At 45.0% G+C, this 115,343-nt stretch carries 91 protein-coding genes, 1 pseudogene, 1 CRISPR repeat array and 1 riboswitch (1 of these 94 only partly in view); of the genes and pseudogenes, 50 read left to right on the forward strand and 42 right to left on the reverse strand.

Features of this window, described 5'->3' with window-relative positions; translation table 11 throughout:
• Both ACM0OZ_RS01700 and ACM0OZ_RS01705 read right to left on the reverse strand, forming a co-directional pair.
• Window positions 1–34: the 5' end (the start) of an ArnT family glycosyltransferase gene (locus ACM0OZ_RS01700; RefSeq protein ID WP_414581106.1), read on the reverse strand. It extends 1,823 nt beyond the left edge of the window; 34 of the gene's 1,857 nt are visible here — the first part of the coding sequence; its start codon is at window positions 32–34; the stop codon falls past the left edge of the window.
• A gap of 172 nt (window positions 35–206) precedes the next feature.
• Entirely contained in the window at window positions 207–815 is a 609-nt protein-coding gene (locus ACM0OZ_RS01705; protein WP_414581107.1) for a hypothetical protein, read from the reverse strand.
• A 387-nt stretch (window positions 816–1,202) separates the two neighbouring features.
• Here ACM0OZ_RS01705 and ACM0OZ_RS01710 point away from each other — a divergent pair, with 387 nt between their 5' ends.
• Window positions 1,203–1,535 (forward strand): DUF565 domain-containing protein, encoded by a 333-nt coding sequence (locus tag ACM0OZ_RS01710; RefSeq protein WP_414581108.1) that lies wholly within the window; start codon window positions 1,203–1,205, stop codon window positions 1,533–1,535.
• A gap of 163 nt (window positions 1,536–1,698) precedes the next feature.
• Window positions 1,699–2,517, forward strand: a complete 819-nt coding sequence (locus ACM0OZ_RS01715) for a glycerate kinase (protein WP_414581109.1) — start codon at window positions 1,699–1,701, stop codon at window positions 2,515–2,517.
• A 453-nt stretch (window positions 2,518–2,970) separates the two neighbouring features.
• Here the strand turns inward: ACM0OZ_RS01715 and ACM0OZ_RS01720 are convergent, their stop codons facing one another.
• The 3 genes from ACM0OZ_RS01720 to ACM0OZ_RS01730 form a co-directional block, all read right to left on the reverse strand.
• The gene (locus ACM0OZ_RS01720) at window positions 2,971–3,615 is read right to left on the reverse strand and encodes a methyltransferase domain-containing protein (RefSeq protein WP_414581110.1); all 645 of its coding nucleotides are present in this window, start codon (window positions 3,613–3,615) and stop codon (window positions 2,971–2,973) included.
• A gap of 571 nt (window positions 3,616–4,186) precedes the next feature.
• Window positions 4,187–5,644, reverse strand: a complete 1,458-nt coding sequence (locus ACM0OZ_RS01725; RefSeq protein WP_414581111.1) for a protein adenylyltransferase SelO — start codon at window positions 5,642–5,644, stop codon at window positions 4,187–4,189.
• Window positions 5,645–5,725: 81 nt separating this feature from the next.
• Entirely contained in the window at window positions 5,726–6,298 is a 573-nt protein-coding gene (locus tag ACM0OZ_RS01730; RefSeq protein ID WP_414581112.1) for a GNAT family N-acetyltransferase, read from the reverse strand.
• A gap of 140 nt (window positions 6,299–6,438) precedes the next feature.
• Between ACM0OZ_RS01730 and bioB the strand changes: the two genes are divergently transcribed.
• Complete coding sequence (gene bioB, locus ACM0OZ_RS01735; RefSeq protein WP_414581113.1) at window positions 6,439–7,449, forward strand: biotin synthase BioB; 1,011 nt, start codon at window positions 6,439–6,441, stop codon at window positions 7,447–7,449.
• 78 nt (window positions 7,450–7,527) lie between these two features.
• Here the strand turns inward: bioB and petL are convergent, their stop codons facing one another.
• Window positions 7,528–7,623, reverse strand: coding sequence for a cytochrome b6-f complex subunit PetL (gene petL, locus ACM0OZ_RS01740; RefSeq protein WP_073634270.1), 96 nt, complete (start codon window positions 7,621–7,623; stop codon window positions 7,528–7,530).
• 170 nt (window positions 7,624–7,793) lie between these two features.
• On the opposite strand from petL, the gene ACM0OZ_RS01745 reads away from it, so the two are divergent.
• From ACM0OZ_RS01745 to ACM0OZ_RS01755, 3 genes are all read left to right on the forward strand, one after another.
• Window positions 7,794–8,174, forward strand: coding sequence for a hypothetical protein (locus ACM0OZ_RS01745; protein ID WP_414581114.1), 381 nt, complete (start codon window positions 7,794–7,796; stop codon window positions 8,172–8,174).
• Window positions 8,175–8,360: 186 nt separating this feature from the next.
• On the forward strand, window positions 8,361–9,482 hold the full coding sequence (aroB, locus tag ACM0OZ_RS01750) for a 3-dehydroquinate synthase (RefSeq protein ID WP_414581115.1): 1,122 nt from the start codon (window positions 8,361–8,363) through the stop codon (window positions 9,480–9,482).
• Between the two features lie 264 nt (window positions 9,483–9,746).
• A complete protein-coding gene (locus ACM0OZ_RS01755; RefSeq protein ID WP_414581116.1) occupies window positions 9,747–10,322 on the forward strand; it encodes a Uma2 family endonuclease in 576 nt (191 codons plus the stop codon).
• 10 nt (window positions 10,323–10,332) lie between these two features.
• Here ACM0OZ_RS01755 and ACM0OZ_RS01760 read toward each other — a convergent pair whose 3' ends face one another.
• Window positions 10,333–12,276 carry a hypothetical protein gene (locus ACM0OZ_RS01760; RefSeq protein ID WP_414581117.1) on the reverse strand — a complete coding sequence of 648 codons (1,944 nt, stop codon included), beginning with the start codon at window positions 12,274–12,276 and terminating at the stop codon, window positions 10,333–10,335.
• Entirely contained in the window at window positions 12,216–13,037 is an 822-nt protein-coding gene (locus ACM0OZ_RS01765; protein WP_414581118.1) for a hypothetical protein, read from the reverse strand. The genes ACM0OZ_RS01760 and ACM0OZ_RS01765 overlap by 61 nt, the downstream gene beginning before the upstream one ends.
• Window positions 13,038–13,193: 156 nt before the next feature.
• Here ACM0OZ_RS01765 and ACM0OZ_RS01770 point away from each other — a divergent pair, with 156 nt between their 5' ends.
• Complete coding sequence (locus ACM0OZ_RS01770) at window positions 13,194–13,409, forward strand: hypothetical protein (protein ID WP_414581119.1); 216 nt, start codon at window positions 13,194–13,196, stop codon at window positions 13,407–13,409.
• Window positions 13,410–13,621: 212 nt separating this feature from the next.
• Here ACM0OZ_RS01770 and ACM0OZ_RS01775 read toward each other — a convergent pair whose 3' ends face one another.
• The 3 genes from ACM0OZ_RS01775 to ACM0OZ_RS01785 form a co-directional block, all read right to left on the reverse strand.
• Complete coding sequence (locus tag ACM0OZ_RS01775; RefSeq protein WP_414581120.1) at window positions 13,622–14,227, reverse strand: exopolysaccharide biosynthesis protein; 606 nt, start codon at window positions 14,225–14,227, stop codon at window positions 13,622–13,624.
• A 58-nt stretch (window positions 14,228–14,285) separates the two neighbouring features.
• Window positions 14,286–15,167: a lipid kinase gene (locus ACM0OZ_RS01780; protein WP_414581121.1), complete on the reverse strand. Its 882-nt coding sequence runs from the start codon at window positions 15,165–15,167 to the stop codon at window positions 14,286–14,288.
• A 262-nt stretch (window positions 15,168–15,429) separates the two neighbouring features.
• On the reverse strand, window positions 15,430–15,609 hold the full coding sequence (locus ACM0OZ_RS01785; RefSeq protein WP_414581265.1) for an amidase family protein: 180 nt from the start codon (window positions 15,607–15,609) through the stop codon (window positions 15,430–15,432).
• A 427-nt stretch (window positions 15,610–16,036) separates the two neighbouring features.
• Here ACM0OZ_RS01785 and ACM0OZ_RS01790 point away from each other — a divergent pair, with 427 nt between their 5' ends.
• Window positions 16,037–20,284: a multicopper oxidase domain-containing protein gene (locus ACM0OZ_RS01790; RefSeq protein WP_414581122.1), complete on the forward strand. Its 4,248-nt coding sequence runs from the start codon at window positions 16,037–16,039 to the stop codon at window positions 20,282–20,284.
• A gap of 210 nt (window positions 20,285–20,494) precedes the next feature.
• On the opposite strand, the gene ACM0OZ_RS01795 is transcribed toward ACM0OZ_RS01790, so the two are convergent.
• Together ACM0OZ_RS01795 and ACM0OZ_RS01800 are read right to left on the reverse strand one after the other, a co-directional pair.
• Window positions 20,495–20,830: a zinc ribbon domain-containing protein gene (locus ACM0OZ_RS01795; RefSeq protein ID WP_414581123.1), complete on the reverse strand. Its 336-nt coding sequence runs from the start codon at window positions 20,828–20,830 to the stop codon at window positions 20,495–20,497.
• Window positions 20,805–22,262, reverse strand: a complete 1,458-nt coding sequence (locus ACM0OZ_RS01800; RefSeq protein WP_414581124.1) for an RNA-guided endonuclease TnpB family protein — start codon at window positions 22,260–22,262, stop codon at window positions 20,805–20,807. Before ACM0OZ_RS01800 ends, ACM0OZ_RS01795 begins: the two co-directional genes overlap by 26 nt.
• 60 nt (window positions 22,263–22,322) lie before the next feature.
• Here ACM0OZ_RS01800 and ACM0OZ_RS01805 point away from each other — a divergent pair, with 60 nt between their 5' ends.
• Complete coding sequence (locus tag ACM0OZ_RS01805; protein WP_414581125.1) at window positions 22,323–22,508, forward strand: hypothetical protein; 186 nt, start codon at window positions 22,323–22,325, stop codon at window positions 22,506–22,508.
• Between the two features lie 56 nt (window positions 22,509–22,564).
• Here ACM0OZ_RS01805 and ACM0OZ_RS01810 read toward each other — a convergent pair whose 3' ends face one another.
• Both ACM0OZ_RS01810 and ACM0OZ_RS01815 read right to left on the reverse strand, forming a co-directional pair.
• Window positions 22,565–22,987: an RNA-guided endonuclease InsQ/TnpB family protein gene (locus ACM0OZ_RS01810; protein WP_414581126.1), complete on the reverse strand. Its 423-nt coding sequence runs from the start codon at window positions 22,985–22,987 to the stop codon at window positions 22,565–22,567.
• Window positions 22,984–23,625 carry a Type 1 glutamine amidotransferase-like domain-containing protein gene (locus ACM0OZ_RS01815; protein ID WP_414581127.1) on the reverse strand — a complete coding sequence of 214 codons (642 nt, stop codon included), beginning with the start codon at window positions 23,623–23,625 and terminating at the stop codon, window positions 22,984–22,986. Before ACM0OZ_RS01815 ends, ACM0OZ_RS01810 begins: the two co-directional genes overlap by 4 nt.
• 374 nt (window positions 23,626–23,999) lie before the next feature.
• Here ACM0OZ_RS01815 and ACM0OZ_RS01820 point away from each other — a divergent pair, with 374 nt between their 5' ends.
• Window positions 24,000–25,550, forward strand: a complete 1,551-nt coding sequence (locus ACM0OZ_RS01820; RefSeq protein WP_414581128.1) for a cyclic peptide export ABC transporter — start codon at window positions 24,000–24,002, stop codon at window positions 25,548–25,550.
• A 21-nt stretch (window positions 25,551–25,571) separates the two neighbouring features.
• On the opposite strand, the gene ACM0OZ_RS01825 is transcribed toward ACM0OZ_RS01820, so the two are convergent.
• The 3 genes from ACM0OZ_RS01825 to ACM0OZ_RS01835 form a co-directional block, all read right to left on the reverse strand.
• Entirely contained in the window at window positions 25,572–25,913 is a 342-nt protein-coding gene (locus ACM0OZ_RS01825; protein ID WP_414581129.1) for a cupin domain-containing protein, read from the reverse strand.
• Window positions 25,910–28,801, reverse strand: a complete 2,892-nt coding sequence (locus ACM0OZ_RS01830) for a glycerol-3-phosphate acyltransferase (protein ID WP_414581130.1) — start codon at window positions 28,799–28,801, stop codon at window positions 25,910–25,912. Before ACM0OZ_RS01830 ends, ACM0OZ_RS01825 begins: the two co-directional genes overlap by 4 nt.
• Before the next feature lie 301 nt (window positions 28,802–29,102).
• A complete protein-coding gene (locus tag ACM0OZ_RS01835; protein WP_336230164.1) occupies window positions 29,103–29,243 on the reverse strand; it encodes a hypothetical protein in 141 nt (46 codons plus the stop codon).
• 256 nt (window positions 29,244–29,499) lie between these two features.
• On the opposite strand from ACM0OZ_RS01835, the gene ACM0OZ_RS01840 reads away from it, so the two are divergent.
• The 4 genes and pseudogenes from ACM0OZ_RS01840 to ACM0OZ_RS01855 all read left to right on the forward strand — a co-directional run bounded on the left by ACM0OZ_RS01840 (window position 29,500) and on the right by ACM0OZ_RS01855 (window position 33,989).
• Entirely contained in the window at window positions 29,500–30,459 is a 960-nt protein-coding gene (locus ACM0OZ_RS01840; RefSeq protein WP_414581131.1) for an SGNH/GDSL hydrolase family protein, read from the forward strand.
• A 226-nt stretch (window positions 30,460–30,685) separates the two neighbouring features.
• Window positions 30,686–31,991: pseudogene (gene iscB, locus ACM0OZ_RS01845) on the forward strand (RNA-guided endonuclease IscB).
• Window positions 31,992–32,161: 170 nt separating this feature from the next.
• Window positions 32,162–32,917, forward strand: coding sequence for a pentapeptide repeat-containing protein (locus ACM0OZ_RS01850; protein WP_414581132.1), 756 nt, complete (start codon window positions 32,162–32,164; stop codon window positions 32,915–32,917).
• 526 nt (window positions 32,918–33,443) lie between these two features.
• Window positions 33,444–33,989, forward strand: coding sequence for a pentapeptide repeat-containing protein (locus ACM0OZ_RS01855; RefSeq protein ID WP_414581133.1), 546 nt, complete (start codon window positions 33,444–33,446; stop codon window positions 33,987–33,989).
• Between the two features lie 128 nt (window positions 33,990–34,117).
• Here ACM0OZ_RS01855 and ACM0OZ_RS01860 read toward each other — a convergent pair whose 3' ends face one another.
• The gene (locus tag ACM0OZ_RS01860) at window positions 34,118–42,574 is read right to left on the reverse strand and encodes an SDR family NAD(P)-dependent oxidoreductase (protein WP_414581134.1); all 8,457 of its coding nucleotides are present in this window, start codon (window positions 42,572–42,574) and stop codon (window positions 34,118–34,120) included.
• A gap of 431 nt (window positions 42,575–43,005) precedes the next feature.
• A complete protein-coding gene (locus ACM0OZ_RS01865) occupies window positions 43,006–43,269 on the reverse strand; it encodes a hypothetical protein (RefSeq protein WP_414581135.1) in 264 nt (87 codons plus the stop codon).
• 572 nt (window positions 43,270–43,841) lie between these two features.
• On the opposite strand from ACM0OZ_RS01865, the gene ACM0OZ_RS01870 reads away from it, so the two are divergent.
• The 5 genes from ACM0OZ_RS01870 (at window position 43,842) to ACM0OZ_RS01890 (ending at window position 47,704) form a co-directional block, all read left to right on the forward strand.
• Entirely contained in the window at window positions 43,842–45,047 is a 1,206-nt protein-coding gene (locus ACM0OZ_RS01870) for an RNA-guided endonuclease InsQ/TnpB family protein (protein WP_414581136.1), read from the forward strand.
• Between the two features lie 72 nt (window positions 45,048–45,119).
• Complete coding sequence (locus tag ACM0OZ_RS01875) at window positions 45,120–46,700, forward strand: FAD-dependent oxidoreductase (RefSeq protein WP_414581137.1); 1,581 nt, start codon at window positions 45,120–45,122, stop codon at window positions 46,698–46,700.
• Window positions 46,701–46,784: 84 nt separating this feature from the next.
• Entirely contained in the window at window positions 46,785–47,012 is a 228-nt protein-coding gene (locus tag ACM0OZ_RS01880) for a DUF433 domain-containing protein (protein WP_052490523.1), read from the forward strand.
• Window positions 46,993–47,178 carry a hypothetical protein gene (locus ACM0OZ_RS01885; protein WP_414581138.1) on the forward strand — a complete coding sequence of 62 codons (186 nt, stop codon included), beginning with the start codon at window positions 46,993–46,995 and terminating at the stop codon, window positions 47,176–47,178. Before ACM0OZ_RS01880 ends, ACM0OZ_RS01885 begins: the two co-directional genes overlap by 20 nt.
• A gap of 376 nt (window positions 47,179–47,554) precedes the next feature.
• Window positions 47,555–47,704: a hypothetical protein gene (locus ACM0OZ_RS01890; RefSeq protein WP_414581139.1), complete on the forward strand. Its 150-nt coding sequence runs from the start codon at window positions 47,555–47,557 to the stop codon at window positions 47,702–47,704.
• 229 nt (window positions 47,705–47,933) lie between these two features.
• Here ACM0OZ_RS01890 and shc read toward each other — a convergent pair whose 3' ends face one another.
• Window positions 47,934–49,853 carry a squalene--hopene cyclase gene (gene shc / locus ACM0OZ_RS01895; RefSeq protein WP_414581140.1) on the reverse strand — a complete coding sequence of 640 codons (1,920 nt, stop codon included), beginning with the start codon at window positions 49,851–49,853 and terminating at the stop codon, window positions 47,934–47,936.
• Window positions 49,854–49,973: 120 nt separating this feature from the next.
• Between shc and ACM0OZ_RS01900 the strand changes: the two genes are divergently transcribed.
• From ACM0OZ_RS01900 to ACM0OZ_RS01915, 4 genes are all read left to right on the forward strand, one after another.
• Window positions 49,974–51,254 carry a glycosyltransferase gene (locus ACM0OZ_RS01900; protein ID WP_414581141.1) on the forward strand — a complete coding sequence of 427 codons (1,281 nt, stop codon included), beginning with the start codon at window positions 49,974–49,976 and terminating at the stop codon, window positions 51,252–51,254.
• 74 nt (window positions 51,255–51,328) lie between these two features.
• Window positions 51,329–52,516 carry an FtsX-like permease family protein gene (locus tag ACM0OZ_RS01905; RefSeq protein WP_414581142.1) on the forward strand — a complete coding sequence of 396 codons (1,188 nt, stop codon included), beginning with the start codon at window positions 51,329–51,331 and terminating at the stop codon, window positions 52,514–52,516.
• Between the two features lie 137 nt (window positions 52,517–52,653).
• Window positions 52,654–53,391: an ABC transporter ATP-binding protein gene (locus ACM0OZ_RS01910; RefSeq protein WP_414581143.1), complete on the forward strand. Its 738-nt coding sequence runs from the start codon at window positions 52,654–52,656 to the stop codon at window positions 53,389–53,391.
• Window positions 53,392–53,592: 201 nt separating this feature from the next.
• A riboswitch (Fluoride riboswitch) is annotated at window positions 53,593–53,668 on the forward strand.
• Window positions 53,669–53,880: 212 nt separating this feature from the next.
• A complete protein-coding gene (locus ACM0OZ_RS01915; protein ID WP_414581144.1) occupies window positions 53,881–54,162 on the forward strand; it encodes a hypothetical protein in 282 nt (93 codons plus the stop codon).
• A 208-nt stretch (window positions 54,163–54,370) separates the two neighbouring features.
• Here ACM0OZ_RS01915 and ACM0OZ_RS01920 read toward each other — a convergent pair whose 3' ends face one another.
• The gene (locus tag ACM0OZ_RS01920) at window positions 54,371–60,259 is read right to left on the reverse strand and encodes a translocation/assembly module TamB domain-containing protein (RefSeq protein ID WP_414581145.1); all 5,889 of its coding nucleotides are present in this window, start codon (window positions 60,257–60,259) and stop codon (window positions 54,371–54,373) included.
• A gap of 770 nt (window positions 60,260–61,029) precedes the next feature.
• On the opposite strand from ACM0OZ_RS01920, the gene ACM0OZ_RS01925 reads away from it, so the two are divergent.
• From ACM0OZ_RS01925 to ACM0OZ_RS01940, 4 genes are all read left to right on the forward strand, one after another.
• Complete coding sequence (locus ACM0OZ_RS01925) at window positions 61,030–62,286, forward strand: RNA-guided endonuclease InsQ/TnpB family protein (protein WP_414581146.1); 1,257 nt, start codon at window positions 61,030–61,032, stop codon at window positions 62,284–62,286.
• A gap of 47 nt (window positions 62,287–62,333) precedes the next feature.
• On the forward strand, window positions 62,334–62,756 hold the full coding sequence (locus ACM0OZ_RS01930; RefSeq protein WP_414581147.1) for a DUF3110 domain-containing protein: 423 nt from the start codon (window positions 62,334–62,336) through the stop codon (window positions 62,754–62,756).
• Between the two features lie 90 nt (window positions 62,757–62,846).
• Window positions 62,847–63,773, forward strand: a complete 927-nt coding sequence (gene murQ / locus ACM0OZ_RS01935) for an N-acetylmuramic acid 6-phosphate etherase (RefSeq protein WP_414581148.1) — start codon at window positions 62,847–62,849, stop codon at window positions 63,771–63,773.
• A 659-nt stretch (window positions 63,774–64,432) separates the two neighbouring features.
• A complete protein-coding gene (locus tag ACM0OZ_RS01940) occupies window positions 64,433–66,091 on the forward strand; it encodes an alpha-amylase family glycosyl hydrolase (protein ID WP_414581149.1) in 1,659 nt (552 codons plus the stop codon).
• 606 nt (window positions 66,092–66,697) lie between these two features.
• Here the strand turns inward: ACM0OZ_RS01940 and ACM0OZ_RS01945 are convergent.
• The 3 genes from ACM0OZ_RS01945 to ACM0OZ_RS01955 all read right to left on the reverse strand — a co-directional run bounded on the left by ACM0OZ_RS01945 (window position 66,698) and on the right by ACM0OZ_RS01955 (window position 72,344).
• Window positions 66,698–68,233, reverse strand: coding sequence for a hypothetical protein (locus ACM0OZ_RS01945; protein ID WP_414581150.1), 1,536 nt, complete (start codon window positions 68,231–68,233; stop codon window positions 66,698–66,700).
• A gap of 238 nt (window positions 68,234–68,471) precedes the next feature.
• Window positions 68,472–69,746 carry an RNA-guided endonuclease IscB gene (iscB, locus tag ACM0OZ_RS01950; RefSeq protein ID WP_414581151.1) on the reverse strand — a complete coding sequence of 425 codons (1,275 nt, stop codon included), beginning with the start codon at window positions 69,744–69,746 and terminating at the stop codon, window positions 68,472–68,474.
• 687 nt (window positions 69,747–70,433) lie between these two features.
• The gene (locus ACM0OZ_RS01955; protein ID WP_414581152.1) at window positions 70,434–72,344 is read right to left on the reverse strand and encodes an acetate--CoA ligase family protein; all 1,911 of its coding nucleotides are present in this window, start codon (window positions 72,342–72,344) and stop codon (window positions 70,434–70,436) included.
• A 460-nt stretch (window positions 72,345–72,804) separates the two neighbouring features.
• Between ACM0OZ_RS01955 and ACM0OZ_RS01960 the strand changes: the two genes are divergently transcribed.
• On the forward strand, window positions 72,805–73,029 hold the full coding sequence (locus tag ACM0OZ_RS01960; RefSeq protein WP_414581153.1) for a hypothetical protein: 225 nt from the start codon (window positions 72,805–72,807) through the stop codon (window positions 73,027–73,029).
• 214 nt (window positions 73,030–73,243) lie between these two features.
• Here the strand turns inward: ACM0OZ_RS01960 and ACM0OZ_RS01965 are convergent, their stop codons facing one another.
• Window positions 73,244–73,636 carry a carboxymuconolactone decarboxylase family protein gene (locus tag ACM0OZ_RS01965; RefSeq protein WP_073630214.1) on the reverse strand — a complete coding sequence of 131 codons (393 nt, stop codon included), beginning with the start codon at window positions 73,634–73,636 and terminating at the stop codon, window positions 73,244–73,246.
• A 109-nt stretch (window positions 73,637–73,745) separates the two neighbouring features.
• On the opposite strand from ACM0OZ_RS01965, the gene ACM0OZ_RS01970 reads away from it, so the two are divergent.
• The gene (locus ACM0OZ_RS01970) at window positions 73,746–74,648 is read left to right on the forward strand and encodes a hypothetical protein (RefSeq protein ID WP_414581154.1); all 903 of its coding nucleotides are present in this window, start codon (window positions 73,746–73,748) and stop codon (window positions 74,646–74,648) included.
• A 162-nt stretch (window positions 74,649–74,810) separates the two neighbouring features.
• Entirely contained in the window at window positions 74,811–75,350 is a 540-nt protein-coding gene (locus ACM0OZ_RS01975; protein ID WP_414581155.1) for a DUF6174 domain-containing protein, read from the forward strand.
• A gap of 94 nt (window positions 75,351–75,444) precedes the next feature.
• Window positions 75,445–76,425: direct repeats of the CRISPR family, unit length 37 nt; unit sequence GTTTCAATCCCTAATAGGGATTCGTGGTAATTGTAAC.
• A 255-nt stretch (window positions 76,426–76,680) separates the two neighbouring features.
• Here the strand turns inward: ACM0OZ_RS01975 and ACM0OZ_RS01980 are convergent.
• Window positions 76,681–78,306, reverse strand: a complete 1,626-nt coding sequence (locus ACM0OZ_RS01980; RefSeq protein ID WP_414581266.1) for a CocE/NonD family hydrolase — start codon at window positions 78,304–78,306, stop codon at window positions 76,681–76,683.
• A gap of 184 nt (window positions 78,307–78,490) precedes the next feature.
• Between ACM0OZ_RS01980 and ACM0OZ_RS01985 the strand changes: the two genes are divergently transcribed.
• Window positions 78,491–78,862: a GxxExxY protein gene (locus ACM0OZ_RS01985; RefSeq protein WP_414581156.1), complete on the forward strand. Its 372-nt coding sequence runs from the start codon at window positions 78,491–78,493 to the stop codon at window positions 78,860–78,862.
• A gap of 496 nt (window positions 78,863–79,358) precedes the next feature.
• Here ACM0OZ_RS01985 and ACM0OZ_RS01990 read toward each other — a convergent pair whose 3' ends face one another.
• Together ACM0OZ_RS01990 and ACM0OZ_RS01995 are read right to left on the reverse strand one after the other, a co-directional pair.
• The gene (locus ACM0OZ_RS01990; RefSeq protein ID WP_414581157.1) at window positions 79,359–79,814 is read right to left on the reverse strand and encodes a cupin domain-containing protein; all 456 of its coding nucleotides are present in this window, start codon (window positions 79,812–79,814) and stop codon (window positions 79,359–79,361) included.
• Window positions 79,815–79,921: 107 nt separating this feature from the next.
• Window positions 79,922–80,701, reverse strand: coding sequence for a cysteine hydrolase family protein (locus ACM0OZ_RS01995; RefSeq protein ID WP_414581158.1), 780 nt, complete (start codon window positions 80,699–80,701; stop codon window positions 79,922–79,924).
• An 83-nt stretch (window positions 80,702–80,784) separates the two neighbouring features.
• Here ACM0OZ_RS01995 and ACM0OZ_RS02000 point away from each other — a divergent pair, with 83 nt between their 5' ends.
• Window positions 80,785–82,182: an amidohydrolase gene (locus tag ACM0OZ_RS02000; RefSeq protein ID WP_414581159.1), complete on the forward strand. Its 1,398-nt coding sequence runs from the start codon at window positions 80,785–80,787 to the stop codon at window positions 82,180–82,182.
• Window positions 82,183–82,198: 16 nt separating this feature from the next.
• Here the strand turns inward: ACM0OZ_RS02000 and ACM0OZ_RS02005 are convergent, their stop codons facing one another.
• Window positions 82,199–82,666 (reverse strand): hypothetical protein, encoded by a 468-nt coding sequence (locus ACM0OZ_RS02005; RefSeq protein WP_414581160.1) that lies wholly within the window; start codon window positions 82,664–82,666, stop codon window positions 82,199–82,201.
• A 463-nt stretch (window positions 82,667–83,129) separates the two neighbouring features.
• Window positions 83,130–83,645, reverse strand: coding sequence for a hypothetical protein (locus ACM0OZ_RS02010; RefSeq protein ID WP_414581161.1), 516 nt, complete (start codon window positions 83,643–83,645; stop codon window positions 83,130–83,132).
• 644 nt (window positions 83,646–84,289) lie between these two features.
• Here ACM0OZ_RS02010 and ACM0OZ_RS02015 point away from each other — a divergent pair.
• Complete coding sequence (locus ACM0OZ_RS02015; RefSeq protein ID WP_414581162.1) at window positions 84,290–85,801, forward strand: glycosyl hydrolase family 57; 1,512 nt, start codon at window positions 84,290–84,292, stop codon at window positions 85,799–85,801.
• Window positions 85,802–85,913: 112 nt separating this feature from the next.
• Here the strand turns inward: ACM0OZ_RS02015 and ACM0OZ_RS02020 are convergent, their stop codons facing one another.
• Both ACM0OZ_RS02020 and ACM0OZ_RS02025 read right to left on the reverse strand, forming a co-directional pair.
• Window positions 85,914–87,443: a SagB/ThcOx family dehydrogenase gene (locus ACM0OZ_RS02020; RefSeq protein WP_414581163.1), complete on the reverse strand. Its 1,530-nt coding sequence runs from the start codon at window positions 87,441–87,443 to the stop codon at window positions 85,914–85,916.
• Between the two features lie 266 nt (window positions 87,444–87,709).
• Window positions 87,710–88,654 carry a DUF4349 domain-containing protein gene (locus tag ACM0OZ_RS02025; RefSeq protein ID WP_414581164.1) on the reverse strand — a complete coding sequence of 315 codons (945 nt, stop codon included), beginning with the start codon at window positions 88,652–88,654 and terminating at the stop codon, window positions 87,710–87,712.
• A gap of 247 nt (window positions 88,655–88,901) precedes the next feature.
• On the opposite strand from ACM0OZ_RS02025, the gene ACM0OZ_RS02030 reads away from it, so the two are divergent.
• From ACM0OZ_RS02030 to ilvC, 3 genes are all read left to right on the forward strand, one after another.
• Window positions 88,902–89,768 (forward strand): aldo/keto reductase, encoded by an 867-nt coding sequence (locus ACM0OZ_RS02030; protein ID WP_414581165.1) that lies wholly within the window; start codon window positions 88,902–88,904, stop codon window positions 89,766–89,768.
• A gap of 574 nt (window positions 89,769–90,342) precedes the next feature.
• Entirely contained in the window at window positions 90,343–90,924 is a 582-nt protein-coding gene (locus ACM0OZ_RS02035) for a hypothetical protein (protein WP_414581166.1), read from the forward strand.
• A 96-nt stretch (window positions 90,925–91,020) separates the two neighbouring features.
• Entirely contained in the window at window positions 91,021–92,016 is a 996-nt protein-coding gene (ilvC, locus tag ACM0OZ_RS02040) for a ketol-acid reductoisomerase (protein ID WP_096564640.1), read from the forward strand.
• Between the two features lie 94 nt (window positions 92,017–92,110).
• On the opposite strand, the gene ACM0OZ_RS02045 is transcribed toward ilvC, so the two are convergent.
• Entirely contained in the window at window positions 92,111–92,242 is a 132-nt protein-coding gene (locus ACM0OZ_RS02045) for a hypothetical protein (protein ID WP_414581167.1), read from the reverse strand.
• 71 nt (window positions 92,243–92,313) lie between these two features.
• Here ACM0OZ_RS02045 and ACM0OZ_RS02050 point away from each other — a divergent pair, with 71 nt between their 5' ends.
• Window positions 92,314–93,162, forward strand: coding sequence for an EndoU domain-containing protein (locus ACM0OZ_RS02050; protein ID WP_414581168.1), 849 nt, complete (start codon window positions 92,314–92,316; stop codon window positions 93,160–93,162).
• A gap of 36 nt (window positions 93,163–93,198) precedes the next feature.
• Here the strand turns inward: ACM0OZ_RS02050 and ACM0OZ_RS02055 are convergent, their stop codons facing one another.
• On the reverse strand, window positions 93,199–93,828 hold the full coding sequence (locus ACM0OZ_RS02055; RefSeq protein ID WP_414581169.1) for a PAP/fibrillin family protein: 630 nt from the start codon (window positions 93,826–93,828) through the stop codon (window positions 93,199–93,201).
• A 165-nt stretch (window positions 93,829–93,993) separates the two neighbouring features.
• Between ACM0OZ_RS02055 and ACM0OZ_RS02060 the strand changes: the two genes are divergently transcribed.
• Complete coding sequence (locus ACM0OZ_RS02060; protein ID WP_414581170.1) at window positions 93,994–94,887, forward strand: phosphodiester glycosidase family protein; 894 nt, start codon at window positions 93,994–93,996, stop codon at window positions 94,885–94,887.
• Here the strand turns inward: ACM0OZ_RS02060 and ACM0OZ_RS02065 are convergent.
• From ACM0OZ_RS02065 to ACM0OZ_RS02075, 3 genes are all read right to left on the reverse strand, one after another.
• Window positions 94,884–95,951, reverse strand: a complete 1,068-nt coding sequence (locus ACM0OZ_RS02065) for a protein kinase domain-containing protein (RefSeq protein ID WP_414581171.1) — start codon at window positions 95,949–95,951, stop codon at window positions 94,884–94,886. The genes ACM0OZ_RS02060 and ACM0OZ_RS02065 overlap by 4 nt on opposite strands.
• Window positions 95,952–97,195: 1,244 nt before the next feature.
• Window positions 97,196–98,392: an alpha/beta hydrolase gene (locus ACM0OZ_RS02070; protein WP_414581172.1), complete on the reverse strand. Its 1,197-nt coding sequence runs from the start codon at window positions 98,390–98,392 to the stop codon at window positions 97,196–97,198.
• Between the two features lie 97 nt (window positions 98,393–98,489).
• Window positions 98,490–99,071 (reverse strand): Crp/Fnr family transcriptional regulator, encoded by a 582-nt coding sequence (locus ACM0OZ_RS02075; protein ID WP_414581173.1) that lies wholly within the window; start codon window positions 99,069–99,071, stop codon window positions 98,490–98,492.
• 208 nt (window positions 99,072–99,279) lie between these two features.
• On the opposite strand from ACM0OZ_RS02075, the gene ACM0OZ_RS02080 reads away from it, so the two are divergent.
• Entirely contained in the window at window positions 99,280–99,534 is a 255-nt protein-coding gene (locus ACM0OZ_RS02080) for a hypothetical protein (protein WP_414581174.1), read from the forward strand.
• Here ACM0OZ_RS02080 and clpB read toward each other — a convergent pair.
• The gene (clpB, locus tag ACM0OZ_RS02085) at window positions 99,524–102,142 is read right to left on the reverse strand and encodes an ATP-dependent chaperone ClpB (RefSeq protein WP_414581175.1); all 2,619 of its coding nucleotides are present in this window, start codon (window positions 102,140–102,142) and stop codon (window positions 99,524–99,526) included. The genes ACM0OZ_RS02080 and clpB overlap by 11 nt on opposite strands.
• Before the next feature lie 523 nt (window positions 102,143–102,665).
• Between clpB and ACM0OZ_RS02090 the strand changes: the two genes are divergently transcribed.
• From ACM0OZ_RS02090 to ACM0OZ_RS02125, 8 genes are all read left to right on the forward strand, one after another.
• Window positions 102,666–104,150: a sensor histidine kinase gene (locus ACM0OZ_RS02090; RefSeq protein WP_414581176.1), complete on the forward strand. Its 1,485-nt coding sequence runs from the start codon at window positions 102,666–102,668 to the stop codon at window positions 104,148–104,150.
• The gene (locus ACM0OZ_RS02095; RefSeq protein ID WP_414581177.1) at window positions 104,147–104,818 is read left to right on the forward strand and encodes a response regulator transcription factor; all 672 of its coding nucleotides are present in this window, start codon (window positions 104,147–104,149) and stop codon (window positions 104,816–104,818) included. The genes ACM0OZ_RS02090 and ACM0OZ_RS02095 overlap by 4 nt, the downstream gene beginning before the upstream one ends.
• Before the next feature lie 386 nt (window positions 104,819–105,204).
• On the forward strand, window positions 105,205–106,773 hold the full coding sequence (locus tag ACM0OZ_RS02100) for a SulP family inorganic anion transporter (RefSeq protein ID WP_414581178.1): 1,569 nt from the start codon (window positions 105,205–105,207) through the stop codon (window positions 106,771–106,773).
• Between the two features lie 40 nt (window positions 106,774–106,813).
• Window positions 106,814–106,972: a hypothetical protein gene (locus ACM0OZ_RS02105; RefSeq protein WP_414581179.1), complete on the forward strand. Its 159-nt coding sequence runs from the start codon at window positions 106,814–106,816 to the stop codon at window positions 106,970–106,972.
• 129 nt (window positions 106,973–107,101) lie between these two features.
• Entirely contained in the window at window positions 107,102–107,347 is a 246-nt protein-coding gene (locus tag ACM0OZ_RS02110) for a DUF433 domain-containing protein (protein WP_414581180.1), read from the forward strand.
• Complete coding sequence (locus ACM0OZ_RS02115; protein ID WP_414581181.1) at window positions 107,347–107,790, forward strand: DUF5615 family PIN-like protein; 444 nt, start codon at window positions 107,347–107,349, stop codon at window positions 107,788–107,790. The genes ACM0OZ_RS02110 and ACM0OZ_RS02115 overlap by 1 nt, the downstream gene beginning before the upstream one ends.
• Window positions 107,791–107,885: 95 nt before the next feature.
• Window positions 107,886–108,050 carry a DUF6888 family protein gene (locus ACM0OZ_RS02120; RefSeq protein WP_414581267.1) on the forward strand — a complete coding sequence of 55 codons (165 nt, stop codon included), beginning with the start codon at window positions 107,886–107,888 and terminating at the stop codon, window positions 108,048–108,050.
• Between the two features lie 10 nt (window positions 108,051–108,060).
• Window positions 108,061–108,261 (forward strand): DUF6887 family protein, encoded by a 201-nt coding sequence (locus ACM0OZ_RS02125; protein WP_414581182.1) that lies wholly within the window; start codon window positions 108,061–108,063, stop codon window positions 108,259–108,261.
• A gap of 140 nt (window positions 108,262–108,401) precedes the next feature.
• On the opposite strand, the gene ACM0OZ_RS02130 is transcribed toward ACM0OZ_RS02125, so the two are convergent.
• The 3 genes from ACM0OZ_RS02130 to ACM0OZ_RS02140 form a co-directional block, all read right to left on the reverse strand.
• Window positions 108,402–108,635: a hypothetical protein gene (locus ACM0OZ_RS02130; protein ID WP_414581183.1), complete on the reverse strand. Its 234-nt coding sequence runs from the start codon at window positions 108,633–108,635 to the stop codon at window positions 108,402–108,404.
• 393 nt (window positions 108,636–109,028) lie between these two features.
• The gene (locus ACM0OZ_RS02135) at window positions 109,029–112,244 is read right to left on the reverse strand and encodes a tetratricopeptide repeat protein (protein ID WP_414581184.1); all 3,216 of its coding nucleotides are present in this window, start codon (window positions 112,242–112,244) and stop codon (window positions 109,029–109,031) included.
• Between the two features lie 6 nt (window positions 112,245–112,250).
• Window positions 112,251–112,574: a hypothetical protein gene (locus ACM0OZ_RS02140; protein ID WP_414581185.1), complete on the reverse strand. Its 324-nt coding sequence runs from the start codon at window positions 112,572–112,574 to the stop codon at window positions 112,251–112,253.
• Window positions 112,575–112,709: 135 nt separating this feature from the next.
• Here ACM0OZ_RS02140 and ACM0OZ_RS02145 point away from each other — a divergent pair, with 135 nt between their 5' ends.
• The 3 genes from ACM0OZ_RS02145 to ACM0OZ_RS02155 all read left to right on the forward strand — a co-directional run bounded on the left by ACM0OZ_RS02145 (window position 112,710) and on the right by ACM0OZ_RS02155 (window position 115,297).
• Window positions 112,710–112,964, forward strand: coding sequence for a TIGR02450 family Trp-rich protein (locus ACM0OZ_RS02145; RefSeq protein WP_073630269.1), 255 nt, complete (start codon window positions 112,710–112,712; stop codon window positions 112,962–112,964).
• A 663-nt stretch (window positions 112,965–113,627) separates the two neighbouring features.
• Window positions 113,628–114,494, forward strand: coding sequence for a ferredoxin:protochlorophyllide reductase (ATP-dependent) iron-sulfur ATP-binding protein (gene bchL / locus ACM0OZ_RS02150; protein ID WP_414581186.1), 867 nt, complete (start codon window positions 113,628–113,630; stop codon window positions 114,492–114,494).
• Window positions 114,495–114,523: 29 nt separating this feature from the next.
• Window positions 114,524–115,297, forward strand: a complete 774-nt coding sequence (locus tag ACM0OZ_RS02155) for a DUF5331 domain-containing protein (protein WP_414581187.1) — start codon at window positions 114,524–114,526, stop codon at window positions 115,295–115,297.
• Window positions 115,298–115,343: the final 46 nt, after the last annotated feature.

Genomic DNA, 115,343 nt, shown 5'->3' on the forward strand with positions numbered 1-115,343 from the left:
TGTTAAACCATCGATCTAAAGCGCGATTAGTCATTAGTGATTAGTCATCAGTCATCAGTCATTCATTATTAGTGACTAGTTATGACTTATGAGTCAATAGTACAAAAGTCAATACTAAATTAATCAAGATGACTTTAGCTCAGCTTCTTAGTTCCTGCTGTTCTAAATCAGGCAAAGACTCTAAACCCATGACTAATGACTAATGACTAATGACTAAGAACGAGTTGCCATTCTTTGTTTTGGGAATTCCAACTAGGAGAGGAAGTTTCCCCAACAACATATGGACCCCAGTAGCGGCGGGAACCATCCTGTGCAAAGGCAACTAAAATATCTCCCTTTTCCAGTTCTAGCTTACCATTAGGCAAAGCTAGAATCAGCCCCTTGTCATGACCTTCTTTAGGAGCAAAATCCCAATGTGCTGGGACGGCATCTTTAGTTTGTCCAGAGGAACCTTTGCTTAAAGAGCGCCGCGCCAGTAAGGCAAGGCGCACGGGTTGATTGGTTTGGTTGCTCATCCGTAAAGTTCCTTGATTCACTGCTTTCCCACCTGAACCCTGACGATATGTGATAACGGTATTGTTGTCCCCACTGCTGCTTTCTACTCGTTGACTTTTTGGTGTGGGCATTGAATTGGAGACAGTGGAGACGGATGACGCCGTGCTCTGTTCTTGGTGTGTCTGAGCAGGCGGTAGAGAAGATGTTTCTAGTTCTGTTGAGTCAAAGGATACACTTGTCTGACGGCATCCCATTGGTAGAAAAAGCAGTCCCAATGAATAAGCTACCAGAACAGTGTACGGGTACACCGACGGCTTCATGGTAATATATATTACAAATAAGGATTTATTGTTTGGGCTAGACCAAGTCGCAGCTTTGTTCTGGTAAGAGCAACAAGAAAGTTGTCCACCAAAGGCTCTTTGGGAGCTAGTGCGTGAAATATATCATGTATAGCTGTTTGAGCAAAACAGCTATGCTGCTGCTCGTAATGAAGAAAAGTATATATTTTATATTGTTGCTGAAAATTCCAAAGATACCCACAATACTATTTAAACAAGCTTACGCTAGACCGATATCCTCTATATAGGGATATTTCATAATTTCTTAACTTTTCCTTCAAATCCGGTAGGGGAGTTCCTCCAAGGTACAAACGCAAAGCGCTGCGCCTCAATTCCCATACACGTTTAATCATTTCGGAAGTCCCATTTATGCAAAACACACGTCTAAACAACCTATTCAACACCATTGCGTTGCGCTTAAGGGTATGGTTTTTCAATCCTTGGCGGCGGTTTTCGCTTCTGATAATCAGTTTTTTGTTCGGTTTTTTTCTCGGAAGCGCAGTTGCTACCACAGCTGGACAAGCTGCTGAATGGGACGTTGTTATGGCTGGGTTTCTCGTGGTGTTGACAGAAGTCAGCAGCAGAATATTTTATGGTCGTAGCATACGAGAGCGACAAGCGCTTTGGGTAGAATGTCTCAATATCCTCAAAATTGGTCTGATTTACAGCTTGTTTTTGGAAGCGTTCAAGCTTGGTTCTTGAACAGAGATGAGGGGGATGAGGGAGATATGAGGGGGATGAGGGGGATGAGGGAGGGAGGGAGGGAGTGAGGGAGTGAGTGAGGGAGAATAATTTGTGACTGTTGGCTAATGACTAATGACTAATGACTATTGACTAATGACTAATGACTAATGACTAATGACTAATGACTAATAATGATTTGTGGCTATCTTTGGCAAGACAACTTGCATCTTATCGCCAACAGCTGGGGCGTCCCTTCATACAAGGTATTTTAGGAGGACAAGGCACCGGCAAAACGACATTGTGCGGCAATCTCTGCTTAATTCTTAAGCAGTTGGGATACCGCACCCTCAGTCTATCTTTGGATGACTTGTATAAAACGTATAATGAGCGCTTGGCATTAAAACAAAAAGACCCGCGCTTCATTTGGCGTGGTCCCCCAGGAACACACGATGTAGAACTGGGTTTAACTGTACTTAACCAAATTCGCGAGTGCAAAAGCCCAGTAGCTGTTCCCCGCTTTGATAAATCTCTTCACGGGGGCGTCGGTGATAGAACGACTCCGGAAATTGTAGAGAATGTGGATATTGTCTTGTTTGAAGGTTGGTTTGTGGGTGTGCGACCAATTGACTCTGCTGCATTTGACAGCCCAGCGCCGCCAATTCTCACAGATGAGGATAAGGCGTTTGCCCGTGAGATGAATAGCAAACTCAGCGACTATCTACCACTGTGGGAGCAGTTGGATAACTTAATTTTGCTGTATCCCAAAGATTACCGCCTTTCCTTAGAATGGCGCAAACAAGCGGAACGCCAAATGATTGCTGCTGGTAAATCAGGAATGAGCGAAAAAGAGGTGGAGGAATTTGTCAATTATTTTTGGCGTTCTCTGCACCCAGAATTGTTTATCAGTCCGTTGGTCAAATTTCCTACGTTTGTTGATTTAGTGATTGAAGTTAATTCTGACCACTCGTTTGGTGCAGTCTATCGACCAAAAGATGTTTAGATTGCATCAACTCCGTTTAATTGACCATAAAAAGGACCCCACCCCCAACCCCTCCCCGCAAGCACCGGAGGGGAGACTTTGACGTAAGTCAAAGGCGGGGTGGGATTCTTGGGGAATTAAGGGTAATTAGCCGAACATGATATTTACTGAGATCTTGCAAGAGTTGCAACAGTGAGTCGTCAGAGGCTCCAAACCCTCGTTACCAGGTTCAACCTGGTAACGAGATATTAGAGCCTCTGGCTCTTGTTGAGAATGGTGAGTCCAGAGAAAGCAGGCGGGTTTCCCGCGCCCAGGGGACTGGCGTTCGCCGTCAGGCGTGCCGAAGGCATACCCGAAGGGTGCAAGATCTGAGCTTACGGACACGCTAGGGGTTGGCGCAGCCTGTCCTCCGGACTTACAAAGCAGGCACTTTCACACAAATGTGCGGAGGATTGCTATAGCAAGTCATTTATTTCAACTTGCCACTGGCTTTTTATAGAAATCAAATGTGTGCTTGTATTCAGTGTTTGGTACTAAATATTCGGAAGTGGGAAAAGGCTCAAAGACATAGGGTTTAAATTTTTTAAAATTTTCACACTCGGTAGTCACAGGAAAAGGTGCATACTGAGGAACATTATTCCAACCAAAGACTAAAACACCTCCTTCACGCAGAGCATTAAAACATTGGTTCAATGCTTCTTCCATATCCTCCTTGACATTAAGTCCATGTCCGAATACCCCGTTGCAAATAATGACATCAAAATAACCACTTTGGATGTGAAGGCTTAAGTTCTGAAGACCATCTACGATATGTCTTTCAGCGCCATACTTTTTTCTCCATTCCTCAATTTCTATTGTCCAGTATTCCTTGTTTCGGAATAATTTTCTGTAGGGTTTGGTGTACCAATCGCACCCAACAAAAAGTATTTTGTGATATTCAGAACGAGAGAGAAAGTAAGGAATAATCACATCTTCCAATACCAGGCGATCAGGAGAATTAAGATACAAATCAAATCCCCGAAACCGACCTACTGAAAGTTGATAGAAAAAATAGTTAATCCTACCAACAAGCTTATGAGCCAACACAGACGGGTTCCAAATCGCCTTTGTTTGTGCCATTATCTTCCAAATTTTCTAGGGTGTTAAGGTAGTGCAGGATAAAATTTATCTCAGAAAATGAGATTGTAAATGAATGATATTTTTTTTTATTTAAGATGAGAATTTAGTTAATTTAAGAATTGTTTAATAGCGATTTAAGAATTGAATATAAATAAAATCTTGAAGAAGAATTTAGTATTCACAAGTGAGTATGAATCAGTGGGGAATTCAGAACCGCCCACCTAGAAGCACCACCAAATCTATGCCTTACAGGCTACGCAGACAAGCTTTGTTTGTGTAGCCACGTTGCTCCCACTCTTACAGAGTGAGGGCATTTTGGTGAAGGTATTGTTAATGTTTTATAGCTGCTTTTATACAGCAATATGGTTCAGATAGGGCTAGATTCCCCCTATGCCGAGGATCGGGGGTGGGGGATGTTTAAGGATTAGATTAGCATGACTAAATGAACCATGTTGTCTTATACAACACTATTGGGCACTGTAATGTCTTAAATAAGTAGGGTGCGTTCCACTACGTTAACGCACCCTACTTATTTGATAAGCACCAATTAATCTGCAAACAGTTCATCTCGCTAACTTCCAGACTGAATGCGCTTAATTAACTCATAAAAAGGCTGCCAATTGTCTTCTTGAGCAATGGGTTCCCAAATTGATTCAATGACTGGTCTGAGTATCACAGTTTTCGGATTGTAACGAGCGAGAGTTTGGGCAATGATGTTTGTTTGCTCAGGGTCAAAATTATTCAAAATCTTATGGTACAGTATACACCAACTATCAAAAATTTCTGATGTCCCTGATGCTGGTACAATATCTGAATCTGCCATAATCAAGCCTGGTTCATCTCGCCATTTCAATGAAAAGGTGCGAGCCATCTCGTAAAAGAATTCGTGATAACCAACTTTGCTATCTTGCAAAAATTGAATCGTTAGGTTTAACAGTTCATCGGCTTCTAGATGTGACAACTGCTCAAAACCCAACTTCTTCAACATCATAGAGCGGTATTCGTTCTGATAATGCTCATCAAATCTCGCTAATCCAGTCTGCATATCAGCTTGCTTAATAACAGCTTTGAGTGCCTCCTGGAGTATTTCTAAGTTCCACTTACAAATACTAGGTTGATGAGTATAACTATAGCGTCCATAATAATCGAAATAGGCAGCGGTAAAGTAGGGGTCGTAACTGGGAATGAACGCATAAGGACCGTAGTCAAAACTCTCCCCTGTAATTGACATATTGTCTGTGTTTAGCACTGCATGACAAAAACCAGCTGCCATCCATTGCGCTACCAGTTCTGCTGTCCGTTTGACTAAATCTGCGTAAAATAGAGCGTACTTATCTTTTTCGCCGATGAGATGTCGATAATACTGCTCAATGACATGGTCTAATAGCTTTTGGGTCAAATCCGGACGTCGTAGATAGTGCAGTCGTTCAAAAGTGCCAAATCGAATGTGCGATCGGTTCATCCTGACAATGACTGAGGAACGGGTAGGAGAAGGTTCATCACCCCGCCAAAGGGATAAGCCTGTTTCAATCATGGTCAAACAGCGTGAAGTACGTACACCCAAGTGGTGTAACATTTCCGCAGCAATAACTTCCCGTACTCCACCTTTAAGTGTCAGCATACCATCGCCACCACGGGAGTAAGGAGTTTTACCGGAACCTTTGGTGCCTAAGTCGTATAGTTCGCCATCAGTACCGCGTACTTGTCCGTAGAGAAAGCCCCTACCATCACCTAAAAAAGGGTTATATTCACCAAATTGATAACCGTGGTAACGCAGCGCCAAAAGCGGTTTTCGTCCCTCAAATTTGCCAAAGGCACAGATAAAGTCTTCGTCTTTTACTAATTGGGGATCGAGTCCTAGCCGGGGCAGGATTGCATCGTTGCGCCAGCGTAGGATGTGTTGAGAAAATTCTGCTGCCCCAACTTCATCATAGTACTCATCGCCTAAAGATTCTAGGGCTCTTTCGTAGTTGAGATTGAGAAAAGGATTGGTAGAATTCGTGTTGTTTACAGTTTCAGCCAAAGTCATTACTTTTATCCGAGTTATCCAAAATTGTTGTAGAGTTTAGTCCTGTTGCGATTTCAATCCTTGAATTGGATGTGTAAAAGCTTACGGGTTTGTCTGCCAGTTAGGATTCGTGATACTTGTAAGGATGTGGTCTTGCCATTTTCCATTGATGAATAGATAGTCCCTGGCATACCCTTCCACGACAAATCCTAACCTTTTCAGTACATTGCCGCTGCGCTGGTTGTGAGGCATATAATTTGCCATGATTCGGTGCATGTTTAATTCTTGAAATACATAGTGAACACCTGCTTGCAGTGCTTCTGTCATATAACCTTTTCCTTGTTCAGCTTCTGCAAGACCGTATCCTACATTACAGTACTGTGCGGCTCTTCTGACAAAATTAGTAAAGTTGATAAGTCCAATAATTATTTCTTGTTTATTTTTAGGAAAAATAAATAATCTTAATGATATATCGTTAATAAATTCTAAATAGTTATTTTCTAACTGATTCTGCCAATACTCTCTAGTGAAAAAATTATCAGACCAAGGAGGAGAGAATGGAGTGAGATATGTTTTGTTTTCCGTATAAAATTTCAGGATTGCCGAGATATCCTCCTGAGTTGCTAGTCTTAATAACAGCCGTTTTGTTGTAATATTGGGCAGTTGCAATTCCATAGACTACTGAATATTTGTTCCAAAAGCTATTAGCCACCCTTCATAATTTAGCAGCAGTCAGGCTTGCTGTATTACCAACATCGGTTAGTTAACACTTCAGGAAGAGCTAAAATTATGCAAAAACCTTACAAAGGATAGAGATGTCAGTAGTAATACGGTACAATTGGCAAGAATCAGAAATACGCGAAATACATGATACACCATTCCTAGACCTTGTTTATCAAGCTGCTAGCGTGCATCGCCAATTCCATGACTCAAGAAAAATACAAGTTTGTAAGCTGATATCTATCAAAACAGGGGGTTGTCCAGAAGATTGTAGCTACTGTGCCCAGTCCTCCCGCTACAAAACAGAGGTGAAGCCACAAGCCCTCCTAGAAAAAGAAACAGTCGTGAGTATTGCCCAACAAGCCAAAGAAAATGGTGTGAGTCGTGTGTGCATGGGCGCTGCTTGGCGAGAGGTACGCGATAACTCCCAATTTGAGCAAGTGTTGGAAATGGTTAAAGAGGTGACAGCATTAGGATTAGAGGTTTGCTGCACCTTGGGTATGCTGACTCAAACACAAGCCCAGCGTTTGGAAGAAGCAGGACTTTACGCCTACAACCATAATTTAGATACCTCCCAGGACTACTACAGCACGATCATTACAACGAGGACTTACAGCGATCGCCTCAACACCATTAACAATGTCCGGCAAACAAATGTGACTGTATGTTCCGGTGGTATACTCGGCTTAGGCGAAACCGTGGATGACCGCGTGTCTATGTTGCACACTCTAGCAACCCTGCATCCACATCCAGAGTCGGTGCCTATCAATATTCTCTCACAAGTTGAGGGTACACCCCTAGAAAATCAGCCCGATGTTCCGATTTGGGATGTGGTGCGAATGATTGCCACAGCGCGTATTTTAATGCCTGCATCTGATGTTCGTCTTAGCGCAGGTAGAGCTAGACTTTCACAGGTAGAACAGACTTTATGCTTCTTGGCGGGAGCCAATTCTATCTTTTCCAGTGACAATGGGCAGATGTTAACCGTTACCACTCCCTGCCCAGGGTACAATGCTGACCAGGAAATGCTGAATTTGCTTGGTCTAGAGGTGCGTTCTCCTTTCGTAAATCAACACAAAGCCTCTAGAGAAACCGTGGTTGGATGATAACTTTGCGCAAAGCCGCCCAGACGCTCAAGAAAACTTTGCGCCTCTGCGCCTTTGCGCGAGACTCCAAAAAATCAGTTAGATGATTTTAGCAGCACGCAAACCGAAAAGCAACCCAACAGCAATACCGAAGAATAGAGCCAAGAAGGCTATGTAAGCTATGACACCAAACATTGAAGTTTCTCCATAATCGTTTATAAATATTATTGAATCATTTACAGAAGATACGCTCAATAAAAATATTTGTTGAAGCTTTTTTTAGTTCATCACTAAGAACGTGAGACTTATAGTTAGAATAATCAATATTTGTTGTGATTATAACAATAAAATAGCTCCTTAAGACTATGAAATACGCTTTTATTGCGAGCGCTTTGGTAGTTATGACTGGGTTAGGGTTTGAAACAGGCATTGTTGCCGCCCAAACAGTCAAGAAACCTGCTAGCATACGCACTGCACCACAAACGACAGTCGCTACCTTCCAAACACCAAACTATAGTGTGAGGGTTTTTCGCCAAGGAACCCAAACACGGATGAATGTCTTTGATAAGACAACAAATAAGCTACAGTTGAACGCTGCTCCTGTTCAAGTTCAAAATTCAGATCAACAGACAAGTTATACCAGTTCTCAGGGTGGACGGCAATTCCGCATCTCTGTTGACCAAGCTGGTAACAGATCCGTTGAGATTAACGGTCCTGGTGAGGTGATTCAGGAGACTACGAATTAATTTGGGTTAGGGTGTAGGGGAATATTAAAGTAAATTTAATCCCTGACACCCTACGGGTGCAAGGTCGCCGCGCCCCTACCCCCTGAACCCAGCTTGGAAAAGTTCAACCAAAAAGCGTCTTGCATACGGGAATAGGCAGTGCTAATGCTGTAGAATACAGCCGTCGGGCGCTTGCAAAGGGATTTGGTGATGGCTTCTATTAACGTAAATTTACCACAACAGTCTTATGAGATTGCGATTGCGCAAAGCGCAGCGCCGGAGGCGATCGCTCCAGGGGGCATAGATCAACTGGGCGAGATGATGAGCAATCTAAAGCTGGGCAAAAAAGTCCTGGTGGTTTCTAACCCGACAATTTTTAAGCATTATGGCGAAAGGGCGATCGCATCTTTGGAAGCGGCTGGCTTTGAAGTTGCAAGTTGCACATTACCACCGGGTGAACGCTACAAAACCCTGAGTTCTGTGCAGAAAATCTACGATACTGCCCTAGAAAACCGTATAGAACGCTCCTCAACTATGGTAGCTTTAGGGGGAGGAGTCATTGGGGATATGACTGGCTTTGCCGCTGCGACTTGGTTGCGAGGCATTAACGTGGTACAAGTGCCAACCTCACTTTTAGCGATGGTGGATTCGGCAATTGGTGGCAAAACTGGCGTCAATCATCCCCAAGGCAAAAACTTGATTGGCGCATTCCATCAGCCGCGCTTGGTTTTAATTGACCCAGAAGTGCTGAAAACTCTACCTATGCGTGAGTTTCGCGCTGGAATGGCAGAAGTGATTAAGTACGGCGTGATTTGGGATGCCGAATTGTTTGCCGAGATGGAAGCGAGCAAACGCCTGGATCAACTCCGTTACGTCAAGCCAGAATTGATAGAAAGCATATTAACGCGTTCTTGTCAAGCGAAAGCCGATGTCGTCGGCAAAGATGAGAAAGAAGCCGGGCTGCGGGCTATTCTCAACTACGGTCATACCATCGGGCATGCAGTGGAAAGCTTGACGGGTTATAAAGTCGTCAATCATGGTGAAGCAGTCGCCATTGGTATGGTAGCAGCAGGACAGATTGCTGTGGAACTGGGAATGTGGCAAAAGGAAGAGACAGAACGTCAAGACGCCCTGATTCAAAAAGCGGGTTTACCGACGAAGTTGCCAGCTGGGGTAGATATTGAAGGAATTATTGAGTCTTTGCAACTTGATAAGAAAGTCAAAGCCGGTAAAGTAAGGTTTATTCTGCCAACGCAAATTGGTGTGGTGACGATTACTGATGAAGTGCCATCGGATACCATTCGACAGGTATTGCAGGGAATGCAATAACCTCACCGGACTGGATGATTCTCAAGCAACCAGCGCAACCCTTACGCCCGCCTGAGATTTCAATCTCAGGCTCATAGCTTAAGTCCACTCAAGTGGAGTGAAATCGATACCCTCAATAGGGTTTAGTCCTCTGTACGCGTAGCGTTCTCGAAGGATCGAGGACTTTCGCTACTTGCTGCGGGATTTATAACCCCTTGCAGTGGTTGGCACCGATGCAAGATACTACCCAATTACAATTAAATTAGCCCCCGGCTAATCTGCGGCATGATACTTCAGGCAAACAATCAACTGACCTTGCAACAGTTCCTGAATCTTCCCCCAGGCGAGGGAGATATCACCTACGAACTGGTTGATGGTCAGGTAATTCCTAAAATGTCACCCAAGTTTTTTCACTCTAAGCTTACCCGCGTACTTCTTTATTTCATTGAGCAATGGTGTGAGGGACGGGGAGAAGTCTACCCAGAGTGGGCAATTACGCTAACTCGTCGGGGGCGAGATTGGGTGCCGACACCCGACCTATTGTACATTTCTTATGAACGTTTACCCGCCAACTGGGATGAAGACGAAGCTTGCCCTGTTCCCCCGGATTTAGTAATTGAGATAATTTCGCCGGGACAAACCTTTGGACAAATGGCTGCTAAAGCAAAAGATTATTTAGACGCTCAGGTGCAACGGGTTTGGGTGGTAGATAGTAAAGCTAGAAGCATTACCGTTTTTTACCCAGATGCAGCACCTCAAACTTATATGGGAGAGGAATTACTCACAGATTCCCTGTTCGAGGGACTGGAATTTAGTGCTGAACAGGTGTTTCAAAAGGCGAAAATACCATTAGATGCTTAGGAATTAAGTATCAAATATCTCGTAGCCACTGTACGAAATCTTGAATTGCTTGGCTGGGCGTGAAGAATTTTACGGGAATGTCGTCTTTGGTTTCGTGGTTGATGACACAAATAGCGCCGTCAAATTTACTGATGTTGTTGAGGAATGCTTGGCTTAATCCTTGGGATGTTGACCCCTTGCTTTCGTAAAATACTAAAACCACCCGCTTGTTGCTTTCTAGCAAGTCCCAATAGGTTTGCAGTTCCGCCATTGTCTTCGGGGTGCCATCTTCGCACTTGGAACAGCCACCTTTGACCATTTCAGTGTAAATTTTAGCGGCGGGGTTATCCGGGTTGATGAATTTGCTGGTGTTGATGCAGATTAGGTGGATGGTTTGGCTGAGTTGGGAGTCGTTGGCGATCGCACTTTGAAGGCTTTGGGGTAAGTCAGCTTGGTTGAGGGTTTGGGTGATGGGAGTATTTGTATTTCCTTCGCCCTCTTGCTGATGCCATGCTTGGTAGAAGGCTGGGTAAGTCATGTTTTCCGCACAGTAGAAAAGTGTCCAATATGACTCCACATACAAAGCACGATTATTCTGAGAAACAGAATTTTGTATGTATCTCTTTAAGTTAGTAACCGCTGACCAAAACATATCACCCCTAAGGATTACCCCTAATCCTCCAAGTGCGTTCGTACGAAGATGCCAGTTCCATTTGTCCTTCTCATTATCATTGTGTATTAACGTTATCAAAAAGTTGAAGACATCCTGGTTGCCAGCACCAATGCTTATCAAAGCACCGATAGCTTTGGGCTTAATAGCATCATTACTATAATCTGAATCCTTACTTACTACTTCAATCAAAACATTAGCAACCTCTGAGGAACCACTACCGATTCGAGAGATGCATTCTATAGCTTTGAATAAGGGATAGTAATCATTTTCTTGAGGAGATCGAAGTGACTGTTTTATAACTTGAATAAGGGGAGGAATTGCCTTTGGATTACCAGTCACTATTTTTTGTAATTTAGACATGGCTTCAGCTTGCAGAGCATTACCATTTTCAGAATTTTTCAGCAAGTAAATCAAGTCAATAATTTCTTCTGGGCTACTAAGAGTACAATTTTCTGGGTCGTAATTTTCAGTTGATTTTTCGTTGTGGTCTGAATCCGATAAAATAAGTTTTTTCAGATAAGTCACTTGATGATTGAATTCAAATTCTTTCAAAAAACCTGGTAATATACCTTCGTTATAACTATCATTGATTAGCTTTTTTACTGCTTTTATGGCTTCCAAATGCTCTGGACATAATTCTAACAAAGACAATGCTATTTCCCCAATAATAGATTGGGCATTTGGCAAACCGTTGTTATCAATAACCTTTCTATGATTTTCTTCATCGTGAAGATTTTGCAATAATTGAGTTAAGGAAACAATTACTTTGTTACGAAGAGTCTTTCTAAGTAATTTCTTAGCTTTCTTGTCCAGAGGATAAAATTGCTGCCATTTCTGTTGTGTGCTATCGAAGTAACCAAAAGCCCACTGGACAATCTGCATCACAATCTCATCAGCACTACAATCTGCAAATTCTGCAACACCCTCTGCTGCTAAGAAGTAAGCTTGCAACCCATAGAGATTGTAGAACCCATCATCGAATTCCACCAACGCCTTGATAAACTCTTCCTTGTGTTTATCTGGCACTTCATCTTTATCACGCCCCAACCAGAGCAAAATCACCTCTTTCCAGTGCGGCTCAAAAATGCGGTAAGTACCTTGCACGGGGTTGTCGGGAATGTGGTTGAGGAAAAAATGCCAATCGGCGATCGCCAGCGCCGCGAAATATTCCTGAAAAGTGGGATGGTAGAAAGCGTAAACTTTCTCTTTAGTTACTGACTCCGCTGCAAGTCCAATTTCATTCAGCCATCCCAACCGTAGCGCCCACCAAAATAAGGAACCTTGCTGTTTTGGATCGCCCATTTCCTCACGTAGGTTTTGCCGACGCCTTTTTCCAGGACTTCCGCCAAAAAATCCTCGTGCTTAAACCGGTGCTTTTCCTCGTACCCACTTGGTTGTAAGAGTTGGGAACCTTGTTCTGGTGAAACATCCCCACTGCGCCTATCGGGTTTGGTACGCTGCATCAGTGCTAGGGGAACATGAATGTCGTCTAGCTCAAACTTCATGTCCTCATTAGCAAATAGCAGCTCATTTGTGGTGAGGCGCTTCTGCTTTTCCAACATGGTGCGGCAGATTTTCGACCAGTCAACGCCCTGAGATTTTGCTGCTGTATGCTTGGGAACTTTACCAGGCTTGGATTTTTGAGCTTGGCGGCGTTTATCCCATTCCCCATCTGATTCAAACAACCAGTTGAGGTTTTCTTCTGTGTCGATACTGGGAAAGCTTAACGCAAAACGCCACACCTTTGAGTTTGTTTTGGTGGTGGCGCTAATTTGTTCGCGTTTGTCATCGATAATTTTCAAGGCTATCAGACAGCGAAGCGCATTCCTAATTTCCTCCGTGTCTAAGCTATCACCATATCTCTTCGTCAGTTCTGCCAGTCCTTCCAAGGTGGAATGCGTCACCCATAACTCAGTACCCGCTTGCCAATCGGCTTTACAGTCCTTTGATTCCCCCAAATCTTCCATAAAGGACAGTAAGGCACTAAGCAATATCTTTGCTTGTTCTCTACCAGCATCGTAGCTAAGATTCCGCCCCATCTGAGTATTGCAATCAAACAGCAAAAATTTTTTCAAAAAAAACGTAGGCTGTCCCAAGCGAGACATCTTTCCCAAGCACCCTATGTAGATTCTAAGAGGCTTTTGAGCTTGCTTGGGAAAATTTACTTGTCAATAGACCCCAACCTTAACCTCGATTTGAAATTGAGGTGAGGTAAACAAATGCACTCTCAGCGCAAGCAACGCCAAAGCACTCGTCAAGTGTTCTATCGCCAAATAATTACTGGGTTGTTCATTATTCAAACAATACTTATTGGCATACAAAGCAAAAACCGCATTCAGCAAGGAGACTCCACAATAGAGGTTCTTATCTGGATGATTAACCAGTATATTCCGGTACTTAAACGAGTGCGCGGTCTGGAGGATAAGCAAAAATAGTCTCCTCCTTTCCCCCTGCTTTTTTGAATTTTTCCGGAATCAGAGATATTCATCGCGGATAAAGAGATGGTAGATGCACCCTAATTGCCGCCCTCAGTCTGTGGCTGAGGGTTTTTCTTATGAATGATGTAGGTAGGCAAAACAATTCAAATGAAAAATTAAAATTTACTTTCACCTTTTCCATATGACAACTTACACCTAATCTCAACAAATTATTGGAAAACTTGTGGCAATAAACTGGGAGCCATCCACAAAGCATAAATGATGAATCCAAATAGGAAACTCGTCAAAACGGTGAAAACGTAGCCAACGCACATCAATAAACCATCAGATTCTATAGTGGCTACTGCCAAGAGTAATATTCCCACTGGAGGGATAGGATTGGTAAGAGGAATTGGTAAAATTAGCAAGATTGCTAACCAAGAAATACAAAGACCGTTTAATCGCCAAGTAAAAGGATTCTCTGCTATTTTTGCCAATCGGGGACGGGTAATTTTTTCTAATATTTTGGTTACTTTTTGTAGATGACTTAAAATTATCTGGGTAAACCCACGGGGAAATTTATATGTAGCAATTTTTTTAGGAAGCCAAGGCGATCGCCTTCCCAAAGCCATCTGTACTGACAATATCAAGCAAGCTCCACCGAATGGTCCAGTTAACCCAGGTGGGACAGGAAACAAAAATGGCAAAACCAATAATACTATTACCAAGCTAAAACCACGTTCTGAGGTTTCTGCTAGAATATCGCCAAGACTTAGTGGCTGTTGACCTAACCTTTGCAGCAGGAACTTAATATCTTGGGAAAATTTTAGATGCATTGTAATTATGAATTATGAATTATGAATTCTCTTCTTTTTTAACGTACTTATTCATCATTCATGATTCATTTGATGGTACTAAAACGCTTAAAGCGTTCGGGATGACGCGGAAGTGAGCAGGAGTGTAGGTTGTAATTTCACCATCTGTATTGATAGGGCGCGGTTTGCGTGTATAAATTTCAATTTCTTGACCACTAAAGGCGCGAACACTCTGCGAATGAATGTGTCGTCCTTGTCGCATGGCAGGTAATAAGGGAATAATTTGCCACCAGCGTTCAATTTCCAAGCTGTACAGATCCAACCTTTGATCATCAATGGTGGCATCAGGAACTACTGCCATTCCACCGCCGTAATATCGACCATTTCCTACGGCAATTTGCACCGTTTTCACTCTTATTGATTGGTCATTCATGCGAATCTCTACGCTAAAAGGTCGAGATTCCCAAATGACTTGCAATGCTGTGATCAGGTAAGCCAATATTCCCCAACGACGCTTGGCTTTTTTAGTCAGTCGCTGCGTAATTTTCACACTCAGCCCACAGCTTGCAACGTTGAAAAAGTGTTTACCATTTACCGATCCCAAATCAATGCGTCGTACTTCACCATTAGCAATAATTTTACAGGCGTCGGGGAGAGAGTTAGGAATTCCCAAAGTCCTAGCTAAGTCGTTGGCGGTTCCCAAAGGTAGAATACCCAGTGTTAACTGCGTTTCTACCAAAGCATCTACCGCAGCATTGAGAGTGCCATCACCACCACCAACGATAACTAAGTCAACTTCGTGCTGATAACGTTTGATGACATCATAAAGGTGTTGTGGTTGTTCAGTAGACTCCTCAATCAAATTCAAGCCCAGTTGCTCAAGAGTGCGTTTCACCTCAGGTAAGCGCTTTTGTGCTTGGCGGGCATGATGATTGACTAACAGCAGTGCGCGGTGTTTCATTGGCTGTATTGTTGGTAGTACATACCTCGAATTATCTACTTCTGGTATACACCCTGCTGGGAATTTCCTCTATAATTATTCTGTTTTTGTAATGTAGAGTATTAATATTAAAATATTTTCACGCTAATTGTGTTGTTACTCTAGATGTGAATTTGCATTAATTTATTAAATTTTTATAGATTTGGAAATAGATTTCTAGCTTTTTGGATATCCTAAAAAGTCTTAAAGTGCAGGATTATTGCTGCTATGGTTAAAATTGCTCTTAATAACCAGGTGGGTGTTGGAAGTCTCTGGTGATTTGAGTAAGTTGTTGGGCAATAGCCAGCAATTCCATCTCTTTCCAGCGCTTGCCGACAATTTGCATCCCGATTGGTAATCCAGTTTGAGTTTGTCCAATAAGAATCACCACAACCGCATGTCCAGTGAGACTAAAAGGTGGGATTTACTTGGCTGTGTTCAATGTCAAAAATGTAACAATACTAACTTTGGCAACTTGGTATAAAGTGCTTACGTCGAACTCAGATACCTTAAAGTGAAAAGCCCGGCTTTGGTAAAACGGGCTAGGTATTTGTTCATTAGGGAATTCACCCAAAAAGCGGGTTGAATTACCCAAAAAGATTTTATTTTCACCGAATCACTGGTCTAGTTTGAGAAAATTAAATCGTATAAGTTTCAATCAACCTGTGGAATTTGGTTGTTTTGATGTTGTAAATATAATACGTAAATCTACTACATATTTTGGGGCACATGAGGAGTGAAGTTGCGGAACCTCCCGCAACCGAACACTCGCTGAAGCAATAATCTGCGAGTGCAAGCCACACAGCCTGTCAAGTAATTCTTCAGCTTAAGAACGTTCTTAGGAGAAACATATGAAGGAAGAAAATCCGACAGCATCAGACAGTTCCATCTCAACGCTCACCTATCACGTCACGGCGCTTCAAATAACAATCTATTTCAATAAAGAAGGGGATCACGACCACAACGGTCTCATCTTCGCCCTTACCGAAAACGTCCCGATTCTGAAATATATCCGGGCACTAGCAAGGGTCGGCTTACCGCAAGGAGCAGGCGACCATGGCGGACACGACGATATGCCGGAAGAATGGTACAAGCAGGCGAAGGAGCGCGCGCAGAAGATCGGCGTTTCTCTGCCATCCAACCCTCAGGAAGCGCGCCAGCCGCATCCCCTTGTGCGTCCACTCGTGCTACGCGCTCGGAAGTGCGATCGCCTTCAGGTGGATCTCCACAACGAGGTAAGTGGGCGGCATGTGGGTCTCCACCTCGTCGGGGACGGATACGACGTGAAGATGGATGATGGCTCCCACGTAGGCGAGAACGATTCCAGCCTTACGCCGCCCGATGGACGACGAATATACACGTGGATTTGCAACCATGAAGGCGTCTTCCCCTTCCACGATGGCGGGAACTATTCCGGCGGGGAGGACGGGACGAACGTCCATGGCCTGTTTGGCGCGCTGGTGGTGGAGCCGACAGGCTCAATTTGGCGCGACCCGGTCACCGGTCGCCGTTCCGAGGACGAGCGGGGCGCGTTCCAAGAGCTGGACGGGCTGTACCTAGACATCCTCCCGCCAGGTCCGGCCCAGACGGAGTCGATCCGCGAGTCGCACACGACCCTCGACAATCACCCCTGGCCCAAGCCATGCCCGTACCCTAACTTCAATAAGGAAGCCCATCGGGAGTTCGTCATCATCTTCCACGACGAACCGGAGTTCCAGCCGCCCCACGGTCTGTTAGAGCGCGACCCTTGTGACCGGGGCAGCAGCGGGGGTCACGGCGGCGGGGGGCATGGTGAGCATGTGGATCAACTGCCGATTATGCCCATTTCGTACCGGGCTGAGCCGATGATCAACCGGGAGCGCACTCTCTGGCGGCTCCTGCGCGAAGGGCATTTCCTAAAGCTGCCTGTCCTTAATGAGGAGCAGCACCACAGTTCCTGGATGTTTGGAGACCCCGTCACCCCCATCCTCAAGGCCTACATCGGCGACCCCGTTCGGATCCGGCTCGTACACGCTGGGGTGAAGGAGACGCACGTCTTCCACCTCCACCTCTACGAATGGCACGCCGTGCCGCAGGACCAGAATTCCCCGCGAATCGACGCCATCTCCTTCAGCCCGCAGACCGGGCACACCATTGAGCCCGTGTGGGGGGCCGGCAACCGCCACCAGGTCGCCGGGGATGTCATCTGGCACTGCCACCTCTACCCCCACTTCCACGAGGGCATGTGGGGCATTTTCCGCACCTTCGAGACTCGGCAAGATGGGAAGGACGGCGACTTCCTCCAGAGTAGCGACCCGATCTACCGTGGTCGCCGCATCGGGCGCTATCCGGACGGCACGCCGATTGAACGCCTGCTACCGCTCCCCGACCGAGACCCGCCTCCCCAACCCACAGCCATACGGCCCGGCTACCCGCTCTACATTCCCGGGGAAATCCGCCAGAAGTCACCCACGCCCCCGTGGCCGCTCCGGAACACAGCCATGCCGACAGACTTCGACTACCGGCTCCTGCCCACCGACCTCGAACGGAACGCTTTTAACGAGCAGCCCGTGCCGGGCGAGATGTTTACGCGCAACCGCGTGGCCAAGCAGCAGGACGAGGAGTGGGCGAAGCTCCCGGAGTTCCAGCAGAACGACGGAAAGGTCATCTCCCATGACGTGGTTGTGACACGCAAGAGGATCGAGTACAACGACCACGGCTGGTTCGATCCAGACGGGCACCTGTACTACCTCGCTGCGGAGGGTGACCCCGACGGCCGCCCCGGTCCGAAGGAGCCGCTCTTTTTCCGGGCCCAACACGGACAGATCCTGAACCTCACGCTGGCTAACCGCCTGCCGCCGAGAATCGAAGGCACCGCCTTCGACCCGCCGTTCCCCCCGTGCCCCGAACGACCGTGGGAGGGCGAGTGTAGCATGCACGTCCACATGGTGAAGTTCGACCCCATTTGCGGCGATGGCGCGAGCGTAGGCTGGAATTATATCAGCGGTCCCCGGCTTGGTAGAAAAATGGTCTACCGCTGGTGGGCGGACCAGGAGTTCGGGACGATCTTCTTCCACGATCACCTCTTCGCCAACTACCGTCAAAAGCACGGCCTGTTCGGGGCGCTAATTGTGGAGCCCATTGGCGCAAAGTTCTATGACAACTTCTCCAACCGCGAGATCGTTAGCGGCCTGCAGGCTAGGCTCAAACTCCGTGAAAGCGTGCAGACCAAGGTCGCACGTGCGGAAGGGCTTCCGGACACGAACTGGGTTCGTGAGTTCTGCATTGCCATCGGGGATTTTATCCCCATGTTCGACCGCACTGGAGAGCCGCTCAACCCGCCGGCACACCCCGGCGGCCACGGGGACCAGGGCGTCATGGCACTGAACTATCGCAACGAGCCCATTCGCGAGCGCGGGGGCGATCCCGCTTTCTGGTTTAGCTCCCGCCACCACCCGGATCCAGCCACTACCCGGTTCGCTGCGTTCGAGAACGACCCGATCTGGTTTCGGCTGGTACAGGGCTCCCACGAGGAGCAGCACAGCTTCCAGATCCACGGCATGCGCTGGCGACGCTTCCGCGTGAATGTGGACTCCCCCGTCCGCAACCAGCAGACGTTTGGCATCGCGGAGGCGTTTACCTTTATCAACCACGAGCAGTTTGGTCCCGGAGACTACCTTTACAAGCTCTCTGGCGCGGACGACCTGTGGCTAGGCTGTTGGGGCCTCATTCGCGCCTTCCAGAAATCCGCACTACCGTCGGAGACCGGAGACCTGCGCCGACTGCAAGATGAAGACACAGCAGCAGAAGGGGAGGAGACAGTTCCCGTAGCCCAGACAGATACCGTGACAACTGGGGGGGAGGCGTCCTTACCGGTGGTCGTCGAGGTCGAAGCGGCTCCAGAAACCAAGGTTCCGTGTGGTGCCAGTGTTCGCTCCTTCCACGTGGTTGCAGAACCCCGACGGCTGGTCTATCGGGAGCCAGATCTGGTAGATCCGTTCGGGCTGGTCTACCGACTGGTCTCGGTGACCTCTCCTGACGGAAGGGAACACCCTGTCCCAACTACGGGCATACTCGAGCCCCTCGTGCTGCGCTGTCGCGAAGGGGAGTGGGTGAAGGTGACGGTGGAAAACCGCCTTCCGGAACACCTGCACCCGGAGCCGTTTGCGCCGAAAGTGCCGGTGGAGGAGCGCGACCCCCGCACGTTCCGTCCGGAACGCCCCGTGTCCAGCCACGTCTCTCTACACGCGGATCTTCTGGAGTATGACATCACGCGGGACGATGGTGCCAATGTAGGACTGAACCCCGAGCAGACGATCCCGCCCGGTGCCAGTCGCACCTACACCTGGTACGCCACCCGGCTTCCCAGAAGATCCAACGCCGATGAGCCAATCGGCCCCGTGTTGCTACAGGACATGGCGGACTTCCGCAACCACCGCCACCATGGCTTAATTGGTGCGCTCATCGTCGAGGCCGAGGACGCCACACCGTTAGCAGTGGGCGAGAACGAGGCGACAGCCAGCGAAAATGCACCGGAAGCATGGTACGGCACGCGGGCAACAATCCTTCGCGGTGAGGAGCAAAGCGAAGAGATCGTCCTTCTGCTCCAGGATGGGCTGCGTCTCTATCTGAACGGTAACGTCAACTTCCCGATTCCTGATATTCCGGCAGATCCCGGCGAAGACGAACCCGACCCCGAAGACCAGGGGCAGAAGGGGTTTAACTATCGCACTGAGCCTGTGGGACCGAACGATGAACCGCGCTGTGATTGCGCAAACTCTAGGGATTGGTTAGCGAACCCGAACCCCGCTACGCCAGTGTGGTGCGTGCCTGTGGGAAAGACAGTGCGCTTCCATCTGGTGGGCGCGTGCGACAAGCCGCGCAACCACAGCTTCACCATTCATGGAGTTACCTGGCCAGAATGGCGGTTTCTCTCTCGCGAGAAGCAGCCGAAGGTGGCCTCCGAGTCGGCCATCAGCTGCGCCACGATCCGCACCTTTGAGTTCATCCCCGAGCATACGGGCGACCACGCCTACCGCAGCGGCGTGCTAAAGTGGGCTGTCTCGCAGGGACTTTGGGGAATCTTGCGAGTCGTAGGGGATACTGATATATCTGGTTGACGTACTCCCCGGCATAAATGCGCGGGGATTCTCAGGCATATGTTAGGAGGCACTCTTAAGAGATGCCTCTCCACCCAACTTCGCTGCTTTTTCGACTCTTAACTAGACTGTTGCCAGTCCCCGTCAGACCGTTTCCACAGGCATTTTCTTCCAGGCTGCGACAAGAGCCCAGAGATCCCCTTCGGGTATGTCTTCGACACGCCTTCGGCGTTAGCGTAGCTCCTCTGTAAGAGGCACGCAGTCGCCTGGCTGTCGGGAAACCCTCCTGCATAGCGCTGTCTCACCACGATTGCGGATCACTTGTGCGGCTGCTACGTCTCGATGAGTGATGTAGCCGCATTCAGGACAAGAATAAACTCTGTCCTTTAATTCCTTTTTCCCGGTGTAGGTATTACATTGTAGGCATACTTTTGAGCCACACCGCGCTTTATAAAAGCGCGGATTCTGGCTGAAAGTTGGCGTTGACTTGTTGCCCGAACTCCTGCGCGAGTTGGCTATCTGGTCAACGTTTTTCAGCTTGTCAGAGAACCGCTCTAGGGCAATCAACCCAAAGAAAGGACGAGCCTACTCGTTCGCGGTTTAAAGACTCCTGCCATGCCTCTGTTAGGAGCGGCTCCGCCCCACGATACCCGTTACGGGCATCTTGCACTGACAGTCTATCGTCTTGATTAACGAATCTACTCAAGTACGCACTAAACAAATCGCGATGCATTTTAATACCTGTTGCATCATGATGAACTCGTTGAGACAGAGATTTCTTGGTACGACTACCGTCTAAATGAGTTTGAGAGAGTGCCGTCGATGAAGTAGAAAAAGTGATGAATTGACCGCCAGTTTTTTCAACTTTGCGTTGCAATTCCGATTGAACGAAACTGGGAGACTTGGCAGATATGGCTTTACCATAACGCTTCTGCCAACCTTTTACACTGACTTTTTCAGTCTTAATTACGTTGCCATGCCGCAAAATTTCGTTAACTGTTTTGCGGTTTTGGCTTTTAGCATATGCTGCTTTTTTACGTTGCAATTCTCGTTTCTTTTGGGCAGCTTTTTTATAATTTCTGGAGCGCTTCCATCCCCACTTGCCTTTTTTTACCTTACCTTTTTTCTTGACAGTGCGATGACCTTTCTTAATTTCAAAATCTGGCTCGTAATTGTCTGGATTATTGACCCGTTGGGAACGCTGCATCTTTCTTTGCAGTACAGTAATCTCATGCTCATAGGTGGGAACTTTTTCTGCAAAAGGTAATAATCCCGCCTTATTATCTCCAACAAAGGCAATATTGGATATATTTAAATCCAAACCAATTAAACCGTGAAGAATGTAGTTTTTTTCTTTTTGGTAAGGCAATCCTTCATTAATTAACTGAGCGTACCAACGACGTTTACCATTCAAAATGCGCCACAACAACCGAACATACTTAACAGGAGACTCAAGTCCATGCCGAATGACTTGGTTTGTTGGGTCAACAATTGGTTTTAGTATGAGCTTGCCCCATACCAAACAATCGTCTTTCCATCTAATACCAGTTTTGTTGGACTTGCCTTCCATTGAGCGGAAACGGCTTGGTACTTTGTACCGCACATCTAGAGCGACACCCAGCATAACTCTCTCACTTGCTTTGAATGCCCGTGTAGCTAGTTTCTGTTGAGTGTTAGAATCTATTTTTTCGGCTATCCACTTAGAATTCTTACTTGTTATTGTGGCGAAAGCGTGCAAGTCATATTCCGAATATCTGTACCGTTCTCTTGCTTTCTTGAAAGCGTCACCGCGTTCTTTCTTCTTAGTCCTAGAAATCTTCCTAGCAGCCTTGTATAGCTCGGAATTGCGCACTAGTTCTAGCCGCTTCATCGCTTCGTTTAAACAAGCATTATATAGCTGTCTTCCTGCTTGAAAACGAGAGAGTAACTCTGCTTCCTGCTTGCTGTCTACAATTAACGGCACTTCTGTTATGAAGGATGGAGTCGTACTCCGAGCCACTTGACATCACCCCCTATCTATTTGTTAACCTTACTTTAGTATATAGACGTTGTTCTAAAAATGTCAACAGGCAAAGGTAAAAAAAGGCTTAGGAATATTCCTGCTTTATATGATGAGATGAAAAGCGTTCATAGATTAATGCTTACTCCGACGGCATGGAAGAAATTACAAGAAATAGCTATACAACAAAACACTAGTATCAGTGAATTAATTGAAGTTTGGGCGAGGAATTATGACGGCAGATAAATCTGCCGAGATCTCCTTCCTGCCCCGATATAAATAACGTGTGTCTGTCAATTCATTTAATTTCTTGACAGACACACTTCGGGGCTTCCATACGAACGCGTTATTTTAGGTGAAGTGTAGTCTTTGTTTACTTTGTCAAAGTACACACCACGTTTCCAACATACCCATTTTAGAATTTCGATAAATTGCCCAAATCCTGCATCTAAAGTATGCTTACCCAGCATCCCTTTAGCCCACGTTCGGAAATCAATATCTTCAACAAACATCATTCCGGCATCATCGCAAAGCTTATGAGCTAATTTAAATTGCCAGTCTTTACGAGTATCGGCAATGCGTTGATGAAGTCGTGCAATCTTCCAATTTAGTCTATGGCGATTATTCGACCCTTTTTTCTTATGCAACAAGGCGCGTTGTAGCAATTTCAGCTTACATTGCAGTACTTGAAGAAATCGAGGGTACAGCCTATAACCATAACTCATGCGTTTGTCGGTGTCATGGTTACAACATTGCCAACTAACGTAACCGTTTCACCAACGACTACAATCCCATCCCCATCATGACAGCCGTATAGCACTCGTTGCTGGTGGTTGGCATATGCCTGCATACGGGTATACTCGTCTGGTGTATCCTGCACATGCGGCACAAACGCAAACTCTACTAAACCTAATCCCTGGTAGGTGGTAAGGGGTGGATACGGCGCATCACCACACAGCCGCGCCGAGCCTATCTCCGCTGTCATTATAATTGCGCCAGCCGAAATGCCAATTAACACGCCTTGATGGAGAGCATAGTGCTGCAGCCGCTCCATCAAACCGCGTTGCTGGAGCCAGTACAAGAAGTAATACGTATTACCGCCAGATAAATGAATCGCATCACAGGCAAACAACGGATCCAGAAGGTCTGTTTTGTATTCCACATCGAGTTCAACGTAGAGCGATTCGAGACCATACTGCTGATAGTACTGTTGTTTTACTGTAAAATACTGACGTTTTGGATCGCTTGACGAGGAAATATAGCCAATGCGTGCGGCGTGAGTGCCTAATAGTTGAAGCAGGTACGAATCCACCTGCTGATTTGCTGCGATAACTTGATCGCTATACAGCATCAATCGTCGCATAAGATATGTTCTTCCCTCCACTCCAGACGCCCTTTGCGGATAAAAGTTAGTTGCTGCATTTTTCTGACTTTCCTAAAAGTCTTGGTCTGCTGATTTAAGCTTGCTCAGAATTACGCTATTAATTGGTTGTGATTATATGTTGACATAGCTATCAACACTCTCAATACACAAGAATTTTGATATTACTATGTATTCAAGGACTGATGGCTATTTTCATCGCATCAATACCCCTGTTGAAAGTGCCTGTTTCTAGTTCTACTAAGCACTTCTCTCACTTTAATGATATATTTATTAACCGACTTTAAATCGTGTATTCTATTCGCGAACACTAGAATTTTTGCCGTGTGTAAAAACAAATTACCCCTGACCACTGCATGAATCTCATCTGGTTTCTCCTGCGTACTTCTTTTGTTGCTGTTGTAAGTGCTGCCCTTACAGGCGCTGTTAGTGGAATATGTAGCGCCTTTTTGATTGCAACGATCAACAACACAGTTAACAGCACTCCCTCATATACCAGTCAGAGTTTCTGGAGTTTTATTTGGCTAACATTTGTTACCTTTTTAGCTAGCCTGTTCTCTCAATTTCTACTCGTCGGTCTGTCTCAAGAAGCTATCTATAAGCTACGGTTGCGCTTGAGCGGTTGGATTTTGGCTTGCCCCCTGCGTCAGTTGGAAGAATTGGGGGCGAACCGCCTTCTAGCAACACTGACGGACGATATCCAATCAATCTCTAATGCAGTATTCGACATTCCCTTTCTTTGTATTAATATTGCACTGTTTGCAGGTTGTTTAGCTTATCTATTGCGGCTTTCATGGGGTGTGTTCCTAATTACACTCATGTTTGTGGCAGTGGTGATTGCTTCTGTTCAATTACTTATATCAAAAGCTCAAGGTGTGTGGAAACTTGCCCGAGAGGAACAGGACCAGCTATTTAAGCACTTTCATGCAATTACAGACGGAATTAAAGAACTTAAACTGCACCGCGCTCGCCAAGAAGCATTTCTAACTGAAGATCTTCAGGCTACGGCTGCATCATCGCGGGATTATAAAATTACCAGCTTGAGGATTTTGGCGATCGCTAATAGTTTGGGAGAACTTCTTTTTTTCACTACCCTTGGGTTGTTAGTTTTTGCCCTTCCCAAACTGACACCAACAAATTCTTCAGTTCTGTCCGGATATATCCTGACTATCACCTATCTTATACGACCACTACAGAGCATCTTGCAAATCTTACCAGCCCTAAGTCAAGCTAGTGTTGCTTTACAAAAAATTGATACATTGGGTCTATCTTTAGCTAGTCGTTCCGAGACTATACCAATTGAACAACCTCAACGGCAATATTTTTTCAATAGCATAGAACTCATTAAAATTACTCATATTTATTGTCGGGAAGCCGAAGACAGCCATTTTACCCTTGGTCCAATTGATGTAACATTCCAACCTGGCGAACTGGTGTTTATTGTAGGAGGAAATGGTAGTGGCAAGTCCACACTGGCAAAACTGATTGCGGGGTTATACATTCCTGAGACGGGTGAGATTCGTTGGGATGGGAAACCGATTACTAGTCAGAATCGAGAGATGTATCGTCAACTTTTTTCTGCGGTCTTTTCAGATTTCTATCTATTTGAGCGGATTTTGGGGATTAACTTGACTGACTTGGATGCAAAAGCACAGGAGTATCTCAGCCAACTTCAGTTAAGCCATAAAGTGGTAGTTAACAAGGGGGTGCTGTCAACTACCGACCTGTCGCAAGGACAGCGTAAACGCCTTGCTCTCCTGACAGCTTATCTGGAAGACCGCCCGATTTACTTATTTGATGAGTGGGCGTCTGAACAAGACCCATTCTTTCGGGAGGTTTTCTACAAGCAACTTCTGCAAGAATTGAAGAACAGAGTTCGTGTGTGTTTCGATTTTATCTACCGCTGATAAGCTGTGCGATAACTATGCTTATTTTTCAACTCGTAATCCAAAATAAGTGAGAACCAACTCAGTTGAACCATTATTCACAACTTCATGAACTTCTCCTGGTTCAACCGCTACACAACTTCCTGGTATCAAGGGATACTCTTTACCATCAATGTGAATCACACCAGAACCAGACTCAACAAAGAAAACCTCGCACATATCCTGATGGGCGTGGGCTGGTGCTGTGTGCCCAGGGGCAAAACGTGACTGAGAAAAGTTAGTCAGGTGAGGCAAATCGCCGAAACGCAGCATCACCTTTTTCTTAATTTCAGCGTTGTGAGAAACTGGCTCTTCAGGCAAGTCATTTAGGCAAGTGAGTTTCATTCTGGTCGTAAATCAGGTCTTAAGTCGTTAGATATTTCCACAGTACCCCTATACCCATCAATTCGCACCCTCTGACCATCCTGCAATATCCATGTCGCACTTTTAACATCCATAATAGCGGGAATTCCATACTCGCGAGCTATGATTGCTCCGTGAGAAAGTCGTCCACCCGCCTCAGCAATCAGTCCTCCAGCCCTAACGAGTACAGGTGCCCAACCAGAATCTGTGTAAGGTACGACCAGAATCGTGTCTCGGTCAATATCCGGTACTGCCTGTAAATTTCGCAACACCTTTACCCGTCCTTCCGCTTGTCCAGGACTGGCGGGAATGCCTTGTAATACCTGATCAGGCGAGGGGATTTCAGTTCGGAAAGGGAATGCGGGAGGATTGTTGCCGTAGACTAAAAGGGGTACAGGGTTAAGCTGACTATCTTGTGCAAGTTGTGTGCGTCTCAGTTGCACTAAGTCCTGCAACTGTTCGACAAAATCTGGCTCAAAACTTTCAACAAGACGCCGCACTTCCTCAAGCTCTAAGAAAAATATATCTCCTGGCTGCTCAAGTAAGCCCGACTTTAACCAAATCCCCTCCAACGCCACAAAACACCAGCGCAACTCAGCTAAGAGTCGAGAATAAACTTCAGTCACTTGTCCCTTGAGATTCACACGCCTTTGGACAAACCCTCTCTTCCTCTTACCTTGGCGTTCTTGGCGCTTTGGCGGTTCGTTTGTCTGCATAAACTGCACAAACAACTGCTTAACCGCCTGTGGTTCTTCTTTCCAAGTGGAAACAGCAATATCAGTTCCTACTTCACTCAAATAACCGTAACGCTGAAGTAACTTGTCAAACTTTTCTACAATCTCTTGTCCTTCGGGAGTTTGCGCCAACTGCTCAAATACCTTGTCTGGATCAAAGTCAGGTAAAACCTGTCTCGCATTTACAGCTAAATCTTGAATCTCTCGCAACGCCGCTACCTCTGGCGTCCGACTGTTATCAATCTCCCCATCCTTTACCCGAAAAATTGCTTGCCGCAAAGCTGCACTTAACGGAGCTAATATACTGTAGTACGTTGCACGGCGAAGTAACTCCAGAATGTTATCAACTCTTGTCAACAGCCTTGCTGGGTCAAGGTCTTCTACCAATTCCTGACTCAAGTGAGACAAAGCTGGAACAAACCGTCTACGATTATCCCAGTGAAAATCCATTGTTAAACAAAACTCACGCACAAGCAAACGCAGCAGTCCAGGGAAATTCCGCAACGTAGTATCCAAGGGAGGCTTACTCATTTTTGCTCCCCTAGTTAAAAACTCCAAACTTTCAGGTGGCAAACCCATGCGGCGGAAAATCTCTCCTAAGAGGGATGCATTAAAGTAGGCTCTGGAATAATGCAATGTCGCCGTTTGATTAAAGTCCAAACCAACGGCGCGTTCACCCAGCACCAAAGCAAAAATTCCTCCCCAGACGCCACAAGTTAAGGGACGATTAATCGACCAAGTTAAGGGGCGAATGAATCCGGGGATTACTTCGGCGGCAATTTTACGCGTCCAAATGGGTAGTAGGGTGGTTACGGGTCGAGTTTGCAATACCCAAAGCGTTTGACCGTCGTATGTCCACTCGATGTCTTGAGGAATGCCGTGGTAACGTTCTTCCAAATGGCGAGATAGGTAAGCGACTTGCTTGATTAATGCTGGTGGTATGTTCCCTTGTCCCTCTAATTGTATGGAAGTAAAATTATCTGTCTCGACGACATAAGCGCGATATTGTTCGGGCGTGATTCGTCCGGAAACAACACCAGTCGCGTTTCCTGGCAAAGCTTCTATGACGACAGCATCGCCTTGCTTAGTAATGGGATCGCGAGTAAAAGCAACGCCAGAATAGACTCCTTGGACTTGTTGTTGAATCAGTACCGCCATTGCTGCATCGAATAATCCGCGATCGCTTCGGTACTGTACTGCTCTTTGACTATTGTAGGAAGCTCGACAGCGGGCGATCGCTTCTCGCAACTGCTGTTTGCTGGTCACATTTAAAACCGTTTCATACTGCCCAGCTGCGGAAGCAAGTTCCGTATCTTCTCCGATTGCCGAGGAACGCACCACAAGCGGCAGTAACTCTGAAGGCTGAAGTATCTCTATCAATGGTTCGGGATCGTCGTACAAACCAATAATCCACCCCTTTGGCACTGGATAACCCCATCGCTTAATTTCGGCTAATCTCGCTGCCTTTTGTCCGACAAAAGCTGCATCCAACTCGTCATCTAAAGTCAGAATATCTTGAGCGCCACGAAAAAATTTCAACGCTGTTTGTGACTCTGGTTTTGCTTGTCCAACAGAAAGATTCAAATCATCAGGAATGTGTTTGTAAATCCAACCAAGTAACGCCGCAAGCGCAACAGCTGCGATGATTCTTGCTGGCTGTTCATAATGCAGGAGCGCTACTATCAAAGGGAATAAAATTAAAATTCCAAATTTTGCGAGTTGCCTAGAGCGCAGAATCGTAAAACTAGCACTTGCCATCAAGAATACAAACACTGCCGCCAGTGGATCGTGTACGGTAAATCCCCAGGCAACATTAGTCGTACCCGCTCCTCGACCTGCTGAGTATCGACCTACGACTAAGGCAATCAGAGCAACCAGTTCCCAAGCGGATTCGTGTCCAAAAAAAGCACGCGTAAGCAAGACTGCGGCAATGCCTTTAATCGCTTCAGAACAAACTGCCAGAATTCCAACTACCGTCCCGCCGTGGTAAAAAGCAGATGAAACACTGATGTTGCCTGTACCAATTTGTGCTAGCTGCCGCCCTGTCATGGCTTGGGTGATCCAAGCAATCACTGGTATAGCACCCAAGAGAGGGCAGACAATGAAAACAATGACAATACCCCAGAGTTCAAGCATTTTTGCTTTTCGATTTGAGATTTATTTTCAATCTAAAATCTCAAATCTTAAAATATAAAAATTCTTCTTAATTGTAATTACATTATCATCAAAGACACTTGGCTGTGACGGAAATCGTCCTAGCCAGTGTCCTACCCGAGTCGAGCAAGTATGCTTTGTTACCTTTTCGGTACTAAAGAAAACTTATGGTTTGTGTCATATCCAAGCGGAAAACTCGCGCTCATAAATAAGCTTAAGGTTTTACTCAGAATGACATTTTCGATACATTTAATTCCCGGAATTTAAGACGTCCATAATCCAATTACTGAACTGCGTAGGCTGCTTGTAGCGCCCAAATGATCAGCACCAGAATTGACCCTAAAAGCACCACAGAGGAGATGGTGACTACTTTGGGGGAATCTGCGCCTTCAAATTTCATGATCCCACGGTTTAAGTCGGACATAGCTTTGTCATCCTCCTTTGTTAGAGTACCAGTCTGTCCGTCTTGATTTTAGTCTTTTCGTTCGCATTTAACACGAAGTCATTAATAACATTTTGTTTAAGCTTTGCAACATTTGCATCAATCTAAGTACTTCTACTAAGAGATACATTGGCTTTGATACAATTTTATAACCGAGATTTCCTATACAAAAGGGTATAAGTTAAAAAGATAAAATCGTAATATTTATTTACATAATTTTACAAAAGGATTTTTGACGGTGAAAGTGGTACTGCTGATCAGTTTGGTGCTTGTTATCGGATTGTTTGTGGTGATAGAGGTGGGATTGCGATCGCTCTTCGGGTTTGGCAATCCCTTAATATACATTCCGGATGAGCAGATTGGTTATTTGTTAGCCCCTAACCAACGTACCCGTCGCTTTGGTCATCGCATTGAGATTAATGAATATTCGATGCGAAGTGAGCCGATACAAAAGACACCTTCGCCTTCTACCTTACGAGTACTACTTTTGGGAGATTCTATTGTTAATGGTGGCTGGTGGACAGACCAGGATAATACGATTTCTAGCTTGCTGCTGCGCTCCTTAAGCGACTCTGTTACTAGTAATTTCCAACAAGTAGAAGTTCTGAATGCTTCAGCCAACTCTTGGGGACCAAGAAATGAATTAGCCTACTTACAAAAATTTGGTAATTTCAACGCTCAAGCAGTCGTCCTAGTAATTAATACCGATGATTTGTTTGCGACATCTCCCACCGCTTTACCCGTAGGACGCGATCGCAATTATCCAGACAAAAAACCGCCTTTAGCATTGGTGGAAGTTCTCCAACGTTATATGTTAAGGCAAACGCCGATACCAGAACTAGAAGCAGTACAAAATGAAGGCGGCGATAGAGTTGGTTTGAATTTAGAAGCAATTGGCAAAATCCAAGCGCTGACACATCAAGCCAACAGCCAATTCCTTCTGGTCATGACTCCCTTACTACGAGAAATTGGTCAACCTGGACCCCGCGATTACGAAATCAAAGCACGTCAGCGCCTTTTGGAATTTTGTCAAGCGCAGCAAATAACTTATGTAGATTTTTTGCCAATATTTAACTCAAACCAAAACCCGAAAGCCTTGTATCATGACCACATCCACCTTAACTTGCAGGGGAATCAGTTGGTGAGTCAGGTGATCGAGCTATCCGCGCTTACATTGACAAAGCTGGACAACAGTTGATGTCAGTGGACAAGGGATAGCCAGTTCCTAAGTCTTAGATGACTACGTTATTTCGGTCAGGACACCCGTGAGTGCTTTCCAGCTTACGGCTCTGTCGCCAGCTATTAAACATCTGTTGTATTTAGCGCACACAAGTGTAGTTGGCGCAAAAAGCCTTCATAACATTGGCGTTCGCGAAGCGGAACCTCTTAGGTTCGGAAAACATAACCCCAGTTGGGAGGACAAAATGTCTAATTTCGTATTTGTGTTAGATACAAACAAACAGCCTCTTGACCCAGTGCCACCGGGACAAGCAAGACGGTTACTCAAACAAGGACGCGCAGCAGTGTTTCGGCGCTATCCCTTTACGATTATTCTGAAATATGCTGTTATCAACCCAAAGACACAACCCCACCAACTCAAAATAGACCCAGGATCTAAAACAACTGGTCTAGCAATAGTTCAGCAAGACAAAGTTGTGTGGGGTGCAGAATTACAACATCGGGGACAGCAAATAAAGAATGATTTGGAATCTCGTCGTGCAATTCGTCGTCATCGTCGAAATCGTAAAACTCGGTATCGCAAGCCGAGGTTTCTTAATCGTGTTCGACCAAAAGGATGGCTCCCACCAAGCTTGCAATCCAGGGTAGAAAACATCATGACTATTGTCAATCGCTTGCGTCGTTTTGTACCAATAACTGGGATATCTCAAGAATTGGTCAAGTTTGACACCCAAGCAATGCAAAACCCAGAAATATCTGGAACAGAATATCAGCAAGGTACGTTGTGGGGGTACGAAGTACGGGAGTACTTGTTAGAAAAATGGGGAAGAAAGTGCGCTTATTGCGGTGCGACTGATACTCGACTAGAAATCGAACACATCGAGCCTCGATCACTTGGCGGTAGCAATCGGGTCTCAAACCTAACCCTAGCCTGCCACGATTGCAATCAAGCGAAAGGCAATCAAGATATTCGTAGCTTCTTGACGAAAAAGCCAGACCTAGTGAAGCGAATTTTGGCACAAGCCAAGCAACCTCTTAAGGATGCTGCTTCTGTCAATAGTACTCGATGGGCGTTGTTTGGCAGATTGAAAAACACAGGTCTTGAAATTGAGGTGGGGACAGGAGGTAGAACCAAATATAATCGCACTCGGCTGTCATTACCCAAAACACATTGGCGCTTACGCTGCTTGTGTTGGCGTAGTAGAGAATTTGCAGATCTCAGCAACTCAGCCCCTGCTAATTACAGCAAAAGGCTGGGGGAGTCGCCAGATGTGTGTGACCAACAAATACGGCTTCCCTATAAAGCATAAAACCCGTTGCAAAACCTTTTTTGGTTTTCAAACGGGAGATATGGTTCGAGCAACTCTCCCTACCGGGAAGTTTACTGGAACTCATGTTGGTCGATTAACTGTACGTGAAAGTGGTGTCTTTGAAATGAAAACACCACTCGGTAAGGTTAGCCCAGTAAGGCACAAGTACTGTACATCAATTCATCGTAATGATGGATATATGTATGCCTTTTCCACAAATGTCCAGCAAATCGGTAATTAGAGGCGTACTGTTCGCTCCTTGTACTAGGGCAAAAATAACCAATTGGGGGGTTCATCCTCTATTAGTAATTTTTTTCTAAAAAATAATAATAACGAATGATAGATATGGCGCAAGCTAAATATCTCGTAAAGTCATAGAGGAATATATCTTAAGTTGGTCAAAGTTGCGCTATGGCTAAAGAATCTTTCCCAGAACTTCAAAACTTGAAGGTGCGCATTGACAAAGCAAAAACTGAGAACTTGCCTGCTGAAGACTTTGCAGGAGCAGATTTGGGCGGGGCAAACCTCAGCGGTATTAACCTATTCAATGCCAACTTTAGTGGTGCAAATCTCAACGATGCCAACCTTGACGGAACCAATCTCAGCAATGCCAAGCTTGGTGGTGCAGATTTGGGCGGCGCAAACCTCAGTGGTACCAATTTCGGCGGCGCAAATCTGAGTGGTGCTAACCTGAGTGGGGCTAACCTGAATGGGGCTAACCTCAGCCTTACTAACCTGAGTGGGGCTAACCTCAGCCTTACTAACCTGAGTGGGGCTAATCTCAGCGGCGCTAACCTCAGCCTTGTCAACCTCAGCAAAGCCGACCTTAATGGTGCTGATCTCAGTGGGGCAAACCTTGCTAAAACTGACCTTAAAGGTGCTGACCTCAGAAGTGCTAACCTCAGCCTTGCCAATCTTGACAGTGCCAACCTCACCGGAGCTAATCTCAATGGTGCAAATCTTGGCGGTATTAAGCTCACTGGGGCTAACCTCAGCGGTGCTAACCTCAGCGATGCCAACCTCAAACTTTCTAACCTTAACGGTGCTAACCTCAGTAATACTGACCTCCGCAGCGCCAACCTCAGCGATGCTTATCTAAATCTTGCTAACCTTTACGGTGCCAAAATTAACGATTCAACAAAACTTGATCACAAGAATCTAGGTTAAAACTTCTTGAGGTCTATTTACGAATAAGTAGGTAGGCACAATTAAATTTAAAATCTCGCTTCCATTCCTCTACAGCAGCGAGAGGAGAGGCTGTAACTCCCCCAACGCTTACAAGGGTTGGGGGCTGGGGGCTTAGGTTTATCTTATATTTTTTCATGCCCACCTACTTAGTCGCCGAGTTTCCAATCACTGCAAACCCAGTAAAACTTCAGGAATTCTTTCTCCCGCATGAACTGGGATCATCAACTCCTGACCATCTAATGGTTGTTTATATTTCTCAGTTCATTATGTATGGCGCTAGTGGTAAGCTAAGCGTAAATAATCATTTCTTCATTAATTAATATATATATTTCCATTAAGGAAATGCTCAAAAAAATAGAAGCTCTTGCAAAATGAAAATAATATTCCAAGCAATAGTTAAAAATCTAGTTGGTGACAACTAAAAGAGAGTCTTCGGTGTGGTTTGGGTAGAACACAACTTATAAATAGACTTTTTGACCTGTCAACACATTGCGAGGCGGATAATATGGACATTAATCACCTCCTGAGTCGATATGCAGCAGGAGAACGGGATTTTAATGGAGCAAATTTGCATCAAGCTAACCTTAGTGATACTGACTTAAGTGGCGCAAATTTTGGTGGAGCAGATTTAAGTGGAGCCAACCTTTGTCAAGCAAATTTGAGTGGATGTGATTTAAGTCGCGCCAACCTTACAGATGCAGATTTAAGTGGTGCAAACCTCAGAGATGCTAACTTGAGTGAGATCAACTTGATTGGCGCAGACCTGATGAATGTCAACCTAGAGAGAACTAATCTCAGTCGCGCAGATTTGCGGACTGCAAATTTAGTTCAGGCAAATCTAGTTGGGGCAAATCTCAGTGAAGCAGAACTCAGTGGTACTGATTTAAGTGGAGCAAAACTTCGTCAGGCAAATTTGATTGGTAGCAACTTGAATGAAGCAGAACTCAACGGCGCTGATTTCACAGGAGCAACCATAACCGAATACGAAGTAAGTGAAGCGATACATACAACCATATCCCACAGATGGGTAACTTGGGCTGGTGGTTGCTAAAGAGCGTGGCATTAAGAATGCAGAGACATCATTTCTCTGGCGTTGCTCTCTATAATTGAAAAGATAGAGTAGAGACGGTACTGTACTGTCTCTACTCGTGATATTACTGCCTTAGAGTTTTTGGCAAACTACTTGACAAGCGAACTCAAAACTAACCTCAGATCCTGCGATATCGCTTGCAAAAGCAGCTCTTGGTCGCTGTGCAGGAATAGGTGGTTGCCGCTTAACATTTGCAGCTTAAATGCGCTGCTAGTCTGTTCGCGCCAAGCCGAGAGATGCTCTTGGGTGATCACCTTGTCCTGCATACCTCCGAACGCAGTAATCGGACAATCCAATGGCTCTGACTCGGAGTAGGTATAATTCTCAACCATCAAAACCCCTACCTTTAAAACCGGTAGCAACAACCGCATCAGCTCGGTATTTTGCTGAATTGATTCTGGTAAATCAATAAGAGATGCTTTTTTGAGCGCCTCCTCCTCAGAGATTTGAGCGATAGAAGAAGATGGATGGGGTAGTTGGGGAGCGTGCAAAGCGCCAATGAATAAGTGAGTGGGAATTTTACCATTTTCGCGGCGCAGGTAACGGGCAAGTTCAAAGCACAGCAATGCCCCTAGACTGTGACCGTAGAAAGCGAATGGCTTGTCCAAATAAGGAAGCAGAACTCGTGCCAGGGTTTCCACAAGAGGAGTTAGCTCGTCGAATGGCTGTTCGCCCAAACGGTCTGTTCCTCCTGGAAGCTGAAGTGCACAGACTTCTATATCTGGTGGCAAGTCATCTGACCAGGAAAGGAATGCGGAGCTACTTCCTCCAAGGTACGGGAAACCGAACAGACGCAGGCGGGCATCCGGATTCGGCTTGAGGAAGACGAGCCAATCGGTTGCTGCTACCGTAACCTTGGAGTGGGATTGTGTCTGGGAAGTTGCTGTGGTAATAGAGTTGGCTGGCGCTAGTTGCTCAACTAACTCTTTTGCCAGTTGGGAAATACTTGGACCCCCCATGAGTTTCATTGTGGGCACGCTCACACCCAGATCTTTGTCGATCCGGTTACTTAGCTCCACTGCCATTAACGAGTCAAGTCCCAAATTGGTCAGCGGTTTTGAGCTGTCTAGCTTGGCAGGAGAAGTTCCCAATACCCGTGCAACTTGTTCAAGCAGGCGAGATTCTACCAACTGCTGGCGCTCTGCCGGTCCTGCAACCATAAGGGCATTGGGGAATGAACCTCCTTCTGGAGCGTCGCCTGCTTCTTTTGATACTACTTCTTCCCCTGCTAGATGAGAGAATCGCCCAGATGCGCCAGCTGCGTGAACCTGGCACCACCGCTGCCAGTTCATCGGTGCCACGGTTGTCTGGACTGCTTCAACTTGGAGCAATTCTCCCAGCACTCTTAGCGCTTGCTGCGATGGCAGCGATTTAGTTCCAATCCGCTGTAAATGTTCCCCTACTTCACCAGAGCGAGCAACGAAACCAACATCGGCAATGACTCCCCAGTTGACACTCAGAGCCGGAAGTCCGCATTGGCGGCGGTGGTGAGCCAGCGCATCAAGAAAAGCATTGGCAGCTGCATAATTCCCCTGTCCTGGATTTCCCACAATTGAAGTAAAAGAGGAGAAATTCACGAAGAAATCCAACGGTGTATTTAATGTCTGAGTGTGTAAGTTCCAGGCACCGATGACCTTAGGAGCCATCACTTTCACGAAGCTTTCCCCAGAAAATTGCAGCACCAGAGCATCGTCGAGAACCATTGCAGCGTGAATAATCCCTCGCAACGGCGGCATAGACTGCTCAATGTCAGTCAGAACATTAGCCACTTGAGTTGCTTTGCTCACGTCTGCTTTGGCAACTACCACGCTCGCCCCTGCTGACTCCAGAGTTTTTACAGCTTCAGATGCGGTTGGTGAAGCAGCACCGCTGCGTCCCATCAATACTAAATGTTTAGCACCGTTTTTGACCAACCACTTCGCCACGGCTAAACTAAACCCACCTAGTCCGCCAGTAATTAGGTAAGTTCCATCACTGCGAAATGTCACTTTCTCCTCGTCTGCGGGAGCTAGGACCACATCTGGGTCTTGCAAAGATACCACAATTTTGCCAATGTGCAATGCTTTGGCCATGTAGCGGAAAGCGTCTGGTGCCTTGCTTATGGGGAAGACGCGGTGGGGCAGTGGGTGAAGGGTTTGCTCCTCAAACTGTTTCATTACTTCCCCGAAGAAAGACCGGACAAAATCAGGGCGTTCATGCCACAGTTGGTCTAAGTCTACAGCGAAAAACGACAGGTTATTCCCAAAAGGTCGCAGACCTAATTTACTGTTCTGGTCGATATCCCGCTTGCCGATTTCGATAAAACGTCCGAATCTTGCCAGCACAGAGAGGCTCTTGGGAATCGCTTCTCCCGCCAAAGAGTTGAGGACGATATCGACTCCTTTGCCGTTGGTGAGTTCCATCACTTCCTCTGCAAACGCGGTGGAGCGAGAATCCATGACATGATGAACGCCCAGCGCTTTGAGAAATTCCCGTTTTTCTGGACTGCCCGCAGTGGCAAAAATCTCTGCGCCAGCTTTTTGAGCCAGTTGGATGGCGGCAAGACCCACACCTCCTGCGGCAGCGTGAATGAGAATGCGATCGCCCTTACTGATTCGCGCCAGGTAGTGCAGGGCGTAGTAAGCTGTGAGGAAAACCGCAGGAATCGTAGCAGCTTCTTCAAAACTGATATGTGCGGGTTTTTTTACCACCAAGCGGGCATCTGTGATCGTATGACTGCTAAAACTATGAGGGGCACTGGCAATGACTTGGTCGCCTATCTCAAACCCTTCAACGCCAGAGCCAATTGCAGTAATAATGCCAGCACACTCTAAGCCGAGCGATCGCCCGGAAAAATTGCCCTCTAAGTTAACATCAGCCAGCAAGTTCATTGCCTTGGCGACATCCTTGAAGTTGAGACCCGCCGCACAAACTTGGATCTCAACTTCTCCCAGCCCAGGTAATGGGCGGGAGATCGCCCGCAGCGTTAAATTGTCTAAAATTCCTGGTTTGGAAATTTCCAAACGGAACGGTTGAGAAGATACCTGCTTTTTCTCAACTGTTGCAATATCTTTTAGCGACACCGGCATTAACCGATGAACGTAGCGTGCTGCACCCCGCAAGGCGATTTCATCTTCTCCGTGATCTAACCATAACTCTGCTTCCAAAGACTCAATTTCTTCAGGGGTTTTGCCACAGCCTAGATCCACCCGAGTACACTGAAACTTAGGAAATTCATTGTTGATCACCCGACCAAGACCCCACAAGGGAGACTGAGCCACCTCAACTGACTTGACCGATTCTCCGACTGCATGCACTCCCTGAGTTACCAGTACAAGACGAGGAGAATTCCCAACTCGCTCCAACGCCTGAACCAAGTGCAAAACGCTCAGACAACTCAGTGGGAGCGACTCTTCCAAAGAAGCAACTGTGGTTTCTTGGGTTGGGGTGATGTCTAAACTCCAGAGGTGAACGACACCACGACAAGCTGGCAGACTGGTACTCACAACTTCCAGGAGTTTTTGCATATCTTCTGGATGTTCCGGGCGGATTTGGAACCGATGGGGATCGAGGCATTTAAATGCATCTCCAGGCGAGATGAGAATGGGAATTTCTGAGCGTTTTTGAAGTCGTTGTGCTAATTGCTGTCCAACCCCAGATCTGTCGGTAAAAATCAGCCAACTTCCCTGCTGTTCGGGTTTGTTTGTAAGGATTGACTCTGTTTGAGTTTCAAGCTGAACTTGAGGACCAGTAGCCAAAATCACGGTTTGCACAGACTCAGAAGCGCTATCTGTATCTGAAATGCCAGTAACTTCAACAAACCCGACATCAGCCAGCAAATCTCGCCATTTTTGTGAACAAAGGAGCGGGTGTGCTGGTCGTAAGTCGAGATCGGAAAACAGCCACCAGCCCTTGAGCATTCCGAAGACTAGATCCATAAAGCGGGAGGGTTTTGTCAACTCTAGTAGAATTAACAACCCCTGCGATGTTAGAAGCTGTTTGACATTCTCCAAGGTGGAGCGCAGATCGCGGGTGGCGTGCAGTACATCGGCTGCCAGAATCAAATCGAATGAATGAGCGTCAAATCCTTGGGAAACAGGGTCGGTTTCAATATCCAAAACCCGGTACTCAATGAAAGGATAATCGCTGAATTTCTGTTGGGCAGAGGTGGTAAACTGTTGAGTTACGTCCGTAAAGACATATTCCGTCTGCTTTACTGGGAGTTTTGGCAGCACGTAAGATGCCATCGAACCTGTCCCCGCACCAATTTCCAATATCCGCACTTTTCGTCCTGATGGTAAGCGCTCCAATGCCGCCCCTATCGCCTTCTGAACAAGCAGGTTATAGATGCGAGAATTCGGCGCGTCTTGGTACAGATGCTCCGATATTGTCATCGAACCTTCCGGGAAAATCAGTTGCAGCGGATCGACTTCACCGCGCAACACTTGAGCTAATTTCTCACCGCACCGTTCTAGCAGCATCAGCTCTGCTTGATAGGCTGGAGATCTCGCCAAAAGTTCTTTCCAAATTTCCTGCGGTTCTTTGAATTCTGGAAGCAAACAGACCTCCCACTCGTCCTCTACCCGACGCAGCACGCCATCTTCGTGCATGATTTCCAGCATTCGCCCCAAGAGACGGTGGTGTTGGGATACTACGCCCAGTTGCTTTGCAAGAGTTTCTGCGCTTATGCGAGTAAGCAATTGTGGCTTAAAACCGAGCTGCTGCAGGGCTTTAAAGACGTAAGCAGCAGACAAAACCTCCATCTGTGGGTTCACCGTCGAGTAGTAATGCGGACGTCCTAATTGCTCGCTCAAGTGAGCCGCAACCCTAGACAAGCTGTCGGCAATTTGTTGAGACGAGGGTAGATAATCAGCGGGCTGGTAAACTAAGGCTTGACCGGGGCGTGCTTTCAACTCCCATTGGTATTCGTAAAGATAGTCCTCTTTTTCTGCAGTAGCTTCCTGCGCTTTTCCTAAGGACTTGCAGCAGAACCCTTGAATTTCAACCAGCACGTTGCCTGCTTCATCTAGCAGTCGGATATCCCCTTTAATCTGTTTCGCGTTTTGCTCTACCAGTCGGGCGTGGCTCCACACTTGAAGTCCGGGACGCCCCCAAACTCGAAGTCGTTTTATCTCAACCGGCAGGTAAGTTTGCTTTTCTGATACAGTACCAATAATAACCTGAAAGCAAGCATCCAAGAGAGCCGGATGCAATTGGTAGTCTTTGATTTGTTTCTCTAAAGCTTCAGGAACTTTGAGTCGTGCGTAAGCTTCTGAGCCAGCATACCAGAGTTGTTGGATCCCTTGGAAATTCGGACCATATTCCAATCCCATTTCTTGGAACTGCTCATAGAGAGCGCTCTTGGAAATTTCCCTAGTACAGCGATCGCGAATCTCATCCAATACAACTGGCTTGGGGGCATTGTTATTCTTATTCCCCAACAAGTTGCCCGAGGCGTGTCGCACCCACGACGCTTTCTCACCTTTAGCTTGACTGTGGATGTCGAAAGAGGTTTGACCGGAGCGATCAACATTTAGCTGAACTGTTACTGGTTCATCAGCCAAAAATAGCGCTTTGTGAAACTCAATTTCTTCCAAAACATAATGCGCCGAGCCGAAAATTTCCTTTGCAGCAGCCAGAGCCATTTCCACATAAGCAGCTGCCGGATACACCACAGTTCCCTGGATGCGATGATCTTGGAGATAACAGAGGCGGTCCTTGTCAATCGCCCCATTCCACACCGGCTGGGCTAATTCCAGACGGCTTCCCAGCAAGGGATGAACTGGCAGTCCCAGCACGGACATCTGGTACGTTTGTCCCAACCGAGCTTGCTGCGATTCAGGAGACTCGTTCCAATAACGCTCTCGCTGCCAGGGATAGGGCGGCAGGCCAACGAACTGACCTTGCTGATAAAGTCGATGCCAATCAACCGGGTAACCCTGGGTGTATAGCTTGCCAAAAGACCCCAACATGATAACCCGTTCGGGTTCAGAACGGCGCAGGGAAGGCAATACGGTCGTTGTTTGATTGACTTTAGCGGAACATTCACAAATGTAACTGGCTAGAACTGGATGAGCGCCAATTTCTAGGAATAGGTTATACCCTGCCTGCAAGAGTCCGTCCACAGCTAGTGCAAACAGCACTGGATTCCTCATGTTTTGCGCCCAGTAGGCACCATCCACTTCGGAACCAGAAACCTGCTGGCCCGTGACGGTGGAGAATAGAGGAATGACGGCTTTTTGGGGATTAATGAGTTCCAAAGACTCTGCTAATTCTGCTTTTAGAGGCTCCATCAAGGGACTGTGATAAGGCACCTCCACCCGTAGGAACCGGCAGAAAATTTGTTTTTGCTCTAAAGATTGGGCAATTTCTTCTAAAGCTTTGCCATCTCCGGATAGGGTTACGGAGCTGAGGCTGTTAACAGCTCCTACAGAAACACGCTCTTCGTATCCGACTAGAAACCGTTCTGCTTCCTGTGACGACAGCCCGACAGCTAACATTTTCCCAAGTCCTGCAGCTTTTGCTTGTAAGCGGCTGCGATGGAAAATCACCCGGACGGCATCTGACAAACTCAGAACGCCAGCAACATGGGCGGCTGCCACTTCGCCGACACTGTGACCGACAATCGCTTCAGGGATGATTCCCCAACTACGCCATAAAGCAGCGAGAGCGACTTGCACTGAAAAGATGGCACACTGAGCGATTTCGGTAGAGTTGATGCGAGAATTTTCCTCCGATGCACTCAATTCTTCGAGCAGCGACCAATCAGTATATTGCCGCAGCAATTCGTCACACTGTTGAATGGCTTCTCGAAATACAGATTCTTCTGACAACAGAGTCCGCCCCATCGCCCACCATTGCTGTCCCATGCCGGAGAACACGAAAGCGAGTTTGGGTGAGGAGTCTTCCGGTAGGCGATCGCAAGACATCCCAGGGCGAGTTTCTCCTGCTAAAAACGCTTCCAGGTGTTCTGCTAGTTCTTGTTTGGAATCAGCCACCACTGCCAACCGATGGTTATGATGGCTTCGGCGCAGGCTTGCGGTATAGCAGATGTCGGATCCGGAGGAATCATCTTCCTCTGTTAAAAAATCTTTGTAAGCCACTGCAAACGCCTTGAGCGCTTCCTCACTCCTAGCCGACAGCGGCAATACTAGCGATTGCTGGCTTGAAATTCGGGATTGGCGAACAGGTGGTGGCGGCGCTTCTGCAAGAACTACATGAGCGTTTGTACCGCCAAATCCGAAAGAATTCACACCAGCGATTCGCGATCCTTTTCCATTGGACCACGGTTCTAGGGTAGTAGGCACGCGCAACCGCAATTCCTCAAATGGAATTTTGGGATTTGGCGTCTGAAAATGCAGAGAAGGTGGAATCTGGCGGTGCTTGAGAGCTAGCGCTACTTTGATGAGTCCTGCAACACCCGACGCTGATTCCAAATGTCCGATGTTTGTCTTCACCGAACCGATAACGCAGTACTCTCCTACAGGCCGATTTTTGCCCAGTACGTTTCCCAGAGCGTTTGCTTCTATCGGGTCGCCTACGGGTGTGCCGGTGCCGTGAGCCTCGATATACTGTACCTGCTCTGGAGATATGCCAGCCTTCTGGCAGGCATCGCGCAGCGCTGCTTCTTGAGACTCTCCGTTGGGAACTGTGATGCCATTGGTTTGACCGTCCTGGTTGACTGCGCTGCCTCGGATGACGGCATAAATCGGATCTCTGTCGGCTTGCGCTTGGGATAAAGGCTTCAAGACAACGATACCAGCTCCCTCAGCGCGGACATAACCGTTGGCTCGCTCATCAAACGTTTTGCAACTCCCATCGGGAGAGAGCATAGATGCCTTAGAAAATCCTATGGTTCCTTCTGGTTTGAGTATCGCATTTACCCCTCCTGCTATTGCCAGCGCGGACTCTCCATTCCAGATACTTTGACAAGCAAGATGGACAGCAACCAGCGCACTGGAGCAGGCGGTGTCAACAGCCATACTTGGTCCTTTGAGGTCGAGTATGTAGGAAATGCGGTTAGCTGTGATACAATTAACGCCGCCCAAATTTGTGTAAGCGTTAATGGAGTCGCGATTGCTTACACCTAGCTGAATGTCGTGGTAATCGCTGCCCGATATGCCAATAAACACCCCTGTCTTCGAGCCAGCAAGATTTTCCGGCACTTGCCCCCCATCTTCCAGCGCCTCCCAAGCTACCTCCAGCAGCTGCCGTTGCTGCGGGTCCATGCTTGATGCCTCTCGCGGAGAAATCCCGAAAAATTCGGCATCAAAAGAGTCTATTTTATCTACAAAGCCGCCCCAGCGAGTTCGTATTTTGCCCGGTTTTGCTATATCCGGGTCATACAAAGTGTCTACATTCCAACGGTCTGCTGGCACCTCTGTAATGGCATCTACACCCTCTTGCAGCAGTTTCCAAAAGGCTTCGGGACTGTTGGCACCGCCCGGAAAGCGGCAGCCGATGCCGATGATGGCAATGGGTTCTGTTTCAGTTTCCGCTTTTAAACCAACCTGGGAAGTTTGCTTTTTGAAGGTTTTCAAACTAGGGTATTCGGAATTTTGAGTCATGATACAGTCTGTTGATCGTGTAAAAACTGACTTATACTAAGTTGCATTCAAAAACCTCACCCCACCCTGCGGCCACCCCTCTCCGAGCTCAGGGAGAGGGGCGGGGGGTAGTTGCAGCTATGAACGCAATTCGGTATTAAAAGCAGTGCTAGAGCCCTTGACCGAAGCCCGCAACACACACTAAAACGTACTCTGAGTTATTCACGATCTAATGTTTTCACTTTCTTAATGGAAATGCAAGGACACTTAAGACAGTTAAGATGAAAATGCAAGGACAGTTAAGACAGTTAAGACAGTTAAGACAGTTAAGCATAAATTTAATAAAATTTTAAGGATTCAGGTACCTGAATCCTTAAAATTCATTATTAGGAGGATATACAGGCGCAGTCATGCCTCACGCCTTATACCTGTAGGAAAAACCCACAAATAGATTAATGAGTTTCTTTAATGAGTTCAGCAATATCTGTATACTCTATTTCAGCTATTGGTTTATGAATTTTGTACTGTTCAACTGGGTTTTTCATCACGGCGATGACTGTTTCCAGAGGTGGACAATCTGGCTCATGACACTGTAATTGGCTTAGAGAAATAGGAATTTCTTCATCAATTTTTAAAGCTTGGTAAATCCACTTTTTGACTTGTCTAGTTTGTTCTGTATTTGCCTTTTGTGTTTGTCTGCTAAATGAAAAATTCATATTTTTAGTTTTTAGAGTTGCTCTTTCAAGTTACATCTGGTAAATGCTTTTTGTCTGGTATAGCCAAACAGGATTTTGCTATGTCACAGTTGTGGCGTTACTATTTGAGTCCTTATCGCTTCTGAATCAAGTCCAAGCTGTTCCTTGTTTGACAAGCTGCGACTGGAGCCCTGAGGACAAGCTGCAAAATATGTGTTACAGCGGTTTTCTGTAAGGTGGGCATTGCTCACCCGGAGGGTGAGCAGTTCCTACCCTGCACCGAAGGCGTTCCGCCTACAACGGGGGGAACCCCCCTTCGGGTTCACCCTTCGGGTATCTTCTATGCCTTCGGCACGCAAGAGCGGCGTTAGCGCAAGCTCCTCCGGAGGAGGCACGGAGACGCTGCGCACATGAAGGAGCCTGCGCTTTGCGCTTACGCCAGTTCCCGCTTGTTGGGAGACCCGCCTATGTCCTGAGCCCCACCCTCTACGCAGTAGGGTGGGGAGGAAAGCGGGTAATTTACGGGACTCGATGTCCCGTAAATTACCTATATTTGTGCTATTCTAAAGTGGATGAAGTTTAACACCTCTCAAATGCAAACGATATCTGTAAAATGCAAGCTTCAAGTTCCTATAGAGTTGCGTTCTGAAATAGATCGCACTTTGCAGGGGTTTGCTGATGCTTGCAATCAGATATACGAGGTTGCAAAACGAGAGAAATGCTGGAACACGACGAAGTTGCACCACTTGGTTTACAAACCAATTAGGGAGACAACAAAGCTTAAGGCGAACCATGTTTGCCAAGCGATTCGTCGTGTGATTGGTAACGCCAAAGCGTGTAGGCAGCCCCACAAGTTTAGACCGACATCCATCAATTTGGATGCTCGGACTTTTGAGTACTTTGAAGAATTGCAATCGGTTGGTGTTACGTTGATGTGCGGTCGCAAGCAGTTTAAGTTGAGTATTGGTAATTACCAGTTGGCACTGCTTAAGGGACAAACTCCAACTGCGGCAACGCTCAACAAAACCAAACGTGGCGACTACTACATCAACATCTGTGTTGACCTCCCTACCGACCCAACAGGGAAGACACCCAAGGTGATTGGGGTCGATTTGGGCAGGCGGGATATCGCAACCACTTCCAACGGTAAATCGTGGAGTGGCGAAAAGATTCAAGCTACTCGTGACCGATACAGCAAGGTCAGGGCGAACGTTCAAAGTAAACGCACGCGCAGTTCTAGACGACTGTTGCGAAGGCTCTCTGGCAGAGAACAACGCTTTCAAAAGTGGCTGAATCACAACATATCGAAACAGCTTGTTCAAGAAGCCAAACAGACTAATTCTGGACTCGCTTTTGAGGACTTGACAAACATTAGAGAATCGCTCAACCAAAAACCACGCAGCAAAACGGAACGACGCAGAACAAACAACTGGGCTTTTTACCAGTTGCGAGTCTTTGTACAGTACAAAGCGAATATTTCTGGTATACCCGTTGTTTTTGCTCCACCCGCCTATACTAGCCAAACTTGTTCGCGGTGCCACCATATTCACCCCGAAAAAGACAAGGGCAAATCTTATCGTTATGGCAAGTTGTTTAAGTGTGGGCATTGTGGTTTTGAGTGTGACGCTGATGTAAATGCTGCGTTAAATATTGCAGCTTTGGGGATTTCCGTAAACAATCCCGAAGTTCCGGGGATTACCTGTCTGTTGGAAGGACAACGAGAGCTTTTTCCGACTGGCAGTGAGAACTGGGACAAAGCCCCAACTTCAACGAAGCGTAAGCGGAGTAAGTTGGGGTAGTTTACTTCTGGAATAACAAACACTGAGATTGTTGATTTGATTAAGAACATTAAGAGCCAAGCAGAAAACACTATGCCTCCAGTCAGGGTTGATTCGACAGTTCGTACGTACGACATTATTTGCTTCGGGGACGAAGTTCCTGGTGTTCTCGCCCTAGTTTGTGGAGCAAGGGAATACTACCGCCAGACGAAGCAGTACCCACGGACTTTGCTACTGTTTAAAGGAAATCCTAAATTAGGCATCGGCGGTCATTTGGTGCGCGGTGGGTTGTCTTATCTTGACCGTTCTGCGGTTCCCTCTGCCATTCGCCAATCTTGTCGTTTGGACACTTTTGGAGATCCACCCGCCATCTACAAGGAATTTTTGCAAAAAGCTGGAGTAGCGCTGATTGCTCTCGATCCAGTTAAGGCTGATACCGCTTTGCGACAGATGTTGAGTGAGGTGGGTGCAGATATTATTGGTGATATTGAAATTAAGTCCGTTATCAAAGAAGGGCAGAAAATTGCTGGTATTAAACTGACTAACGATGAAACTTATTTAGGCAAACAGTTTATTGACTCCACTGTAAACGCTGAATTGGCGCAAGCGGCTGGAGTGAAAAAACTTAAGGGGTTTGAAACTTTTGGCTTACCTAACTCGGAACTGGCAGTGACCCTAGTATTTCAAACTCAAGGGCTAAGTATTGATAAACTCAAAAATGTGGAGTATCAATATCTTAAACGTTTCACCAAAGTAGCAGATACTGAAGCTCAGAAATGGTTAAATACTGCTGCAGGCGGAGATCGAGCAAGAGCAGATGAACTCAGAAAAAACCTCGTTGATTCTCAAGGTAATCTGAAAACGATGTTCGTAGGGCAAGACTACATCGACGTTCGCTGCAAAGCCCTTTCTATCGCTTACCACGCTTTTCGGGGTACTCCTCTGTCGTTTGAGTCTAGTAGTGCCATTCTTGACAACGGTAACGTAGCAATTTTGTCTGGGGGGCGGTTGTCTTGGAATGCATTGTTGTTTGGAGTCAATGCTGATCAAGCGGAAGCGTTAGCACGCGCGAAAGCCAAGCCGACAGCAGAAATGCTCAAAGAGATGCTGTTTGTGAGAAAGTGGTTTGAAAGCATTGGCGCTAGTCAGGTGAAGCCCGCAGAAGAACTGTATATTCGGCATGCAGGCAATATTGTAGGAGCTGTTGACCCCCTTAGTGGCTCTGAAATGCTATCGGGAGGCGTACCAGACACTCAAGCTTTGGGAACTTTTGGTTACCATTTTGATATCCGTGGGGGAATCAAAGGTTTAGATACAAGAGCTGCTACGAAAGGTTTTAACAATCTGGCATTTAACCCGCCCCTGTTCAACATCGGCTTTCAGCACGCCCTCGTCAAAAATGTACCCAACTTGGCGGTTATCAGTCCAGCTTCTGGATTTGTTGGCTATGCTTCCTCTGCTGGGAGAATTGTGGAATTCAATTGTGGAGTTGGACAGGGAGTAGGAATTGCAGCGGGAATGGCGATCGCTCAAGGGCGTAACCTAGCCGATACTTCCAATACCCAAGTGCGAACCATCTTGGCACAAACAGGACGACTACCTCAAATCTATGGTACGAGCAATGTATTACTAGCAAGTCAGCTAGGGGATTTTGAGAATCAGATGATTGCTTAATCTTCTTGAGGTAGCACCCCATGACTACTTCTGCAACGGTTTACAGGAAATATACTGCATGAAAAAATAGCAAAAACGAAAATTATGATTACCTTAGTCCAAAGTCCAGTAAGTTCCGATCCAGAAGTCATGGGTGGCACGTTGGTATTCCGAAATACGAGAGTCCCAGTCCAATCGCTTTTCGATTACTTAGACGATGGATTTTCTCTAGAGGAGTTTTTGGACAACTTCCCATCTGTCACTCGTGCAGATGCGGTCAATTTTCTGAAACTTGCTCGTGAACACGTTCAACATGAAAATCATTCTGGATGAGAATTTACCAAGAGGTTTGAAGCGTTATTTGTGTGCTTATGAAGTGACTACGGTTCAAGAGCAGGGATGGGCTGGGTTTAAGAATGGCGAACTGATGACGAGCATTGATGGTGTGTACGATGTTTTTCTCACCGAAAATCAAAGGGCGGAAGCCCCTGTTTTCTAAACATGGGGAGGAAGCTCGAAGGCAATTTTAATTGCCGTTCAATATCCACCGAACACAATACGAAAAATCTGCGACAATAAGTGTATGCCGAAATAGGAAACGCACTGTTGACCCGACAGGAACGGCTCGACCGTAGGCAAGAGACGGCGAGTTGTCTCGGCTAGGGGTAGTGAACACATTGCTTGCGCTCTTTAAAGGCAAACCAATGTTTTTTCCGGGGTGTGGGGATGAGTACATCCTCTATTAACCGTAACCACGCCTGGAGGCTCGGCATTTGTGTTTCGGAACCTGAACAGGAACCAAACCGCTACCGTACAGGGCACTCGAATTGCCCCCGCGTTCTACGCGTGGGGAATGCGTTACATCAGACAAGAATTTGAAATACCAGCAAAACTTAACTGGAATCAGGATAGCGATTATTGAGCTTCCCACAAATCGATTAAAGCTATTAGAAACTATCACCGATAAAATTTTGGCAGAAGTTGAGAGCGTTTCGCTAGGAATGTACGTGCAAGTCTCTCTTTAGTCACCATTAGTAATTTTTATTACATAAAAGCTAATAAAAAACCCAGATTCTTCATGAAACTGGGTTTTTATTGTGTTAACTTATACTTACAGCGCTTTCCTGTAAGGTGGGCATTGCTCACCAATATCTCAAATGTTCATTACGTAAGCTTTTAGGGGCAATGCCCACCCTACGATTTATGGTCTAATCATAAGAATAAGCGCTCTAATGAGAAGTTTCGTAACTGAGGTTATCGCCCAAACTCTGATATCGCTTGATACCTACCCAAAGCTAATAGGGGAAAATACTGTTGATAAAGGTGATATTTCAGATAAAAATGACTAGGAAAGCCAGTCCCTGTAAATTCTGACTCGTCCCAAGTGCCATCTGAACGCTGAGTTTCCAAAAGATAGCCAATTCCCTGCTCAAGGGCAACTTTCGCAAAGTTGCCAGTTGCTTGACCTGCTGCTATTAAACCTAGTATTGCCCAGGCAGTTTGAGATGCAGTACTGACTCCTTGTCCTTTGAGACTTGGGTCATCGTAGCTGCGGCAAGTTTCGCCCCATCCACCATCTGGGTTTTGACATCCGACTAACCAAGCAGCACCTTGTTCTATACTCAGTCGTGTCTTTTCTGGAGCAATGAGGGACAGAGCGCAAAGAACTTCACTTGTGCCATAAATGTAATTCACTCCCCAACGACCAAACCAGCAACCCTCAATTTCTTGCTCGGCTTTGAGATAGCTAATTGCCCGCTCTAGGTTGCGTGTATCAATGAACAGATTGCACTCACCTAGCATTTCTAACACCCGAGCGGTGACATCAGCTGTGTTTGGATCAATCATGGCTTTAAGGTCACCATAAGGTATTTGGTTGATCCAATCCTGATCATTGTCCATATCAAATGCCGCCCAACCACCAGGCTGACACTGCATGGAAGCAATCCAGTTCACAGCACGAGCGATCGCCGCTTGCTTCAATTTTTCGTTGGGTAGTTTCACTTGATTAAGAGCCATGACAACGACCGCAGTATCGTCTACATCTGGATAAAAGCGGTTGTCAAACTCAAACGCCCAAGCTCCTGGTTTTCCTGTTCGATTTTTAACAGCCCAATCACCGTAATCCAGAATCTGCTTACTCAACAACCATTCTCCAGCTTTAACCACAGCAGGATGATCAGGAGCCAAGCCAGAATCTACTAAAGCTCGCATTGCCCAAGCAGTATCCCATACAGGGGAAATACAAGGCTGTATTCTGTAGGTATCCGCAGTTTCAATGGCAAAATTGTCAACTGCCCGCAGCCCTCGCTCTACAATAGGGTCAGCCGCGTCATAATCCAGAGCGCGCAAAGCGAGTAGTGAATTTAGCATGGCGGGAATAATTCCGCCCCAATCTCCTGTTGCTTCTTGCCGCTCTAACACCCAGCGTTCTGCAGCTTGAATACCTTCTTGACGAAACGGAACTAAATTGAGGGTTTCTGCTAATTTAAAGGTTTCGTCTAGAGTAATAAATAAATCTGTCCAATCACCCTTACGAGGCAACTCATAGCGAGCTTGCTCAACACCTTCAGCATACAGTTCGTCCAAGTTGATGGCTGGATCAGTCAGAAAAACAGGTTTGCGGTCAATGACAATCAGCAGCGGAACAGTGCTTGACCTTGCCCAGCTAGACATTTCATAGATGTTAAACAAAAAATTCGAGGGCAACAACATCACCCAAGGTGGTAGAGAAGGAATGCCGCGCCAGTTGTAACATCCTATAAGTGCTAGGTGTAACTTGGTAAAAATGCGAGTCTTACTGATCCCACCGCGTTCCAGGATGAACTTCCGCGCCTTAACCATTGCGGGGTCTGTTTGTGGGACACCAAGCAGCTTCAGCGCCATGTATGCTTCAACCGAGGTACTCAGTTCTCCGCCATCCCCGTAGAAAAGTTCCCAACCTCCGTGATCCCGTTGTTGAGAACGCAGATATGCTTCAACTTTATGCAACGGTCTTTCTCGGTCTGTGCCCCAAATCTTATGGAGGAGGACAACCTCCGCAGTGATGGTGACATTGGATTCTAACTCCGCCCACCAGTATCCATCAGGATATTGAATAGAAAGAAGATAGTTTTGACTGGCGGCGATCGCGTCTTTTACACGGGAAACTGCCACTTTGTCTTGAATTTGCATAGTTTTCCGTTGCTCCTCAACCACATATGTCTGCTTCTTTTTGGTTATGTACAGGAAAGTTCTTTCCCTGTCATAAGGTGACATTGTAATGTGTTTTCTAAGTGGAAAAAAGAAAACACGATGATCGGTGAAATTGGACTATGGCTTTCTGTTCTATCCTTGACAATTTGGGTGATATTACTAGGGTTTTGGGGTCAGTTTTGGCGCTCAGACCAACGATTAACAAGACAGGAAACAGATTTACCAATGTTCCCTAACATTTGTGCTGTCATCCCCGCAAGAAATGAAGCCGATTTGCTTCCTGTCACTTTGCGATCGCTTCTCAACCAAGACTATCCTGGTCATCTCAGTATCGTCTTGGTAGACGATAGCAGTACGGATGGAACAGCAAATGTTGCCCGTGATGTTGCCCAGGAATTAGACAAAACTCAGCAATTACACGTCCTTTCTGGACAACCTTTGGCTCCTGGTTGGACGGGTAAGTTATGGGCGCTACACCAAGGTATTCAATATGCACAAACCCTGACACCGACACCAGACTATTTTCTGCTGACGGATGCTGATATTGAACACGATGCTTTGAATCTCCGCTCTTTGGTAGCAAAAGCGCAACAAGAAGATTTGGATCTCGTTTCTTTAATGGTGCGGCTTAGGTGCGAGAGTTTTTGGGAAAAATTGCTCATTCCAGCATTTGTATTTTTCTTTCAAAAACTCAACCCCTTTCCTTGGGTGAACGATCCCACCAAACCAACAGCCGCCGCTGCTGGTGGGTGTATTTTAATCACCCGTGAAGCTTTAACCCGCATTGGTGGTATTGAGGTCGTCCGCAATGCGTTAATTGATGATTGCGCCCTAGCGCAAGCCGTAAAATCTAGGCGTTTTACCCAATTTCCCTATAGGGAAGACAAGGGAGACAGGGAAGACAAGGGAGAAAATACCTCCTCATCCCCCTCATCCCCCTCATCCCCCTCATTTCACAAAATTTGGCTAGGACTAACCGACTCAACCCACAGCTTGCGACCTTATCCATCCCTGTCAACCATTTGGGACATGATAGCCCGCACTGCGTTCACACAGTTAAATTATTCCTTGGGGTTGTTAATCCTAACAGTCATCGGGATGATACTTATTTACATTGTTCCACCTGTGTGTGCAATATTCGGTTTGCTCACTGGAAATTCCCTTGTGGCGATCGCCGGCTTATCTACCTGGCTAGTTATGGCTTATGCCTACTTACCCACGATCCGATTTTATCGATGTTCTCCCGCTTTGGCGTTGTGTCTTCCTGGAATTGCTCTCCTTTATACGCTCATGACTGTAGACTCGGCTGTGCGTCACTGGCAAAAGCGAGGAGGAACTTGGAAAGGAAGAGTCTATTCTAAAACGATAAAGGCTGGTTAATCGCTCATTGTTAGTAGTTAGTACAACAAAACAACCAACAATTCATCACAATTTCTTATTCCCTATTACATTTTATGGCTTCAATTGCTCGTAAAAATTTACTAGAAGACATTCCTCGCTTTTTAGTGGCGCAAGCAGGAATTTTATTTGCCGTTAGCTTAGTCACCATTCAAACAGGTCTTCAATATGGGTTTGCTCGTTCCTCTTCCCAGTTAATTGATCAATCGCGTGCTGACATTTGGGTGTCTTCAAAAAATATGCAGCATTTGGGGCTAACTATACCAATTCCCTACGAACAGGTTACCAAGGCGCGCAAAGTCAAAGGTGTAGACAAAGCTGAAGGTGTCATTATTGATGGTGCGTTGTGGCATGAACTACAAACAGACGAAATTACCTCGGTTACGCTGGTTGGCGCAGATCCACAAGGAATGTTATTTGACCGATCAACCATTGTCGCAGGCAGTTTTAATGACTTGAAGCAACCCTTTAGGTTCATTATTGACAAAACTGGCTTGGATGGTATTCATCTCAAAACGTTGGGTGAGGTAGGAGAAATTAACAATATTGGTGCGAAGTTGGTAGGTTTTACTCAAGGAACTCAATCAATTATCTTCGGTACCTTGATGTTCACTTCTTTAGAAACTGCCAACACTTATAGAAATTACGGTAGTCAAACAACCGCTTCTCCAACTAACGTAGGTACCTCTGCTAAAAAGCCAACATCAACCGACCAGATTAGCTTCGTTTTGATTCGGGCAAAACCCGGCCAAAACATAGCCAAATTAAAGCGAGATTTAGAACAAGCTTTACCAGACACCCGCACTTACACTCGGCAAGAAATGTCTAAAATAACACAAGTCTACTGGCAGGAACGCTCTGGAATTGGATTTATTCTCGGTCTTGGTGCGGTAGTTGGCGTCGTTGTTGGGGCAGTGGTCGTTAGTCAAATTCTTTATGCTTCTGTCACAGATCATATCAAAGAGTTTGGCACCCTCAAAGCAATGGGGGCATCTGATTGGTTTATTTACAATGTAATTATTGAGCAAGCAATCTGGATGGCAATTTTAGGGTATCTACCAGGGATCGCTCTTTGTCTAGGAGTGGCAGCTTGGACATCAACAGCACAGGGTATTGTCATTTTAATTACACCTATCTCGGCAGCTACTGTTTTTGGAATTACGGTGTTGATGTGCGTCAGTTCTGCTGTTTTTGCGATTCAAAAAGTCACTCGCGTTGATCCAGCGATTGTCTTTAAAGGATAGTTATCTTATCAGTAATTTTACTTTTTATATAGTGCTAATCACTACATAATTAAGTTTGTGGTTCTTCAGCAGTCGAAAGCACACAACAAATCTCAACTGACAATTAAAAATTGTATATGCCCAAAGAATTTGAGCAAATGACTGATTCTAAAATTCAATCTCATAAATTTGCCCAGAGCAAATATCAAATGAATTCCACTGCAACAGGCGCAATTGTTGCCGAAGCGGTGGAAATGGTCATTAATTCTAAGCAGCAGCGCCTTCAAATCCTCAAACAAGTTTACTGGGATATCCAAAAGGGTGATATAGAAATTTTAATGGGACCTTCTGGCTCGGGGAAAACGACTTTGCTGTCAATTTTAGCGGGACTATTGACTCCGACGGCTGGCAGCGTATATTTGCTTGGGCAAGATATTACCAGAATGTCTCGAACTGAATTGGCTCGCTTCCGAAGGCACAACATTGGCTTTATTTTTCAGGATTTTAACTTGTTCCCAGCACTAACGGCAATTGAGAATGTAGAAGCAGCCTTAAATGTCAAAGGCATTCGCGGAAAGCCAGCACGCAAAGAAGCACAAGCTTTGTTGGAACAAGTTGGACTGGGGGATAAGATAAAGCAACTTCCCCGTGATTTGTCGGGGGGACAAAAACAAAGAGTGGCGATCGCCCGTGCTTTAACTGGTCATCCACAGGTGATTATGGCAGATGAGCCAACGGCTGCTTTAGACTCTCACAGCGGACATTTGGTTATGGAGTTACTGCGCCAATTGGCAAAAGAACAAGGTTGTACAGTGTTGATTGTCACCCATGATCCCCGGATTTTAGATTTGGCTGACCGAGTTGTTTATATGGAAGATGGCGTACTTAAGCAGTGAACAAAAAATTTTTGTTAAGTTATGTCATGTTTGTAGGGTAAAAATGTATTTCAATTATCTTTCTTACAAGAAAGATAATTGAAAAAAAGCAAAAACATCAGAGATTGTTAAGATCTGTATATTCCCTCTCCAGGATTAGCAAGTGTTTATCAAAAATCTTCCAATGGGTTGGTTAGGGTCTACAAGCCTTTTTGGTAAATATAAATAGTAGGTGATGGGACTCACCTTCTGGAAACTCCAGAGAACCGCGCTCGTGGCTGATAGTCTCTACCTCAATCTGCCGATTAGCCTCATGAAATAATCGGCTTTCAACGATAGGAGGTGAGATATGGATTGACCATGCCCAAGAAGGTTACACAAGCAGCTTTTTGACAACTGAAAATCCTAATTTTTCTGTTTCTAAACCTTGGAAGAAGCAAACTCTTAATTCAGGGCTGTTTACCCTCCTGAAAGAAAACTTTGTCAACCAATCATTTAGGAAAGTAGAACATGAATATAAGAGCGATCGCCCAAAGGGCAGTAGCAACGCCAATCGCATTACCTATCCTACTGGGTTTAAGCGCAATGTTGGGTGCTTGCCAAGAGCCTGTAAGAGATGCAAGCAGAAATGATCCGAATTTTGCCCAGTCGGTAGACAATACCAGGAATTACCAGGAGTATTCAGCACGCACAGATGACCGAGATGATAGAGATGACCGAGATGATAGAGATGACCGAGATGATAGAGATGACCGAGATGATAGAGATGACCGAAATGATAGAGATGACTAAGTAATTCTGTTACTGCACCTTAGAGAAGGGGAGAACAAGGAAGAAGGAATTCCTTCAAACTTCTTCATGTAGGGGTTAAAACCCGCACCCACTAAGGTGCGATGTTTTGAGTTCGGTGCTGCGCCTATCTCAAAACCCCTCGCTAACCCTCCCCTTGGTAACTCTACCTTCTGCCTTGCCTCAACGATAAATATTCACGCCGACCTACTTAAAACCTCTTTTGATACTCAATAACTGCGCGATTGTCATCATTTAAATTAGTGGTTGCACGCAGACGAATGTTATTGTTGAGTCGGTAGTTAATACCCCATTGGAAGGGGTCGCTATTTGTCAAAATCTTCAGGGTGGAGACAGAAAACCTGCGAGTGATATCCACTCCGGCTTCCGCTGCCAATTCCAAAGTTGAACTACTCCTACCTGCTGTCAGAGTGTCGGAGAGGATGGTTGGGAAGAGACGCAGTTCGCTTAAACCCAATGCAGTTGCAATCTGATTAAGAGGTTCCTGAAGATTGTTTAGTACAGCGGAACCTGCTATATTAATCAGTCCTAAGGTAGTGTCGTTAGTGCGTCCTTCGGTCTCTACAATTCCACCCCCAAGCAGGGCAACAATTTCTGTTTCGCTGCGTACGGGGCTCGAAGTCAGTTCGAGACTTTCATCCAGTTTACTTGCCAGACCTTGCACCCTGGCATCAACACGAACAGTTTCTAAAGCCGCCAACCCTGTGATATTTGGTTTATTGAGGTCAGTATTTTGAATAACGTCAAGTACTTTAGCAAATAGCTGCATGTCTAACTCGGGATCGCGGGGTTGATTTGCTCTAAAAATAGCTTTATGTTTATAGCCACGCGCAAGGTTAAATCGAGTCGTAAATAAATTTACGCTTCCTTCCTTCAAGCGGATCGTTCCTTCTGGTATTGGTTCGCTAAACGAACCGTTGACGTTAAGGGTTCCAGTAGCCCGGAAACTGATAATGAGTGGACGGGTAATTTGTACGTTTTTGCCGAGCTGTAACTGTAGGTCTTTGAACCGAGTCGCTGTATAGTCAGCTTTCGGGGCCTCTTGCTTGACCTGTTTCACACCTGAAACATCTATTTTGCTATTTCCATTGGTCGTTTTTGTAGATTCTGCTAGTAAAACTTGACCCTCAGCTAACTGCAATTTACCACCAATCATTGGTTTCAGGGCGGAACCAGTCACCAGCAAGTTACCGCTGACGCCTCCTTGGTAAAGTTCCTTAAGATTCAAAGCCAATTGGTCAAGGGTAACGGTGAGGGGATGATCTATTTTTGTTTCTTGACTCGAGACAGGAATCTCACCTTGTGCCTCGACTTTACCCTTGTTATTATACTTACCTTGAAGATTTTGCACGGCAATCCGGTCTAAACCAAACTGCACTGTTCCTGTAATACCTGTCAGCTTTCCTGGTAAAGCTTGAGATGAAAAGGTGGCATCCTTAACAGTGGCAATTCCATCTAGTATCGGCTGTTGTGTTGTCCCCCGCACCATCAAGTCTATTTGTCCCTCACCTTTTTCAAAGGCGACTTGGTTAGTTAACAGGTTTAAGACTGCCAGCCCTTCATTTTGAACTTTCACATCCAGATTAATTTGATCGTTATCTGGCTTTACAGAAGCAAAAGGCAACTGATAAGGTATACTACCAGCAATTTTAACTGGCTCTGAACCAGAAACCGTAACGTGGCTGCCAAAGTTCAAGCGACCATTGGTATAGTTGAAACTCGCAGTCGCTGACTCTACGCCCTTCTGATTGAGAGTCCCTTCAGTGATTTGCAATTCTCCCTTTGCCTGTGGATTGCCAATACTCCCTGCTAAAGCTGCTGTGCCGTTGAGATTACCTGTAAAACCAACGGGCAGTTTGACAAAATTATTTAGCACTTGCACGGGGAAATTGACAACCTGCAACTGACCAGATTGTTCATTACCGCCAATATTACCTGTCAAAGCGATCAAGTTGTTCTGAGACTCCAGTCGCAAAGGTAGCAATCTGAGAACACCGTTTTCAAATCTACCTTGAGCAATCACTTGGTCTGCTTTATATAAACGATCCGGTTCATCTGCCCTACCCCAAACAAAGTTTTGACCGTTTAAATTAAAGCTTACATCCAGCCCGTTCGCTGTTGCAGTATCTATAGAAATTTCACCGTTGAAAGTTCCCTTTAAATCTGCCAATTCCGGTATGGGAGAAACATTGCGACGCTGTTGTTTTTGTTGTGCTAGCCGATTTTCAAATTCGCCAAAGCGTTGAAGTTGGGCAGACAAAGGCTGATCTGAAAATCCTACTGATTCGGTGGCATTCAAATCTGCTGCTGTACCGTAGTTTGGCTGTGCCAAACCGCGTTGAACATCTTGTAATTCATATAACTGTAGTGCAGTGAGGACATCTTGAACTTGACCTTGGGTAACGTTCAGTTTACCTTTGATTTGCGGACCTTTGGGAGTTTGGCTCAAAGTTCCGGCAAGGGCGTAGCGACTCACACCTTTGACAAATTCGCTGTTTGTAATTGTTGCTTGACCATCACCGTAATGGAATTGTGCCATCAGGCGATCGCCTTTAATGCGTCCTAATTGCGGCTTGGCAATTGCAATATCCCCTTGTGTGGCAAATGTCTTTTGATTAACCTGAAAATCCCCAGTTAAAAATCCAGCAATGACACCCGTACCAAGATGAGTATTCGCAGGCGGGGTGAGATTCAATATCGCCAAGGGGAAGTTTTCCACTTTCATTGCCAAATTGTCCCCTTGAGATTGACCGCTTGCCAATGCATTTTCCCACCTCACTAAGAAAGAGTTGGGACGATTTTTTGCGTCTGCGTTGAGAGTAATGCGATCGCGTGTGCCTGCAACATCTAAATTTAAACCCTGTCCCTGCGCCAATTGGATGTTTCCAGTTAACACCGACTCAAAAGCCAGTCGATTCACCACCAAGTCTCGTAACCTAACTTGCCCTTGTATATTTGGTACAGGTAGCGTACCGCTGATTCTTCCCCCAAAATCGGCTTTCCCTGCTAAAGCCACAGCGCTGGGAAGCTGCATTGGCAACTTTTGCAGATTATAATTCTGTGCTTGAACGTTGAGATTTAATTCAGTAATTTCCGGTATGCCTGTCCCACCAGATTTGGCTAAAATATAACCATTAGCACTTAAACCTGGAGAAGTGGCTCGCTCGACGAGCAGCTTTTGTCCATCCCAGCCAACAACTGCTGTCAGCGGTTGCTCAATACCAGCAATGCCTTGAGAAAGCTGCACCTGACCAGAGGCACGTACATTGGATATGTTGAAAGTTCCCACAGTACCCGCCAGTTGCAGTTTACCGCCAAATTGACCCCGCAACTGCTGCGACAACCGTTTTAATTCCACACCAGAAGCATCAACCACAGCCTGATAACGACCATCAGCAAGTTGGATCTTAGAAGCGGTGACTGTGCCACCTGCAACATTTACTCGTGCCTGACCAGTGGCTTGAATAGCTTGTGGTTTGAACGAATCAGCTAAACCAGCAACGTTAAACTGACCTGTCAAAGTCCCGTTAAATTGCGGTGGCACTTGTGATAATTTTTGCAATGGCACACGACTGGCTTGGAGTTGCGCTTGATAGCGACCGGCTTCCAATTGGATATTAGAAGCAGTCACACTACCACTACCAAAATTGACGCGTGCTTGTCCTGTGGCTACAACACCCTGCAGTTGAAAGGATTCAACTGAACCAGCAACGTTGAATTGACCGCTTAACCTTCCTTGAGATTGTTTAGGTAATTGTGCTAATTGTTGCACGTCTACGTTATTTGCTTGTAGTTGTGCTTTATACAAACCTTCAGCAACTTGGATATGAGAAGCTGTAATTGCGCCACCACCAACTAATAAGCGTCCTTCACCAGTAGCACGTAAGGTTTTGAGGTTAAAAGCGTCTGTATTTCCTGAAACTTGGAACTTACCCGCTAATGGTCCATTTAAAGTTTGGGGCGCTTGTTTTAGCAAACGCCCCAACCGCACACCGTCAGCAACCAATTCGGCAGAAAAGCTTTGTTCGCCAAATTGAAGATTAGAAATAGCAACTGTGCCACCCGCAACTTGAACTTTTGCATTATCTGGACGAATTGTGGCAATTTTAAATGGGGCTGAGGTTCCTGAGACGACGAGACGACCGTTGAAGCGTGCGTCATCGAGAGAGACGTTTTGCAGTTGACTGGAGTTGACAAAACGTTGCACTTGTACTTTGGAAGCATCGGCGATCGCTTGCCAACGCTGATTCGCCCAACTCCCAGCAATTTGTACTGTACCACCAGCAACACTCAGAGCAACATTACGGAAAGAGACAGTTTTGTCTGGGGCGACAATTGCTTCTCCGCTTCCGGGGTAAGTTGCTTGCGGCGCTTGCCATTGTACCGTTGTCTGAACATTTTCACCACTGCCAGTCAGTTGTGCTGTACCTAAGACAGTACCAATTTGGAATGCAGGTTTTATATCGTAAGCAGAGGCAATGGCATCCCCTGGAACGTTCTTTGCCGTGACATGAAAATTCAGCTTGGGAATTTTGTTAACAAATTGAATCGTCCCAGCGCCTGTAACTTCACCGCCTACAGTCGCTTTGCCTTGAATATTTTTAAAAGTAATAATGGATGCGACAGGAGAAAACTCAAACTGTGTGCTGACACTCTTAAAATCGACTTTGTCAATTTTTGCAGGTTTTATAGTGGCAACTGTGCCAAACAGAATTGGGTTAGTGATTGGTCCAACAACCTGTAAGTCTGCCTTACCTTCCCCAATTGTCGGTACGGGTAATTTGACGTTGAGAGTTTCCCGTGCATTTGCCACATTTACCGAATTTACACGCGCTGCTAACTTGTAGCCGGCTTTGGAGTCAATGGTGCCGTTTGCTATTAAAGGGATTTTGCCATAACCAGTGGCGACATTTTCCAGTTCAAGCTGAGTTCCTTGAAAGCGCACCTTTCCTTGAGATTTGATAAATGGTAGTGGCATTCGCGGAACTTGAAGTTGAACCCCTTGCCCAGTAGCATTACCAAAAACGAGTAGGTTTTGCTGTTTTTGTTTCAGTTGAATGTTTTGAATTTTCAACTCACCCTCAACTCGACCTGCTTGTAATTCCACGGGTAACTTAACGATGCGAGAAACATCAGCAGCAAGGAAGTTCCGCACCCGCAACAACTCTAAGTTAACTTCTTGTGTCTTTGGACGAAAATCTCCTTGTATCGAAAGGTTGCCACCGTTATCTGGTTGTCCATCCAAATTAAATTTAATAAGTTTGTAGTTTTCTAATAGTTGGGCAGTTCCGTTGATTTGTGAAAATGCTACGGGCGATGAGGAAGATGAGGGAGATGAGGGAGATGAGGGGGATGAGGAAGATGAGGGGGATGAGGGGGATGAGGGAGATGAGGGGGATGAGGGAGATGAGGGGGATGAGGGGGATGAGGGAGTGAGGGAGTGAGGGAGTGAGGGAGAAACTCCTAATTTTGAATTTTGAATTTTGTAGACGCCCGCAGGGCGGCTTCCCGCAGGGTATTTTGAATTGATTTCTTCGCCTACCTGATTTGGCTGGGGAACGAGCACCAAGTTGGCATTGCGAAACCGCAGTTTGTCCAAATCAGTTTTAATTGGTCCTTTTCGACCTGACGGCGTTATTTTTGTGGTGATCCAGCGTCTTTGTTCATCCTGTTGAAGGTAAACATCCGGGTTCACTAAGGTGACGTCTAACTTGAGTTTGTGGTTCAACAGCAACTGTAATGGATCAAAACCTACCTCTACAACCTCGACTGTCACCTTATCCGGATCTGTAGGTGTTGCTGGAATGGCTGAAGCCCCAAACGTCACTCCCGTAAGCGAAAGTTGTTTCACTTTTCCCAGTTGAACTGGACGGTTGAGTGTAGTAGTAAGATTGGTTTGGGCTAGTGGCACTAAGTCTTTATGAATAAAATTCCATACTCGCCAAGCACCGCCCATAATTCCTATGAGCAGAATTCCGCTCAAAGCAATGCCACCACGGCTTAAAATCAATAACCATTGATGCGTACTATAAATACGGGGGGATTGGGAGTGATGGTCTGAATTACAAGCTTTGGTCATTTCGTCTCACTACTGACTCACCGAAACAGTCCTAAGTGCCTAGTGCTGAGGAACCTCCGCACGCCGTTGTCCTCTTCAAGTCGAGGAACCGTCTTAGGCGAAAAGCTCCCGAATTTATCCGTGGAGCAATCATAGCGTTTTTTCTTTGTTTGATCCCCTAAATTTATTTGAGGGGAATTCCTCCTCACACCCTGCTTTTGATCTACAGGGCTTAGCACTCATCATCAGCACTCATAAACAAATGTAGCTGTCACAGTTGTACAACCACCTGGCACACTACTGGCTACGCCTACTCCAGGATAACCGACGATACTAAAGACGGCAGGAGAAATCATGCTTAAAGCTAGATGTGAAATGTGACGCTTATACTTTTGGTAATATTAACTCTATTAGAAAAAAATTAAAAATATCTAAGAAAGTGAGGATTCTTGCCTGGGCTTTTCCTTGGACGCAATCAAGAAGTTTAATTAACTTGTGTGGGGTCTGGGGAGCAGTAAGTCCCGCGCCCTTCGGGTTCGCCAGTTCCCTAGGTCGGGAAACCCTCCTATGTCCTTCGGACACGCTGCGCGAACAGGACTGGACTCACCATAATCTTTGATTTGGCGTCGGGATACACGGACTCCCCAGGGAAAAAGACAGTAACGGCAGACGCTTCAAGTCGGGGAACCCGCAAGGGCGCGCTGCCTCCTCGATGTGCTGTCTTTTTCCTATCTCTCTTGAAGTTCTAACAGATAACTAAAGTCTGTTAGAATATCTCAGGAGGTGATTAGATGCTCTCGTTGACTTACAGTTACCGAATTTATCCAGACGCTGCTCAAGAAGCAAGAATGCTTGCTTGGATGGAATCGTGTCGCAAAATGTACAACGACGCACTGCGGGAACGCAAAGACTGGATTGCTTCGCGTAAATGTGCTGTCAACGCCTGCTCTATTCACTCTGAATACATCATCCCGGTTGACACCCCATACCCTGACTACTACAAACAGCAAAACGGACTGACACCAATCAAAAAGGACAATCCTGAACTGAAAGATGTTCAATCTCAAGTACTGCAAGACGCATTGAAACGACTTGATAAAGCGTTCAAGTTTATGATGGAACGCGGTTTTGGGTTTCCCCGATTCAAGAAGGTTGGTCAATACAGATCGTTTGTGTTTCCACAGTTCAAATCCAATCCGTTGACGGGTTTTCAAATTAAACTGCCCAAAATTGGAGCAATGCCTATCAATCTGCATCGCCCAGTTCCAGATGGGTTTGTAGTCAAGCAGGTTAGAGTTGTCAGCAAAGCGTCGGGATGGTACGCTCAGTTGATTTTGCAATGTGATGTTTCCGTGCCCGATATCATCCCTGATGGCAATTCCATCGGTATTGATGTCGGATTGTCCAAGTTTTTGGCTGTGTCCAACGGACAATTGGTAGAAAGACCCAAGTTTTTCAATTCAATGCATAGCAAGCTTAGATGGCTGCAACGCAAGTTGAAAAACAAGACCAAAGGCTCTAGCAACTACCGGAAAGCACAGCATAAGATACGTAGATTGCATGAACGCATTTATGACACACGCAAACAGTTTCATATCAATACAGCACACGCTTTGTGTGATGGCGTGGGAATGGTTTTTGCTGAGGACTTGAATCTCAAGATGACAAGTCGCGGGATGTTGGCAAAGCATTGCTTGGACGCAGCTTGGGGTAGTTTTCTTGAGATTCTTTCGAGTGTGTGTTGGAAACGTGGGGTGTACTTTGCTAAGGTGAATCCCAATGGGACTAGTCAAACGTGTCCTCAGTGCGGAACTCATACCGGGAAAAAGAAGCTGTCTGAACGTGTTCATGTTTGCCATGAGTGTGGATATACAACAGACCGTGATGTTGCTGCCGCTATGGTGGTAGAACAGAGGGGTCTTGCAGCTGCGGGACTCGCAGTCAAGCTGCCTGTGGAGGTAACGTCCGCCGGGGACGCAAGTCTAGGCGCGACCAATGAAGCAGGAAAGCCCAACCGTAAGATTGGGAAGCCCGCGCTGTACTCGTAGAGTCAGCGCCGGGAGATGTCACGAATAGATCCAAGATGGAAGATTAGATGATTACACCCATGCGTGTTTTTGTATTACTGTTTAACGCCCGCACAGAAAATGAGGGAATTCACACAATTCAAGTGGGCGATCGCAATAAAGTTCTGATGTTCGAGTCAGAAGACGACGCTGCACGCTATGCTCTCATGCTTGAAGCTCAAGATTTCCCCACACCCACCGTAGAAGCGTTTGATTCTGAGGAAATCAAGGAATTTTGTCAAAGTGCGGACTATGACTGGGAAATTGTCCCAACTGACAGTGGTTTGGCAATTCCCCCGGAAATCAACCTTGAAGAAACCGATTGGAAACCAGAATCCGAAGAGGACGTTGCGGAGGAAACCTTCCCTCGTAACCAGAACTCGCCGGAAAAACCAGAATTATCTGACTCAGAACTAGACAGCATTCGGCGCAAACTAGAAGGGTTATTGTAGAGAGTCGTTAGTCATGAGTCATGAGTCATGAGTCATTACTAAGGACAGAGGACAAAGGACAAATGACCACGGACAGAGGACAAAGGACAAATGATGAACTTGCAGGGGCGCGGGTATCTTTTAACAGAGCAGGTCAATCCTGATAGTCTAAACCTAGACCAAATCAGTTGTGTTGAATTGGTGGAACTGTTTAATCAGGAAGACGCAAAGGCAGTGGCTGCGGTAGCTGCTGCTAAAGTTCAGTTAGCTGAAGCGATTGAACGCATTGCAGAACAATTGCAACACGGAGGACGCCTGTTTTATATTGGAGCAGGGACAAGTGGTAGGTTAGCAGTGTTAGACGCTGCAGAGTGTCCACCTACTTTTTGTACACCCCCAGAGATGGTACAAGGAATTATTGCTGGGGGTGCAGGCGCACTAGTACGCAGTTCCGAAGATTTGGAAGACAACGCCGAAGATGGTGAAGCGGCGATCGCTCAACGACAAGTCACGCAACTTGATGTCGTCGTTGGGATTACAGCAGGGGGGACAACGCCTTTTGTCCACGGCGCAATGAGTGCTGCTCGTAGCCGGGGTGCGACTACTATATTTATAGCCTGTGTCCCTGCTGAACAAGTCACCTGTGATGCTGATATTGATATTCGCCTGTTGACTGGACCAGAAATACTTGCTGGTTCAACTCGCCTAAAAGCTGGTACGGCGACGAAACTCGCCTTAAATATCCTTTCTACGGGTGTAATGGTGCAGTTGGGTAAAGTTTATGGCAATCGTATGGTGGATGTGGCGGTAACAAATCAAAAGTTACGCGATCGCGCTTTGCGTATTTTACAAGACCTCACAGGTTTAAGTCGAGAAGCCGCTGGTTTCTTATTAGAACGTAGTGGCAAATGGGTAAAGTTAGCACTGTTGATGCATTGGACTGGGTTGGAAAAAGAAGAGGGCTTACAACTCCTATCAAAATACCAAGGTCATCTTAGGGCAGCTGTTGCTAGTTACAAAAACAACAGCCAATCCTGAGAATTCCAGTTTCAGTTATCAATGAAAAGTCACGAGTGAGGAGTTATTAACTTCTCACTAACAATTTTTCTATAGCTTTATGAACAAGCTTTTAAGAGTATGGAACATATATGTTATGTCAAATTTTTCATCTTACTAAAAATAAACTAAACATGAAATTGTAGGGTGCGTTAAAGCCGAAAGTACGGCACCACTGTTATAGCAATCCTCCGCACATTTGTGTGAAAGTGCCTGCGCGAGGGCATAAATCGCGCATGCTGAGATTCCCGACTTCTTTAAGAAGTCGGGAATCTTGTTGTTCACGTAGCCTTAAGCTCAACTTCATAGAGATTTGCTATTAATATTTGCTGCGTACATTTACGGTTCATTATTCATTATATAGAGACTTTAAAAGTTATAGTTCATTAAGCAATAAAATTAGAATACAGCTTTTATAAAAATTCAACCTTAAGATAGAGGTATACAATACTTTATTATTTCTATAGGGTGATTGGCTAATTTATTTAGTCATTGGAAAATGTTGATATCTGGCATAAATAATTTAAGAATTGCTAATTTCTAAATGATTAATAGCTAAAAGCAATTAATCATTTCACCGTTAGCAATCTTTTTATGCTTTTTTGCTAGCACATCACCGTCTTGTATCTCGATAGACTTCTATGGCAAAGCCAATTGAATTTAATTTATTTGCGCCCTACAACGAAGCCGCTGCATTAATTGCTTCTTTTTCCAATTGGGAAGAAATCCCCATGGAAAAAGGTGACGATGGTTATTTTCGCACAACTGTTGAATTAGAGGATGGTGTTTATCAATATAAATTCCGCGTTCAATCAAAATCGTGGTTTTTTGAACCAAATCAATGGGTTGATGTGACAGATCCCTACGCCACTGATATTGATGAATCAAGTGGACATGATAACGGTATCGTACGGATAAAAGACGGGGAAAGAATTGTTGATACCTATGTTTGGCAACATGACGATAAACCCCTACCCGCAGACCACGAATTAGTCATTTATGAACTACACGTTGCTGACTTTTCTGGTGGTGAAGATGACCCTTACACGCGAGGAAAGTATAAGCACGTTGTTGAAAAGTTAGATTACCTTACTGAACTGGGAATTAACGCTATTGAGTTGATGCCACTCAAAGAATACCCAGGCGATTATAGTTGGGGTTATAACCCGCGTCACTTCTTTGCCACAGAATCAAGTTATGGTTCTACAGAAGAGTTGAAAAACTTAATTGATGAGTGCCATGCCAGAGGAATTCGCGTTATCATCGACGGTATTTATAACCATTCAGAATCATCAAGTCCATTAACACAAATTGACCACGATTATTGGTATCATCACTCTCCCCGTGACCCTGATAATAGCTGGGGACCTGAATTTAATTATGAATTCTACGATGAAAAATTAGAGACCTATCCTGCGCGTAGATTTATTGGTGATACGGTACGTTTTTGGATTCAAGAATATCACGTTGACGGCATTCGCTACGATGCAGCGCGGCAAATTGCTAACTACGACTTCATGCACTGGATTGTGCAAGAAGCTAAAAAAACTGCTAGCATGAAGCCTTTTTACAATATTGCTGAACACATTCCTGAAACTTCCAGTATCACCAATGCAGATGGACCGATGGATGGATGCTGGCACGACAGTTTTCTGCATACAATTGTGCCACACCTATGCGGTGACACCTTTGATTTAGAGCAACTTAAAGATGTCATCGACGCTAAGCGCCAAGGCTTCATGGGTGCTACGAATGTTATAAATTACTTAACAAACCACGACCACGATCGCCTAATGGTGGAACTGGGGAACCGCGAGATTTTTGACGAAGAAGCTTTTAGGCGCATTCGGTTGGGAGTTGCTATTCTGATGACAACCGTTGGTGTGCCTTTGATTTGGATGGGACAAGAGTTTGGCGAGTACAAGCCAAAAACACAAGAGTCATCAAAAATTGAATGGGGATTGCTAGGCAATGACCTAAATCGCGGCTTATTTGAATACTACAAAGGCTTAATTAGCCTGCGTAAACAAAATCATGCCCTTTACACAGAAAATATTGACTTCATCCACGAAAATCCAGAGGCAAAAGTGTTTGCTTACAGCCGATGGAATGATGAAGGTTCTCGTGTTGTGGTTGTGGCGAATTTCTCAGAAAATTTCCTTGCTGGCTATCACGTTCCGAACTTCCCTAGTGGTGGTACATGGCACGAGTGGACAGCTAATTATGATGTGGAAGCTGGCGACGATGGCATTATAACTGACATAGGACCATACGAAGCCAAAGTGTTTGTTTGGCAATAACTTTTGGGATGGCTTCCTTCGTTCCTCGCAATGACAAATTCAACGTAGGGTTAGCTGCTGCTCAATAATCTAGGTGCAAATCTAAGCAGATATCTGGATTATTGCCTAGATTCTTGCGGAAAAAGCGCATTTCTCATTGTATAATAAACTAACGCCTGATTAGTGCGGGATGCAAAAGCTTACTTGGTGTGAAAACCATGAAACACTTGGCACAAACTAATTATTAAAAAATCAATATGTTAAGTCCTCCGTCATTTTTGATGGTCTCTAACTGGGAGTATCAGGTCAAACTGAGCAATCGGTAAGTCTCTTGACGCTTGATATAGGCAGAACATAAACCGCCAAGTTCCATCTGTACAGATTTGCCGACTTGTAGGTAGATATGCATAGATTTTTAGAAGCGGTGACTCAGATCTTGCACCCAACAAGAGCCTCTGGCTCTAATATCTCGTTACCAGGTTCAACCTGGTAACGAGGGTTTGGAGCCTCTGGCGACTCACTGTTGCAACTCTTGCAAGATTTCAGGTGAGGAATGATAACATTGCCTACCCTACAAATCGAAGTTTGTTTCTACACCAACAACATCCTAGAAGGAGCTGGTGTGGCTCATGACATCGACTTAGTGAATCCAATATTGTCATCAATAACTGCTGTTGGTCCTATGGGAAGCTTTTGCGGGTCTTGTAGGTCGAGTTTCTCGAACTCGATTTTGGAGTTCCACACCTTTGTTAAGAAATCTTTCAACACCTCAATTGTGAACAACTCGCCAGGGCAACGACGGTATCCAAAACCGAAAGGCGCGTAGCCAGCATAGTCACATACAGGATATGCTTTGTCATCGACAATGCCGTAAACGGTGCCAAATGCACTATTGGTTAGTTCGGCATTTCTACCGTCCTTCACCTTGAATGTCTCTTTGTGGAAGGGACATCGGGCAAATCCGATTTCTTTAGATTTGGCTGAGTCAATTTGGTCGCTGGTGGGTGCATCTTTGTAGCGATCGGGATTGAATTCCGTTGGGTTCTCCCAGTGTCGTGGGTCTTCACTGGTCGCTTTATGAGGGCTTATAACGTAGCCGTATCTATCGTATAGTGGTTCTCTGACTTCTTGAACAGCAGAGACGCTGCCACCGTTTGGCGAAATCGTGCGAAATAACTCCATCATAAATCGGTCGAGGGGAGTAAAAGGGGAACCGTTCGCCTGGTCATAATCACTTTCCATCGTCTTTTTAAACCATGCGCGGATGTTGGAGTCTCCTGTGTTCTTGCTGAGTTTAGAGATGATGTTGTAGATAGTATTGCCCCACTGACTCAAGGCAACAAAATTATGGAAGCACTCGAAAACAACATCTTTGCGCCTGAAATCCTCTCCCTCTTCACCATTCTTGATCCAGTAGTACACGAACGTCTTCTGGGGATCTGCTACATTTCTCCTGATCACGTCTTCGACTCTTTGATCAATCCACTCTTTCAAGAAGTTGCGCAGATCACGCACCTTCATATAATTTTTGTAGACAATTTCCATGGTTGGGTCCCGATAGGCTAAGACAGTGTTGAAACTTTCCCCTATCTCCCGAACCTCTGGCGGAATCGCATCGCCCTTGACACCAAGGTGTAGATCCCAGTACAGGTCGAAATAGTTATCTAGGTACTGACGCATCAAGGGTTTACCAGCGTTCTTTTCGTCAAAGAGCTGATCAAAAAATTTAACTACCTTGTCCCCATACATGGGGCGATATAAATCTGGGGTAAGAGCTGAATAGTAAATCCTTTTTCTACGATTATCGTCGCCACGGTTTTCATAACCTTGGATAAATACCGACAGCCCATCCTCTTCCTTATTCGGTTCCCAGTTGTCATATAATAGTCCCCAAAAGTAATAGGGTAGGGCGTTCTCCTTGTTGAATCTTTCCTCATCAAGCATCGGAAGAGATAGCCGTTCTCCTTGATAAACACTTGTAACCAAAGAAGGCACGATCGCATGCTTAATGTAAGAAAGGTCAAAAATGCTAGGGAGTAACTCGCGAAGACGATTGAGGGCTGAGGTCTTTCTTTCAGGAAGGTTTGAATTTAAATCTTCCTTAAGCTCTTGATTAATGGTAGAGAAAAATTCAGAAATATCAGCAATCGGAAAAAAAGACATGATTTGGACTCCTTGTAATGTTTAGCTGTAGGAATTTGCTGCTTATTTTAGTTCACATTTTGCACCTGTTGCGGAATGGTTTGCTGGACATTGTCAACAAGGTTAGATAGGATTTTGAGCGATCGCTTACCAATACCCACAAGACAAAAATCACCGAACCTCCTCGTGGCGGAAGCCCCTGTTTTCTAAACATGGCTGCCAGGAGCAAACAGGCGAATTTATTCGCCGTCCAGATATCTTAAAAACCATAAGAGTAACCATCTTTTTGTTGAATTGGTGTGCAAAATCTGTAACTAATACCCGCAATACGACCTGCTTTAGTGACAATATCAAAACTGCCAGTTTTGCGGCATAATACCCGACCAACGTATTCCCCAACTTTCTTCCCGGAAAGTACAACAGCTTTAATAATGTCGCCAGTTTTGAAACCAAAATGAACTTGTTTGCGTTCACGATGACGAGTTGGGAAACCGTAACGGTCAGTACCACACATTTGACGGGTTCCCCAACCAGTACACTTAATGCGTAATGGTTGTTGGGTTAGTAACTTAATTGTTTCGATATTCCCAACACAAGCCGCATCAATCCAGTGTTGCTTTTCCAAGCATGAGCGAGTGCGGTTAAACTTTGTTTGTCCGCCCGTTCCAGTAGTTGTAGGCAAAATATTCTTCAATGTGCGAAACAATTCCCAACGAGTTGCATTGACCGCCGCAGCATCTTTTAGTGGTTGCTTGGCTTCCCGCTTAATTCTTTCTAGCCGAACAGGATCTTTTTTAAGGAATTCATCAACAAGTTTGACTCCTTTCTTCGCGTTGCACCGCTCACAACTAAGAGTTAAGTTGCTGACGCGATTGCTACCGCCTTTTGACCTTGGGTGAATATGTTCAACCTGGAGTGGTGCATTTTCTTTATCGCAGTACGCACATTTACGCCCCCACTTCTGTAGAAGATATTCCCGCACCTCATACCCAGCGAGTTCGCCCTGCTGATATTCAACACCATCAACCTCTGGGTTTTGCATTTTGTGAGTGTCAAACTTGACTAATTCCATCGCTATTTGAATAATGGGAGAGTACAAACAAAGCCGCTTTACCCAAGTCTCAACCGTAAGAACACGATGCATTAAAGATGGAGGTAACCACCCTTGTGGACGTTTACGGTTATCAAAACGCGGTTGACGATAGCGAGTTTTGCGATTCCTGCGACTGCGACGCAATGAACGTCTTGATTCCAAAAAATCCTTAATTTGCCACCCTCTATGTTCTAACTCAGCCGCCCAAATAACCTTATCCTGATCAAGAACCGCAATACCCGTGAATCGACTACCGGGGTCAAGCTTGATCACTAGTGGTCTTGGTGCTAGGTTGTCAACTACGTGTTTGAGTATCAGAGTAAACGGATACATTCTGAACACTGCGGCTTTTTGTTTTGTTAACAGTTCTCTAGCTCGTGCTGGAGGAATCGGGTTAAGAGGTTGCTTGTTTTGGTCAATAACAAAAACATAATTTTGCATTGCTGCATCCTTTTTACAGGTAATGTTTGCTTCTCCCAAGGGGAGACGCTGCGCGAACGACATTGTTTAAGGTCGGTACTTTCCGAACGACACTGGTTTATTCTCCGTAAGCCTGTTTAATCGTTCGGTTCCAGGGTTCAGAACTAGCAAGCATTCTGAAGTGGGTCTTAAACTCTTGCCTTAAACGAGCAGTCTGGTCAGGTGAGTCAATCAGCAAGCCCCTGCCTTTTAGGCATGGGGTTGCCGCTCAACGAGAGAACCCTGACTTGTAGAGGACAGGACTTACGCAAATCATTTTCATCGAACAAGATTAAATAAATGCCAGCATTTTGAACTGATGCACGAGTCATGCACCAATCATAAGTAATGGGGATTGGATTTTGCTATGTCAGAAAAATGGTTCCAACATGAGCAAATGTGCTCCCATCAAAACTTTGTATAGCAACGCTAAATCATTTATAAGAAATTTGAAAATAATTGGGCGATTATAAATCGCTACTACACAAATAAAGTCCACGTAGGTGGACTTTTCTGCTGGCTTGGTTTTTTGGGTTGACAGTGGGTTTTGGTCACATGGCTGGTATGAACAGCCGCGCTATCTACTGTCACAATAACGGTGAAAGATGAAGTTCAAACTAACTGCACTGCATGGCACCGTTAGTTTGAACTCCATTGGAATGATTGACCTTACAAAATGGTGCCGATTTCTTTCAAATAAACCCGTGTAAATGGTTCATCTGCTCCAAGAGTATACTGCTCAATCAAACCTTGGCGTCTAATGGAAATATTGTCTCCATTTCTAATAACAACAGTTGAGTCATCAAAAACGTCCCGCCCCAAGATCATCTCAGTTTCAGAAGGATTGTCTAAAACGACCATGTTACTTCCAAAGTAAAACATTCCCTCTTTTTCCAAGACGTCTTCGTCGTATTCAGCAATCAGCAAATCAAGTTTGGGATTACGCAGTAGAGTTTGGAGGTTACTGTTGTAATCTTTACTCAAGATTTTTTCGGAGCGATTAATGAAAATAGCGTCACGACAGACAGCGCCTATTGTCCAGTCAGGATGTTGCAAAAGAATGTGGTCAATTGTTTCTTGGAGGTCGTGAACTGAGACGTGGTTGAAGGTGAGGATTGGTATTCTGGCATCTGTACCCGACTTAAAGAAAGTTTCCAGGATATGCGAAGGCACATCAACGCTTTCACCAATAGCAGGGTTAAGATGCATTAAAATACCAGGTGCGGCGTTGATTTCCAAAATGGAAAAGTCGCCTGACTTCCAAGATTCGCTCAGATTTCGGGCAATGACATCAATACCGAGGCAAACAAGGCGGAAGTGCTGAGCAATGTCTTGCGCCAAGATAATATTGTCGGGGTGAACGGTGCGGGTAGCATCAATGCTCACACCTCCAGCCGAAAGGTTGGCGACTTTGCGAAGATAAACCTTTTGCTCTTGCTCAAGTACGCTGTCCAATGACAAGCGCTGTTGTTCAAGGTATTGTTCCATCGCCTCGTCGCACTGAATTTTGCTCATTGCTGAGGTAGGCGTATCCCATCGTCCGGGTTTTCGGTTTTCCTTTCGGATTAACTCGTCAATAGTTGAGTACCCGTCACCTACAACCCATGCAGGACGCCGTTCAGTGGCGGCGACAAATTTGCCGTTGACACACAACAAGCGAAAATCTGCCCCAGCAATGCTTTTCTCAACGATGACGCGTGTTGACTCGTTTTCTGGAATTGCTTTAACCGCCCGATCAAAAGCAGATTCGACTTCCTCGTCATCTCGCACTTCAGCCGTCACTCCAATTCCTTTATGACCGACTACAGGCTTGACTGCGACTGGGTAACCAATTTCTCTTGCAACTGCAACGGCTTCTCTTTCCGTGAGGACAATATCACCTTTTGGCACTGGGAAGCCCAAAGTTCTTAAAAATGCCTTGCAGTCATCCTTGCGGGTGGTTAATTCGGAATCTAGATGACTATCAGAGTCAAATGTCGTCGCGACACCGCGCACTTGTTTTTTTCCGTAGCCGTATTGCGTCAGTCCTTCTTCCCACAGATAGAAGGTGGGAATACCTTTTTTGTGAGATGTTCGCAATAAGGCGTAAACTGTGGGACCACCGTAGACAGATTGCCGGAATTTACTTTGAAGCGTCGAAACTTGCTCCTCAAAGCTAATGTCTTCATCTTGGGTTATGGCTTCAAACCAATCCCAGACGAAGTAAAGTACACCTCGAGTCGTACGTTCGTGAAGCGATTGTACAGCACAGGTTGCATAATTTTCATATGGTTTGATACTCCAACGGTCGAGGTGCAAACCCATATCCAGCTTACCTACTTCTGACAGAGTGCGGGTAAACAAATGAGCATAGGAATCGTATGTTTCGTCGCGCAGCTGTGGGTAGCGATCGCCAATTATTTCGACGTAATCCTCAATCGGCAGAGGTCTGCCATTTCCAGTCACAGCAAAATCAAATACTAGCGCCCCTATATCCAAATAGGGATTTGGTCCGATGTAATGCTTAAATTTGAAAACATCGAATGCATCAGTTTTTCTTGCGTTAATGCGAACCGCATCGGTGATTCTATCTTGAACCATTGATTCTAGACCTTCGGCTAAACACCCTGGAATCTTGAGGTAGTGCACCCTTTCGGGTTTTTCCGTTGTAGACGCCCAAAGGGCGACTTCTTGTAGGGTAGCAACTACCGTGACGTGTACTTGTGTTTCCCCAGACGTATTTACTGTCTATTTAGTTAAGTATCGTTTGGCAAGCGATCGCTCAACCCTAAGCTACACCTATGTTTTGCGGTTTACTTAAGCATCAATTGCAACGCTTACGCCTGCTAATTTTACCCATATTGCCAAATATTTTCAGCTATCTAAAGGTATAGTCACGTCTCTATACTAAGTGCTGTGTGTCAATAATTTAAATTGCAGGTGAATTCACGAATTAAATAGAACTGCTATAGCTAAAATATATAACCTTTGAAAGGTGCAATTAGACACTAGTAAATTTTATAAATAGTAAACGTCAGAAAGAATTAAGGAGACGGCAAGTATGAGTAGCGTAAAAGCTGATCTCAAAAAAGAAGTTGAACATCTTGCTGAGGAAGCTTTTCACCGCAAGCTTATTTCTGGATATGGCGATGGTCCAGACAGCAATGAGTACCAAATTGTATTTCAGGGTAAGCCCAGGCATCTTCCTTTAGAATACGCACGTTCTTTTTTAAGTGACTTACTCTTCAACAGCCAAGTTAGTAAATATTCAGAATTTAGTGTTTAACATCAGACAGAAAACACCACATTTATAAAACACCACATTTCCAATCGTGGCCAGAACTCACTCACTTAGCCCTCCCGATATCCTACTAAAATCGGGAGTTTTTTTCTTTATTAATATAGATATTATTGATGAAATTTACTTTTCTTCAAAATCCTTTTTGATTATACAACAACAAGATTCCCGACTTCTTAAAAGAAGTCGGGAATCTAAGCTCCTAGCTCTTGAATTGCTCGTCTACTGGAATTTGATAGCCGTTAGCGAGGCGATTGGTTGTATTTGCCGTAGCAATAATTCCCATCAGTTCGCCGAACATAGCATCGCTCATACCTTTGGCATAAGCCCCTGCTGTATGCGAGGCGATGCAGTATTCGCAGCCATTCGTTACACTTACAGCAATGTAAATCAGCTCGCGCATCAGCGGATCGAGTTCGCCAGGGCTAGTCATCACTTGTTTCACCGTCTCCCATGTTCGCTGTAGGGTAGGAGGATGATTGGCTATGGCTTTCCAGAAATTGTTGATATAGTCAGTCTTACGAGTGGCGCGGATGTCATCGTATACCACACGTACTTCGTCACTGGCTTGTTCGTATTCAATGAGTTTGGTCATTTAAAGGATAAAGTCTAAAGGAGCAAAATAAGGTAAAATCCCTGAAGCAACGCAACTTTTTTACACCTGTAAGGCTTTGCGCTTCTCGGATCATAGTAGTATTTATACAATGAAATTTTTCACAATATTTCTGCTGACCATTCTCATTTTAGGGTTTAGATTACCCAGTTTTGGGCAATCTGGAGTCGTGCAGGGACAAGTTGTCATCTCTTCATCGGATGAGAGTTCATTTGTACCAAATCCTGCCACCAATTCCTCTGTGATGATTCACTACTTAGAGGGAGATCCAGGTGGAGCCACAAGCATTCGTTTGGAAAAGAATAAAATAATTGAGGATAACAAGTATCCTGCCAACAGCAGAACCGTTTTTGGAAACCGAACCGTTTACGGTGAAACTTATCAGCAACGCGATCGCGATCTCGGGCAAACTTTCCTCACTGATGACAAAGGTTTTACAGTCGATGCTGTTTACCTGCGCGTGGGACCAAATGAAGTTGAGCGAAATACTCCCGGTGCTAGGGTAGGTATTGAGTTTTTCAAAGTCACGGGTGAACCGCATTTGAACAACCACGGGACTCCTGGTTTCGTCGGTAAATTTGACCGACAGACGTCTCCAGAACTCGACGATTACCTCGAAGGTGAATCGTATCAATCTATGTATTATGCAACAGGTCAACTACCAAACGACCTTAAAAAAGACCAATACATGAAATGGCAGCTTAAAGGTGAGCGATTAAGATTAGAACCGGATACACATTATGCCTTCATGATTATGTTCCTTGACCGGGAGGAAGAACGCTCACTCTCGCTGTATAATAGTTATTATGGTAAATACTATCCTGACTCAAAAAACCTATATGTTGGTCATGGTATTCGCCGCGAAGGTAAATCTGATTTTCCTGACCAATGGCAAGACAGGCTTAGTATGCAGCCTGGTACCCTAGGTTTTCCCGATGTATGCACTTTTCGGGATTTGTTTTTTGTGATTACAAAGTACGTACAATCTACGTAGTTAGAATTTCTGATAGTAATTTGTGTAAATTTGAACCTTTGGCAGTACAAAAAGCGCGTATAGAGTTGCAAAGCTAACTTGACAAACAAATTATTAAACCCTAATTTTGTAAGTGTCTCATAAAGCACAAAGCGAGGGCGAGAACCCCGAGGAGTTTGCCAAATGCTCAAAACCTTGAAAATTCAATGGATAAAGTTGCGCTTGCCTATTGTTATTGGTGCGGGTTTAGTAATGTCTCTAGGTTTGAACACACCAATAATGTCGAAATCTCCCATACAGGTAGCACAATCATCACAGAGTGCTGACTCAAATTTAGGACAATTAAAGATTAATCAACAGTTGTGGAATCAGCAAAATATCTCGAACTACCGCTATACACTAACTAGGAGTTGCTTCTGTACAACCGAAGCTAGAGGACCAGTCATCATTAAAGTGCGTAACGGCAGAACGGCTTCTGTCACTTCTGTTGCCACTGGTCAACCAGTTAACCCAGAACTCTTCCAAAAATATGATACAATACCCAGGCTTTTTGATGTGATTAACGATGCGATCGCCAACAAAGCATCCAGCCTGACTGTGCAGTACAATTCTACACTCGGCTACCCAACCCAAATTAACATCGATTACGACAGTCAAATGGCCGATGAAGAACTATATCTCACAATTGAAAATCTGCAAGTTAAAAATAGCACTAGCAACTAGCGATACTCCGAGCTGATGAAGAACTATATCTCACAATTGAGAATCTGCAAGTAACCAAATCCGCTAAAGGCACAGGCAAAACACAATTTTTGGCGTTTCAATCCCTAATAGGGATTCGGAGAAATTGTAACTCAGGAATACGCGTACAAAACAACATTCTTGCAATGTTTCAATCCCTAATAGGGATTCGGAGAAATTGTAACTGCGATCGCTCCACCGCCAAGTTCCTGCTTCATCTGAAGCGTTTCAATCCCTAATAGCGATTCGGAGAAATTGTAACTACGGGATGCATCTATCATTACTATCATTAAAAGGAGTTTCAATCCCTAATAGGGATTCGTGGAAATTGTAACCCCAGCAAATTGAAGATATTCTACTAGGATCGTCGTTTCAATCCCTAATAGGGATTCGTGGAACTTGTAACACCCGCACCCACTACCCCTACACAAATCCCCAACGTTTCAATCCCTAATAGGGATTCGTGGTAATTGTAACGTGAGAAAGTTGCCCGACCCGTTGCCCAAAGTAAAGTTTCAATCCCTAATAGGGATTCGTGGTAATTGTAACTGGGTTTATCCAATTCACGAGGTGCGATCGCAACTGTTTCAATCCCTAATAGGGATTCGTGGTAATTGTAACGTGAGAGATATTTCTGCTCGTCATCGTCAACTAAGTTTCAATCCCTAATAGGGATTCGTGGTAATTGTAACCTACGGGATTAGCGACCATCGACACAGAATTTCTGGTTTCAATCCCTAATAGGGATTCGTAGTAATTGTAACTTTTGAACTTCTGTCGGTACGATCGCTTGCATCATGTTTCAATCCCTAATAGGGATTCGTGGTAATTGTAACATTGTGGCGGTTGCTGGGTTGATAGTGATGTCATTTACGCGTTTCAATCCCTAATAGGGATTCGTGGTAATTGTAACTTAACCGGGAGTTTTTTGAGAACTTAGAAGCAGGAGTTTCAATCCCTAATAGGGATTCGTGGTAATTGTAACAAAGCGTTGTGTTGCACTAACTACAAGCGGAAGGTGTTTCAATCCCTAATAGGGATTCGTGGTAATTGTAACTGCAGGCACCAGAAATGCTTACTATATTTACTTTTCTAGGTTCAGTTGCGCGGATGGGTAAAAAAATACCGTTTTCAGGCACAAGTCTCAAAATTTCTTCTACATCATACAAGCAAAAACCTTGAATTGGCAAGCTTTTGAGAGATTGCGCGGATGATAAATTGGTTAAGAACTGCCCAAAGTCTTGTGTCATGAGATGTTCAGCAATTTTTTAACTTCAGTCCAAAAAAACACCCACCCTTCCGCGCAGATGAATCAAGATGATGGTACGACAGGTAATAAAATTTGCGATGAACTCTCACCGCCGCAACTCACCATCAATGTGATTATTTCAGCATCTATACCGAACGCTGAATTATTTCCAGGATTCATGGCATAAGCGGGGAAACACGCTGCACTCAAACTCAAACGGAAGGCATGACCTATAGGAATTTTCACACAAGTTGGCTGCAATTGAATTGTTCTTTTGATGCGATGAGTTCCGTCTGAGCAACGAAGATAACCTTGGGTTAAATTGTAGGCTCGTCCATCAGGGTAAACCTCTGACAGCACTGCACATAAATCATAACTGGGTTTGTCGGACATACAATAGACTTCAACTACAACATCACCCGCCAAAGACAGATCTGTTTCTAAGGGTTCAGTCGTATAAGTTAAAACATCTGAACGGCAATCGATATGCGTTCTGTCAAAACAACCGGCAGGAATTCCAGCATGACCACCTAATGATGGAACGGGTCGCCAAGGGTCATGAACTAATACGTCATCGGTGGAAGTTTCCGGACAAGTTGTGGTGAGAATGCCTTCGCCTTCGCTGATACTAGCAAGTCCAGTGGTTGACAAAAAATACGATAGCGAAGCGCTGCTGCTTTCAGCAGATCGCCCGTTTAATTTAAATAAAGTGGGAAAACGTTGCCATAAATTACTTCCCATCTCGAATAGCGAGATAGGCAACTCATTCAGTAATCCTGTATCCACACCTTTAAGGAACTGGTCAAACCAGCATAATTGCATCCTATCTACAGGACTCCCCGCGTTGACACCAAAGTCAACCGCACCCACTTTGCGATTCCAAGGCAAATGTGCCCAAGGTCCGACTAAAAGTTGTTGTCGGTATGCGCTTCTTGCCGCCATATCCTTATATAAATTTAGAGTGCCGCGCAGGTACGTATCAAACCATCCCCCAATGTGGAACATGGGCAAATCAACATTTTTGAGGTGTCTTTTGGGGGAAAGTTTTTCCCAATATTTATCGGGTTGAGAATGTGCCAACCATTCGTGATAAAACGAGTCTGGGGCAAAATTCTTCAAGATTTCTGGATCAGTGGGAATTGGATCATGCAAAGGCAGATTGTGAGAAGCAGCAAACAACGCTTGATAAGCCTTTTCATCTTTTCTTATGCGGGCTGTTTCTGTAGCTAATTGAATTGCCCAAGCGAGATTACTTTGTAAGCAGAAAGCGCCTCCTTCATAAGCCCAATCTGTATACAAATCATAGCCAATCATAGCGGGGCAAATTGTTTTTAGGGCGCTTGGTTTGGCAGCAGCAGCATATAGTTGAGTCATTCCTTGATAGGAAAAGCCATACATCCCCACATTGCCATTACTTCCTGGTAGATTTGCTGCCCACTTTACTGTATATTCTCCATCTTCAATTTCGTGGGCAAAGAGTTTGAATTCTCCTTGTGATGTACCGCGTCCCCGGACATCTTGAATAACTACGATGTAGCCGTGAGCAGCATACCAACTAGGATGGGCGTAAACAACAGTAGATGCGATCGCCCTACCATAGGGTTGTCGCATTAATAACACGGGAAATTTGCCTTCAGCATCGGGGCGGTAGATGTCTGCATCCAATCGTACACCATCACGTGTCAGCATGGATGCCGTTTGTTTGGGATGAACTTTGAGCATGGTTATGATCGAGGAATTAATTAAACCACAGATGGACACAGATGGACACAGATGATATTGATAGATTTACGCAGAAAATTCTTGGATCTGCGTATATGGATTTTTAGCATGGTTATGATCCAGGAATTAATTAAACCACAGATGGACACAGATGGACACAGATGATTTTGATAAACTTACGCAGAAAATTCTTGGATGTGCGTATAAAGTGAGTAATGTTTTGGGTGCTGGATTTTTGGAAAAGGTGTATGAAAATGCATTTGCTCATGAGTTGCGAAAAGCTGGTTTGCGGGTAAAACAACAGTACAGGATAGAAGTACTATATGATGGCATTATAGTTGGAGAATATTTTGCTGATTTGCTAGTAGAGGATTGTGTACTGGTAGAACTTAAAGCAGTCAAGACTTTAGAGTCAATCCACTTTGCCCAGTGTCTTAGCTACTTAAAAGCTGCTCGACTCAAACTTTGTTTACTTATGAACTTTGGTAATCCTAAAGTTGAAGTTAAGCGGATTATACAATAAATAAAAACACAGATAAACCCAGATACAGACAGATAAGAAAAACATCTGTGTCCATCTGTGGTTTTTTAATCTTTTCAATACGGCATTAACCGATCCACTCTCCGCAACGCCAACCTATCTTCCTGCTCCAACTCCACTGATACAAAAAATAAAAACACAGATAGATAAGAAAAACATCTGTGTCCATCTGTGTCCATCTGTGGTTTTTTAATCTTTTCAATACGGCATTAACCGATCCACTCTCCGCAACGCCAACCTATCTTCCTGCTCCAACTCCACTGATACAAAAAATAAAAACACAGATAGATAAGAAAAACATCTGTGTCCATCTGTGTCCATCTGTGGTTTTTTAATCTTTTCAATACGGCATTAACCGATCCACTCTCCGCAACGCCATCATATCTTCCTGAACCAACTCCACTCATACAAAAAATAAAAACACAGATAAGAAAAACATCTGTGTCCATCTGTGTCCATCTGTGGTTTTTTAATCTTCTCAATACGGCATTAACCGATCCACTCTCCCCAACACCGCCATATCTTCCTCATCCAACTCCACTGGTATACCACTACGAATTAATTCCGAAAAATCTTCATTAGGAACCATAAAAGTCAGCGTATATAACCGACTAGAACCAGTATTTTTAACCATATGAGTGCCAGTAGGAGGGACTAACAAACTATCTCCGGCTTTAATTGGCACACTTTTGCCGTCACAAATTGCGGTTCCTTCTCCTTTAAGGACAAAAAACATTTCTACCGCCCATTGATGACGGTTTGGCGGTGTTTTGCCATCAACATCAAAAATTTCTACGCAACAAGTCAAAGAAGTATTTGCACTTGCAGTATCGAAGATAATTGCCAAGCGATTTGTGTCATCGGGACTGATACGATATGCTTGGTAATCTTTAGGAGACTTGACAACGGGAATTACACAACTAGTGGTACGCATTATTTATCTCCTTATATGTCTTATTTATAAAAGTTCTAAGTTGCGAGTCCTGAGTTTTGAGGTGTCAATTGTTTGTTGCATGATTAAATAGTAACTAACAAACAGGACTACTCAGCACTTTGTTGAAGTGCTACTGAAATCGCTTGGGAGTCGGTGACAAAGCCAAAGCACTGCTTGACGTTGTAGAGTGTCGCCAGCCAACAATAATCAGGAGAAGTTGTGGCGGTACAATCTTTGACTAACAAGCAGTCATATCCCAAGAAGTTAGCATCTTGCAACGAAGCCATCACACATTGGTCAGCATTGACACCTGTAAAAAATAGTGTCGTCCTTCCCAGGTTCCGCAGGATACTATCTAGGGGCGTATCCCAGAAACCACTCATGCGGTACTTATCCACACGAATATCTTGGGGTAATTGTTCGAGTTCATCTACCACCGCCGCAGCCCAACTACCCGCCATAAGTACTCTAGCACCGTTACTGGGCAGTGGATCACCCAAGCCGACGCCTTCACCTGTGGGGTTGTAGACGTGAAGCACACTAGCACTAATATTGAGTAAGTCGGGACGGTTTCCCCAATTAATCCAGATTACGGGGACACCCTTCTCGCGAAGTAGAGGTAATAAGTTTTGTAAAGGTTCAATGGGTTTTCGCGCTGGGGTGACATCCACGCCGATATGCGCCAACCAGCCATCGGGATGGCAGAAGTCGTTTTGCATATCAATAACGAGGATGGCAGCTTTTGCCAAGTCAAGGCGCAGAGTTTTGGTTTCTGTTGATAAGATAACGGGTTGTGGGGTCTGGGGAGGACGAGTGATATCTGCAAACGTATGGTTGACTGCCCATGCGTTTGGTGCAATTCCTAAATTCCGAAGAGGTAGATTCATAAGATTCCAATACCCAACACCATTCTTTATTTTGTAGCTTGAAAATCTCCTGAACGTTTCATTACTTAATCAAGGTTAAAATCGTGAACTTTACTATCCAAAATGTTTTGATTGCGACTGTTGATGATTATGCAACCGTGGATGTGCAGGTTGTAGACGGGGCGATCGCCGCTATTGCACCCAGCTTGGAGGTTGTCGGTACAGCAATTAACGGTGAAAATAAACTCCTCCTACCAGGATTTTTCAACGCCCACACCCACTCCTCGGAAATGTGGCAACGAGGAGCGATCCCACCTTTTCCATTAGAATTATGGCTAGCTGAACTTTACGACTTTGTCCCCCTCGATACAGAAAAAGTTTACCTAAGTGCTTTGGGAACGGCAGTAGAAACCCTACTGACTGGTGGTACAAGTGTCGTAGATCATCTCGTCCTTATTCCAGGCAAAGAATTAGAAACAATTGCTACCGCCGTTCGCGCTTATAAAGAAGTTGGCATTCGCGCCTTTGTCTCCCCCCTGATTCAAGATGAATCCCTCACCGCTGGGATACCATCTGGAGAAACCGAGCAAAATCACGAGCCTTATTTTCGCTCAACACAGGCTACACTGGATTTGATAGAAGAAGCAGTCAGACAGTTTCATCGCCCGGATGAGGGTATAAGTATTTTAGTTGCGCCTACGGGAATACAATTGTGTTCTGATGCCTTGTTTGAGGGGTGTAGTGAGTTAAGCAATAAGTATAATCTTTGCCGTCACTCTCACCTACTTGAAACCAAAGCGCAAGAAAAATTAGCGCAAGAAAAATACGGGTGTAGTGCGGTTGAACATTTGAAGCGTATTGGTTATTTGAGCGATCGCACGTCCCTTGCTCATTGCGTCCACTTGAGTGACACCGATATTGCCATCCTAGCCGAAACCAAATCGACAGTTGTCCACAACCCCTTAAGTAACTTGCGTTTGGGTAGTGGCATTGCTCCTATTTTGAAATATTCTCAAGCTGGAGTCAACGTGACTTTTGGTTGTGATGGCGCATCGAGCAATGACTCGCAAGACTTACTAGAAGCCATCAAAATCGGTTCACTGCTGCACAACGTCACTGATTTAGATTATCAGCATTGGATTACACCTCGTCAAGCGGTGGAGATGGCATCTTTGGGTGGTGCAAAGGGATTAAACATGGCAGATAAACTCGGTTCTCTCACCGTTGGTAAAAAAGCCGATTTGGTGATGTATGACCTCACCAGCTTATCACTGTTACCGCGTACAGACCCCATCGGTTTATTAATTCTCGGTCGTCCCAGCAATGTTGTACACAGTGCGTGGGTGAATGGCAAGCAGGTAGTCGCTGATGGTAAAGTGACTACTATTAATGTGGATGAGTTGCGGCAACAACTATTCAATCACAGTCAATGGCATACAAAGCGCAAGTCTGGGACTGTTGCTGAAATTGAAGCTCATTATCGTGCAGTCATGGGTTTGTGAAACGCGGGAAAGTGGGTTAATTGGTACGAGATTTTTCTTCTAGCTTTCCATAACCCAGTCTCCAGTTAGCTGGCTGCTTTAACTCATCTCCCTTTCCTTGAGCAATGAGCCAAACAGCAGCCCGACTAAGGAATAATGCTTTCATCAGGTAATGTCCTGGTTTGGCAGTAACGCCATAGGCAACGGTAGTGCCACCAAAATCAAGTTCTCCGCAGAAACTGCCAACGCCTTTTATTGTGACTGTAAATAACTTATCATTGAGATACCCACCAGGAATCATGAAAATCGCATAAACGTGATGTTCACCCCGCCAAGGCTCAATCACAATTTTCTCGGGATGTATATAGTGTCTTTCACCTGTTGCTCGAATAACATTTGATTGCTGGCAAGTCAATCTGTTTGGTAGCTTTGCGATCGTTGTCCAGCTAAGGATAATGAGTAAGGTCAGTGTAAAGAAAACGTAGGTAATTTTACTTTTATACACTTGTGATTTGCAGCACTACATATCCTAGGGTAACGCATTTTGGATTGTGAGGCGCGATGCTCCAGAAGAGCTGCCTGAGGCGATCGCACGGAGTGCCCGCTTCGCGAACGCGCTAAGAGCTCTTGCGCGAATCAAATCATAGCGGTTCTCAATTCAATACATTGTAGTTCTAATTTTCTTGTGGGACAGGTGTCCTCACCTGTCATCTAGATTAGGGCGGGCAAGATGCCCACCCCACAACAGCTATATTTCATACAACACCAAAACCGCTATATACTTAGTCCTATTCATGCAAGAAGTCTAATGAACGAGTCCTGTATTGCCAGGATTTCGTGCTGTAGTTAAGCAATTTTTCGCTCTTTGAGGTGTGAGTTACATGACTCAAACCACATATAAGTTGTCATCGTCACACTAGAAGAAAATTAAGTGTAGATTTCCCTGGCTTAACGAAATCAAGTTCACATTAACCTTTACTTTCTTCCTCTACACTCTTACGAAGTTCGATAAATTGCTTACCAGAATCTGTTACTTTCAAATATTCTGAAAGATTATTACCTTCATACGGAATGTCACGAATTCTACCTACCTCTATATACCCTATATCCTTAAGGTGATAAAGTTCTCTTTCTAGAACATCACTTCTTTGATAAGGACTAAAGCTTCCTGCTGCAAGTTTCTTGAGAGTATCATACATCGATTTTGACATAGATAATAAAACTAGCTTGTCAGTTCTTGCCTTAGTTGTAGAGACTTTCTTCCCGATGGAATTTATCTTACTTTCTAGCTTTCCTCTATCAAAAGTCAATGCAATAACCTCATCAAGCTGAGGAATGAGAAACAACAGAAATGCGATCGCAATGATTGCTACAAATAGTAGTGGAGTCGATTGTCTAGAAATTAACAGACTGAGCAATACTGCTTCGATAAAAGCAATACATATAAATACTGCCCACCATTTTGCTGAGTGTTCTTGAGTCACAATTCTTTTCCTGACAACTCTAAAAGTTAATGATTTTGCTGGAATGAAATTAATTATAATTGCTCTTTCAGAAAGGTTCTACAATCATCAGATAAAACCCTAATTTTAAAATAGGTTAGAGGCTATTTATAAACAAAATATTAAGTAGGGTGTGTTACGGCACAAGGTGACTAAAGATAGCGAAAATAAATATTTTTGCCGTAACGCACCGTTGATTTCGGTGCGTTGCGCTGCGCTTTAACGCACCCTACAAAGTTAAGAATTACTTTATAAATGGTCTCTTAGGTAAATATGTACAAAAAATGTACTGACTTACTCAAATTATTTTTCTTGTCATAAATTAAAAAGCTATTGATTAAACCTTACACTAGGTATACTATTAACCTGATGAGCCAAATAAAAGTTTGAGTTGCTAAACATCGTGTTAGCTTTCTGATCTAAGTCAAACTGTAACTGAGTAAAAATACTAAAAATTTTAGTGAGTTGTTTGTAATATTTCTTATCCAAGAGAGTGTAAAATGCGCGATCCACAAATTAAGATTGATCCGGGAACTCTCGTCTTGATTGCGTCTGTCCTTCTGCTGTTACCGCTTCTGCTTGCTGGTTTCTTCTTTCAATAAAATCTAAAAATTGAGATAATTATTATGACTGCAACAACACCATTTGCGAAGTTACCTGTTTTGGAAGAATTCCGGACAGGATTGCCAAATATTTGTGGCTGGGAAGCAGAAATTCGTTCGGTGGTTCAACAGGATAATCCTGTGTTTTTAAATAACACAAATCAATCCTTACAAAATATCACAGCTGGGTTTGCTTGCGCCCTACATATGCATCAACCAACAATTCCTGCTGGTGCGAATGGAGAACTCATCAGTAATCTCCAGTATATGTTTGAACATCCCAACCAAGGAGATAACCACAACGCAGAACCATTTGCCTGGTGCTACAGCCGCATGGGAGATTTTATTCCCCAACTCGTGAGTGAAGGTTGCAATCCTCGAATTATGCTCGATTATTCGGGTAATTTGTTGTGGGGATTACGACAAATGGGACGAGAGGATATCCTCAACAACCTCAAACGCATTACCTGTGATCCCCAGTACCAACCTTATGTTGAATGGTTAGGAACCATGTGGAGTCATGCGGTTATTCCTTCCACACCAATTCCTGACATTAAACTACATATTCAAGCGTGGCAACATTATTTTGCAGCAATTTTTGGCTATGATGCCCTAAAGCGAGTGAAAGGCTTTTCTCCTCCAGAAATGCACTTGCCCAATCACCCAGATACACTGTTTGAATATATCAAAGCTTTGAAAGAATGCGGATATCGTTGGCTGATGGTGCAAGAACATTCGGTAGAACGTCTGGATGGTTCTGGGCTACACCATGACGATAAATATATTCCCAATCGGTTGGTTGCTCGGAATTCCAAGGGTGAAACTATCAGCATCACAGCATTAATTAAAACCCAAGGTTCCGATACAAAATTAGTGGCTCAAATGCAGCCTTATTTTGAGGCAAAAGGAAGAGGGAAACAGCAAATTGGAAATGTGAGTATTCCTTCTTTAGTTACGCAAATAGCCGATGGGGAAAATGGCGGCGTCATGATGAATGAATATCCCCGCGATTTGATTAGGGTGTATCATGAAATTCGCGATTCAGGAGGTAATCATTCGGGAGTGGTTGCACTCAATGGTACTGAATATTTGGAATTAATTGAGGCTGCTGGTGCTAATCCTGAGGATTATCCGACTTGTCAAGCTGTACAGCAACACAAAATTTGGCAGCGAGTAGACACAGAAAAGGCAACACCAGAAGCTGTGGAAAAGGCAATAGCAGAATTAAAAGAAACAGACCATCAATTCCACATGGATGGTGCTTCTTGGACAAATTCTTTAAGTTGGGTTCAAGGCTACGAAAATGTTTTAGATCCGATGAAGAAACTGAGCGCTTTGTTTCATGAAAAATACGACACACTCGTGCAGCAAGACGCTTCAGTGACACAGAGTTCTGATTATCAGGAAGCATTGCTGTACAACTTATTATTGCAAACCAGTTGTTTTCGATATTGGGGACAGGGAATGTGGACTGATTTTGCTCGTGAGCTTTATCGCCGAGGTGAAGCGCTGCTGGGAGTACATCAGTTAAGCTAGCGGTTCATGTCATTAATTATAGTAGTAAGCGCTTTAGCGCTAAAGCGCTTGCTACAAACTATTTAAACCCCTCATAATTAATGCGATGAACCACTAGTTTGAGTGGTTCATTTTACCTCGGTCTTCCCAAGGTAGTAATATACAACACAGCCTCGTCCCTAGGAATACCCAAGACTTCATTCACTTGGTCATCAAAAAATCCACCGATACCACTGACGCCTAAACCAAGGCGAATCGCGGCTAAATTGAGCCTTTGTCCCAAATGACCGGCATCCATATGCAGATAACGATAAACGCGATCGCCGTACTGACCCACAGATGATTTTAAATCGGCTGTATGAAAAACGACTGCTGCTGCATCCCTTCCTAACTCTTGCCCCAAACAGAGGAAGTGTAACTCTTTTCTGAAGTTTTTAAAACGAATTTGTCGCAATTCTTGCGCTTTAGGTGCGTAATAGTAACAGCCAGCCTCAAGACCTTCTACCCCAGACACAGCAATAAATGTTTCTATTAAATTCAGGTCAAAGTAATCAGTGACATTATCAAAACCTTGGTCAATGTAATTTTGAGGTTGATAAGTAAAATCGAGTAAAGCTTTTAGTTCCTCGAAGGTTAAATCCTCACCACTGTAGGCGCGAGTAGAACGCCGCTTGAGAATCGTAACTTCTAGTCCTTCCAGTTTTTTTCCCCAATCAATCGGCTTGCTGGCGGTAGGAATTTTTTCACAGAAAGGAAAGTTATATTTATCTTCCAAAGATTTTTCTTTCACTACGGGCAAATTTAACTTACCTGTTGTCCCTGGTTGAATCTGTGTACGGTAATGAAAATACGTCAGCAGTTCACCATCGGGAATGTGAGGATAGTTAGTTTCAGTGGCGGAAGGTAAGGCGGTTCGTCCTGTGGGTAAGTTTTGTTTGATATCCAGCAAGTCTGCTAGGGGAACAACTGCGATCGCTCCTTCGTGTTGGGGATCGATGTATAGGAGTTCGTTCACCGTCTCATCCACAAAGCCACCTATAAGATGAGGGCGATAGTTAGTCACAGCGCCAGCTAACTCGATATTACCCAACAAGTGTCCCGTATCCAAAAAAATGCGTCGGTATGCTCTATCTTCATATCGCCACGCTGAACGATAGAAAACCGAAGTAATAATAATTGCCAACTGGCTACTTTCCAAAGTAGGATGCCAAAAACAAGCTTCTTGCAGTTTCTGCCAAACATCACTTTCCCAGTAGTGCATGAGCGAGTGAGTTCGACACTGGTAGTTATACAGTCCTGGTGGCAATAACTCTGTGCCACGGGAAACAACATACATTTCTGCAGGGTACAAACCACCCGCACTAGGTGCAGATCTTAAATATACCGCACTTCCCATTGAAGGCATTTTTGCCGTTAGTCCATAGCTACAAAACAGCAGCCGTGACAACCTCTGCCACCACTGAGCATCTGCGTTACCAACAAATGCTTCGGGTTTTTCTTGGATATAAGGTTTGAGGTCATAAGCAGAGCCTATTTTGTACTCTTTGAACGGCACCGGCTGCTTAGACCAGTCTAACCCCTTATTCTTAGAGGCGATGGTCTGTGGGTCGTACTTAGTGCGTTCGTGGTAGTGCTGAGCGATCGAGTGGCGTAATTCTGGCATAAGAGTTTAAATATGCTTCTGCTACATATCTTGGCATTTTAGAGGCTCATCATTTAGTCTTAATTAGTACAAATGATGAGCCTCTAGAAGAGATAACAAGCGAATAAAGCGATAAGGGGACAAACAGCAGAGGCTGTTTAATTTTTCATTAAAAATGGAAGATTCAAAATATTCAATTTTCATTTTTTAATTTTTATTTACTAATCTCCTGAATCACACTGGAGTCTAGAACAATTTAAAATTCAAATCTCCTACACGCTAACCCCCTAATCCAATCTATCAGAGTTACCCGATTCTGGTGTTGATGCGATAGGTTGTGCATTCCGCCGCCAGCGAGTCAAACCATAGATGGCAGCAGCCAAAATCAACAAATAGGGGCTATACACAATTAACCAAATACTCAATTTCATCAAACCAACAGAGAATTCTGCCAAAGAGTGAGTGGAATTATTCCAGGCTTCTTGCATTTGTGAACCGAAAGCACGCTGCGGGGCGCTACCAGACACTGCTGCTTCTATGTTCAATGTGATCGTAGAGTACGTAACTTGATTTTGTAAGTTTTTCAACTGGGCATCAATTTGCTCTATTGACTGTCGCACGTTGCTCAGTTCTTTAGAAACACTCAGCACATCCCTAACTGAACCCGCCCGATCCAGAATCTTCTGTAAATTGCTTTCTGTTCTTTGCAAATTGCTTAATCTAGCTTGAATATCTACAATTTGGTCAGCTACATCAACAGCCGTGATATTGCGACTTTGCACAGTTCCCAGTTTAGCCAGTTTTTCTAGGGTAGGTTCTAGCAGATTTTCTGGAACCCGCAACTGTATCATTGCTGTATGACGGGCAGATTCATTTTTGGGCTGTTGTTCATCAAGGCTCATTAAGTTCCCTTGCTGTTGACTGATAATTTGAGAGACAGCATCGATGCTCTTATCCACAGAATCAACAATCAGAGTCATAGCTGCCTTTTTAATAAGTTGCGGACGGGAACGCGTGACTTGTGCAGCTTGAGCCGTTGCAGATGTACTTTCACTCGCGTCAGCTGGTGCTGCTGGTGCTGTATCAGCCACTTGATTGTTGAGTTGAGCTTTAGGTAACGCTTGTTGATTTGTAGACTCAGAACTAGGAACAGAAGCACAGCTGGTAAAAATGACCCCTCCCGCCAGCAGACTCAGAACAAGAGTTGATTTACGTATTACTTGACTATACATAACCTACCCATAGATAGATGAACGTATTGCAAGTATGGCTGAATCAAAAACCTGTTTCTGGCATTGTTGCAGTTTGTGTAACAGTCATTTTCTTTTACCTCTTAGGTCAGACGTAAAAAAGCAAAGTTTTTCTTAGCGTCTTTGCAACGGGCAGTCGCCTGCTGTCGGGAAACCCTCCCGCAGCACTGCCCTCGACTTTGCGCGAAGTTATCATCCAAGTAATGACGCTGAAACTTGAGTTAAAAACATGGAAACAAAACAGCTAGGGAAAACAGGTGTCTCCGTAAGTGCGATTGGTTTAGGGGCTATGCCGATGTCCATAAGCACTCGCCCCCCAGAGTCGCAGTCAATTGATGTCATCCATCGTGCCTTGGATTTAGGTATCACATTCATTGACACCGCCGACTCCTACTGCAAGGACGAATCAGACAAGCACCACAACGAGCGACTGATTCACAAAGCATTGCACTCTTACAATGGCGATGTGAGTCATGTTGTTGTCGCGACGAAAGGCGGCTTGATGCGTCCTAATGGGAACTGGACGCGCAATGGTAATCCAGAACATTTACGCGAAACCATCCGCATCAGCTTTGAGGCTTTAGGCGGCAATAAACCTATCGATGTTTGGCAATACCATGCCCCCGATACAGATTACACCATAGAGGAATCCCTGGCACCAGCTAAAGAAGCAGTGGATGCGGGTTTGATTCGGTTTGTGGGAGTTTCCAATTTTTCTGTAGAACAAATCAAACGGGCGCGGGATGTGGTTGATATTGTCTCTGTGCAAAATCAGTACAATCCTTGGTATCGTGAGCCAGAGTCTGATGGCGTGCTGGAGTATTGTGAAAAAGAAAGTTTGACGTTTCTACCTTGGAGTCCCTTTGGAGGAAGTCGTCGCCATCAAGGCTTGGAAGATATTGAGGCGATCGCCAAACTCGCAAAGGAAAAAGGCGTATCGGTGTACGGTATTGTCCTAGCGTGGTTGCGTTCCAAGTCGCCCTCTATATTGCCTATTCCTGGTGCAAGCAAAATTTCCAGCATTGAAGACACACTGCGTGCTGTCAATGTGAAATTATCTGATGACGAAGTGCAAACAATAGATCGCCAAACCTAAAAACATTACCTTGCCTTTCGCAGTCAGCGTACGTTGGGTTGAACTATAAAGTAATTTGATTTAATTTGTGAAATTTTCGTTAATCCGCCTTGGAATATGGACAATAGCCGACAAAACGTCTATCTTCACGAATTCTATCAGTCATGCTATAGTGACTACCCAACAAAAAATGTTTAAATGCTTGGGTTTCGGTGTTCTTTACTCAACTTATTAAAGGCAGAATGGGATAATAACAAAAATATAAAAATCACTGATGAAATCTGTTTGAAATAACAGATTTTTTTTATGGTTTTTTTTTTATAAAATCTAATATAATCTGCTTGACAAGGTTTGACTGCATAAATAATAAACAAAAAGACTATAGTATTCCTGAATAATTTGTAAAGTTTTGTGTTACTCTTTACTCTGTGTTCTCTGTGTCCTCTGTGGTTCCTGAAAAATGCCTACTTCACAAATTAAATAGGATGACTATATGTACTTAATTTATCAATGTTTATGAAGAAATTGCTGATAATCAATTTGACTCCAATCAAGAAAAACAGCTATTTTCCCTTTTAAATCGGCGAGAGAAAACATGAAATCTAGTGAAAACTCTCAAAAAAAATTACTGAATAAGATATTAAAAGATTGGGGTTGGTTAATTGCTTTTTTAAGCATAAATATATTTAACGGCTGGTTAATCAAAGTATCTTCTGCGTCTGTACCTATAGTCATTTATTTTGCTGTTTTTCCCTTAGCTTCTATTATTTATAGTCGTCTTTCCAAAAAGACTTGGCTCTTGGTACTTATTTTAGTTCTTTCACGTTCTATTTTAGCTTTTAGTTTATGTATTTTACCTTTGCCAGATGTTTCACAAATTACGATAATTCTGTATGGTATAAATATTTTATTTTTCGCTTTTTTATTGATTGATGTAGCAAGCACGCGTGGAATTGTAGTTGCAGCTTTAACAGGTATTTTGATAATCTTGCTGTGGATGATAATCGGTTGGCAAGCGATTATCCGTTTAGTTTTGTATTGCAATTTAATAGTGACTTTCAACAAAACCGGGCGAAGGTTAAAGAAATATTTCAGTAGTTTCAATGCAGCTATGCTAGTTATGACTGGAACCGCAGCGTTTGGATTGGCAGTGGGATGGATGCTGGGTAGCTTATAGCAATAGAGTTTTAACAATTGGAAGCTGAGGTCAAGTTTTGCGGTAAGATTATAAACTTGCAATAAATCAGGACGCTTGCTGACTGGAGAAGTTATTATGGCCCGGATGTACTACGACGAAGATGCTAATTTAGACCTTTTGGCACAGAAAACCATCGCTATCATCGGCTATGGTTCCCAAGGTCACGCCCACGCCCTCAATCTCAAAGATAGTGGTCTGAATGTGATTGTCGGGCTATATCCGGGTAGTAAGTCAGCAGCGAAGGCTGAAGCTTCTGGACTGACTGTGAAAAATGTCGCAGATGCTGCTAAGGCTGCTGACTTTATTATGATTTTGTTGCCAGATGAAGTGCAAAAAACAGTTTACAAAAACGAGATTGAACCGAATCTGGAAGAAGGAAATGTTTTAGCATTTGCTCACGGCTTCAATATTCACTTTGGTCAAGTCGTCCCACCTGCTAACGTGGATGTGGTGATGGTTGCACCCAAAGGACCAGGACATTTGGTACGCCGGACTTATGAACAAGGACAAGGTGTACCGGCTCTGTTTGCAGTGTACCAGGATGCCAGTGGTCAGGCACGCGATCGCGCGATGGCATACGCTAGAGGTATTGGTGGAACCCGCGCCGGTATTCTCGAAACGACTTTCCGCGAAGAAACCGAAACCGATTTGTTTGGTGAACAAGCAGTATTGTGCGGTGGTTTGAGTGCTTTAATCAAAGCCGGTTTTGAAACTTTGGTGGAAGCAGGTTATCAGCCAGAGTTAGCTTATTTTGAATGTCTTCATGAAGTCAAATTGATTGTTGACTTGGTTGTGGAAGGAGGCTTAGCCAAAATGCGCGACAGCATTTCCAACACCGCTGAATATGGCGATTATACCCGTGGACCTCGGATTGTTAATGACCAAACCAAAGCAGAAATGCGTAAAATTCTGCAAGAAATTCAAGCTGGTCAATTTGCACGGGAATTTGTTTTAGAAAACCAAGCTGGTAAACCTGGATTTACCGCCATGCGTCGTCAAGAAGCTGAACACCCCATTGAGGAAGTGGGCAAAGATTTACGCGCTATGTTCAGCTGGTTGAAGAAGGATTAATTCGATTTGGGATTTACCAGTAGGTAGGGCATATACCCACCTACACTCGTTCCCAGGTAGAACCTGGGAATGCCGTTAAAACAGTTATCAGTTATCAGTTATCAGTTATCAGTCCTGACGGCGTATGGTGGGGGATGCGCGACCCGCCACCAACGCCTTCCACGCTCTTGGTGGGGGAGGCGCGACCACTCGTATTTAACTCGACACTGCGGCTGGTACTGTTCACTGTTAAAGTGGCTCTGCCAGTTGATATAGTAAAAGCGGAGCTTCCAAAAGTATCAATTTATGTAATCAAATATGGTGACACATATAGTCAAGTGGGTAAAAGCTGGATTTGCTCTCCTTCTATTTGCCTCCCCAGTTTGGTTGCACAATCCAGTTTACGCTCAACAGCAAGATACCAAACTTATACCATTTTTTGATAATGAAGATAACCCAGTTCCTGTTGGTTTCCCACCAGGCGAAAAGCTAGACATTTCACCGCCAGCACCTACACTCAACCCTTTTGATAAAGCTGTACTAAATACCTGTGGTTCTATAGGTACCAGAGTCAGTTCCAATAAATTTAAACAGCTTTTATCCTATTATCCAGATGTGTTGCAGAAACTTCAGAAAGTGACTAACGGTGAACTGCGTCCCGGTCGTCAGACAAAAGCAGAGTTTTTGGAAGATTTAACTGATATTTGGTTTAACAATCGGGGATTTGAACATATTTTTTGTGGAGAAATATATAACGCCAATGATATCGGCGGGTTGCATTTTTATGGCAGATATTTAGAATTACAAAATAAAGGAATTGGAGGACGACTTCCAAATAATTCCCAACGAGAAGAAGTTGTTCCAGGTCTCATTTATACGATGGGCGTTGTCATTAAACAGAGCGATGGGCAAAGCCCCGCCTTCGGCGATCGCACTGTTAGGGATGTTATCAAAGGCTATGGCTACCAAAGCACAGCCCAAGAAATGCTTTTAGACGCAACTAAAATCTTTAAACTTCAAGGGGATAGGGACGGAGCGTGTATTTTTAATGTACAAGACCAAGAAACAGGCAAAACTTTCCCCGCAGTTTTTGTGAGGAAAGAAAAAGCGATAATTACCTTTTACCCAGATGCCACTCCTAAGGGTGAGAAATGTAAAGGTTCTTAAATGAAAAAACGCAAAGGCGTGTGGCAAGTGGGCTGACTATTTTGTTAGCCGAAAGTCGGCTCGTACCAGCACATACAAATTCTGCTGATTGCCACGCATAAGGCGCAAATTTTCATCCAAAAAGGTAATATCCGACCAGCCATTTCCAGAAAGTGTTGATTCGAGAGCCGAGTTTTGCTCTACTCCTAAAGCTTCTCGAAAAGCGGAGTCGCTCAAATCCTCGGTGGCTCTGATAACGGAAGTTTCCAAGAAATCAATGACCAGACGCCTGGAGTCCGCTACTGTGTAGCACCCTGTAACTACAGTAATACCTTTGACACCAGAGGAAACCGTAAATTCAATAAGGTTTTTGTACTGCTGACCAGCAGTATAAATCTCTTGGAGGATACCAGTAACGCTAACCGCCACATTCGGCAGCTTTCCAAAAGAAAGACTAGAAAGATTTGTTTCCCGTTCTAGTCCAAACGTGCTGTACAGAAGCCGCCAGCGCCCTTGCACCAACTCCATATGGCTTGTAGGTTCACTGTTTTGATTAAGAGCTTCAATGTTTTGCGCTAATGTCTCGATTTCCTGTTTAATCGTTGGGGTGCAGTTAAAGCCAATATCGGTAGCCGCTGAAATAGAAATCAACTCTTGTTTGAGGTTTCCTAGTGTGCTATGTTTCATAAATTCTCTGCCCATAATCTTCTTGTATCTTTAGAATGTTTACAACTTAAGGAGGATAAGGGCAAGAGCGATTGCAAGGGAGCACAGCGCCCCTCGGGGCGATCGCCTATGGGCTGCTAAAACTAGAGACACTATATCTTCACAGGATTGTTCAGCGGTTGAACGATGAGAAAAATCTGGCTGCTTTTTGGAGCGCTCATGAGTTTGGGGATGCTGATGCTATTTATCTGGCGTTCCCCACAACATTCTGTACTAGGAAGTGCGGTTGTACCAAAAGAAACATCATTATCAGAAAAAACTATCCGTTATGAACAGCAAACTTTAGCACAAAGCAAAGTCCACGTTCTGTTGATTCCATCTCAGAGTCGGTTTTTGGTCACACCTGCATTGTCGCCACACCTAAACACTGTAGAAGAGTTTGCTCAGAAACATCGGGCAGTTGCCATCATAAACGGTGGCTTTTTTGACCCAAATAACCAAAAAACTACGTCAGTTGTTGTCCTCCAAGGAAAGCTTGTAGCTGATCCCAGGCAAAACGAGCGACTAGTAAACAATCCCAACCTAAAACCTTATCTTGCTAAAATACTCAATCGTAGCGAATTCCGACGGTACTTGTGCGGGCAAACTGTCCGCTATGACATTGTTTTGCGTAATGCGCCACCACCAACAGGTTGCCAGTTAATCGATGCATTGGGTGGTGGTCCCCAGCTACTGCCAGAATTAACCTTAGAGCAAGAAGGCTTTGTAGATTCCGCTCATTCCCGAGACGCCTTAGGTAGCACCCAACTCAACGCCCGGACTGCCGTAGGTATTACCCGTGATGGCAGCATAGTTTTAGTGATGGTTGCTCAAAAACCAAAGACTCCTACTAATTCTGGGATGTCATTGTCAGCACTTGCAGATTTTCTGAAAAGTTTGGGTGTCCAAAAAGCGATGAATCTTGATGGTGGAAGTTCTTCTTCCCTCTATTACAACGGCAAGAGCTTTTACGGAAAGGTTGATTTGGATGGAAATTTCATCAAGCGACCCGTGAAGTCAGTTTTAATCGTTCAGCTCTAGTTTCTCAAAAGTGAAGTCAAGCGCTTGTATTGTATTGACCACTCTTTGCAAACTTCTGTAACAAGTTGTATCTCTTCATTGGTCAAAAGCTCATCTGGTTTTCCAGATGCTAAAATTCTAGCGGCTTCTGCCGCTTTTTGGTATTTCACACCATGCTTGACCAGTTGTGTGTGGAATAATTCCTGTTTCTGCTCGAACGACGTGAAAAGCTGTAGCTGCTGGAGGACGTCTAGAGCAACTGTAGCGTCTTTATAACGTTGACGATAGTCATAGCGCACCATCGTGTCTAAAATTTCTAGTAAACGTGGGTTGACATCAGCACACTCACTAAATAAAGCACAACACAACTCGCCAGTCTGGGAGTCTCGTGGTAGCTTTCGAGGATCTAACCCAGTCAAGGCTTGAATACCTATGATCCCAACTGCATACACATCACTGCTGAAGTACGGATGAAAAACTTGTTGTTCACTGGGCATGTAGCCAGGAGTGCCGATCGCCACTGTTTGTGTCGTTTGCCCTTGGGTATTAACTTTTAAAGCACTGATTTCCTTTACTGCCCCAAAGTCAATCAGCACAATTTTCCCATCTTTTCGTCGCCGCCTTAAATTCTGTGGTTTGATATCTCGGTGGATGACGTTGTGTTGATGAACAAATGCCAGAACTTCCAGAATGTCCTGCAAAAGTTTAAAGACTACGTTCTCACTCAAAGGCAAGCCTTGTATAATTTCTTGTGTCAAGTCATGCCCGTCAATAAATTCCTGAACTAAATAGAATTCCCCATTTTCCTCGAAGTAGGCAAAAAGTTTAGGAATTTGGTTGTTTTCGCTACTTAGCCGAGCCAAAATTTTTGCTTCTCTCTGGAATAGCCTTTTGGCAATTGCCATAATAGCTTGATTCGGGTCTTTTGGTTTAAGATGTTTGACAACACACACGGGTTGTCCTGTTAAATTCAAATCGACAGCCAGGTAGGTATTGCCAAATCCGCCGCTTCCCAATAATTTAAAAATTTTGTAACGATTTTTGAGCGTTTCTCCAATCAGAGGGTGCTCGCTCTTGTGGTGCATCCTAACTACCATTTAACCTTCACAATTCAGAACAAAGTACGGCTCGTTAAGATGAACTTGTAAGGGTTGAGATGAAGTCAGCTTAAAGTAGTGATATTGAATCATAGAAATGAGTTCTATTATTTCGTTATCGCTCAGAAAAATACCAAGCATAAGAAAACCAGAAGTGCTAAAACCTCCGGTTTACTAGATACCTTAATGAGTTTAGAAACTGCTATAGAATAGTAGGTACGCCCCTTAATCAAAGGACGGATTATATCAGTAAATACACTAAGGTAATAGTGCAATTATCATAACATAATTAGCTCCAGGTGTAAAATCCCTTCTACTCTGTCTGAAGTACAGTAGTGAAGTACCCATGCTTAGCTATGCCTGACGGCACGCTACGCGTTTACGAAGTGTGCGCTTTGCGCTTACGCTTGAAGCATGGGCTAAGCGAAGACGGCGCACGCTCCTTTGAACGCATCTCATTCGCCCTTCGGGTATGCCTATGTCCTGAGCCCTGAGTCCTTACGGACACGCTGCGCGTATGCCTGCGTCCCGTTGAGGGATACACGAAGTGTGCGCTTTGCGCTTACGGGCACGGCTTGAGGCCTGTACCGTGCAACCTCTGAAAGAGGCACGGACACGCTCCTTTGAACGCATCTCATTCGCCCTTCGGGTTTAGCAGTCGCCTGCACTGGCTTCTCCGTCGGAGAGCGCTGCTTCACCGTTGCTATGTTGGGTACATTTATTGCTGAATGTTCGTCACTCAAGAGCTCCCTTGTCTTACACAGCGTCTGGAGGTATTGCTACCTTTATCCTCTCAAAGGAGGAACCCGCGCAGCCATCCCACTTCCTGGGACAGTTATTGATTTGTGTCCCTTGAATTTACACGTCGTGCTGCATACGCGCAAAGACTCGACAAATCCTTTTCCCCAGTTCTCTCGCTAGTTACCGTGATAATTCAGCCATTAGGAATTGCAAGTAGCTCATTTGACATCCTCCCGACGCCTTTTAGGCGGGGGATTCCAAGATTCACATCTTGGGCTTTCTGTTTCTACGAGTTGACTTGCTTGAAGGAGTTTCCTCTCCTAAGTATTGGTCAGTCTCATCCACAGACGTTGACGTTCCCGTGTGCCCCACGGTACGGAGTCCAATCTCTACGTATGTTTTACAACTTCATCGCTGTACTCCCAAAGCCATCCTCTCTACATAAGCGTTTCCGGAATTCGCCAACAGTGTCTTCTCTCCTGTTCTTGCTACTAAGGAAGTAAACTTTGTTCCTGAATCATTCGCTCAAGCCAATTGGCAATAAAGCGAAGAGATAAGCCTAAATTGCCAACATGAACATGGTTTTGTGCCTGTTCAGCACGGGTGAAAACTCTTGTAGTGAGCCGCACATTCGTTAAGGCTTCTGCTTGTCGATACAACTGATGGAGTGGGACATAATGATCCTCACTGCCTGCTAGCAATAACACATCTGCTCTAATGCGATTCGATATCTCAATTGTGTTGTAGGCTTGGATAGCTTGAAGAAACTCGTAGGGAGTCGTTGTACCCATTATGTGCATTCCCTGTCGGATTCCCCAATCGAGAATGGGACTTTGAGGCATGAGTTTGTTCAACAACGTATTAAGCGGATCGGCAGCCTGCTCAGTTAAATACTGTTCAACTTGCGCTTTTAATGTTGCAGAAAGCGATCTTAAAAGGACTTCAAAGGAATCACAAAAAATGTCATCTGCAATGACATAGCGGACTCTTGGCTCAAAAGCAGCGGCTCGAATCACCAGTCCACCACCAAGGGAAATACCCATGAGAATAACGTCGTTGAGTCCAAAATAATCCAACACTATTTTGACTGGCTCTTCCCAGTTTGGAACCATTGCAAGACCTGCATCTTCTAAAGCACCCCCTTGCCCTGGACCTTCAAAGATGACAACCTCGTATCCGGCTTCAACAAAGAAAAAAGCGATTGGAAAAAACTCTTCAATGTAGCTGTCATACCCTCCAAAGAGAACAAGGGTGGCTTTGGATTGTTGCACAGTGAAGCGATAAGCTGGGAGAAAGCCTGTTTGGTAAGGAATTTGGTACTGCTCATTCCCAGTGATGCCATAGCACTGCCGCATCATTTGAATAAAGCGATGGCGCATGGGACGCTTCTGGGGATCATCTGCCCAAACAAAGAATTCCGCCGTGCGTAGGTAGTAGGCAGCCGGTAACGGGCGATCCTGGTCAAGGGCTTGCTCACTGAGAGCCAAAAATTCACGTCGCAAGTCTGCATAGGTTTTGATCTTGGGTGCAACAGTTTGCATATCTTCTAAAACAGATGCTTCTCCAAGCCATTGAACCCAACGATTAAATTGAAAGTTGAGGCTGATATCGGGATGCAGATCGTAGTAGCCAACATGGGCGATCGCCTTTTGAACTAGTTGTTGACGTGATAGAGGTTGAGTTGTCATATTGACCTTCGCATGCAGGTTTGAAGAGTATGCTTCAACCTTATAGAACGGCACAATAGCTTGTCATTGACGTGAGTTAAGATGCACTGGGTTTGTTTTACGATCGCGACAAGATACGCCGCTTCAAACGACTGAGAGACTCTGGCTCAAGTCTCAGGTAGGAAGCCAGATAGTATTGTGGAATTCGCCGCAATAACTCTGGCTTAGTCTGAACCAATTTAAGGTACCGTTCCTCCGGTTTGTCCATGTAAAGGGACAGCAATGAATCACGGAATCTGAAAAAGAGTATTTCTACCACCAACCTTTGAAGTCGTTGCCCGTTTTGCGATTCCTCAAACAGCAGATTGAGGCAAGTGTCATTCAGAATCAGGAGCTTTGAGGTTTCAACCGCTTGAAAATAAAATTGTGTCGGCTGTTTGCGGAAGTAACTTTCGTAGTCGCAGATCGGCTGACCCTCTACAAAAAAGTCAAAGGTGATTTCCTTGTCATCCTTAAGAATAAAGATGCGGAAGCAGCCCTTGATGATGAAACCAATGAATTGGCAAATCTCTCCTTCAGCAAATAAATAATCTCCTTTGTTGATCTCCCGTGTCTTGAGATAGCGATCGACCTTAGCAAGTTCAATCTCGTGCTCGGGCAGAAGCTTAGAAATAAAGTCATAAAATTGTTGTTGCATCATCCGCTTCTTAGTAATATTTTGAATCCCAAAGTTTAGCCCAGAAGGAACTACCCTTGGGTTTTTCTTTTATCTTCTCATGAGCGCTCATATCAAGTCCGGCAAATTACGCATAATAAAACTTATATGTAGTAAGGAATGCGCGTCCTTGTTTTCATGGAAGAGGACGCGCATTCCTTACTACAAACTTAATAAGCTTATTTAATCGGACATGATATCAGTTAAAAACGTCTGGCTGCTTCTTAATAATATGAGGCGATCGCGTAGCGCGCCCTACTGCCCAACCGCACTCCGTGCGGTTGCCCCTATTTTAGGAGCAGGGGAGGCGTTTCTGGAAGAAACGCCTCGGCAGTATGCGGGCGATCGCCACCTTTGCAACGACTTCCATACAAAAAAACGCAAAGGTGCAATTATTCAACTTTGCACCTTTGCGTGTTTGTTATTTATTCACCTAATTAAGCTGTGAACACTTCCGCAGGTAAGCGCTTAAAGGAAAGGCGCTCATTCTCGATATCCACAAAGATGGTATCACCATCGTTGAATTCGCCACGCAAGATAGCTTTGGCAATTTGAGTTTCTAACTCGCGTTGAATTGCTCTCTTTAATGGACGCGCCCCGAATACAGGGTCATACCCTACTTCTGCCAAAAAGTCAAGAGCAGCATCGGAGAGCTTGAGAGACATCTTGCGATCGCTCAATCTTTGCCGTAGTCTATTTACTTGCAACTGCACAATCTGCCGCAATTCCTGTTTGTGCAATGCATGGAAGATAATCGTTTCGTCGATGCGGTTGAGGAACTCTGGACGGAAGCTATTTCGCATCGCCTCCATCACCCGATGGCGCATTTCGTCATAGCGTGAGTCATCACCCGCCACATCTAAGATGTACTGCGAACCGATGTTGCTGGTCATGATGATGACGGTGTTCTTAAAGTCTACCGTATGACCTTGGGCATCAGTAACTCGACCATCATCAAGAATTTGCAGGAAGATGTTAAAGACATCTGGATGTGCTTTTTCGATTTCGTCGAACAGAAGCACCGCGTAAGGACGACGACGAATCGATTCCGTAAGTTGTCCGCCTTCATCGTAACCCACGTATCCGGGAGGCGCACCGATGAGGCGAGAAACGGCGTGTTTCTCCATGTACTCGGACATATCAATCCGCACCAATGCTTCTTCGGTGTCGAACATGTACGCCGCCAAAGCTTTTGCCAATTCGGTTTTACCTACACCGGTAGGACCGAGGAAAATAAAGCTAGCTATAGGACGATTCGGATCGGCGAGTCCAGCACGAGAACGCTGAATGGCATCTGCTACAGCTGTCACCGCTTCATGTTGTCCAATGACACGACGGTGTAGTTCATCTTCTAAGTGCAGCAGTTTTTCTTTCTCAGATTCTACCAACTTGCTGATGGGAATCCCCGTCCACTTAGAAATCACTTCCGCAATGTCAGCTTCAGTCACTTCTTCACGCAATAGAGATTTTCCACTGCGTTGTGCTTGAGCAAGTTCAGTTTCGACTGCTTCCAAATCCCGATGCAAACTGGTTAACTTGCCGTATTTTAACTCAGCAGCGCGGTTGAGGTCGTAGTCGCGTTCTGCTTGTTGAATTTCCAGGTTCACACGGTCAATTTCTTCTTTGACAGACTGAATTTTGGTGATAATGTCTTTTTCAGACTGCCATTGACTATTGAGTGTTCTTTGTTCTTCTTTAAGATCCGCAAGTTCTTTTTCTAGTCTTTCTAGGCGTTCTCTAGAAGCTGCATTGCTTTCTTTTTGCAGCGACAGCCTCTCCATTTCTAATTGCAGAATCTTGCGGTCGATTTCGTCGAGTTCTTCTGGTTTGGAGGTTATCTCCATTTTCAAGCGTGCTGCGGCTTCGTCTACCAAGTCAATTGCTTTGTCTGGTAAGAAGCGATCGCTTATATAACGACTTGACAATGTGGCTGCTGCTACTAAAGAACTATCGGAAATTTTCACCCCGTGATGAACTTCATACCGTTCTTTCAAGCCGCGCAAAATGGAAATGGTATCTTCCACGCTGGGTTGATCCACATAAACCTGCTGGAAGCGTCTTTCCAAAGCAGCGTCTTTTTCAATATATTTACGATATTCGTCTAAAGTTGTCGCCCCAATACAGCGCAGTTCGCCCCGCGCCAACATCGGTTTTAACAAGTTACCAGCGTCCATTGCGCCTTGAGTTGCACCAGCGCCGACAACGGTATGAATTTCATCAATAAATAAAACTATATTCCCGCCAGACTCGGTAACTTCTTTTAAGACTGCTTTTAGGCGTTCTTCAAATTCACCCCGGAATTTTGCCCCTGCAATCAAAGCACCCATATCTAAAGCTATGAGTTTGCGGTCTTTCAGGGACTGGGGTACGTCACCAGCTACGATCCGCTGTGCGAGTCCTTCGGCGATCGCTGTTTTCCCAACGCCCGGTTCACCAATCAGTACAGGGTTATTCTTGGTACGGCGTGAGAGAATTTGGATAGTCCGCCGAATTTCATCATCACGTCCAATCACTGGGTCAAGTTTACCTTGACGAGCAGCTTCGGTGAGGTCACGCCCATATTTCTCCAGTGCTTCGTATTTGCCTTCTGGATTTTGGTCGGTCACTTTCTGATTTCCTCGAACTTGTTTAATGATATTCTTTAGCTTGCCTTCGTCTAACCCAAATTCTTGGTATAACCGTTTGCCGAAACGGTCATCTTTGGCATAACCCAGTAATAAGTGTTCAATTGAGATATACTCGTCTTGAAACTCCTTACGATACGCGTCAGCGCGGTCAAGTAGAGTATCCAAGCTGCGTCCCAAGTATACAGAACTGCTGCTACCAGAGACTTTGGGCTGACTTTGAATAAATTGTTCGGTGCGTTCGCGCAGTTTTTGCAGATTCACACCTGCTTTGGTAAAAATACCGCTGGTAAGACCTTCTTGATCCAACAGCGCTTTCATCAGGTGTTCGCTTTCAATCTGCTGTTGTTGATATTGTTTTGCAATATCTGGCGTGTGCGCGATCGCTTCCCAGGCTTTTTCTGTAAATTGGTTTGGATTAGTTGGTTGCATAGGCTTTTTTAGGAAATAACTACTCCAAGCGCACAAAAAGCGCAGATAGAACAAGTGTATGCTTTGTTCTTATATGGTCATTGTAAAGAGAGGGGGGCAACTCACTGGATCGGTGTTCACGTCTTTCTCCAGGAGTATTACCGTCCAATGAGTCCTGATTGACTTCAAGCGCCTAGTGAGTGCAAACAGAACAAGAATAAGTTTTGTTTTTATACCGTGATTGTACAAAGAGGGGCGCAAATAACTGGATCGGTGTTCACGTTCTTGTAGAGGAGTATTACCGCCCATTTTTTACTACCCATTTTTTACTAATTGATGGGGCTCGGGGGGGCGCGTCATCTTATAAAAAGCTTATCATACAAGAGTTTAAGTCGAATAACGCTTATGTTGCAAAAAGTAATGTTAATTTAGTTAAAGTATCATCTGTGTCAACTGCCTATAGCCATCACCCATAACAAAATCCCACCTCCCAGGAGCTGGTCTCCTCTAAAAATTTTTGCAATACAACCGTCTTAATCGGCTCATGGCTCCAAAAATCTTCTTTACAAGAAGCAATCAAAATGCTCAAGTGACAAAGAAAAACCGATTTCCTGGATGGCGCAGAATCTTCTTTGGCGTTCGCACACGCATCTTGATCTCGTACATCGTGCTGATGATCTTCTCCACATTGGTATCTGTCCTGGCAATCTATGAGGTTCTCCTTGTCCGACTAGAAGAGCAGGTTGAAAAGTCTCTCATTAAGGAGGTAAAGGAGTTTAGACGATTGACTGCGGGGAGGAACCCCACCACGGCTCAACCTTTCGGGGATGATGTCGCTGCCATGTTTGATGTATTTTTGTCGCGCAACATTCCCCATGACAACACGTTTTTGATTACACTCTTGAATGGGGAATTCTACAAATCCAATCCGCAAGTTCTGCCGGTTAATTTACAGCCGAATTCAGCGCTTGTCAAACAGTGGCAGAAACTCAAACAGCCCAAGGAAGGTAAGAAATTAACCTCAACTGATACTATCTACTATCTGGCTGAGCCAGTGCTGAAAGGGAAAACTCAGGGTGTCTTTGTAGTCGTTTACTCCGATACTCTAGCTCATCAGCAAGTGAACCAGGCAATTGTCGTCATTATCCAGGTAACAATAGCTGTTCTAGCCATAGCATCGATGCTGGCTTGGCTAGTGGCTGGACGGTTATTGGCTCCCTTACGCTTACTCATCGAAACAGCCCGCTCGATTACCGAGTCTGACTTATCTCAACGCATCCCTGTGGAGGGGGTAGACCAAATTGCCGAACTCAGCATCACGTTCAACGAGATGTTAGACCGTCTCCAAACTGCTTTCGCCAGTCAACGAAACTTCATCAACGACGCAAGTCATGAACTCCGGACACCAATCACAATTATCCGAGGTCATTTAGAACTGCTGGGTGATGATCCCCAAGAGCGACGTGAAACAGTGGAATTAGTGACTGACGAGTTGGATCGGATGAGTCGCTTTGTCGATGATCTACTATTACTAGCCAAGGCAGAGCAACCGAATTTTTTAAACCTACAGACAGTAGATATTAGCTCACTGACCGAGGAACTGTATACCAAAGCCACAGCCTTAGGTGAGCGAGACTGGCGTTTGGAGAACAAGGGGATGGGGCGGATTGTAGCTGACCGTCAACGGCTAACTCAGGCAATGATGAATTTGGCTGAGAATGCGACTCAGCACACGACTGATGGGGATGTCATTGCCCTTGGTTCAGAAGTTTTGAACGGTCATGCTTATTTCTGGGTGCGTGACACAGGCGTTGGCATTGACCTTGCCGACCAAGAACGCATTTTCGAGCGCTTTGCCCGTGGCTCCCATAGTTATCGTCGTTCTGAGGGAGCTGGTTTGGGATTGTCTATCGTGAGTGCGATCGCAACGGCGCACGGTGGTCGGGTAGAACTCAAAAGCAAACCCGGTAAAGGTTCTACATTCACTATTGTGATTCCACTAGATCCACCCTTTGGAGGTTCTGTTTGACTGATCAGATTCTGATTGCCGAAGACGAGCCGCGCATAGCCGCTTTCTTGGAAAAAGGGCTACGGGCGTCGGGGTTCACTACCGCAGTTGCCAAAGACGGTCATGAAGCGTTGAGCATGGCTCAAAGCGGAGAGTTTGACCTCCTGATCCTTGACATCGGTCTCCCTGGCAAAGATGGTTGGATGGTGTTGGAAGAATTACGCGGTCAGGGCGAACAGCTACCTATCATTATCCTCTCCGCTCGTGATGAGCTCAGTGATAAAGTCGCCGGACTAGAAGGTGGGGCTGACGACTACGTCACAAAGCCCTTTCGGTTTGAAGAACTGCTGGCGCGGGTACGGGTGCGGTTGCGCGACAATCGCTTACCCAAACGACAGGAAGAAATGGTTATCAAAGCAGGGAACATTGTCGTTGATTTGCTCAAACGTCAGATTTGGGTCGGCGATCGCCCAGTCAAGTTATCAGCACGAGAATTTACCCTAGCTGAAACCTTTGTGCGTCATCCAGGGCAAGTCATGAGTCGAGAGCAACTGCTGAGTCAGGTTTGGGGCTATGACTACGATCCCGGCTCCAATGTCGTTGATGTCTGCGTGGGTTATCTGCGCAAAAAGCTAGGTCACGACTATATCGAAACAGTCAGAGGTATGGGCTATCGGCTGCGAACGTGAAAATTTTCTCATCATTTTTTAATACACAATTAATAAGTTTTTATAAATATAAAAAAGTACTGTAACAATCAGGTTCTGTTGATTGTCGCCTATTGTCATTTTTTCAGCTTCATACCAAGTTGTGTGCAAATGTGTAACTTAGTGTCAAGAAAGCAGGGTCAGTACTATTTTTGACTACAACTTAGTATCAGTTGTGAGCAATGAAATGCCATCTTGAACGTCAGGAGAGTAGCTACAACTGGCTTGTATATATAGTAGGCACAAAAATATACCTCCTGTTTGTTGAGTTCGTGGCTGGTTGAACGATATTTTTGGAAAAATTTATTGTGATTAGTTTAACGTTTACACCAGTAGTAATACTAATAAAAAAATACGGGAAAAGGAAGATGACAATCAGAGATTTCAAACCAAAACGCTCCATTGTCAACGACTTAGTGGCGTCCGTAGTTGTGTTTCTCGTCGCTCTGCCACTGTGCATGGGAATTGCGATCGCTTCTGGGGTTCCTCCAGAGCTGGGAATAGTCACAGGAATCGTTGGCGGAATTGTTGTTGGCACTGTTGCTGGTTCACCCTTGCAGGTCAGTGGACCAGCAGCTGGGCTTGCTGTTATAGTCTGGGAACTGGTTCAACAGTATGGCATTGAAATGCTAGGACCGATTCTAATGCTCGCGGGTTTGTTCCAGTTACTAGCGGGCGTCTTCAAGCTGGGACAGGTTTTCCGAGCAATATCTCCCGCAGTCATCTACGGGATGCTAGCAGGAATTGGCGTGCTTATCTTTGCTTCTCAATTCCATGTGATGTTTGATAGCAAGCCAAGCGCACACGGAATCGATAACTTAATTTCTATTCCCAGCGAGATATATAAAACTATCTTTCCCGCCCAAAGCAACAACCATCTCATTGCTGGGATTATAGCTGTAATTACTATTGTTACCCTCATCCTCTGGGAAAAGTTTAAGCCAAAAAGATTAAAATTGCTGCCCGGTTCCTTGATTGCTGTCGTGATTGCAACTGCTCTAGCCACTGTAATGAAGTTGCCTATTCAGTACGTCAATGTACCCGATAATCTTATCGCCACGATTCACATTCCAAAGCTAGAGAACTTCATTGGTCTTTTGAAGCCATCTGTGCTGTTGGAAGCGATGGCGATCGCCTTTATCGCCAGTGCCGAAAGCCTGCTCTCAGCAGCGGCGGTAGATCGACTTCACTTTGGACCAAAAACTAATTTTGACCGCGAACTCGCAGCGCAAGGCTTTGGCAACATGGTTTGCGGCGCACTGGGGGCGCTACCAATGACGGGTGTGATTGTCCGCAGCTCTGTAAACGTGGAAGCAGGAGGCAAAACCAGACTATCTGCGATTTTTCACGGAGTCTGGTTGTTAGCTCTTGTTGTTGTTGCGCCTTCTGTACTGAATCTGATTCCCACCTCCAGCCTCGCAGCAATTTTAGTGGTCACAGGCTATAAGCTGGTGAAAGTTGAGAATATCCGCAAGCTGAAACAATACGGGCGCATCCCTGTATTCATTTACTTTGCCACCTTGGGCGGAATTATCACTGCTGACCTACTTTTTGGCGTGCTACTCGGTCTTGTCTTGTCAGCAATCAAGCTAATCTACAAAGTTTCCCAGCTCGATATCCATGTCCTTGCGGATGAAAACAACCAGCGCGTTGATGTGTCTTTGGAAGGGATGGCTACATTTATTCGGCTACCGCAACTTGCTAAAGCCCTTGAGCAGATTCCTCCTAGAAAGGAAATTCATATTCACCTACAGATGCTCAGCTACATTGACCACTCCTGTCTCGACTTCTTGTCAATGTGGGAAAAACAAGAGGAAAAGAAGGGAAGTACTATCATCATGCAGCGGGATCGGTTGGTAGAGCGCTACCGCAAACCGGTGTTTGGTGGGCGATCGCCTGAAGGACCACAGCAAAACCAATCGCATTTTGCAGCGTAGAAGTTTTCACTACTCTAGTTTCACAAAAGAGGAGTTCACTATGAATACGATAGATGCAGTAATCTTAACATTGCTGAATACTATTGCTTGTTTTGCTTTCCCCAAGCTTCTGTCTGTCATTATGGCTCCTAAAAAGAAACGTACTGCACCAATGCCTACTGCCATAACATCACAAACCGAAGCTTACCAAAGTCCTTAAGCAGATTCCTGCTCGTTCTTCTCGTTCCCAGGCTCTTCTGTTCTGGTTCCCAGGTTCAGCCTGGGAACCAGAAAGCTTAGGCAGCAATCACTATGTAACAATAGCTGTAGCTTTGTCGGAGTACAAATTATGGACTGGCGACAGTATATTCATTCAGACCCCAAAATTCTGCTAGGTAAGCCGACGGTAAAAGGAACAAGGATTTCAGTAGAGTTTTTGCTTGGCTTGTTTGCTGCGGGATGGACAGAACAACAAGTGCTGGAAAACTATTCCACTCTCACCCCTGAAGCACTACGAGCAGTATTTGCTTTTACAGCAGAGTGTATGCGTGAAGAATCTTTCTACATGCTCCCGCTTTTATCTGAGACGGCTTGATGCGATTCCTGGCAAATGAGAATTTTCCCCGTACGAGCGTGATATATTTGCGCTCTATTGGTTACGATGTGGCATATGGGAGCGAAGACGCCCCTGGTGCAGAAGATTCTGAGGTACTCACACGCGCAGTGGTTGAGGGACGAATCATTCTGACATTTGACCGAGATTATGGTGAATTGATATACCGAAGGCGGATGCGATCGCCACCTGGTGTTATTTATTTCCGCTATATTCCTGCAACGCCAGAGGAACCAGCCGAAGATTTATTGCGTTTGCTAAGGTTTGAAGGAATATCCTTAGAAGGAAGTTTTATTGTTTTAGAGCGTACACAGTTACGGAGAGCGCCGATTGCCTTAATCATGTTTTGCGATCGTCCTTTGGGCAGTGCGCTCCGCGCGATGGCACAAAGTGCCCGCCTGCGGCGATCGCATCTGGTAGTGTGATGTTGATAATTATCATAACCTTATTATATTGTCAATAGTTAATTTCAGAGTAACGCGCCGTGTGAAAATAGCTGTGTCAAAATGGAGGAACAATTATTTTACCCACGGCAGAGCAAGGACTAGAATGCATCAAAGTGTGTCAGATATTATCTAATTTCTACCAAGATATTCACTTATTTCGCTTTGATGAAACAACAGGAGAAATATTTATTCTGGCTGGAGAAACTATAGAAATTTCTATAAATCGCGATGGAATTTGAGAGTTTGTAGATGAAGCCGGACTTTGAAAAAATGCCTAGAGCCGAATTGAAAGCTTATGTACTCGCACATCGAGAAGATGCAGAAGCGTTGCGTGTTTTGATGAGTCGCCGTAATCCTAATGCTAAACGGTATAAGTTTCCCGATACAGAGGAAGGTTGGCAACAAATGGAAGAAGTTTTTCGACAAAAAATTGAAAGTAAGGACGCATAACCCACTAAGCAAGACGTTGCGCTTGCTCAAGCATTTCCCTCACTGTTCCAGCATCAGGTGATTGGATACACTGCAATTGAGAGTGTCAAACGCTGCTGCTTTTATCACAGGCGGGGTAATGCAGTTTCTGGCTGTAGAATTTAGGCGCTGAGTGAAAAAACACTTTCGGCTGCTTTTGGTAACTCTATCGTCACGAAATGACTTTCTGGGTACAGGTAATCCTCCTGTGATTCATCAATCACTCGAATCAAGTGATGTTCGGCTGCCTTAGTATCAGGGATGTCTTGATATATTTTTCGCACTTCCAGAGATGCAGAGTAATTATCATTGTTGATACAAACGACAAATTGAGTTTTTACATTATGTTCACTCATGACGATTAGCCCAAAATATACTTAATTTTGATTTCTTTTTTACCAATACTGTGTGCTTCATAGCAGTGAAGTTCAGCCTCACAAACCAGGGCTATTTCATTCTCACTTAACCAGCCAAGAACTAAAGTTCCTGGCTGATAGCTTAAGTCGGTTAAAACCGACTCAATTTCTGAGTTTTAGTCCGTTTTAACGGACTTCGGCTAAAACCCTGTGAAATTTATTTCTGGGCGGGTGTGCATAGAATTAAATAGCCCTACTCACAAACAGTGCTATCATTTAGGTAGATATAGCGCTTCTTAGTTGAGTGCAATACATCAAGAAATAAGAACCACAGATGGACACAGATGGACACAGATAAATCTGTACTTCCATTCAAGTTAAGAACTACACCCACTAGGCAAGACGTTGCACTCGTTCAAGCATTTCCTTCACTGTTGCAGCATGAGGTGATTGGATACGCTGCAATATTTCCAGGGATTGCTGTAAATAATGAAGTGCAGTGTCAAAATATCCTTGCTCTTGTGCGATACCCCCTAACCACCACAATGTCATTGCTTTCCCACCGACATCGCCAATTTGTTCTTTAAGGAAAAGAGATTGCTCAAAAAGTGCGATCGCACCTTCAATGTGCCCTGTGTTAGCTTTGAGTGTCCCCAGGTTGTGTAAAGTCGTGGCTTTGCCTTGAAGATTGCCAATTTGTTCGGTGAGGGAAAGGGATTGCTCAAAAAGTGCGATCGCACCTTCAATGTCCCCTGTGTCGGCGTTGAGTATTCCCAATTGGTGCAAAGTGACGGCTTTACCTTGAACATTGCCAATTTGTTCTTTAAGGGAAAGAGATTGCTCAAAAAGTGCGATCGCACCTTCAATGTCCCCTGTGTTGGCTTTGAGTATTCCCAGACAGTGCAAAGTGGCGGCTTTGCCTTGAACATCGCCAATTTGTTCGGTGAGGGAAAGAGATTGCTCAAAAAGTGCAATCGCACCTTCAATGTCCCCTGTGTTGGCGTTGAGTATCCCCAATTGATGCAAAGTGGCGGCTTTGCCGTGAACATCGCCAATTTGTTCGGTCAAGGAAAGAGATTGCTCAAAAAGTGCGATCGCACCTTCAATGTCCCCTGTGTCGGCTTTGAGTCTCCCCAAGTTGTGAATAATTCCAGCTTTCTCTGTTGTATCTGTAGGTGAACAGGTATCTAAGGCTTGTTGATAGTGCTTCCTTGCTTGTTCAACTTCACCCAATTCTTGCTCAGCTTGCGCCAACTCATGCAAAACTCGGTAGTCTTCAGCCAAGTCTAAAGTCGATTTGCACAACTGCATAGCTTCCCGAAATCGGCTTTGACTCTGCCAACCTCTTGCTAGCTTATATGCCATTTCCACCGCAATCTTTTGCGCCTTTCCTCGCAGCGCCAGCCGATGAATTTCTCGCTGTTGTTCTTCCGTTGAGGTTTTCGCCTCCTCCCACCAGAGACGATACAACACCTGTGCTGCTTGTACAAATAAAGAAGTTGCAGCAAACAACTCTACAGGCAAAATGCGAGGTACTCGCAAGGACTGATCCGGACTAACTTCCAACAATCCCAACGCCACCGCCCTATCAATATATTTATCCAAATTGGGGAGAGATTCACAAACTGCGGTTAACGCCTCCCTCGGTACTGGTAACTCAAACACCAAACTCCGCGACAACATCTCCCGCATTCCATCATCCATCTGTTGCAGCAGGGCTTCTGCCAAAACTTGTTCTCGCAACTCCACAGAATCAACTTCCAAACGTTGGAGAATCGCTACTTTATCAACAGTTGAATTTTGCAGAATCTTATCCAACCATTCCAGCAAACGGGGATTTCCATCCGCCAGCCGTTTCGCCTGCGCCTGCAACGCCTCGTCTACCACAGATTCCGTACTAAAAGCAGCGAGGCTATCGCACTTTTTTCGCAAATCTGCCCCTCGCAGTGCTTCCAAAGGTTGCTTGTAAAAATACTGCAACAGCGTAGATTCAAAATCATAACGGCAGGTAAGAATTAAGCGATCTGGTGCGGAAATATCGCGAATTGCCCAAACTAACGCTTGCAAAACGGTTGCCGCTTCTGGTTGCAGCACATAGCCACCATTGCGCGGTTCGAGATTCACCTCAAAGTCATCCAGCACCAGCAAAAACGGATTTGCCCCTTGTGCTGTCAACGCATCAAACACCCGTCGCAGCCGAAACTTCAATTCCTCATCGTCCCTTTGTAACGCTTCCCGCAGTTCCTTGCTATCCAACTTCTCTGCCAAGCGACTCACCAGCGTTGGTTCATCAATCCGTCCGACGATGACAACTCGCTGAAAATGCGCCAGTCTGTCACAAAGCCTTGCGGCTAAACTACTCTTACCCAAACCTCCCATACCGTGAATCAACACGCCTACCTGTTCTGGGGATTGAGTCAACGCCCTAAGACAACTTTGCAACTGCCGACGACGCCCAACAAAACTCTCACGAGTACAAACTTTCACTTTGCCAGCAGTGTCTAAAAACTGCGTTGCCACAGATGGCGGTGGTGCGGGTTTGCGTCCACGAGTCCGTAACGGTGTGACTAACTCGCCTGGTAAAGTCCCTTTTACATACACCCGCAACAAATGCCAATCCCGCGCCTTGTTCTTAATTAACGCCTGGTAAGTATAAGCAACCGCCTCGGCAACTTGCTTCCCCGCCGCCAATTCCTGATACAAAGCTGCGGCGGCTGCGGTTGCATCGGTATCTAAAACTTTTTGACCCCAACCTAAAACTGCTGTTGCACCTTCATTCAGCAACTCTTGTGCAAGCGAAGGGACAGCACCCGCGTTTCCTGCTTGCCCAGTGCGACAACCCGACAGAAAAATTAATTTGGGTAATCGAAATCTTAACTCTTCGGCGATATCGCTGGCGCTTGCATAGTTAGGCTCGCCCGTTTCCGATTCTGTTATAAAGTATGGTTTTGTATCTTCATTATTTGTATTTTTAATAGTAGCATGACCCGTCAAGTGTAAAACATCAAAATATCCCTTGCCGTAATCCTCCACCAAATAACCCAACTCCGACAAACAGCCGCTTTCTTCCACCCTCAGCGCTAAAGGTTGTCGCGCCGTCGCTGTCAAAATTCGTCCTTCCTCCGCCTCAAAATCCAGCACTGGTTCTACACCTAGCGGGGAAGTCGCCATAAACAAGACTTGCAAAGCGCGATTTTCTGGTTTCTCCTCCACAGATAAACGCTTCACAGTCTCTGATGATACCCAACGCACCGGAATAATACCACGTTGAACCAGAAAGCCATTGCCATCATGCAGAACTTCCCAAGGCAAATGCGCGAGGTTTTCTGCCGTCGCAATGGCTAAGATGATACCTTCATCCCGATACTGATTGAGCAAACCTTGCAGAAATCTGTCACTGCCATCCAACCAGTTATACAAATGCCGCCCAGTTATGGTATAATCTACAGCCAAACGCACATAATAGTCTTTTTCGGCTTGGTTGAGTAAGTCAGCAATTTGTTCTAGAGGTAGCGATCGCCTTTCATACTGATTAGGATTATCAACGAAATAACGTAGCTCTACATAACTACCCGCAACTTGTTTCAGGTCGAGATGAAGGACTTTCACACTGCATCACTCATCTAGAATTTGCTTAATTTGCTCAAGTGTGGCGTTCTCCAAAAGGATGCGCCTACCACTGCGTCCAACAATCAGCACTTTTTCAATCTTTTTGCCAGATTTCCCCTGTTTATATTCCTTGTACCACTTGCGAATTTGCTCCGCAGCCGCCAAGGTACCGCCAACAATAGCAACAATAGTACCGATTGTTACAATACTGGCTTCTCTATCAACTTCATCAACAGTTTCCCAATTTCCAGAAATTTGCCCAGAAGAGAATAATTCTTGTGTGGCTGTAACTGCGTCTTGTCCTTGAATTTCAAGTTGTATATCTGCCATTGATTCACCTGTAACTACCTACAGGCTTATTTTATGAGGCAGTACTATGTTCAGATTCCCGACTTCTTTAAGAAGTCGGGAATCTTGTTGTTGAGGAATGATTTAGGATTGCTATAGATTTCTTGTAAATGACCGATGGCTAAAAAGCAGAAATTTCCTTACCTAGTTGGTTCTAAGTGGACAGCGCAGCAAAAAGTAGATGGCTGGCGACACTTCCAAGTCGTCAACCGCAAAAATCAGGGCAACTGGGTTTATGCCGAGATGGTGGCTGCTTGTGACCCTAATGTCCGCTTTTGGATCAACGCCAAATTGTTACAAGACCGTTCTCTGTGGGAAGCAGGCTGGCAATCCTTGCAAGAGATGAATTCACCCCAAGAAGATGTTTCTTGAATTCTTTCAATCCCTGATAGGGATTCATCACAAATCAGATCCTGCCAGTACAAATAGAATTGCACACTCAGTTATGGGAGGTTTTTTCGCTGCGAATGAAAACCGCAATAACTGATTTTGCCAGCTTCAAGACTAGTAGATTTGAGATTTGAGACAAAGCTTAACAAATATTGCCACCGGTAATAATTATTTATATTTTTCAGGCGATCGCTCTCAAGTCGGAATAATTTTGTCTTAGCCGTTGACAATAAACTGGCAATTTATTTGCAAATTTACTTTCCACGAGCCTCTCATAGCTCTTACACTCATTTCTCTACCAAGAGGTATACCTGTCCAGATAGGTCTTTTTCATACGCACAATCGATGTAGCGGGATTTTTACCTTTTGTGTTTTGTAACTTATTTTATTTAATAACTTTTTTAAAATATGATTTGTTAAGTTATTTTAGTTTTAAAAGTCTTTAGGATGAAAAAAAGTTAATATTCCTTGGATTAAGCCGTTATTCACTTGAAATAACCCTAATAGATTTGAACAGCCCCTTTATTTTCCGTGTGATTTGCACAATAATGACACTCACAGACCTCACAAATCGCCATCGTCGGCTAGGTGAAGGGAATTGTTTGAGCGACGAGTTTGACAAGAAACTATAAGAGGCAAACTACAGTGAAACTAGCAGTTTACGGAAAAGGCGGTATTGGGAAGTCCACAACCAGCTGTAACATCTCCGTCGCCTTAGCCAAGCGCGGTAAGAAAGTGCTGCAAATTGGTTGCGATCCCAAACACGACAGCACCTTCACCCTCACCGGGTTCTTGATTCCCACAATTATCGACACCCTACAAGAAAAGGACTACCATTACGAAGATGTCTGGCCTGAAGATGTGATCTACAAAGGCTACGGCGGTGTGGATTGTGTGGAAGCAGGTGGTCCTCCAGCGGGTGCTGGATGCGGTGGCTACGTGGTAGGCGAAACCGTGAAATTATTAAAGGAACTCAACGCCTTTGATGAATACGATGTGATTTTGTTTGACGTTCTTGGTGACGTTGTTTGCGGCGGTTTTGCAGCACCCCTCAACTATGCTGACTACTGCTTGATTGTGACTGACAATGGCTTTGATGCCTTATTCGCTGCCAATCGCATTGCTGCTTCAGTTAGGGAGAAAGCCCGGACTCACCCACTGCGTCTTGCTGGGTTAATTGGTAACCGCACCTCGAAGCGCGACTTGATTGAAAAGTATGTGGAAGCAGTGCCCATGCCAGTTTTAGAAGTTTTGCCTTTGATTGAAGATATTCGGGTTTCCCGCGTCAAAGGAAAGACTTTGTTTGAAATGGCAGAAATTGACCCGTCTCTGAACTACGTTTGCGATTACTATCTCAACATCGCTGACCAAATTCTGGCGCGTCCAGAGGGTGTAGTACCAAATGATTCCCCAGACCGCGAATTGTTCTCTTTGTTATCAGATTTTTATCTAAATCCCACTAAAACACAAGTTCCAAATTCAGAAGAGGAATTAGACTTGATGATTGTATAAATCATCTTAGTACCAGGATGGGGAACGATATGCCTTTCTTTGATAGTTTTACAGATTCTTTAAAGCAAAAGTGGTTGCAATTTTTCCAGTTAAATCGTGACTGGATTGCCCTGCACATGGAAGTGGAGTCTGTTTACACCCCAGATGGTGGCAGACGACCATCTTCGTACCTCATCCTGGGAGTGGTTAACGCGCTGGAACCTAAGCTGGCACAGTTAATGCTGCCCTTTTCCAAATTGAATTCTGACGCCGATACCTTGGTCGAGGTGCTGGAGTTAAATTTTGATCCAGATATAGCTCTCGGTAACCGCGCCCTTCCCAATTTACGTATCGAAAAACACAGGGAAGAATTAGATGTTTCATATGAAAACTTCAGTCATGAAACACTAACAAGTTCTCAGATAAGTGGTTTTGGGCAAGAGGGAATAGCTAACAAGTTGGATATGGGAGATACACACAACCAAAGCCTTCGGGCATCCAATCCAACAATCGATAATGTTACAGTACAAAACCGGGTTGGCAATTCCTCATCCAACGATACAAACTCGAACAATCAACCTCACCAAGCACATAACGCAGTTGATGAGTTCGGTGAACTTTCTTTGGATCATTTGAACGAAGTAGACAGCAAAACTTCTGAGAGTGGGTTTGCTGGTGTGTTGTCAGATGTTTGGGGTGCTGAAAGCGCAACCCAAAAAGAGGAAGCAGATAAAGAAATGTTTTTAGGGGAAGAACCACCTTCTGGTTCTTTTGATGACTCAGAAGATGACTCCGAGATTGCTCGTCTCTTCCCCAACCATTAAAGAGTGAAGAAGGAAGAGGGAAGAAGGAAAGTCGATAAATTCTTCT

Origin of the sequence: Scytonema sp. PCC 10023, assembly GCF_963920835.1 — a bacterium.
Classification (GTDB): domain Bacteria; phylum Cyanobacteriota; class Cyanobacteriia; order Cyanobacteriales; family Nostocaceae; genus Kalymmatonema.

What these genes read in the sequence shown, in the direction of transcription:
- ACM0OZ_RS02015 (WP_414581162.1), top strand. Translation starts at nt 84,290, where the DNA reads ATGACTGCAACAACACCATTTGCGAAGTTACCTGTTTTGGAAGAATTC.
- ACM0OZ_RS02125 (WP_414581182.1), top strand. Translation starts at nt 108,061, where the DNA reads ATGAAGCCGGACTTTGAAAAAATGCCTAGAGCCGAATTGAAAGCTTAT.
- ACM0OZ_RS01860 (WP_414581134.1), bottom strand. Translation starts at nt 42,574, where the DNA reads ATGACTCAAAATTCCGAATACCCTAGTTTGAAAACCTTCAAAAAGCAA.
- murQ (WP_414581148.1), top strand. Translation starts at nt 62,847, where the DNA reads ATGATGAACTTGCAGGGGCGCGGGTATCTTTTAACAGAGCAGGTCAAT.
- ACM0OZ_RS01970 (WP_414581154.1), top strand. Translation starts at nt 73,746, where the DNA reads ATGAAATTTTTCACAATATTTCTGCTGACCATTCTCATTTTAGGGTTT.
- ACM0OZ_RS02110 (WP_414581180.1), top strand. Translation starts at nt 107,102, where the DNA reads ATGGACTGGCGACAGTATATTCATTCAGACCCCAAAATTCTGCTAGGT.
- ACM0OZ_RS01945 (WP_414581150.1), bottom strand. Translation starts at nt 68,233, where the DNA reads ATGTCTTTTTTTCCGATTGCTGATATTTCTGAATTTTTCTCTACCATT.
- ACM0OZ_RS01770 (WP_414581119.1), top strand. Translation starts at nt 13,194, where the DNA reads ATGCACTCTCAGCGCAAGCAACGCCAAAGCACTCGTCAAGTGTTCTAT.
- bioB (WP_414581113.1), top strand. Translation starts at nt 6,439, where the DNA reads ATGTCAGTAGTAATACGGTACAATTGGCAAGAATCAGAAATACGCGAA.
- ACM0OZ_RS01730 (WP_414581112.1), bottom strand. Translation starts at nt 6,298, where the DNA reads ATGGAATTGCAACTGCCCAATATTACAACAAAACGGCTGTTATTAAGA.
- ACM0OZ_RS01720 (WP_414581110.1), bottom strand. Translation starts at nt 3,615, where the DNA reads ATGGCACAAACAAAGGCGATTTGGAACCCGTCTGTGTTGGCTCATAAG.
- ACM0OZ_RS02020 (WP_414581163.1), bottom strand. Translation starts at nt 87,443, where the DNA reads ATGCCAGAATTACGCCACTCGATCGCTCAGCACTACCACGAACGCACT.
- ACM0OZ_RS01710 (WP_414581108.1), top strand. Translation starts at nt 1,203, where the DNA reads ATGCAAAACACACGTCTAAACAACCTATTCAACACCATTGCGTTGCGC.
- clpB (WP_414581175.1), bottom strand. Translation starts at nt 102,142, where the DNA reads ATGCAACCAACTAATCCAAACCAATTTACAGAAAAAGCCTGGGAAGCG.
- ACM0OZ_RS01940 (WP_414581149.1), top strand. Translation starts at nt 64,433, where the DNA reads ATGGCAAAGCCAATTGAATTTAATTTATTTGCGCCCTACAACGAAGCC.
- ACM0OZ_RS02080 (WP_414581174.1), top strand. Translation starts at nt 99,280, where the DNA reads ATGATATCAGTTAAAAACGTCTGGCTGCTTCTTAATAATATGAGGCGA.
- ACM0OZ_RS01805 (WP_414581125.1), top strand. Translation starts at nt 22,323, where the DNA reads ATGTCAACAGGCAAAGGTAAAAAAAGGCTTAGGAATATTCCTGCTTTA.
- ACM0OZ_RS01955 (WP_414581152.1), bottom strand. Translation starts at nt 72,344, where the DNA reads ATGGTTCAAGATAGAATCACCGATGCGGTTCGCATTAACGCAAGAAAA.
- ACM0OZ_RS01825 (WP_414581129.1), bottom strand. Translation starts at nt 25,913, where the DNA reads ATGAAACTCACTTGCCTAAATGACTTGCCTGAAGAGCCAGTTTCTCAC.
- ACM0OZ_RS01755 (WP_414581116.1), top strand. Translation starts at nt 9,747, where the DNA reads ATGATACTTCAGGCAAACAATCAACTGACCTTGCAACAGTTCCTGAAT.
- ACM0OZ_RS01855 (WP_414581133.1), top strand. Translation starts at nt 33,444, where the DNA reads ATGGACATTAATCACCTCCTGAGTCGATATGCAGCAGGAGAACGGGAT.
- ACM0OZ_RS02130 (WP_414581183.1), bottom strand. Translation starts at nt 108,635, where the DNA reads ATGAGTGAACATAATGTAAAAACTCAATTTGTCGTTTGTATCAACAAT.
- ACM0OZ_RS01705 (WP_414581107.1), bottom strand. Translation starts at nt 815, where the DNA reads ATGAAGCCGTCGGTGTACCCGTACACTGTTCTGGTAGCTTATTCATTG.
- ACM0OZ_RS02055 (WP_414581169.1), bottom strand. Translation starts at nt 93,828, where the DNA reads ATGAAACATAGCACACTAGGAAACCTCAAACAAGAGTTGATTTCTATT.
- ACM0OZ_RS02100 (WP_414581178.1), top strand. Translation starts at nt 105,205, where the DNA reads ATGACAATCAGAGATTTCAAACCAAAACGCTCCATTGTCAACGACTTA.
- ACM0OZ_RS01760 (WP_414581117.1), bottom strand. Translation starts at nt 12,276, where the DNA reads ATGGGCGATCCAAAACAGCAAGGTTCCTTATTTTGGTGGGCGCTACGG.
- ACM0OZ_RS02090 (WP_414581176.1), top strand. Translation starts at nt 102,666, where the DNA reads ATGGCTCCAAAAATCTTCTTTACAAGAAGCAATCAAAATGCTCAAGTG.
- ACM0OZ_RS01725 (WP_414581111.1), bottom strand. Translation starts at nt 5,644, where the DNA reads ATGACTTTGGCTGAAACTGTAAACAACACGAATTCTACCAATCCTTTT.
- ACM0OZ_RS01900 (WP_414581141.1), top strand. Translation starts at nt 49,974, where the DNA reads ATGATCGGTGAAATTGGACTATGGCTTTCTGTTCTATCCTTGACAATT.
- ACM0OZ_RS01715 (WP_414581109.1), top strand. Translation starts at nt 1,699, where the DNA reads ATGACTAATAATGATTTGTGGCTATCTTTGGCAAGACAACTTGCATCT.
- ACM0OZ_RS01915 (WP_414581144.1), top strand. Translation starts at nt 53,881, where the DNA reads ATGAATATAAGAGCGATCGCCCAAAGGGCAGTAGCAACGCCAATCGCA.
- ACM0OZ_RS02115 (WP_414581181.1), top strand. Translation starts at nt 107,347, where the DNA reads ATGCGATTCCTGGCAAATGAGAATTTTCCCCGTACGAGCGTGATATAT.
- ACM0OZ_RS01885 (WP_414581138.1), top strand. Translation starts at nt 46,993, where the DNA reads ATGAAAATCATTCTGGATGAGAATTTACCAAGAGGTTTGAAGCGTTAT.
- ACM0OZ_RS01775 (WP_414581120.1), bottom strand. Translation starts at nt 14,227, where the DNA reads ATGCATCTAAAATTTTCCCAAGATATTAAGTTCCTGCTGCAAAGGTTA.
- ACM0OZ_RS01865 (WP_414581135.1), bottom strand. Translation starts at nt 43,269, where the DNA reads ATGAATTTTTCATTTAGCAGACAAACACAAAAGGCAAATACAGAACAA.
- ACM0OZ_RS01960 (WP_414581153.1), top strand. Translation starts at nt 72,805, where the DNA reads ATGAGTAGCGTAAAAGCTGATCTCAAAAAAGAAGTTGAACATCTTGCT.
- ACM0OZ_RS01905 (WP_414581142.1), top strand. Translation starts at nt 51,329, where the DNA reads ATGGCTTCAATTGCTCGTAAAAATTTACTAGAAGACATTCCTCGCTTT.
- shc (WP_414581140.1), bottom strand. Translation starts at nt 49,853, where the DNA reads ATGCAAATTCAAGACAAAGTGGCAGTTTCCCGTGTAAAAGACGCGATC.
- ilvC (WP_096564640.1), top strand. Translation starts at nt 91,021, where the DNA reads ATGGCCCGGATGTACTACGACGAAGATGCTAATTTAGACCTTTTGGCA.
- ACM0OZ_RS01820 (WP_414581128.1), top strand. Translation starts at nt 24,000, where the DNA reads ATGAATCTCATCTGGTTTCTCCTGCGTACTTCTTTTGTTGCTGTTGTA.
- ACM0OZ_RS01975 (WP_414581155.1), top strand. Translation starts at nt 74,811, where the DNA reads ATGCTCAAAACCTTGAAAATTCAATGGATAAAGTTGCGCTTGCCTATT.
- ACM0OZ_RS02035 (WP_414581166.1), top strand. Translation starts at nt 90,343, where the DNA reads ATGAAATCTAGTGAAAACTCTCAAAAAAAATTACTGAATAAGATATTA.
- ACM0OZ_RS01850 (WP_414581132.1), top strand. Translation starts at nt 32,162, where the DNA reads ATGGCTAAAGAATCTTTCCCAGAACTTCAAAACTTGAAGGTGCGCATT.
- ACM0OZ_RS02025 (WP_414581164.1), bottom strand. Translation starts at nt 88,654, where the DNA reads ATGTATAGTCAAGTAATACGTAAATCAACTCTTGTTCTGAGTCTGCTG.
- ACM0OZ_RS02060 (WP_414581170.1), top strand. Translation starts at nt 93,994, where the DNA reads ATGAGAAAAATCTGGCTGCTTTTTGGAGCGCTCATGAGTTTGGGGATG.
- iscB (WP_414581151.1), bottom strand. Translation starts at nt 69,746, where the DNA reads ATGCAAAATTATGTTTTTGTTATTGACCAAAACAAGCAACCTCTTAAC.
- ACM0OZ_RS01930 (WP_414581147.1), top strand. Translation starts at nt 62,334, where the DNA reads ATGATTACACCCATGCGTGTTTTTGTATTACTGTTTAACGCCCGCACA.
- ACM0OZ_RS01995 (WP_414581158.1), bottom strand. Translation starts at nt 80,701, where the DNA reads ATGAATCTACCTCTTCGGAATTTAGGAATTGCACCAAACGCATGGGCA.
- ACM0OZ_RS01925 (WP_414581146.1), top strand. Translation starts at nt 61,030, where the DNA reads ATGCTCTCGTTGACTTACAGTTACCGAATTTATCCAGACGCTGCTCAA.
- ACM0OZ_RS02140 (WP_414581185.1), bottom strand. Translation starts at nt 112,574, where the DNA reads ATGGCAGATATACAACTTGAAATTCAAGGACAAGACGCAGTTACAGCC.
- ACM0OZ_RS01815 (WP_414581127.1), bottom strand. Translation starts at nt 23,625, where the DNA reads ATGCGACGATTGATGCTGTATAGCGATCAAGTTATCGCAGCAAATCAG.
- petL (WP_073634270.1), bottom strand. Translation starts at nt 7,623, where the DNA reads ATGTTTGGTGTCATAGCTTACATAGCCTTCTTGGCTCTATTCTTCGGT.
- ACM0OZ_RS02070 (WP_414581172.1), bottom strand. Translation starts at nt 98,392, where the DNA reads ATGACAACTCAACCTCTATCACGTCAACAACTAGTTCAAAAGGCGATC.
- ACM0OZ_RS01920 (WP_414581145.1), bottom strand. Translation starts at nt 60,259, where the DNA reads ATGACCAAAGCTTGTAATTCAGACCATCACTCCCAATCCCCCCGTATT.
- ACM0OZ_RS01830 (WP_414581130.1), bottom strand. Translation starts at nt 28,801, where the DNA reads ATGCTTGAACTCTGGGGTATTGTCATTGTTTTCATTGTCTGCCCTCTC.
- ACM0OZ_RS01880 (WP_052490523.1), top strand. Translation starts at nt 46,785, where the DNA reads ATGATTACCTTAGTCCAAAGTCCAGTAAGTTCCGATCCAGAAGTCATG.
- ACM0OZ_RS01790 (WP_414581122.1), top strand. Translation starts at nt 16,037, where the DNA reads ATGAAGGAAGAAAATCCGACAGCATCAGACAGTTCCATCTCAACGCTC.
- ACM0OZ_RS02105 (WP_414581179.1), top strand. Translation starts at nt 106,814, where the DNA reads ATGAATACGATAGATGCAGTAATCTTAACATTGCTGAATACTATTGCT.
- ACM0OZ_RS01965 (WP_073630214.1), bottom strand. Translation starts at nt 73,636, where the DNA reads ATGACCAAACTCATTGAATACGAACAAGCCAGTGACGAAGTACGTGTG.
- ACM0OZ_RS01810 (WP_414581126.1), bottom strand. Translation starts at nt 22,987, where the DNA reads ATGAGTTATGGTTATAGGCTGTACCCTCGATTTCTTCAAGTACTGCAA.
- ACM0OZ_RS02050 (WP_414581168.1), top strand. Translation starts at nt 92,314, where the DNA reads ATGGTGACACATATAGTCAAGTGGGTAAAAGCTGGATTTGCTCTCCTT.
- ACM0OZ_RS01745 (WP_414581114.1), top strand. Translation starts at nt 7,794, where the DNA reads ATGAAATACGCTTTTATTGCGAGCGCTTTGGTAGTTATGACTGGGTTA.
- ACM0OZ_RS01835 (WP_336230164.1), bottom strand. Translation starts at nt 29,243, where the DNA reads ATGTCCGACTTAAACCGTGGGATCATGAAATTTGAAGGCGCAGATTCC.
- ACM0OZ_RS02030 (WP_414581165.1), top strand. Translation starts at nt 88,902, where the DNA reads ATGGAAACAAAACAGCTAGGGAAAACAGGTGTCTCCGTAAGTGCGATT.
- ACM0OZ_RS02155 (WP_414581187.1), top strand. Translation starts at nt 114,524, where the DNA reads ATGCCTTTCTTTGATAGTTTTACAGATTCTTTAAAGCAAAAGTGGTTG.
- ACM0OZ_RS01980 (WP_414581266.1), bottom strand. Translation starts at nt 78,306, where the DNA reads ATGCTGACACGTGATGGTGTACGATTGGATGCAGACATCTACCGCCCC.
- ACM0OZ_RS01990 (WP_414581157.1), bottom strand. Translation starts at nt 79,814, where the DNA reads ATGCGTACCACTAGTTGTGTAATTCCCGTTGTCAAGTCTCCTAAAGAT.
- ACM0OZ_RS01985 (WP_414581156.1), top strand. Translation starts at nt 78,491, where the DNA reads ATGGACACAGATGATTTTGATAAACTTACGCAGAAAATTCTTGGATGT.
- ACM0OZ_RS01910 (WP_414581143.1), top strand. Translation starts at nt 52,654, where the DNA reads ATGACTGATTCTAAAATTCAATCTCATAAATTTGCCCAGAGCAAATAT.
- ACM0OZ_RS01780 (WP_414581121.1), bottom strand. Translation starts at nt 15,167, where the DNA reads ATGAAACACCGCGCACTGCTGTTAGTCAATCATCATGCCCGCCAAGCA.
- ACM0OZ_RS01870 (WP_414581136.1), top strand. Translation starts at nt 43,842, where the DNA reads ATGCAAACGATATCTGTAAAATGCAAGCTTCAAGTTCCTATAGAGTTG.
- ACM0OZ_RS02065 (WP_414581171.1), bottom strand. Translation starts at nt 95,951, where the DNA reads ATGCACCACAAGAGCGAGCACCCTCTGATTGGAGAAACGCTCAAAAAT.
- ACM0OZ_RS01875 (WP_414581137.1), top strand. Translation starts at nt 45,120, where the DNA reads ATGCCTCCAGTCAGGGTTGATTCGACAGTTCGTACGTACGACATTATT.
- ACM0OZ_RS02075 (WP_414581173.1), bottom strand. Translation starts at nt 99,071, where the DNA reads ATGATGCAACAACAATTTTATGACTTTATTTCTAAGCTTCTGCCCGAG.
- ACM0OZ_RS02145 (WP_073630269.1), top strand. Translation starts at nt 112,710, where the DNA reads ATGGCTAAAAAGCAGAAATTTCCTTACCTAGTTGGTTCTAAGTGGACA.